This window comes from Lysinibacillus macroides (assembly GCF_001281525.1).
GTDB classification, from domain to species: domain Bacteria; phylum Bacillota; class Bacilli; order Bacillales_A; family Planococcaceae; genus Lysinibacillus; species Lysinibacillus macroides.
This window is the reverse complement of record NZ_LGCI01000010.1, coordinates 831999-947341: the sequence shown is the minus strand read 5'-3', so window position 1 is coordinate 947341 and position 115343 is coordinate 831999. Positions and strand designations below refer to the sequence as shown.

General features: G+C 38.2%; 134 protein-coding genes, 1 CRISPR repeat array and 1 riboswitch (2 of these 136 cut by a window edge). Of the genes, 112 read left to right on the top strand and 22 right to left on the bottom strand.

Going from position 1 to position 115343, the window contains the following annotated elements:
* The 25 genes from ADM90_RS19415 to ADM90_RS19290 form a co-directional block, all read left to right on the top strand.
* Nucleotides 1-19, top strand: the 3' portion of a protein-coding gene (locus tag ADM90_RS19415) for an ASCH domain-containing protein (protein ID WP_053996551.1). 431 nt of this gene lie to the left of the window's left edge; the window shows 19 of its 450 coding nt (coding positions 432-450); its start codon lies beyond the left edge, outside the window; the stop codon is at nt 17-19.
* Complete coding sequence (locus ADM90_RS19410; protein ID WP_053996550.1) at nt 16-822, top strand: DNA adenine methylase; 807 nt, start codon at nt 16-18, stop codon at nt 820-822. Before ADM90_RS19415 ends, ADM90_RS19410 begins: the two co-directional genes overlap by 4 nt.
* A 78-nt stretch (nt 823-900) precedes the next feature.
* The gene (locus ADM90_RS19405) at nt 901-1182 is read left to right on the top strand and encodes a hypothetical protein (protein ID WP_053996549.1); all 282 of its coding nucleotides are present in this window, start codon (nt 901-903) and stop codon (nt 1180-1182) included.
* Complete coding sequence (locus tag ADM90_RS19400; RefSeq protein ID WP_053996548.1) at nt 1169-1414, top strand: hypothetical protein; 246 nt, start codon at nt 1169-1171, stop codon at nt 1412-1414. The genes ADM90_RS19405 and ADM90_RS19400 overlap by 14 nt, the downstream gene beginning before the upstream one ends.
* Before the next feature lie 299 nt (nt 1415-1713).
* The gene (locus ADM90_RS24365; protein WP_152928050.1) at nt 1714-1884 is read left to right on the top strand and encodes a DUF3954 domain-containing protein; all 171 of its coding nucleotides are present in this window, start codon (nt 1714-1716) and stop codon (nt 1882-1884) included.
* 102 nt (nt 1885-1986) lie between these two features.
* Nucleotides 1987-2496: a sigma factor-like helix-turn-helix DNA-binding protein gene (locus ADM90_RS19390; protein ID WP_053996546.1), complete on the top strand. Its 510-nt coding sequence runs from the start codon at nt 1987-1989 to the stop codon at nt 2494-2496.
* 231 nt (nt 2497-2727) lie between these two features.
* Nucleotides 2728-3054 (top strand): hypothetical protein, encoded by a 327-nt coding sequence (locus ADM90_RS19385; RefSeq protein ID WP_053996545.1) that lies wholly within the window; start codon nt 2728-2730, stop codon nt 3052-3054.
* 109 nt (nt 3055-3163) lie between these two features.
* Entirely contained in the window at nt 3164-4516 is a 1353-nt protein-coding gene (locus ADM90_RS19380) for a transposase (RefSeq protein ID WP_053994487.1), read from the top strand.
* 300 nt (nt 4517-4816) lie between these two features.
* Nucleotides 4817-5791 carry a terminase small subunit gene (locus ADM90_RS19370; RefSeq protein WP_083448618.1) on the top strand — a complete coding sequence of 325 codons (975 nt, stop codon included), beginning with the start codon at nt 4817-4819 and terminating at the stop codon, nt 5789-5791.
* Complete coding sequence (gene terL, locus ADM90_RS19365) at nt 5788-7221, top strand: phage terminase large subunit (RefSeq protein ID WP_053996543.1); 1434 nt, start codon at nt 5788-5790, stop codon at nt 7219-7221. The genes ADM90_RS19370 and terL overlap by 4 nt, the downstream gene beginning before the upstream one ends.
* 18 nt (nt 7222-7239) lie before the next feature.
* Complete coding sequence (locus tag ADM90_RS19360; RefSeq protein ID WP_200908568.1) at nt 7240-8742, top strand: phage portal protein; 1503 nt, start codon at nt 7240-7242, stop codon at nt 8740-8742.
* The gene (locus ADM90_RS19355; RefSeq protein ID WP_083448617.1) at nt 8723-10258 is read left to right on the top strand and encodes a minor capsid protein; all 1536 of its coding nucleotides are present in this window, start codon (nt 8723-8725) and stop codon (nt 10256-10258) included. Before ADM90_RS19360 ends, ADM90_RS19355 begins: the two co-directional genes overlap by 20 nt.
* Before the next feature lie 13 nt (nt 10259-10271).
* Entirely contained in the window at nt 10272-10481 is a 210-nt protein-coding gene (locus ADM90_RS19350; protein WP_053996541.1) for a hypothetical protein, read from the top strand.
* Nucleotides 10482-10542: 61 nt separating this feature from the next.
* Nucleotides 10543-10893, top strand: coding sequence for a DUF955 domain-containing protein (locus ADM90_RS19345; RefSeq protein ID WP_053996540.1), 351 nt, complete (start codon nt 10543-10545; stop codon nt 10891-10893).
* A 182-nt stretch (nt 10894-11075) separates the two neighbouring features.
* On the top strand, nt 11076-11702 hold the full coding sequence (locus ADM90_RS19340) for a phage scaffolding protein (protein WP_053996539.1): 627 nt from the start codon (nt 11076-11078) through the stop codon (nt 11700-11702).
* Between the two features lie 15 nt (nt 11703-11717).
* Nucleotides 11718-12077 (top strand): hypothetical protein, encoded by a 360-nt coding sequence (locus tag ADM90_RS19335; RefSeq protein WP_053996538.1) that lies wholly within the window; start codon nt 11718-11720, stop codon nt 12075-12077.
* A 16-nt stretch (nt 12078-12093) separates the two neighbouring features.
* Nucleotides 12094-13137, top strand: a complete 1044-nt coding sequence (locus ADM90_RS19330) for a major capsid protein (RefSeq protein ID WP_053996537.1) — start codon at nt 12094-12096, stop codon at nt 13135-13137.
* Nucleotides 13138-13192: 55 nt separating this feature from the next.
* Complete coding sequence (locus ADM90_RS24600; RefSeq protein WP_161804095.1) at nt 13193-13342, top strand: hypothetical protein; 150 nt, start codon at nt 13193-13195, stop codon at nt 13340-13342.
* A gap of 5 nt (nt 13343-13347) precedes the next feature.
* Nucleotides 13348-13758 (top strand): hypothetical protein, encoded by a 411-nt coding sequence (locus ADM90_RS19320; protein WP_053996535.1) that lies wholly within the window; start codon nt 13348-13350, stop codon nt 13756-13758.
* On the top strand, nt 13752-14114 hold the full coding sequence (locus ADM90_RS19315; RefSeq protein WP_053996534.1) for a hypothetical protein: 363 nt from the start codon (nt 13752-13754) through the stop codon (nt 14112-14114). The genes ADM90_RS19320 and ADM90_RS19315 overlap by 7 nt, the downstream gene beginning before the upstream one ends.
* Nucleotides 14114-14518 carry an HK97 gp10 family phage protein gene (locus ADM90_RS19310; RefSeq protein ID WP_053996533.1) on the top strand — a complete coding sequence of 135 codons (405 nt, stop codon included), beginning with the start codon at nt 14114-14116 and terminating at the stop codon, nt 14516-14518. Before ADM90_RS19315 ends, ADM90_RS19310 begins: the two co-directional genes overlap by 1 nt.
* Nucleotides 14518-14961 (top strand): phage tail terminator family protein, encoded by a 444-nt coding sequence (locus ADM90_RS19305; protein WP_053996532.1) that lies wholly within the window; start codon nt 14518-14520, stop codon nt 14959-14961. The genes ADM90_RS19310 and ADM90_RS19305 overlap by 1 nt, the downstream gene beginning before the upstream one ends.
* On the top strand, nt 14951-15172 hold the full coding sequence (locus ADM90_RS24635; RefSeq protein ID WP_235473728.1) for a Josephin domain-containing protein: 222 nt from the start codon (nt 14951-14953) through the stop codon (nt 15170-15172). Before ADM90_RS19305 ends, ADM90_RS24635 begins: the two co-directional genes overlap by 11 nt.
* 1 nt (nt 15173) lies before the next feature.
* Nucleotides 15174-16496: a phage tail sheath family protein gene (locus ADM90_RS19295; protein WP_053996530.1), complete on the top strand. Its 1323-nt coding sequence runs from the start codon at nt 15174-15176 to the stop codon at nt 16494-16496.
* 15 nt (nt 16497-16511) lie between these two features.
* The gene (locus tag ADM90_RS19290) at nt 16512-16775 is read left to right on the top strand and encodes a hypothetical protein (protein WP_053996529.1); all 264 of its coding nucleotides are present in this window, start codon (nt 16512-16514) and stop codon (nt 16773-16775) included.
* Here ADM90_RS19290 and ADM90_RS19285 read toward each other — a convergent pair.
* Nucleotides 16765-16989: a hypothetical protein gene (locus ADM90_RS19285; RefSeq protein WP_053996528.1), complete on the bottom strand. Its 225-nt coding sequence runs from the start codon at nt 16987-16989 to the stop codon at nt 16765-16767. The two genes, ADM90_RS19290 and ADM90_RS19285, sit on opposite strands and share 11 nt — an antisense overlap.
* A gap of 97 nt (nt 16990-17086) precedes the next feature.
* On the opposite strand from ADM90_RS19285, the gene ADM90_RS19280 reads away from it, so the two are divergent.
* The 5 genes from ADM90_RS19280 to ADM90_RS19265 are packed head-to-tail and all read left to right on the top strand — an operon-like array spanning nt 17087 to nt 18851.
* Nucleotides 17087-17563, top strand: a complete 477-nt coding sequence (locus ADM90_RS19280; protein ID WP_053996527.1) for a phage tail tube protein — start codon at nt 17087-17089, stop codon at nt 17561-17563.
* A 58-nt stretch (nt 17564-17621) separates the two neighbouring features.
* Nucleotides 17622-17996, top strand: a complete 375-nt coding sequence (locus tag ADM90_RS19275; protein WP_152928049.1) for a hypothetical protein — start codon at nt 17622-17624, stop codon at nt 17994-17996.
* Nucleotides 17989-18423 (top strand): phage tail assembly chaperone, encoded by a 435-nt coding sequence (locus ADM90_RS19270; protein ID WP_053996525.1) that lies wholly within the window; start codon nt 17989-17991, stop codon nt 18421-18423. Before ADM90_RS19275 ends, ADM90_RS19270 begins: the two co-directional genes overlap by 8 nt.
* Nucleotides 18424-18473: 50 nt before the next feature.
* The gene (locus ADM90_RS24595; protein ID WP_161804094.1) at nt 18474-18617 is read left to right on the top strand and encodes a hypothetical protein; all 144 of its coding nucleotides are present in this window, start codon (nt 18474-18476) and stop codon (nt 18615-18617) included.
* A gap of 15 nt (nt 18618-18632) precedes the next feature.
* Nucleotides 18633-18851 (top strand): hypothetical protein, encoded by a 219-nt coding sequence (locus ADM90_RS19265; RefSeq protein ID WP_053996524.1) that lies wholly within the window; start codon nt 18633-18635, stop codon nt 18849-18851.
* On the opposite strand, the gene ADM90_RS19260 is transcribed toward ADM90_RS19265, so the two are convergent.
* Together ADM90_RS19260 and ADM90_RS19255 are read right to left on the bottom strand one after the other, a co-directional pair.
* Complete coding sequence (locus ADM90_RS19260) at nt 18848-19072, bottom strand: hypothetical protein (RefSeq protein WP_053996523.1); 225 nt, start codon at nt 19070-19072, stop codon at nt 18848-18850. The two genes, ADM90_RS19265 and ADM90_RS19260, sit on opposite strands and share 4 nt — an antisense overlap.
* Nucleotides 19073-20431: 1359 nt before the next feature.
* Entirely contained in the window at nt 20432-20791 is a 360-nt protein-coding gene (locus ADM90_RS19255) for a helix-turn-helix domain-containing protein (protein WP_053996522.1), read from the bottom strand.
* 161 nt (nt 20792-20952) lie between these two features.
* Here ADM90_RS19255 and ADM90_RS19250 point away from each other — a divergent pair, with 161 nt between their 5' ends.
* The 19 genes from ADM90_RS19250 (at nt 20953) to ADM90_RS19165 (ending at nt 34525) form a co-directional block, all read left to right on the top strand.
* Entirely contained in the window at nt 20953-21147 is a 195-nt protein-coding gene (locus ADM90_RS19250; protein ID WP_235473688.1) for a helix-turn-helix transcriptional regulator, read from the top strand.
* 19 nt (nt 21148-21166) lie between these two features.
* Nucleotides 21167-21895 (top strand): ORF6C domain-containing protein, encoded by a 729-nt coding sequence (locus ADM90_RS19245; RefSeq protein WP_053996521.1) that lies wholly within the window; start codon nt 21167-21169, stop codon nt 21893-21895.
* 166 nt (nt 21896-22061) lie between these two features.
* On the top strand, nt 22062-22322 hold the full coding sequence (locus tag ADM90_RS19240; protein WP_053996520.1) for a hypothetical protein: 261 nt from the start codon (nt 22062-22064) through the stop codon (nt 22320-22322).
* Between the two features lie 210 nt (nt 22323-22532).
* Nucleotides 22533-23019: direct repeats of the CRISPR family, unit length 29 nt; unit sequence GTTTTCAATTAACTATGTGGAATGTAAAT.
* A 127-nt stretch (nt 23020-23146) separates the two neighbouring features.
* Nucleotides 23147-23764 (top strand): hypothetical protein, encoded by a 618-nt coding sequence (locus tag ADM90_RS19235; RefSeq protein WP_053996519.1) that lies wholly within the window; start codon nt 23147-23149, stop codon nt 23762-23764.
* A gap of 13 nt (nt 23765-23777) precedes the next feature.
* Nucleotides 23778-24383: a hypothetical protein gene (locus ADM90_RS19230; RefSeq protein WP_053996518.1), complete on the top strand. Its 606-nt coding sequence runs from the start codon at nt 23778-23780 to the stop codon at nt 24381-24383.
* 63 nt (nt 24384-24446) lie between these two features.
* Nucleotides 24447-26660, top strand: a complete 2214-nt coding sequence (locus ADM90_RS19225) for a tape measure protein (RefSeq protein WP_053996517.1) — start codon at nt 24447-24449, stop codon at nt 26658-26660.
* Complete coding sequence (locus tag ADM90_RS19220; RefSeq protein ID WP_053996516.1) at nt 26653-27330, top strand: LysM peptidoglycan-binding domain-containing protein; 678 nt, start codon at nt 26653-26655, stop codon at nt 27328-27330. Before ADM90_RS19225 ends, ADM90_RS19220 begins: the two co-directional genes overlap by 8 nt.
* Nucleotides 27323-28285, top strand: coding sequence for an XkdQ/YqbQ family protein (locus ADM90_RS19215; RefSeq protein WP_235473686.1), 963 nt, complete (start codon nt 27323-27325; stop codon nt 28283-28285). The genes ADM90_RS19220 and ADM90_RS19215 overlap by 8 nt, the downstream gene beginning before the upstream one ends.
* Before the next feature lies 1 nt (nt 28286).
* Nucleotides 28287-28667 carry a DUF2577 domain-containing protein gene (locus ADM90_RS19210; protein ID WP_053996732.1) on the top strand — a complete coding sequence of 127 codons (381 nt, stop codon included), beginning with the start codon at nt 28287-28289 and terminating at the stop codon, nt 28665-28667.
* Nucleotides 28664-29068, top strand: a complete 405-nt coding sequence (locus ADM90_RS19205) for a DUF2634 domain-containing protein (protein ID WP_053996515.1) — start codon at nt 28664-28666, stop codon at nt 29066-29068. Before ADM90_RS19210 ends, ADM90_RS19205 begins: the two co-directional genes overlap by 4 nt.
* Nucleotides 29068-30141: a baseplate J/gp47 family protein gene (locus ADM90_RS19200; protein WP_053996514.1), complete on the top strand. Its 1074-nt coding sequence runs from the start codon at nt 29068-29070 to the stop codon at nt 30139-30141. The genes ADM90_RS19205 and ADM90_RS19200 overlap by 1 nt, the downstream gene beginning before the upstream one ends.
* Nucleotides 30134-30679, top strand: a complete 546-nt coding sequence (locus tag ADM90_RS19195; RefSeq protein ID WP_053996513.1) for a putative phage tail protein — start codon at nt 30134-30136, stop codon at nt 30677-30679. Before ADM90_RS19200 ends, ADM90_RS19195 begins: the two co-directional genes overlap by 8 nt.
* Nucleotides 30680-32020, top strand: coding sequence for a hypothetical protein (locus tag ADM90_RS19190; RefSeq protein ID WP_053996512.1), 1341 nt, complete (start codon nt 30680-30682; stop codon nt 32018-32020).
* Nucleotides 32021-32398: a hypothetical protein gene (locus ADM90_RS19185; protein WP_053996511.1), complete on the top strand. Its 378-nt coding sequence runs from the start codon at nt 32021-32023 to the stop codon at nt 32396-32398.
* Nucleotides 32398-32556: a hypothetical protein gene (locus ADM90_RS24745; protein ID WP_162838612.1), complete on the top strand. Its 159-nt coding sequence runs from the start codon at nt 32398-32400 to the stop codon at nt 32554-32556. Before ADM90_RS19185 ends, ADM90_RS24745 begins: the two co-directional genes overlap by 1 nt.
* A gap of 206 nt (nt 32557-32762) precedes the next feature.
* Nucleotides 32763-33242 carry a PsbP-related protein gene (locus ADM90_RS19180; protein ID WP_053996510.1) on the top strand — a complete coding sequence of 160 codons (480 nt, stop codon included), beginning with the start codon at nt 32763-32765 and terminating at the stop codon, nt 33240-33242.
* Between the two features lie 65 nt (nt 33243-33307).
* A complete protein-coding gene (locus ADM90_RS19175) occupies nt 33308-33559 on the top strand; it encodes a hemolysin XhlA family protein (RefSeq protein WP_053996509.1) in 252 nt (83 codons plus the stop codon).
* 13 nt (nt 33560-33572) lie between these two features.
* A complete protein-coding gene (locus ADM90_RS19170) occupies nt 33573-33830 on the top strand; it encodes a phage holin (protein ID WP_053996508.1) in 258 nt (85 codons plus the stop codon).
* Nucleotides 33830-34525 carry a peptidoglycan recognition protein family protein gene (locus ADM90_RS19165; protein WP_053996507.1) on the top strand — a complete coding sequence of 232 codons (696 nt, stop codon included), beginning with the start codon at nt 33830-33832 and terminating at the stop codon, nt 34523-34525. The genes ADM90_RS19170 and ADM90_RS19165 overlap by 1 nt, the downstream gene beginning before the upstream one ends.
* 62 nt (nt 34526-34587) lie before the next feature.
* On the opposite strand, the gene ADM90_RS19160 is transcribed toward ADM90_RS19165, so the two are convergent.
* The 3 genes from ADM90_RS19160 to ADM90_RS19150 all read right to left on the bottom strand — a co-directional run bounded on the left by ADM90_RS19160 (nt 34588) and on the right by ADM90_RS19150 (nt 36519).
* The gene (locus ADM90_RS19160) at nt 34588-34920 is read right to left on the bottom strand and encodes a hypothetical protein (RefSeq protein ID WP_053996506.1); all 333 of its coding nucleotides are present in this window, start codon (nt 34918-34920) and stop codon (nt 34588-34590) included.
* A gap of 122 nt (nt 34921-35042) precedes the next feature.
* The gene (locus ADM90_RS19155) at nt 35043-35429 is read right to left on the bottom strand and encodes a hypothetical protein (protein WP_053996505.1); all 387 of its coding nucleotides are present in this window, start codon (nt 35427-35429) and stop codon (nt 35043-35045) included.
* A gap of 286 nt (nt 35430-35715) precedes the next feature.
* Nucleotides 35716-36519, bottom strand: a complete 804-nt coding sequence (locus ADM90_RS19150; protein ID WP_053996504.1) for a hypothetical protein — start codon at nt 36517-36519, stop codon at nt 35716-35718.
* Between the two features lie 198 nt (nt 36520-36717).
* Here ADM90_RS19150 and ADM90_RS19145 point away from each other — a divergent pair, with 198 nt between their 5' ends.
* Entirely contained in the window at nt 36718-36990 is a 273-nt protein-coding gene (locus ADM90_RS19145; protein WP_053996503.1) for a YolD-like family protein, read from the top strand.
* Between the two features lie 315 nt (nt 36991-37305).
* On the opposite strand, the gene ADM90_RS19140 is transcribed toward ADM90_RS19145, so the two are convergent.
* Nucleotides 37306-38526, bottom strand: coding sequence for a site-specific integrase (locus tag ADM90_RS19140; protein ID WP_053996502.1), 1221 nt, complete (start codon nt 38524-38526; stop codon nt 37306-37308).
* Nucleotides 38527-38586: 60 nt separating this feature from the next.
* Nucleotides 38587-39069, bottom strand: a complete 483-nt coding sequence (locus ADM90_RS19135; RefSeq protein ID WP_053996501.1) for a helix-turn-helix domain-containing protein — start codon at nt 39067-39069, stop codon at nt 38587-38589.
* Nucleotides 39070-39253: 184 nt separating this feature from the next.
* On the opposite strand from ADM90_RS19135, the gene ADM90_RS19130 reads away from it, so the two are divergent.
* From ADM90_RS19130 to ADM90_RS19060, 15 genes are all read left to right on the top strand, one after another.
* On the top strand, nt 39254-39457 hold the full coding sequence (locus tag ADM90_RS19130; protein ID WP_053996500.1) for a helix-turn-helix domain-containing protein: 204 nt from the start codon (nt 39254-39256) through the stop codon (nt 39455-39457).
* 2 nt (nt 39458-39459) lie between these two features.
* On the top strand, nt 39460-39729 hold the full coding sequence (locus ADM90_RS19125) for a hypothetical protein (RefSeq protein WP_053996499.1): 270 nt from the start codon (nt 39460-39462) through the stop codon (nt 39727-39729).
* Nucleotides 39730-39820: 91 nt separating this feature from the next.
* On the top strand, nt 39821-42412 hold the full coding sequence (locus ADM90_RS19120) for a virulence-associated E family protein (RefSeq protein ID WP_053996498.1): 2592 nt from the start codon (nt 39821-39823) through the stop codon (nt 42410-42412).
* 348 nt (nt 42413-42760) lie between these two features.
* Entirely contained in the window at nt 42761-43024 is a 264-nt protein-coding gene (locus ADM90_RS19115; RefSeq protein WP_053996497.1) for a hypothetical protein, read from the top strand.
* A gap of 218 nt (nt 43025-43242) precedes the next feature.
* Nucleotides 43243-45780: a tape measure protein gene (locus tag ADM90_RS19110; RefSeq protein WP_161804093.1), complete on the top strand. Its 2538-nt coding sequence runs from the start codon at nt 43243-43245 to the stop codon at nt 45778-45780.
* Nucleotides 45777-46745 (top strand): XkdQ/YqbQ family protein, encoded by a 969-nt coding sequence (locus ADM90_RS19105; protein ID WP_053996495.1) that lies wholly within the window; start codon nt 45777-45779, stop codon nt 46743-46745. Before ADM90_RS19110 ends, ADM90_RS19105 begins: the two co-directional genes overlap by 4 nt.
* Nucleotides 46746-46979, top strand: coding sequence for a hypothetical protein (locus tag ADM90_RS19100; RefSeq protein WP_053996494.1), 234 nt, complete (start codon nt 46746-46748; stop codon nt 46977-46979).
* A 2-nt stretch (nt 46980-46981) separates the two neighbouring features.
* Complete coding sequence (locus ADM90_RS19095) at nt 46982-47311, top strand: hypothetical protein (RefSeq protein WP_053996493.1); 330 nt, start codon at nt 46982-46984, stop codon at nt 47309-47311.
* A 172-nt stretch (nt 47312-47483) separates the two neighbouring features.
* Complete coding sequence (locus ADM90_RS19090; protein WP_053996492.1) at nt 47484-47798, top strand: hypothetical protein; 315 nt, start codon at nt 47484-47486, stop codon at nt 47796-47798.
* A gap of 13 nt (nt 47799-47811) precedes the next feature.
* Nucleotides 47812-48528 (top strand): hypothetical protein, encoded by a 717-nt coding sequence (locus tag ADM90_RS19085; RefSeq protein ID WP_053996491.1) that lies wholly within the window; start codon nt 47812-47814, stop codon nt 48526-48528.
* A 63-nt stretch (nt 48529-48591) separates the two neighbouring features.
* Nucleotides 48592-48975: a hypothetical protein gene (locus ADM90_RS19080; RefSeq protein ID WP_053996490.1), complete on the top strand. Its 384-nt coding sequence runs from the start codon at nt 48592-48594 to the stop codon at nt 48973-48975.
* An 18-nt stretch (nt 48976-48993) separates the two neighbouring features.
* The gene (locus ADM90_RS19075; protein WP_053996489.1) at nt 48994-49410 is read left to right on the top strand and encodes a hypothetical protein; all 417 of its coding nucleotides are present in this window, start codon (nt 48994-48996) and stop codon (nt 49408-49410) included.
* Nucleotides 49411-49564: 154 nt separating this feature from the next.
* Nucleotides 49565-50317, top strand: coding sequence for a Rha family transcriptional regulator (locus tag ADM90_RS19070; protein WP_268766651.1), 753 nt, complete (start codon nt 49565-49567; stop codon nt 50315-50317).
* A 13-nt stretch (nt 50318-50330) separates the two neighbouring features.
* Entirely contained in the window at nt 50331-50525 is a 195-nt protein-coding gene (locus ADM90_RS19065) for a hypothetical protein (RefSeq protein ID WP_053996487.1), read from the top strand.
* A gap of 20 nt (nt 50526-50545) precedes the next feature.
* A complete protein-coding gene (locus tag ADM90_RS19060) occupies nt 50546-50740 on the top strand; it encodes a hypothetical protein (protein WP_053996486.1) in 195 nt (64 codons plus the stop codon).
* A 179-nt stretch (nt 50741-50919) separates the two neighbouring features.
* On the opposite strand, the gene ADM90_RS19055 is transcribed toward ADM90_RS19060, so the two are convergent.
* Both ADM90_RS19055 and ADM90_RS19050 read right to left on the bottom strand, forming a co-directional pair.
* Nucleotides 50920-51441 carry a type II toxin-antitoxin system PemK/MazF family toxin gene (locus ADM90_RS19055; protein WP_053996485.1) on the bottom strand — a complete coding sequence of 174 codons (522 nt, stop codon included), beginning with the start codon at nt 51439-51441 and terminating at the stop codon, nt 50920-50922.
* Between the two features lie 18 nt (nt 51442-51459).
* Nucleotides 51460-51675: a helix-turn-helix domain-containing protein gene (locus ADM90_RS19050; protein WP_053996484.1), complete on the bottom strand. Its 216-nt coding sequence runs from the start codon at nt 51673-51675 to the stop codon at nt 51460-51462.
* A 220-nt stretch (nt 51676-51895) separates the two neighbouring features.
* Between ADM90_RS19050 and ADM90_RS19045 the strand changes: the two genes are divergently transcribed.
* Nucleotides 51896-52312, top strand: a complete 417-nt coding sequence (locus ADM90_RS19045; RefSeq protein WP_053996483.1) for a hypothetical protein — start codon at nt 51896-51898, stop codon at nt 52310-52312.
* Between the two features lie 41 nt (nt 52313-52353).
* Nucleotides 52354-52644: a hypothetical protein gene (locus tag ADM90_RS19040; protein WP_053996482.1), complete on the top strand. Its 291-nt coding sequence runs from the start codon at nt 52354-52356 to the stop codon at nt 52642-52644.
* 246 nt (nt 52645-52890) lie between these two features.
* Here the strand turns inward: ADM90_RS19040 and rpsD are convergent, their stop codons facing one another.
* Nucleotides 52891-53493: a 30S ribosomal protein S4 gene (rpsD, locus tag ADM90_RS19035; RefSeq protein WP_053996481.1), complete on the bottom strand. Its 603-nt coding sequence runs from the start codon at nt 53491-53493 to the stop codon at nt 52891-52893.
* Between the two features lie 507 nt (nt 53494-54000).
* Here rpsD and ADM90_RS19030 point away from each other — a divergent pair.
* Nucleotides 54001-55827, top strand: coding sequence for a sensor domain-containing diguanylate cyclase (locus ADM90_RS19030; protein WP_235473683.1), 1827 nt, complete (start codon nt 54001-54003; stop codon nt 55825-55827).
* 95 nt (nt 55828-55922) lie between these two features.
* Here ADM90_RS19030 and ADM90_RS19025 read toward each other — a convergent pair whose 3' ends face one another.
* The gene (locus ADM90_RS19025) at nt 55923-56402 is read right to left on the bottom strand and encodes a GAF domain-containing protein (RefSeq protein ID WP_053996479.1); all 480 of its coding nucleotides are present in this window, start codon (nt 56400-56402) and stop codon (nt 55923-55925) included.
* 20 nt (nt 56403-56422) lie between these two features.
* Nucleotides 56423-57220, bottom strand: a complete 798-nt coding sequence (hisJ, locus tag ADM90_RS19020; protein WP_053996478.1) for a histidinol-phosphatase HisJ — start codon at nt 57218-57220, stop codon at nt 56423-56425.
* 163 nt (nt 57221-57383) lie between these two features.
* Between hisJ and ezrA the strand changes: the two genes are divergently transcribed.
* The 4 genes from ezrA (at nt 57384) to ADM90_RS19000 (ending at nt 61969) form a co-directional block, all read left to right on the top strand.
* Nucleotides 57384-59084: a septation ring formation regulator EzrA gene (gene ezrA, locus ADM90_RS19015; RefSeq protein WP_053996477.1), complete on the top strand. Its 1701-nt coding sequence runs from the start codon at nt 57384-57386 to the stop codon at nt 59082-59084.
* Between the two features lie 158 nt (nt 59085-59242).
* On the top strand, nt 59243-60400 hold the full coding sequence (locus tag ADM90_RS19010) for a cysteine desulfurase family protein (RefSeq protein ID WP_053996476.1): 1158 nt from the start codon (nt 59243-59245) through the stop codon (nt 60398-60400).
* Complete coding sequence (gene thiI / locus ADM90_RS19005) at nt 60397-61605, top strand: tRNA uracil 4-sulfurtransferase ThiI (RefSeq protein ID WP_053996475.1); 1209 nt, start codon at nt 60397-60399, stop codon at nt 61603-61605. The genes ADM90_RS19010 and thiI overlap by 4 nt, the downstream gene beginning before the upstream one ends.
* 145 nt (nt 61606-61750) lie before the next feature.
* Nucleotides 61751-61969, top strand: a complete 219-nt coding sequence (locus tag ADM90_RS19000) for an alpha/beta-type small acid-soluble spore protein (protein ID WP_053996474.1) — start codon at nt 61751-61753, stop codon at nt 61967-61969.
* 65 nt (nt 61970-62034) lie between these two features.
* Here the strand turns inward: ADM90_RS19000 and thiE are convergent, their stop codons facing one another.
* The 3 genes from thiE to thiM are packed head-to-tail and all read right to left on the bottom strand — an operon-like array spanning nt 62035 to nt 64257.
* On the bottom strand, nt 62035-62688 hold the full coding sequence (gene thiE / locus ADM90_RS18995; protein WP_053996473.1) for a thiamine phosphate synthase: 654 nt from the start codon (nt 62686-62688) through the stop codon (nt 62035-62037).
* The gene (gene thiD / locus ADM90_RS18990) at nt 62678-63502 is read right to left on the bottom strand and encodes a bifunctional hydroxymethylpyrimidine kinase/phosphomethylpyrimidine kinase (protein WP_053996472.1); all 825 of its coding nucleotides are present in this window, start codon (nt 63500-63502) and stop codon (nt 62678-62680) included. Before thiD ends, thiE begins: the two co-directional genes overlap by 11 nt.
* The gene (thiM, locus tag ADM90_RS18985; RefSeq protein WP_053996471.1) at nt 63502-64257 is read right to left on the bottom strand and encodes a hydroxyethylthiazole kinase; all 756 of its coding nucleotides are present in this window, start codon (nt 64255-64257) and stop codon (nt 63502-63504) included. Before thiM ends, thiD begins: the two co-directional genes overlap by 1 nt.
* A gap of 88 nt (nt 64258-64345) precedes the next feature.
* A riboswitch (TPP riboswitch) is annotated at nt 64346-64445 on the bottom strand.
* Nucleotides 64446-64628: 183 nt separating this feature from the next.
* Between thiM and mbcS the strand changes: the two genes are divergently transcribed.
* The 5 genes from mbcS to ADM90_RS18960 all read left to right on the top strand — a co-directional run bounded on the left by mbcS (nt 64629) and on the right by ADM90_RS18960 (nt 69863).
* A complete protein-coding gene (mbcS, locus tag ADM90_RS18980) occupies nt 64629-66230 on the top strand; it encodes an acyl-CoA synthetase MbcS (RefSeq protein WP_053996470.1) in 1602 nt (533 codons plus the stop codon).
* A 249-nt stretch (nt 66231-66479) separates the two neighbouring features.
* On the top strand, nt 66480-67493 hold the full coding sequence (sppA, locus tag ADM90_RS18975; protein WP_053996469.1) for a signal peptide peptidase SppA: 1014 nt from the start codon (nt 66480-66482) through the stop codon (nt 67491-67493).
* A 13-nt stretch (nt 67494-67506) separates the two neighbouring features.
* Nucleotides 67507-68133, top strand: a complete 627-nt coding sequence (locus ADM90_RS18970; protein ID WP_053996468.1) for an RDD family protein — start codon at nt 67507-67509, stop codon at nt 68131-68133.
* A 207-nt stretch (nt 68134-68340) separates the two neighbouring features.
* Nucleotides 68341-68844 (top strand): thiol peroxidase, encoded by a 504-nt coding sequence (tpx, locus tag ADM90_RS18965; protein ID WP_053996467.1) that lies wholly within the window; start codon nt 68341-68343, stop codon nt 68842-68844.
* An 89-nt stretch (nt 68845-68933) separates the two neighbouring features.
* Nucleotides 68934-69863: a class I SAM-dependent methyltransferase gene (locus tag ADM90_RS18960; RefSeq protein ID WP_053996466.1), complete on the top strand. Its 930-nt coding sequence runs from the start codon at nt 68934-68936 to the stop codon at nt 69861-69863.
* Between the two features lie 68 nt (nt 69864-69931).
* Here the strand turns inward: ADM90_RS18960 and ADM90_RS18955 are convergent, their stop codons facing one another.
* Nucleotides 69932-70381 carry a universal stress protein gene (locus ADM90_RS18955; protein ID WP_053996465.1) on the bottom strand — a complete coding sequence of 150 codons (450 nt, stop codon included), beginning with the start codon at nt 70379-70381 and terminating at the stop codon, nt 69932-69934.
* A gap of 409 nt (nt 70382-70790) precedes the next feature.
* Here ADM90_RS18955 and ald point away from each other — a divergent pair, with 409 nt between their 5' ends.
* The 4 genes from ald to ADM90_RS25230 all read left to right on the top strand — a co-directional run bounded on the left by ald (nt 70791) and on the right by ADM90_RS25230 (nt 72441).
* The gene (ald, locus tag ADM90_RS18950; protein WP_053996464.1) at nt 70791-71906 is read left to right on the top strand and encodes an alanine dehydrogenase; all 1116 of its coding nucleotides are present in this window, start codon (nt 70791-70793) and stop codon (nt 71904-71906) included.
* Nucleotides 71907-72031: 125 nt separating this feature from the next.
* The gene (locus ADM90_RS25405) at nt 72032-72157 is read left to right on the top strand and encodes a hypothetical protein (RefSeq protein ID WP_268766649.1); all 126 of its coding nucleotides are present in this window, start codon (nt 72032-72034) and stop codon (nt 72155-72157) included.
* 9 nt (nt 72158-72166) lie between these two features.
* Nucleotides 72167-72283, top strand: coding sequence for a GNAT family N-acetyltransferase (locus ADM90_RS25465; protein WP_327037038.1), 117 nt, complete (start codon nt 72167-72169; stop codon nt 72281-72283).
* Complete coding sequence (locus tag ADM90_RS25230; protein WP_235473679.1) at nt 72280-72441, top strand: hypothetical protein; 162 nt, start codon at nt 72280-72282, stop codon at nt 72439-72441. Before ADM90_RS25465 ends, ADM90_RS25230 begins: the two co-directional genes overlap by 4 nt.
* Before the next feature lie 135 nt (nt 72442-72576).
* On the opposite strand, the gene ADM90_RS24060 is transcribed toward ADM90_RS25230, so the two are convergent.
* A protein-coding gene (locus tag ADM90_RS24060) for an IS630 family transposase (RefSeq protein ID WP_152927960.1) occupies nt 72577-73615 on the bottom strand; the annotation gives its coding sequence in 2 pieces (ribosomal slippage) (nt 72577-73116 and nt 73118-73615; 1038 coding nt in all).
* Nucleotides 73616-73677: 62 nt separating this feature from the next.
* The gene (locus tag ADM90_RS18930) at nt 73678-74778 is read right to left on the bottom strand and encodes a M24 family metallopeptidase (protein ID WP_053996463.1); all 1101 of its coding nucleotides are present in this window, start codon (nt 74776-74778) and stop codon (nt 73678-73680) included.
* Between the two features lie 231 nt (nt 74779-75009).
* On the opposite strand from ADM90_RS18930, the gene ADM90_RS18925 reads away from it, so the two are divergent.
* Together ADM90_RS18925 and ADM90_RS18920 are read left to right on the top strand one after the other, a co-directional pair.
* Nucleotides 75010-75693 (top strand): metal-dependent hydrolase, encoded by a 684-nt coding sequence (locus ADM90_RS18925; RefSeq protein ID WP_053996462.1) that lies wholly within the window; start codon nt 75010-75012, stop codon nt 75691-75693.
* A gap of 151 nt (nt 75694-75844) precedes the next feature.
* Nucleotides 75845-77152 carry a DRTGG domain-containing protein gene (locus ADM90_RS18920; RefSeq protein WP_053996461.1) on the top strand — a complete coding sequence of 436 codons (1308 nt, stop codon included), beginning with the start codon at nt 75845-75847 and terminating at the stop codon, nt 77150-77152.
* 76 nt (nt 77153-77228) lie between these two features.
* On the opposite strand, the gene ADM90_RS18915 is transcribed toward ADM90_RS18920, so the two are convergent.
* On the bottom strand, nt 77229-77534 hold the full coding sequence (locus ADM90_RS18915; RefSeq protein ID WP_053996460.1) for a YtpI family protein: 306 nt from the start codon (nt 77532-77534) through the stop codon (nt 77229-77231).
* A 90-nt stretch (nt 77535-77624) separates the two neighbouring features.
* On the opposite strand from ADM90_RS18915, the gene ADM90_RS18910 reads away from it, so the two are divergent.
* From ADM90_RS18910 to ADM90_RS18875, 8 genes are all read left to right on the top strand, one after another.
* Nucleotides 77625-78572 carry a DHH family phosphoesterase gene (locus tag ADM90_RS18910; protein WP_083448615.1) on the top strand — a complete coding sequence of 316 codons (948 nt, stop codon included), beginning with the start codon at nt 77625-77627 and terminating at the stop codon, nt 78570-78572.
* A 19-nt stretch (nt 78573-78591) separates the two neighbouring features.
* On the top strand, nt 78592-81675 hold the full coding sequence (dnaE, locus tag ADM90_RS18905) for a DNA polymerase III subunit alpha (protein WP_053996458.1): 3084 nt from the start codon (nt 78592-78594) through the stop codon (nt 81673-81675).
* A 130-nt stretch (nt 81676-81805) separates the two neighbouring features.
* Nucleotides 81806-82447, top strand: coding sequence for a FadR/GntR family transcriptional regulator (locus ADM90_RS18900; RefSeq protein WP_053996457.1), 642 nt, complete (start codon nt 81806-81808; stop codon nt 82445-82447).
* Nucleotides 82448-82469: 22 nt separating this feature from the next.
* Nucleotides 82470-83327 carry an acetyl-CoA carboxylase, carboxyltransferase subunit beta gene (gene accD, locus ADM90_RS18895; protein WP_053996456.1) on the top strand — a complete coding sequence of 286 codons (858 nt, stop codon included), beginning with the start codon at nt 82470-82472 and terminating at the stop codon, nt 83325-83327.
* The gene (locus tag ADM90_RS18890; protein ID WP_053996455.1) at nt 83320-84288 is read left to right on the top strand and encodes an acetyl-CoA carboxylase carboxyltransferase subunit alpha; all 969 of its coding nucleotides are present in this window, start codon (nt 83320-83322) and stop codon (nt 84286-84288) included. The genes accD and ADM90_RS18890 overlap by 8 nt, the downstream gene beginning before the upstream one ends.
* A gap of 256 nt (nt 84289-84544) precedes the next feature.
* Nucleotides 84545-85504, top strand: a complete 960-nt coding sequence (gene pfkA, locus ADM90_RS18885) for a 6-phosphofructokinase (protein ID WP_053996454.1) — start codon at nt 84545-84547, stop codon at nt 85502-85504.
* A gap of 26 nt (nt 85505-85530) precedes the next feature.
* Nucleotides 85531-87291 carry a pyruvate kinase gene (gene pyk, locus ADM90_RS18880; RefSeq protein ID WP_053996453.1) on the top strand — a complete coding sequence of 587 codons (1761 nt, stop codon included), beginning with the start codon at nt 85531-85533 and terminating at the stop codon, nt 87289-87291.
* 135 nt (nt 87292-87426) lie between these two features.
* Nucleotides 87427-87816, top strand: coding sequence for an FxsA family protein (locus ADM90_RS18875; RefSeq protein WP_053996452.1), 390 nt, complete (start codon nt 87427-87429; stop codon nt 87814-87816).
* Here ADM90_RS18875 and ADM90_RS18870 read toward each other — a convergent pair.
* Entirely contained in the window at nt 87800-88765 is a 966-nt protein-coding gene (locus ADM90_RS18870) for an AI-2E family transporter (RefSeq protein ID WP_083448614.1), read from the bottom strand. The two genes, ADM90_RS18875 and ADM90_RS18870, sit on opposite strands and share 17 nt — an antisense overlap.
* Before the next feature lie 250 nt (nt 88766-89015).
* Here ADM90_RS18870 and citZ point away from each other — a divergent pair, with 250 nt between their 5' ends.
* The 14 genes from citZ to coaE all read left to right on the top strand — a co-directional run bounded on the left by citZ (nt 89016) and on the right by coaE (nt 106131).
* Nucleotides 89016-90131 carry a citrate synthase gene (gene citZ / locus ADM90_RS18865; RefSeq protein WP_053996451.1) on the top strand — a complete coding sequence of 372 codons (1116 nt, stop codon included), beginning with the start codon at nt 89016-89018 and terminating at the stop codon, nt 90129-90131.
* A gap of 79 nt (nt 90132-90210) precedes the next feature.
* Nucleotides 90211-91473, top strand: coding sequence for an NADP-dependent isocitrate dehydrogenase (gene icd / locus ADM90_RS18860; protein ID WP_053996450.1), 1263 nt, complete (start codon nt 90211-90213; stop codon nt 91471-91473).
* A gap of 193 nt (nt 91474-91666) precedes the next feature.
* Nucleotides 91667-92605: a malate dehydrogenase gene (gene mdh, locus ADM90_RS18855; protein WP_053996449.1), complete on the top strand. Its 939-nt coding sequence runs from the start codon at nt 91667-91669 to the stop codon at nt 92603-92605.
* Nucleotides 92606-92741: 136 nt separating this feature from the next.
* Nucleotides 92742-93182, top strand: a complete 441-nt coding sequence (locus ADM90_RS18850) for a MaoC/PaaZ C-terminal domain-containing protein (RefSeq protein ID WP_053996448.1) — start codon at nt 92742-92744, stop codon at nt 93180-93182.
* A 55-nt stretch (nt 93183-93237) separates the two neighbouring features.
* Nucleotides 93238-93954, top strand: coding sequence for a response regulator transcription factor (locus ADM90_RS18845; protein ID WP_053996447.1), 717 nt, complete (start codon nt 93238-93240; stop codon nt 93952-93954).
* Nucleotides 93951-95507: a two-component system histidine kinase PnpS gene (pnpS, locus tag ADM90_RS18840; RefSeq protein ID WP_053996446.1), complete on the top strand. Its 1557-nt coding sequence runs from the start codon at nt 93951-93953 to the stop codon at nt 95505-95507. Before ADM90_RS18845 ends, pnpS begins: the two co-directional genes overlap by 4 nt.
* Nucleotides 95508-95759: 252 nt before the next feature.
* Nucleotides 95760-96725 (top strand): FtsH protease activity modulator HflK, encoded by a 966-nt coding sequence (hflK, locus tag ADM90_RS18835; RefSeq protein ID WP_053996445.1) that lies wholly within the window; start codon nt 95760-95762, stop codon nt 96723-96725.
* Entirely contained in the window at nt 96722-97732 is a 1011-nt protein-coding gene (gene hflC / locus ADM90_RS18830) for a protease modulator HflC (protein WP_053996444.1), read from the top strand. Before hflK ends, hflC begins: the two co-directional genes overlap by 4 nt.
* Nucleotides 97733-97875: 143 nt before the next feature.
* Nucleotides 97876-98298 carry a DNA polymerase I gene (locus ADM90_RS18825; protein ID WP_200908567.1) on the top strand — a complete coding sequence of 141 codons (423 nt, stop codon included), beginning with the start codon at nt 97876-97878 and terminating at the stop codon, nt 98296-98298.
* Between the two features lie 302 nt (nt 98299-98600).
* Nucleotides 98601-99086 (top strand): hypothetical protein, encoded by a 486-nt coding sequence (locus tag ADM90_RS18820; RefSeq protein WP_053996443.1) that lies wholly within the window; start codon nt 98601-98603, stop codon nt 99084-99086.
* Between the two features lie 35 nt (nt 99087-99121).
* Entirely contained in the window at nt 99122-101809 is a 2688-nt protein-coding gene (locus ADM90_RS18815; protein WP_053996442.1) for an S-layer homology domain-containing protein, read from the top strand.
* 202 nt (nt 101810-102011) lie between these two features.
* Nucleotides 102012-104639 (top strand): DNA polymerase I, encoded by a 2628-nt coding sequence (polA, locus tag ADM90_RS18810; protein WP_053996441.1) that lies wholly within the window; start codon nt 102012-102014, stop codon nt 104637-104639.
* 12 nt (nt 104640-104651) lie between these two features.
* Nucleotides 104652-105524: a bifunctional DNA-formamidopyrimidine glycosylase/DNA-(apurinic or apyrimidinic site) lyase gene (gene mutM / locus ADM90_RS18805; RefSeq protein ID WP_053996440.1), complete on the top strand. Its 873-nt coding sequence runs from the start codon at nt 104652-104654 to the stop codon at nt 105522-105524.
* A gap of 13 nt (nt 105525-105537) precedes the next feature.
* Nucleotides 105538-106131, top strand: coding sequence for a dephospho-CoA kinase (gene coaE / locus ADM90_RS18800; protein ID WP_053996439.1), 594 nt, complete (start codon nt 105538-105540; stop codon nt 106129-106131).
* 127 nt (nt 106132-106258) lie between these two features.
* Here coaE and ADM90_RS18795 read toward each other — a convergent pair whose 3' ends face one another.
* Nucleotides 106259-106840 (bottom strand): TetR/AcrR family transcriptional regulator, encoded by a 582-nt coding sequence (locus ADM90_RS18795; protein WP_053996438.1) that lies wholly within the window; start codon nt 106838-106840, stop codon nt 106259-106261.
* 144 nt (nt 106841-106984) lie between these two features.
* On the opposite strand from ADM90_RS18795, the gene ADM90_RS18790 reads away from it, so the two are divergent.
* From ADM90_RS18790 to thrS, 7 genes are all read left to right on the top strand, one after another.
* Nucleotides 106985-107899 carry an ABC transporter ATP-binding protein gene (locus ADM90_RS18790; protein ID WP_053996437.1) on the top strand — a complete coding sequence of 305 codons (915 nt, stop codon included), beginning with the start codon at nt 106985-106987 and terminating at the stop codon, nt 107897-107899.
* A complete protein-coding gene (locus ADM90_RS18785) occupies nt 107899-109509 on the top strand; it encodes an ABC transporter permease (RefSeq protein ID WP_053996436.1) in 1611 nt (536 codons plus the stop codon). The genes ADM90_RS18790 and ADM90_RS18785 overlap by 1 nt, the downstream gene beginning before the upstream one ends.
* A 399-nt stretch (nt 109510-109908) precedes the next feature.
* Nucleotides 109909-110931: a glyceraldehyde-3-phosphate dehydrogenase gene (locus ADM90_RS18780; RefSeq protein WP_053996435.1), complete on the top strand. Its 1023-nt coding sequence runs from the start codon at nt 109909-109911 to the stop codon at nt 110929-110931.
* 180 nt (nt 110932-111111) lie between these two features.
* Nucleotides 111112-111582: a transcriptional regulator NrdR gene (gene nrdR / locus ADM90_RS18775; RefSeq protein WP_053996434.1), complete on the top strand. Its 471-nt coding sequence runs from the start codon at nt 111112-111114 to the stop codon at nt 111580-111582.
* Between the two features lie 25 nt (nt 111583-111607).
* Nucleotides 111608-112963, top strand: a complete 1356-nt coding sequence (locus tag ADM90_RS18770; protein ID WP_235473726.1) for a replication initiation and membrane attachment family protein — start codon at nt 111608-111610, stop codon at nt 112961-112963.
* Nucleotides 112964-112981: 18 nt separating this feature from the next.
* A complete protein-coding gene (gene dnaI / locus ADM90_RS18765; protein ID WP_053996432.1) occupies nt 112982-113920 on the top strand; it encodes a primosomal protein DnaI in 939 nt (312 codons plus the stop codon).
* 504 nt (nt 113921-114424) lie between these two features.
* Nucleotides 114425-115343: the 5' portion of a threonine--tRNA ligase gene (gene thrS / locus ADM90_RS18755; protein WP_053996430.1), read on the top strand. The gene runs 1013 nt beyond the window's last position; the window shows 919 of its 1932 coding nt (coding positions 1-919); it begins with the start codon at nt 114425-114427; its stop codon lies beyond the right edge, outside the window.

The window sequence follows — 115343 nt, the reverse complement described above, 5'->3', positions numbered from 1 at the left end:
GGAGGCGCTTGCACCATGAGCAGCATACCGCGCATTTTACATTATCCAGGCAGCAAATGGTCTTTAGCAGATTGGATAATCAGCCACTTCCCAGATCATGAAACATATTTAGAGCCTTTCTTTGGATCCGGAGCCGTGCTTTTTTCAAAAAATCGTAGCCAGCTGGAGACTGTCAATGACTTAGATGGGGAAATTGTTAATCTATTTCAGGTTAGTCGAGAGCGGCCAGACGAATTGGCCCATCAAATTAAATTTACACCACATGCAAGGGAGGAATATTACAACAGTTATACGGCTGCGGATGACGAGCTGGAACGAGCTAGACGCTTAATCGTCCGTCTGTGGCAAGGGCGTGGAGGTAAAACAAGCCACCGTACAGGATGGCGCTCAATGATTGAAATGAATGGCCCATTACCAGGCAAAGAATGGCTAGCTTTTCCGGAAAAAATTGCTGTCGTCGCTGAAAGATTAATCGGTGTACAAATTGAAAACCAGCCTGCAGTCGAATTAATCCAACGTTACTCGAGGCAGAACGTTTTAATCTATGCTGATCCGCCTTACATCTTATCAACAAGAACAACAACCAGCTATAAACATGAAATGACAAACGAGCAGCACGAGGAATTACTTACAGTGTTAAACAACCATCCTGGTCCGGTTATTTTATCGGGCTATGAAAATGAGCTATATAGCGACATGTTGCAAGATTGGCATAAGGAGTGTAAGTCGGCTAAAGCGGAAGGTGGGGCTGCAAGAATAGAAGTGCTCTATATTAATCCAGTTGCTGCAGAACATGGATGTAGGCAACAGACGTTGTTTTAGAAACAATGAAAATATGTCCATAGTTTTACCTCATTATGTATTTTACGGAAATTATACCATAGAGAGTGAGTGAATTGAATGAAAGACGCTTGGGTTTTGCGTTTGAAAGATGAATTTAATGATTTAGACGTACCTCAATACTATACAGGCAATGACGATGATGAGGGGCTTACAGATGATTTAAGTCAAGCGAATATCGTCTACAACAAAGAAAACGCTGAAAATTGGATGCGAAATTGGGAGAAAGCTATTTTTGAAAAGTTTGGTGAAGATGCGATTTGTAATGCAGGCTATACGCACATGATGAATCATTTTGACTGGGTGGAGGTAACGGAGGAGTCAACAAATGTTAAAAATTGAACAAGCACGACTTGTGACAACTCATGAGATCCGCGAATGCTTTGGCTGTGCAGGTGGGATTAATAAAGGTGAGACAGCAGTATTTATTACAGTAATGGATCAAAATATAGGAATATATTTACATCAGGTATGCAACGTTAAAATAGTCAACAATAAAAACGCATTAGACAGCATCTATTACGGTTGTCTTAATGATATAGAGCCGACACCACAATGTCAAAAGAAAGGGTGAACAATAATGAAATATAAGTGCGAGAAATGTGGAAATGACCACTTGTTTTATAACGAAGTATCCTTATTAGCTAAACAACTCATTTGTAATGAGGAAAGTGCCATGAACGGGGAGATTGTAGATAAAACTGACGAAGTATCCAACACATATGAAATAGTGTACTGCTACCAATGCAGTGAAGTTGTCGATAGTGGAGAACTATATTAAAAAATCACCGTAGCAAGTTGGCGCTTGTTACGGTGAAACATAAGTTCCCTTATGCAAATGCAAATTTATTATAACACATAGGGGGGCAGCTTATGGAGAAGGCAACAATTAATACAGCAGAGAACGGCGTATATATCGTACAGGACGGCATTGTTACACCATTAAAGCCCAAACAGTATGGGCAAGACACCATCATCTGGCACAAAGGGCAGGTGCTTGACGTCGAGCGTGCTGAGCGTATTCGCATTAAACAAACTAAATAACCGTCCTTACGGAAAAACCGATGGACACTAATAGATTTTGGCAAGCATGCCAGGTCTATTGGTGTCCTTTTTATTTTTACATAACAAGAAAGGAAGATGGTCATGTACTTTCCAGATTTAATTGCAGAGTATAAACAATCATTAAAGGAGTTACGCGCGGCTGGCGGATGCCCAAGTATGGAGCGTGACATGCTAGAAGCTATCAAGTGGATGGAAACGGGTTACGATCCAGCTGAGTACCGTGCGGCAACTCGTCAAGATACGTTTGTCATGGACCATCGCCTTATGCAAGACTTAATTTCATATACAGATGCTGAGAGCTATGTACCCGACTGGATGAAAGAGAAAGAAAGTGATGATGATTCATGGGAAAATGAAATTGTAAGGATGACAAATATGAAAAATAAAATTAATAATGCCTTGAATGGGCTTACCGAAAATGAACGTGCTGCTTTTATTATGATACGCGCCGAACGTATGCCTTATAGTAAAGCTGCAAAAATATTGGGTATTGGTAAAAGTACTATTCAAGGTTATTTGAAGCGTGCGGAAATTAAAATAAGTATAAATATTTCCGAAGAGAGCTCTCTTGACGTACGTTTGCCTATATAGTAAGAAATAAATTTTCCTCTCACTTTGAATAGCCGTTTTAAGTTACTCCATGCAGAGGCTACTAAATTGGTAGTCTCTTTTCATCCTAAATTTCAGCAATATCTTCAAAATCGCAACAGAATAAAATTAAGTATATAAGTGCCCTCCTTCGGGAGTACTTTTTACTTTATTTTGAATCCTTTTCAGATGAGTTATCGTATTAAGAGTAAAAAATAGTTAGGAGGATATAGCATGGAGGATAAAATAAAAATTGCAGAAGGAATATCACTTGCATTGGCTTTCTTCATTTGTTCAATATTATTGTATTTGAATCCAACATTTTTAGGTAATGAGTTTATTACCAGTCTTATTGGTGTTGTGCTAGGATTCATTGGAATTGTAGGTTTTTTATTAGAAATTTCAAAGGTTTTTAAGGAATCATTAAAGTCAGCAATATTAGATGTGGGAGTAGCGTTTTTTTTGGGAATCATTGTAGTATTATTACATTATTTTTTCTCAAATAGTTTTGTTAATTGGGTAATAATTTTTTTATTATTGCTACTTGAGTTAATTTCATAATTCTAATCCCTTTAATATCAAGGGCTAAAATTAAATAAAAATGAGGCACCTCCCCAAATTCGGTATAATGGTAGCGACTAAACAACCCACCGAAAAGGAATGATGCCTCATGACTATTGTAAAACAAATGAGCCTATTTGACATCCGTGAATTATTGAAAATGGAAAGTTCTCGTCGTTTTGATGCTATTTTAGCCACTTTCGATGTGCAGCCAATCTTTCAACTATTTCGAAAGAAGACGATGCGTGGTGCTCCACGAGAATTAAACTACGGTGCGATGATTCAATCATTGATGATCCGCATTGTCGAGCGTATCCCTACCGTTAAAGATTTGGTCAATCGATTAACGCATGATTTCGTCTTTCGCTTAGATTGTGGCTTTTTAGTTTCGGACACGGTGCCATCTGAAGCCTCGTATTCACGTATGGTCGACGTGATTAGTCAATCAGATGTCTTAGATCGCATGCACGATGAACTTATTCAAGCTGCCTTTACAGAAGGTTTTCTTGAAGAGGAACACCTTAGTTTTGATGCAACACATTTTGAAGCGAGAGATGCCGCAAAACCAGCAGAGAAAAAAGAAACACAACCGAAAAAACGTGGTCGTAAATCAAAAGAAGAACGTGCTGCCTGGCTCGCTGAACAAGCAGAACTTGAAGCGAATCAAACGACTTTTGAAAAGAAGTTGGAAGCACAATTAACCATTCCATTGACGACTCTATGGCAAGACATCCCCATTGAACCAAAGTGGGGCATCAAGAAAAACAGCGATGGTAAAAACACATTCTGGTACGGCTTTAAAGGGCATTTAGCTGTTTCGACAAAAAGCCAATATATCGTGGCGCGTCTAATGTCTTCCGGCAATCTGAGTGATAGTAAAGCGGCGATTCCGTTACTAAAAAAGATGAACCATATCATGCCTAACCATTTCACAACGGCTATTTTCGATGCAGGTTATGACTATGAAGCAATTTACCGCCAGATTTCAATACAAGAGATGAAAGCTGTGATTCCATATGTGAAAAGACGTGAGGGCGAAATGATCGGTTTTGATGAACATTTCCGTCCAACCTGTGTGCGTGAACATAGCTACTGTTACGACAGCTTTGATGAAAAGTATCAAACGCTTAAGTTCACACGTCCAAAAGATTGCGCAACCTGTCCATTACGTGATGACTCGCTCTGTCAAAAGGTGTTTAAAATCAAGTGTGAAACCGATATCCGCAAATACACGTTTCCAGCACGTGGCTCCGAGCTATGGAAGAAACTTTACAAGGAACGCACAGCTGTCGAACGAGTAAATGCTTATTTAAAGCAATTTTTTCAGTTAAACAACGTCCGTCACAAAACCGGTAGAAAAGCTAAACTGCACTTCAACCTTGTGACGTTTATTTATAATGCCTGCAAATTAGCAGTCGATCGGATGAATGTACGTTTACAGCTACAAAACAACGCAGCTTAAATTTTAAAAAACAAAAATCAGACACAGGAGCAGTCTAAGCTCTTGAAAAAATCGATTTATGAAATTGATTCACTTATATATGGTTTTTTTAGAGGGGTATTTAAAATTGTTCTTCTTTCTAACTTTAACGGGAAAAATATATTATTAAAGATTCCACTTTTACTTCTTAACTTATCAGTTTTTACAGTATCTATACTTCAAATTTTTAAAATGTTCAAGATACTTTAGTAATCCAGCACCTTTCTAAGATATGTAACTAACGAATACTAAAAAGGGATGGTGGAGGTGGGTGTATGCAGGATGGCTAGAGCAAGAGATCCAAGACGTGACCAAGCCTATGATATTTATAAAGCTCATAACGGTGATATAAAGCTAAAGGATATAGCGGAGCAACTAGCTGTATCCGAAGGCACCGTGCGCGGCTGGAAAAATAAAGATAAGTGGGATGATCGTCTTGAAGCGGAATCGAATGGAACGTTCCAATCAAAGCAGGTGAAAAATACGGAACGTTCCGCAAAAAAGAAAACCAAAAGAACGCAACGGAGCAAAGCAACGCCAGAAGCGGAATCGCAAGCAACTGTACAATTTGAGATCATCGAGAGTGACGGTCTTAACGATAAGCAGTTGCTTTTTTGTATGTACTATGTTAAATATTTCAATGCTACAAAGGCTTACCAAAAAGCCTATCAATGCGACTATATAACAGCCAATCGAAATGCTTATCGTTTGATGGTAAATGAAGGTATAAAAGAAGAAATCATGCGACTAAAACAGCAGCTTGCCGACAGTGTGATGTTAGATGCTCGTGATGTATTGCAAAAGTACATTGACATAGCATTCGCCGATATTACGGACTATTCAGATTTTGGTACAGTTGAGGAAATTGTAAAAGATGAAACAGGTAAGCCGCTTCTGAATTATCAGGGTGAGGAAATGACGTATCAACGTACTTACGTTCACCTTAAGAATTCTGATGAAGTAGATGGCACAATTATTAGCGAAGTCAAAAAAGGTAAGGATGGTGTTTCTGTTAAGCTTGTTGATAAGATGGCCGCGCTTGCGATGTTATCAAAGTACACCGATTTATTAAGTGACAAGCAGCTAAAGCGACTACGTGAAGAGCAGTTGAAGTATAAAAATGAAATTAGCCGAATAGAGATGGAGCAACAAAAACGCGAACAACCAGTAGGAAATGACACAAATAAATATGCCTATATGACGTCAGAGGAGCGTCGAGAAGCGATAGAAAAGTTGAAAGGAATGACGAAACAATGAATGCGGAACAAGCAGAGGTTGAACTATTAGATGCGCTCATTGAGGAACGAAAATACCTTTCTCGTCAATCCTTTTGGGAATATTGCAAAACAAGAGCTCCAGAATTTTATAAAGAAGGTCGGCATCACTTACAAGTAATATGTGAAACCCTGCAAGCTTTGTATGAAGGAAGATTATTAAATAGTAAAGGTGTACCCTACGAAAATTTAATAATGAATATCCCACCGCGTCACGGCAAGTCGCGTACACTTATTCATTTTTGTGAGTGGGGATTAGGCGACAGGCAGGACAATCGCATCATCACCGCTTCATACAATGAAGATTTAGCAACAGTGTTTAGTCGTTATACTCGTGATGGTATCAGTGAAGAAAAGGTTTACCCGCATGAAATTGTCTACAGTGATATATTCCCTAAAGTGAAAGTGAAAAAAGGTGATTCATCCTATCGCCAATGGGCACTCGAAGGACAGCATTTTAGTTATAAAGGAGCGGGACTTGGTGGGTCTATCACTGGTAAAGGTGGCAATATTTTAATTGTCGATGACCCAATAAAAAATGCTGCTGAAGCTCAAAACGAAAATGCTTTGGATAAACAGTGGCAATGGTTCACCGACACATTTCTTTCACGGCAGGAGCAAACAGACCGCTCTATTAAAATTGTCAATATGACAAGGTGGAGCAAGAAGGATATATGTGGTCGAATCTTAGACAGCAAAAGGGCAGATGAATGGTATGTACTGATGATGCCAGCTATGGACGAAGAGGGGAATATGCTGTGTCCTGAATTGCTGAATAGGAAAAACTTTGATGCCTTGGTCGACTTTATGGATGAGGCTATTTTAAATGCTAACTATTATCAACGGCCATTAGACCTTAAAGGGCGTTTGTACAAGGCATTTAAGACATATGATGGTGAATTACCTGCTTTTAAGGCAATTAAATGTTATATAGATACAGCAGATACAGGGGATGACTACCTTTGTGGCATCGTCTATGGTGAGACATTTGATAATGAGGCGTACGTGCTGGATGTTTTATTTACGAAAGCGCCTATGGAAGAAACAGAGCCAGCTACAGCTAAAATGCTATACACTAACAAAGTTAACCATGCTTACATCGAATCAAACGGTGGAGGGCGTGGTTTTGCGCGTTCTGTAGAGAAAATCTTAATGGAAGAGTATGGTAGCAATTACACATACATTGAGCCATTTCATCAATCGAATAACAAAATAGCGCGTATTTTATCTAATTCAACGTGGGTGATGAATCATATTTATTTCCCGATCAATTGGAAAGATAAATGGCCTGAGTATTACAAAGCAATGACTGAGTATCAACGTGAAGGTAAAAATGCTCATGACGATGCTCCTGATGCAACTACGGGGATTGCTGAAAAAGTAGGTGTAGGAGATACATTCAGTTTTGATTAGAAAGAGGTGAAATAAACAGTGGGGTATTTTCCATATCAAGGGGCGGTAACGGATACAGAGGTAATTAATGCGAATATAGCGGCAGGTTCACATAATGTTATAACGGACCTAAAATGGCTAGAAAACGAGATTAATAAGTTTAAAAAGTCGGAGATTCGTAGGTGGATGCTCACAGGTGCAGCTTACTATGAAGGTGAGCAAGAAATATTAAAGCGAGAGCGTTTAGTTATCGGTGAGGGTGGGCGTTTGGAAGTTAATAAAAACTTGCCAAATAACAAGATACTAGATAATCAGTATGCGAAGCTTGTAGATCAAAAGGTAAATTATCAGCTTGGTAAGCCTATAACAATTGAAACTGAAAATAAAGAGTATCTTAAGAGGCTACAAGTCATCTTCAATAAACGATTCCACCGGACAATAAGAGGTGTTGGACAGGACGCCTTAAATGGCGGCATTGGCTGGTTGTATCCGTATTACAATGAAAATGGTGAGTTTGCTGTCAAACGTTTTCCTCCCCATGAAATCATTCCGTTTTGGAAAGATTCAGAGCGAACAATGATTGATTTTGCCATTAGGATATACACTACGAAGGCTTATGAAGGGGATAGAGAGGTAATCACAGAAAAAGCAGAAGTCTATAGTGTAAATGGGATTGAACATTATGAGTGGTTTAATGGACGTTTAGTTTCAGATGTCTCTAAGAACACCGCTTCGTATATCACGGTAGGAGATGGAGAGTCTATTTACATGCTAAATTGGCAACGAACGCCGCTAATTCCGTTCAAATTCAATAATAAAGAAATCCCGCTCATCAAGCGCGTAAAATCCTTGCAAGATGGCATCAATGTTATGCTAAGTGACTTTGAAAATAACATGCAGGAAGATGCACGAAATACACTTTTGGTCCTGTACAACTATGGAGGACAAAATCTAGGAGAGTTTAGGCGTAATTTGGCACAATATGGTGTTGTTAAAGTAGTTCGTAATAAGGACAACCAAGGCGGTGTAGAGACACTAACTGTTGAAGTAAACCCTGACAATTATAAGGCGATCCTATCATTATTTAAAAAGGCGCTTATTGAAAATGGTCGAGGCTATGACGCAAAAGATGAGCGCATGGCAAATAATCCTAATCAAATGAACATCCAATCAATGTATAGTGATATTGAGCTAGATGCGAACGGCATTGAAACAGAATTTCAAGCATCATTTGAAGAATTATTATGGTTCATTAATGCTCACCTAGCTAATACAGGTCAAGGGGACTTTGAAGGGGAGCAGGTTAATATTATTTTTAACCGTGACATTCTGATCAATGAAAAAGAAGTCGTAGAAGTATTGGAGAAATCTCCATATTTATCAGAAGAAACAAAGATTGCACAGCATCCGTATGTAAAAGATGTGCAGCTTGAATTACAGCGTAGAGAAGCGGAACAACGTAAGCAGATGGATATGTTTGATAATTACGACACCACATTCCAGAAAAAACAAGGTGAACTAAATGACGATGAAACCTCGTAATTATTGGCGCAAACGTTTCGAACTGTTGGAACAGGCACAACACGAACGCTCCATTTTTTATTATGATGACCTTGTGAAAGCATACACGCATACCATGGACGACTTGGAAAAGGATATTCTTAAGTGGTATAGCCGCTTCGCTAAGAATAACGAAATCACATTGGATGAAGCGAAAAGGTTATTAAAAAGTGATGAGTTGAAAGAATTTAAGTGGAATGTGCAGGAATATATCAAATATGGCGAACAGAATGCGATCAACCAACAATGGATGAAACAACTCGAAAATGCATCTTCTCGTGTCCATATTAGTCGTTTGGAAAGTTTGCAAATGCAGATACAGCAGCATATCGAAAAACTGTATGGTGGCCAAATTGAGGGCTTTGAGCGTTTTATTAAAGATCAATACCAAGCGCAGTATTATCACACAGCTTTTGAGGTGCAGACAGCTTTTAATGTGGGCTTTACGATGCAAAAATTAGACGAACGTTTACTAGAAAAGGTGATTAGCAAACCATGGACTGCTGACGGCATGACCTTCTCGCGTCGTTTGTGGCGAGATAAAAACATTTTAATCGACACACTGCACAAAGAGCTGACGCGCACCGTTGCTACTGGTAAACATCCAGAAACAATTGTAAATGTGCTGCACCAAAAACTAGGCTCTACCAATACCAAATATCAAATTCGCCGTTTAGTGATGACTGAAGCGGCGTTTTTTAGTGCAGCAGCACAGCGAGAAGCGTATAACGATTTAGATGTAGAGCGCTATGAAATCATTGCTACACTTGATTTTAAAACAAGCACTATTTGTCGGGAAATGGATGGCAAAGTGTTTAAACAAAAAGATTTCATGCCTGGTGTAACTGCCAATCCATTTCATCCACACTGTAGGTCCACAACAGCCCCTTATTTTGTTGATGATTATAGCCAGCGTGTTGCCCGTGATTTGGACGGACAGACGTACTATGTACCAAGCAACATGAAGTATGAAGAATGGTATCAGACTCAGGTAGAGAAGTATGGAGCAGATAAAATTGCTATTACTAAAAAGATACAGGTGAATAAAAGTAAAGACAAACAACAGTACGATAATTATAAAAAGACGCTTGGTCAGAATGCACCTAAATCTTTTGAAGAATTCAAAGATATTAAGTATAGTAAAGGTAACGAGTGGAATAAACTTCAAGATAATTATTATGTAAAATCAAATTTACGAGATGGTACTTTTGGAACTAGGGTTAATCCAGAAAAACAAGCTCCACATATGGATTCAACTCGAACAGAAGGGAAAAGTTATTTCTTTGATACGGAGAATGTACAAAAGATTTTGGATCAATATGCAGGTACAGGAATTGTGGAAAGGGACCGTCACGGAAATAGAACAGTCAAAGAAGTAATTGTTTTAGATCGGATTATCGGGGTAGCTGTCTCTAATAATGGAGCTTACGAAACTAACAAAGTAAAGATTCATCACTCGAAAAAACGGACACATTTAGTGCCGATTAGACCAGATTGAAAGGAGTGGAAGCATGGATATCTTCTATAATCCAGGAGAAAAAATTAAAGTTACTTTTACTGATGACCAAACTCTAATAGGAATAGTTGACCATTGGACTTCTGCAAATGATAGTGATGGTGACATTCAGGAATTAACTATAAAGCCTATAGATGGCGAGCTTAAAGATCAGTTAGTTAATTTTAACGAAAATGAAGTAAGCACAATAGAAATTATTAAGTAAAAGCACCTAACCAAACAAGAATGGTTGGGTGCTTTTAACATTCTTCGAAAGGTGGATAAATATGTTACCAAACAACGTGAAAGTAGGTGGTGTTAACTACACCGTGGAAGAAGTGCCTCACTTAATTGCAGACCAAGAGCTGTGGGGGCAGATTTTAATGCGTGATGCCAAAATACAAATAGATAGTTCGTTGGGGGTGGATCGTAAAAGGCAAACGTTGATTCATGAATTAACACATGCGATCTTTTTAGAAGCGGGCTATAAAGACCAAGATGAGGATATGATTAATCGAGTGTCAATTGTGTTGCATCAAGTATTACAGGATAATCCTAGTTTATTTCATTCCGCTGTTCATATCGCTGAGAAATTTACAATGAAGAAATTAAAAAAACGGGAACGTATGAAGCTCTAAAGCTTAAAAAGCCGTAATGATACAGCTTTTAATTATGGCGTAAAGTAGCGCCAAACGGCTGATATAGCGGAAAGGCTTGGTGGTCTGTATATCTCGTCTTTTTAGCGCTTGCAGACGTTAAAGAACAAGTGTTTTACCTAGCGTGTCGAACACGTAAAAAACGTAATGGGAGGCAAATAATTATGAAAAAAGAAGATTTAATTGCAATGGGATTGAGCGAGGAGCAGGCAACTGCCATCGTTGAGAAATACGGTAATATGATTCCGAAAGAGCGTTTTGACGAGGTGAATAATGCAAAGAAAGTACTTGAAAATCAAGTGAAAACGCATGAAACGCAGTTAAAGAAATTGCAGGATACGGCTAAGGGAAGTGAGGAACTTCAAGCAACAATTACAGAGCTACAGCAGGCTAATGAAACGGCCAAAACAGAATATGAGCAGCAATTGAAAAACGAGCGTATGAGCGCAGCGTTAAAACTAGCGCTAAATAATAAGGTACATGATGTTGATTTAGTAGCGGGCTTAATTAATCGCGAAACAATCGAATTAGATAAGGACGGAAACGTAGCTAAAGGACTTGAGGAGCAGCTTAAAACACTGCAAGAATCAAAGTCCTTTTTGTTTGTGCCAGATAAACCAAATACACCACAGTTTAAAGGGTTTGTTCCTGCTAATGGGATGCAAGGACAAGCTAATGGGATGCAAGGACAAGAGGGCGGTACAGAAATCAGTTTTGGTAAACAAATTGCTGAAGAGCGTTCGAAGGGAACAGAACAATTAGATACTGCTCGCGACAATTATTTCAAATAAAGGAGATGAATTTTAATGAGTAAGTTTGTAGAAACGACTTATACAAATAAAAAAGAAATTTTAAAATTCCCGGATCATTATGTAAACATGGCCATTACAGTTTCGGATGAAGGGATTAGCCCGAATGCGGAAGGGAAAAAGATTGTGCCTGCTGGAACTATCCTTGGTGGTGGTTTCTTGTTAGATGAATCTATTAATGCTGTAGCAGCAAATGATGCAGGTGCCGAGGGAGTTCTTTTCAATGATACAGATGTCACCTATGGTCCAGCACCAGGAGCGGCATTGCTTCATGGTTTTGTTGCATTGGACAAATTACCGCAGCAGCCAACGCCGGAAGCAATACAGGCTTTGCGTCAAGTTACATTTTTAAAATAAGAGAGGATGAAAATTAATGCCAACAATTTTTGATTTAGTAAATGCAAAAGAGATTGCGGATTATTACGAGAACAATCCATCAAATAATATTCCATATTTAGGAGCAACATTGTTTCCTCCCAAAAAACAACTTGGCCTAGATTTAAGTTGGATTAAAGGATCAAAGGGGTTACCAGTAGCCTTAATGCCATCTGAATTTGATGCTAAAGCGACATTACGTGATCGTATCGGATTCAAAAAAATCGAAACGGAAATGCCGTTCTTCCGAGAAGCTATGCGAGTAGGGGAGAAAGACCGGCAAGAATTGAATCGTTTGTTATCGTCTAATTTAGATAGCATGACACGAACTTTAATCGCAAATATCTATGATGACATTACAAATCTAGTGAACGGTGCCAATGTGCAGCCTGAACGAATGATTATGCAGTTACTTTCTACAGGTAAAATTAAAATCACGGCAAATCGCCAAGATTTCGACTATGACTATAAAATGAAAAGTGATCATAAAGAGGCGTTGGCAGGAAACGCTGTATGGAGCACTGCCGATGCTACACCAATCGAGGACATTATTCGTTGGCAGGATACAGTAGAGGAAAATACAGGCGTTCGCCCTACGAAAGCGATTTTAACACGTAAAACGTTTGGCTATTTATTAAAGCATCCAAGCATTCGTTTGGATATGAATCCGTTAGGTGGACAAAATATCATTCTTACAGATGCTATGTTAAAACAGTATTTACAAGATAAATTAGGTATTTCTGTAGCTGTATACAACAAGAAATATCTTGCTGAGAATGGTACTTCAAACAGCTTCTATCCAGATGAATATTTCACACTTATTCCAGATGGCACGCTAGGAAACACATACTATGGTACGACACCGGAGGAATCAGATTTATTAACAGGACAGTCAAATGCCGAAGTTTCCATTGTAAATACTGGTGTTGCTATTACAACAGTTAAAGAGCCACATCCTGTTAATGTTGAAACAATCGTTTCCGAAATTGTAATGCCAAGCTTTGAAACAATTGACAATATCTTTATTGCACAAGTGAATTAGGCTGGTGATGACATTGGCAAATATAAAAGTAAAAATTAAAGAAGGCGCTTTTCCTGTGAGGTACAAGGGAGAGCGCTTTTTAGTCGGTCAGGAATTGACGATTGATGAAAAACATTTTAATGGTGCAATCATGGAGCAGTTGGCAGTAACGGAAGAACCGAAAAAGCCCGCTTCCCGTACCAAGAAAACGACTGAAAGTGAGTGATAACCATGTCAGTCAAAATAAAGTTTGAGGATGTAAAACAGCGAATCGAAGGACTAGGGGGTACTGTATCAAGTGTCCCTAACAGCTCTGATACGTATCTAATTGGCTTTGCAATCGACAAGGTAACAAACTATATCAACAATCAAACCAACCTTTCAAGCATCCCACAGGAGGCATATAACCAAGCTGTGGATATGGTGGTAGGTGAGCTCCTTGCGACTAAAAAAGCAATGGGCCTGTTGGATATTGAAACAATCGATTTTACTATGGTTGCCAAAAAGGTGCAGGATGGCGATACCAACGTGGAGTTTGCAGTCAGTGAAAAAAGTACGCCTGAAGGTCAATTTAATGCCTTTCTTGCATACTTAAAGCATGGTGATCTCAATTGGTCTAAGTATAGGGTGCTTGTATGGTAAGCGCACGTAGAAAAGCCATACAAAGCTTGTACCGTGGCATTTGCACCGTTAAAACATGGGGAAGTGTAACAGATCCCGTTACGAAAATTACTACTCAAAAAGAAACAACAAAGTTTGAAAATGAGCCTTGTAAACTGTCTTATGAAAAGCAAACCACCGCTTCAAACACGGGCGGGCCTGCAACCATCTCACAAACTATAAAGTTGTCATTGGCACCCGAATTAGATGTTCCACCAGGAAGCAAAATTATTGTTACTCAAGATGGCGTAACGAATGAATTTACCCGAAGCGGCTTGCCAGATGTGCATATGGACCATCAACACATCCTGTTAGAAGCTTTTCAGGGGTATACATGATGGCAGGACGAGTAAGAGTCAACTATAGGCAACTGGAGCGATTGCAAAGGCGTATTAATAAATTTGCACAAGTGGATATGGAAGCCTTTTGTGAGGCGATGGCGAAAGAGTTGGCAGCTCGTATGTTAGCGAAAGTAATCAAACGTACTCCTGTTGATACTGGTGTTTTACGTAGAGGTTGGACAATTGGACAAATAAGTAAAATTGGTGATGAATACAAGATTGAAGTTATAAATTCGGTAGAATATGCACCTTACTTGGAGTATGGCCATCGTACTTCAAATCACCAAGGCTGGGTAAACGGCCGCTTCATGATGACAATTAGTGCCGATGAATTAGAACAACAAGCACCAGCAATTATCGAGCGTAAGTTAAAGGCCAAATTAATGGAGGTGTTTAGATAGTGGAAATACAAGATATTATTATTGCTATTTCACGTAAATTAGAAGCAGCATTTGGCGCTGACTATAAAAAGTACATTGACCAAGTGCCGCAGAACTTTGAAACACCTTCATTTTTTATTCAGTTTTTGAATTTGGAACACATACAGCAAATCGGTAAACGTTGGAAGGTAACACCGCTATTTAACGTGCAGTATTTTCCGCAAGCGGGGGCATCAGAGAGCGCAAATATGAGCCTGAAGATACAACAAGCATTAAAAACTATTGAGCTATTAAACGGCTCTATTATGCTTGCTAGAGGAGTTAACAGCGAGGTTGTTGATGGTATCGGACATAATTTCATGCGCTTTGATTTCTTCTTACAAGAAGTGGAGCAAAAAGTATTTATGGAATCGCTTAAACACTACGAAAATGGTAAGGAGTGGATGGTAGTTGGTGAAGAATGAAGCAATTAAAGAGAAAGTAAATGTGACAGGTGAAATGGTTGGAGAGGTTATTGCATCCACCATACCGACATTTACAAAAGAACAACTCGTAAAAAGTAAAAAATATGAACATCGACAAGATGCACTGAACGCTTTGCTACAAGATGGCAAGGCGTATTCTTATGAGCAAGTAGATGAAATTCTTAATAAATTTGATAAAGGGGGTAAATAACGTGGCGTTAGGTGGAGGAACATTTTTAACACAAAATAAAGTATTACCAGGTACTTATCATAATTTCATTAGTGCAGCGCGTGCTTTCGTAAATTTATCTGACCGTGGCTATGTTGGCTTACCAATTGCGCTTGATTGGGGCGTAGACGGTGACGTATTCGCTGTAACACAAGAGGATTTACAAAAAAATTCACGTAAAATATTTGGCTATGACTACACGCATGAAAAGTTAAAGGGTATTCGTGATGTATTCAAAAATGCAATTACCGTTTATTTTTACAAGCTTGCTGTTGATGCTGTAGCCGCTTCAAATGATTTCGCTACAGCCAAATACAAAGGCGTGCGTGGTAACGGTATTACAATCGTTATCCAAGCCAATGTAGATGAGCCTACAACATTTGATGTTAAAACTTTGTTAGCTGGCGTAACAGTTGATGAGCAAATTGCTATAGCAAGTGCTGCTGATTTAGTAGCAAATGATTATGTGACGTTTAAAACTAACGCTACACTTGCTGCTACAGCAGGCACACCGCTTGCAGGCGGCTCGAATGGCTCTGTTATTACTGGTGGCGCACATCAGGAGGCACTAGATGCTTTAGAGGCATATGGCTTTAACACATTGGGTTGTTTATCATCTGACAGCACAATTAAATCACTGTATGTTGAATATACAAAACGCATTCGTGACCAAGTGGGCGGCAAATTCCAACTTGTAGGGCATAAGCTTGGCACTACAGAACATGAAGGTATTATTGATGTGTTGAACAATGCTGTCGGTACTGACGAGGAAGTGTTTGGAGCGGTCTATTGGGCTGTAGGTGCACAAGCTGGTGTGGCAGTTAATCGTTCAAATACGAATAAACGCTACGATGGTGAATACACGCTAGATATGGCTGAAACTAAGACACAATCACAGCTTACGGTACTATTAAAAGCTGGCAAATATGTATTCCATCGTGTGGGTGACGAGGTAAGAGTGCTTGAAGATATAAATACTTTTACTTCATTTACAGTTGATAAAAATGAAGATTTTAGTATGAACCAAGTGATTCGTGTACTGGACCAAATCGCAATTGATACGGCACAAATCTTTAATAATCGTTATTTAGGGAAAGTACCAAATGATCAGGATGGACGTATTTCACTGTGGAATGATCTAGGCTCACATCGTATGGAACTACAACGTATTCGTGCTATTCAAAATTACAATAAAGACGAGCTAACCGTAGAACAAGGAAATTCTAAAAAGTCCGTTGTTGTCAATGAGGTTGTGAATCCTACTGTAGCGATGTCACAACTTTATATCACAACAACGGTAGCGTAAGGGGAGGGAAAAAGAGTGTTCAAAAAAATTGCTCGTTTCTTTACGAATGGTATTGATTATCGCTTGAAAGAAATCTATTGGAAAGATGAAGAGGGCAAGCATTACGTGTTGTGGATTAAAGAGAGTATCTTAGGTGACATAAAAATTGTTGCTTTTGGTACAGGAAAGGGGAGTCAAGGTGGCTGGCCATTAAAAGCGGAATTAACAAGGAGAAGCCCTAACATTCCGACAAAAATAAAAACGTTCATCAGTATGTTAGGGCGACATTTTAAATACTAGATGCCAACTCGAAACCTTCGTCAGTCAGTGTCACATAACTAGCACTCAAAGCCGGGCGAGGTAATTCAATATAGCCATCTTCGTAAAGGTTGTCTAAAGCGGCTCTTACTTCAGTCTCCATTCTCGTAGGAAAAACAAAGTAGCTAGTTAACGTATTTCTTTCGCGGTAGGTTTCGAAAGCATTTTTTAAAATAGCTCTCTCCATTTTACGCATATGTATCACCTCCAATCTATAACCATAGTTTAACAGACGTGGAGTTGTGAAAATGTGTTGAATTGAATAATAACTTATTAAAAAAAGGAGGATTTATATGCCAGAAACAACAATGCATGCACGTGATGCTGTGCATGGTGCACAGGGTGTAGCATGGGTAACAATTGAAGGAAATCGTTATAAGTTTGCGCAACTTATAAATTTAGAAGCTCGTATGGAGAAAACTAAAACACAAGTACCGATTATGGGTAAAACAGGTAAAGGAAATAAAGCAACTGGTTGGGAAGGAACAGGCTCCGCCACATTCCACTATAATACATCGATATTCCGTAGATTACTAAAACGTTATAAAGATACGGGCGAAGATGTCTATTTTGATATTCAGGTTACGAATGAAGATAGTTCTGCAAAAAGTACGGGTCGTCAAACAACTATTTTGAAAGACTGCAACATAGACGGTGGACTAGTAGCGTCACTGGACGCTGATGCAGAATATCTGGAAGATGATTTTGACTTTACGTTTGAGGATTGGGATTTAGTTGAAGAGTTCTCTATGTTACCAGAAATGCAATAAGGGGCTTGTTGCTGCAGGCTCTTTTTTATACTTAAATATTAGAAAGGATATGATGAATATGCCAAAGGTTGAAGATGTAATGGGAACAATCCCTAGTAACGGGGAGTCTATACAGCGACATTTTGCAGAGATATATAGACAAATTGGGATACATTTTATCAATAATGCAGAGCGATTAGGGAATAGCGTATTTGAGGGAACGAGTGGTGTGGATATTTTTATCAGTATGGATCCTAACAATGTGATAACGATTGATATTTCCCAGAAAGAGATTTTGAAAAAACAAGGTTTGACAGCTAATGCGACTTTAGGGAAATTGCAAGTAACACCTGAATTAAAGAACCTCACGCTAAACCGCTTTAACGCAGAGCAAACAATCGAAAAAATAGCTGAAAAATTAACTGAAATTACGGAGGAAATCACACATGAATAACTTACAAGCGTTTTTCTCACATAACAAAAAGCAACAGGACAACATTAAAAAGCCTATTTCAAAAAGCTTCATTGACGAAAACGGAAATGCAATAGAATGGGAGTTTGCGCCAATCAGTCCAGAGCGTGATGCAGAGTTAAAGACTGAGTCAACCAAGCGTTCTTTAATCACACAAGGTAAGCGCAAAGGGCAGTACAACACTGATTTCGACCACTTTAAATATCAACGCTTGTTAGCAGTAGAATCAATTGTGTTTCCAAATTTAAATGATAAGGACTTGCAAGATTCTTATGGCGTATACGGTGCTACTGAGTTACTTGGTAAGATGTTAACGATCGGTGAAATTACAGAAGCTGCTAAAGCGGCACAGGAAGTAAATGGCTACGATTTAGAATTAGATGACCTCGTAGAAGAAGTAAAAAACTAATCGAGGACGGTGATGGTGACGCAAACATTATGTACTGGTGGGTACACCAAATGCGTCGCTTGCCGTCAGAATATATAGCATTATCTGACGCCGATAAAGCCTGTATCATCGCAGCCGTGCAGATCAAAATTGAAGCAGATAAGAAGCAAGAGCGTGAGGCGAAGCGGGCTGGTAAGAAAGGTAAAAGGCGATAGGGAGGGAAGAACTAGATGGAGACTAAAAAACAAACGAATGAAGAACTCCACCAACAAGTTCACCTGTTGGCAGAGCGTTCTCAGGGTAATCTAATGAAAATCAAATTATCACTCAATCTTTCAAATTTAAATGAATTAGAAAGTGTACTTGAAAAAATCAGTAATATTCACAAGACACTAATTCCGACATGCGGAAGTGACCGAGTGTTTGAGGTAGATATTACCCTAAATTAAACTTTACGAAATAAAACAGAGAGAATATCAGATGAGTCAATTGAAAAAATTTGATTTTCACTCAAGAAAGATAGTCGTTGATTTTGAATTAGGTGAAATTTTTCGAAATCGGTAAGTGAAGTAATTGAACTATCAGAACTACTTTGAGTATTTATGCTTTTTAAATCTTGTATTAAAACATCACGAGATTCTCTTAATTTGATTTCTACATTCCAAGCCATATGTATCACCTCCTTTCTACTGTCAATATTCGACAGAAAAAGGGGAATGCCTTTAGTAATGTTTTGAGGGTGTATGAGGCTTGGTGAGAAGCTAAGAAGGGCAGGAAGCGGTGAGGGATGGGGATATGAAATAGAAAATTGAATTTTCAAAAAATATTCTAATAAACAATTGCGTCAATCTACTTGATGGTGTATTCTTAGAGGTAATTACATTACTTCTTAAATGCGGAAGCACCACAAGATTACCGAGTGATCGGGGTTTTGTGGTGTTTTTTAGGCACTAAATATATGTATTTGTGAGAAGTTATGATATAAAGGTAGTAACTACTTTTTTTAAATAGTAAAGATCAATTATTTGTAACTAAAATTGTTGATTTTTCGTAGTCACACCCCTTTTGGGGTGTGTGGATTGAAATATATACCTCTAAATCCACGCCTACGCCTTTTAATCGTCACACCCTGTATGGGTGTGTGGATTGAAATATATACCTCTAAATCCACGCCTACGCCTTTTAATCGTCACACCCTGTATGGGTGTGTGGATTGAAATGAGAAGAGTTGCAGCAGATCGTGAAGGAGCAACAGGTCACACCCTGTATGGGTGTGTGGATTGAAATCGTCCGGAGCAAAGGAGTCAGGGGAAATATTACGTCACCTCCTTCATTGGAGGTGTGGATTGAAATCCAACATCGAAACGATCTGCCATATGACCTGTCAGTCACCTCCTTCATTGGAGGTGTGGATTGAAATATCTAATTGATAAACTAAACCTAGTAAAAGTTACGTCACCTCCTTTATAGGGTGTGTGGATTGAAATCCTGATTAAGGAGGGTTTTCTATTAACTATGTGGAATGTAAATTGTGGATTGTATGTCGGTAACTTTTTATAAAAGACGCGTTTTCTATTAACTACGTGGAATGTAAATTTTGCATAGTAGTGTGGGATAGAGAACAATTAGTAGTAAAAATAGTAGGAATGATTTCGAAGAATTTAGGACAGTTAGATTGCGGTTAGGGGAATTGCTCATGTATAATATCAGTAATATTGAACCCGTAAAACAAGGTTTTAAGTTTCCTGTTTTCTATAAACAAAGTGGAATGTAAATATGGTTCAAATCTTAATAAATATGTTTTTCTTTCTATTAACTAAGTGGAATATGTAAATGCAAAAACACTCTCATAACAAAAGTGAGAGTGTTTTTGCATTGGAAATAAAATTGGGTCTAAATATAGCTATAAAGAGCGGTGGAAAAACTTGATAAATTTCCCACAACTGTTTATTATAAAAATATCCTATATAAAATCAATCCTATGGTGCTAATCTTAATAATATTAGAAATTATTGAACGAGGGCAGGTATCATAGTTCACCAGTATTCTTTAAAATTTCCCACATCTTCCGCAGTTTCTCTAAATCTTCTTCTTTCGATTCAGGCAATTCTTTGTACCATTTTTGCAAGGTAGGATTGTTTGCAAATGCTTGAAAAGCTGCTTCATCTTGTTCTTCGATTGTAAGATTTTGTTTTTCTGTACGGCCAAGCAGGTAATCGGTACTGACTCCAAAGAAATCAGCAAATTTTTCTAATGTATCGAAGTCGGGTTCGCGTGATCCCTGCTCATAATTGGCTATTTGACCCCGTGATAAATTCATTAATTCAGCCAGTGTATACTGACTAAGATTTCTTTCTTTTCGTAGTTTAGCTAAATTTTGTGCAAACATTTGGTTTCACCTCTTACAAATAATTATATAAGTTGCAACCTATTGTTTCTATTAAAAACCCAGATGGAAACAAAAAGTTTCCAAAACCATTGACAGAAACATAATGTTTCTATTAATATTAATTTATAGAAACTTAATGTTTCTTGAAGGGAGGTAGTAACTTGAATGTAGTTTTGAAGGAAAGGAAGGTTTTGATAAATCTCAGAGGTGATAAAGCGAGATCAGAAGTAGCTACTGACTTAAATATTACACCTCAAATGCTAGGAGCAATTGAAAGAGGGGATAGAACGCCATCTTTAAAGTTAGCCAAGAGAATCGCTAGTTATTACGGAACAATAGTTGAAGAAATTTTCTAATATTAAGGAGGTAGTGTAAATGAATCAATTACAAGTAATTACGTATAGAAATAACCGAGTATTAAGAACGGCACAAATTGCTGAAAGTTATGGAACAGATTCAAAATCTATTTCAAAAAATTTTACTAATAATAAAGAGCGCTATGTAGCAGAAAAGCATTATTTTTGTTTGAAAGGTGAAGAACTTAGAACGTTTCGTAAAATTTACGAATTGCCATCAAACATCAGCGCTCTCTATCTTTGGACTGAAAAAGGGGCATGGTTACACGCTAAATCACTTAATACAGACAAAGCTTGGGATGCTTACGAAATGCTAGTGGACGAGTATTACAAGATTATTGAGCCACAACCAATCTTAACTGTTGAACAGCAAAGACGTGAACATTTGAAATTATCAATCGAAACTAGTGAACGTGTTGATAAGATTGAAAGTAAGTTAGATAAAGTGGTTAGTCAAATGCGAATTGATGGGGTAGAGCAGCAAAATATTCAGCAACAGGGTACTTATAGAGTAATACAAGCTTTAGGCGGAAAAGAATCACCTGCTTATGAAAAAATTAGTCGCAAAGTGTTTAGTGCTCTATGGAGCGAGTTTAAAAGATATTTTTGCATTCCACGTTATAGCGAGTTACCGAAAATTAATTACGAGGAAGCTCTGAAATTTATCTCTATGTGGCAACCATCGACATCAATGCAGTTAGAAATAGAGCAGTATAATCGCCAGGCACAATTAAAACTTGTTAAATGAGGGTGTCATAAATGTTTCGAGTAAATAAAAAAATCACAATCTAAGCGCCAACTTAGATCGTGATACAAATTTGAGTGACATCCACTCAAGTCAATTATCAAAATGTATTATAGCATAAATTTGTTACAATTTGAAGTGGATGTTACTCCCAATAGGGGGATTAACCATGTTAGTAGCTGATGCACGACGTATGCAAGCAATGATTACATTTTCGAAATCTTGCAATATAAGCTCTCCTGTGTCTAACGATATTGCAACTTGGTGGCAAAATGCTGTTGGTGAGATGAAAGAAAAAGATATACATTTCTTTTATTTAGCTTTGAAAGGAGCGCTAGTTAATAATTTGGGTAACAGTACATTGGTCTCTATAATGTTTTACGAGTTAGAAAAACGCAAATTGGAATTAGATACAGTCACTTGTAATTAATAAGTGCGAACCACCAGCGAACATAAAGATGCAGTGGATCATTTTATGGAGCAAATGTGCTAAAGACTTGTGCCATAAGGGATAAGCCTACTTTTTAGTACAACTCTATTTTTTTATATAGAAGGTTGACTGCAAAATCACGAAATAATAGAATCATACCCCTCCGTCAAACCTTGAGAGAACAGACTTTTTTAGTTATGATGGAGGTGGGTTTTCTATTAACTATGTGGAATGTAAATAATAAATTTAAAAATTTTAATGAAAAACGACTCCGGTTTTCTATTAACTATGTGGAATGTAAATTCTGGATTAAATAAGTTATTACCCCAATCATAGCCTGTGTTTTCTATTAACTATGTAGAATGTAAATACAGGCGATTATGGTGTCCTCTATACATTTGGCACACAGTTTTCTATTAACTATGTGGAATGTAAATAAAGTATATTACGAGGAGCATTTTAGTTTGCAAGAGGTTTTCTATTAACTATGTGGAATGTAAATTTATGATAGTGGGAGCATTTATTTATGATAATTGGTCGTTTTCAATTAACTATGTGGAATGTAAATTCGCGAGCACAATTTATGTCGTAAACTTTTCCTTCTGTTTTCAATTAACTATGTGGAATGTAAATGAGGAGAGCGATCAGCGCGCCCTAGTGGATGATCAGTTTTCAATTAACTATGTGGAATGTAAATTGAGGAAACACTCTCTTAGGAGGGTGTTTTTTCATTGAAAGGGGTGAGAAAAATGTAGAAATGTGAAAATAATAATAGAATTTCCTCTATTATCCATGTATATTTAAGGAGAGGAGGAGATTCAATAATGAAGAAAATATTTTTTATACCATCAATATTGCTACTAAGCATTTTCTTAATAGCATGTAATCAAGAAAATGATGGTGGCAAGGAAACAGATAATACTAAAGACACGACAGAGGAATCATCTCCAGATGTAAAAGTTGATAAAGGACTTTTAAATGTAGAAGTTACACTACCTGCTTCGTTTTTTGAAGGTCAGGACATTGATACAGTGATTACTGAAGCGAAAAAAGAAGGAATCAAGGAAGCCATCAAGAATGATGATGGATCTATAACATATAAAATGCCTAAATCTGTTCATAAAGAAATGCTGAAAGAAATGGAAAATGGTATTTTAGAAGCGGTAGAAAATATTAAAAAGAGTGAAGATTTTGCTTCTATAAAAGATGTAACTTACAATAAATCTTTTACGGAGTTCACACTAGCTGTAGATAAGGAAAAGTTCGAAAATAGTTTTGATACTATGGCATCTATGGGAATTGCAATTGTAGGTATGTATTATCAAATGTTTAATGGAGTAGACTCTGAACAACTTAAAATTACAGTATTTTTTAAAGATGAAACAAATGGAGAAGTAATAGATACAGTTGTTTATCCAGATGATCTAAATGAAGGCAATTAAAAGGAGGATTTCCATGAAAAAGCTAGGATTATTATTATTGGTGTCTATTTTTTTGGTTGCTTGTGGTCAAAGTGATAAGAGCAACAATTCAAATAGCTCTCCAAAAGAATCTGTTGGAGAAGGTGCAGAAGAAGAAGTTAAGTCAACTGAAAAAGAAACTGAGCCTGAGGTAAAGGAGGTTCTGACAATTGTTAAAGGCGAGGCATTAGTAATTGATGATTACGCAGAAATCACAATTAACAACAATGTTTTCGGTAAACAAATTACACCACCAAATCCGAGTTCTATGTATACATATTACAAAAATGAAGAGGCGGGGGAAGTTTACTTAGATACCATTATCGCCATCAAAAGTTTACTAACATCGGGCCAATCATCTGATGAATTTGTAGATGTAAAAATTATCTATGATGAAAAATACGAATATCAAACTTTCTCCACAATAGAAGATCAGGGTGGAGCAGATTTTACTTATACAAATATCACATCAATCGAGCCTCTGAAAATTGGCACACTACATTTTTTAGCTTCTGTACCAGAACAAGTCGAGCAAGATGGTAAACCATTGAAAGCTATAATTACTGTAAAAGGGAAAATGTATGAACAAATAATTAGATAAATATTCATTATATTAAGCATCCATATTTGGGTGCTTTTTATTAGGGAAAAAAGAGGTGAAGAAATGGCAACAATACGTACAGCTATTAATATGACAGACAATTTAAGCCCTATTTTCCGCTCGATTAACAGCGCATTGCAATTAACAATTAGTGGATTTGAAAATCTTCAAAACGCAAGTGGTGAAGTCGTGGATATTTCCAGGTTGCAACAAGCGCAACGAGAGTTGGCTAGAGTCGACGAAATGTTTAATCGAATCGAAAGCGAAATTAGGGATGCTGAAAATGAGCAAGAACGATTTAATAATAGGATACGTGATGGTACAAGTGCTATGGATGGATTAATTGGCAAAGTAATGACTTTAATTGGTGCATATCTGTCGTTGCAAGGTTTAGGCAAGGTTATACAGTTGTCAGATGAAATGACCGATTTGAAAGCACGTGTGCAATTGCTGGTAGATGATATGCCAGTTCTGCCAGACCAAGTCTCTGAAGTGGATTTTGGGCTAGGGGACATGAGTGAAATAGACCTTGCTCAACAGATGATTCATGATGCTGCTCAACGGTCTTTTTCATCGTATAAGGATACCGCAAATATGGTAGCCCGTATTGGTACAAATGCACGTGATGCATTTGGGAGTATGGGGGAGGTAGTAGCATTTACGGAACTCGTACAAAAGCAGTTCGGCATTGCAGGAGCAAATGCGACTGAGGCTAGTAATGCAACTCTCCAATTGTCACAAGCATTGGCAAGTGGGGTTTTGCGCGGTGATGAGCTTAATTCGATTTTTGAGCAAGCGCCAAATTTAATTGCGACAATCGCAGATTATATGGGGGAGCCGATTGGCGCAATTCGCGAGTTGGCTTCAGATGGAGCAATTACCGCAGAAATAGTTAAAAATGCAATGTTTGCGGCAACAGATGAAATTAATGCTAAATTTGACAGCATGCCTGTAACATGGGGGCAGATGTGGATTGTTTTCCAAAATGAAGCATTACATGCATTTGGACCTGTACTACAAAAAATCAATGATATTGCTAACAGTGACCGATTTAAACAGTTTGCAACGAGTGCAACGCAAGCGCTTTATGTAGTAGCAGGTGCAGTAGAACAAACTCTAGTAATGATAATTAATTTAGGTTCGCTAATTTACGATAATTGGTCAGCCATAGCGCCGATTGTTGGAGCAGCAACTACTGCTGTAATGGGATATGTTGGTGCTCTAGGAGCTGTTGTGGTTGCTAAAATGGCGGTATCGGCATGGGCTGCAATTACTACAACGGCTTTGTGGGGGTACGCTATGGTGACGGGTTTAGGTACAGGTACAACTTGGTCAATGGTTGCCGCCGCATGGGGACTAAATGCAGCATTAGCTGCCAATCCCGTTTTTTTAGTTGTAATGGGGATTGTGGCATTGATAACGATACTGTATGTAGCGGTTGGAGCAATTAACCTTTTTGCCAACAAATCCATTAGTGCAACAGGTGTAGTCGCGGGTGTGTTTTTAGCTTTAGGTGCTACCGTAGCTAATGCGTTTATTTATATCTGGAATATAGCAGTCGAAGTATTTACGAATATTTATAACGTATCCGCAACGGTAGCAGAAGGTTTGATTAATATATTTAGCGGTGATTTAAGCGCTATTGGTCGTATGTTTGCGCAACTAGGTGATAACGCTTTAAGTATTTTACAAAGCATCGCTAAAGCTATGGATTTTGTATTAGGTACTAACATGGCAGATTCGTGGGGGCAATGGCGTGAAAACTTACAAGCATGGACAGATGAAAAGTTAGGGATAAATAAGCATAAAGTTGAACGAATGGTAGCAGAAGATTGGCAACTTAAAACGTTTGATATTGTGGAGGCATACGGCAAAGGATACGATTGGGGAGAAAGAGTAACTGATTTTTCGGTGCCAAAAGCAAATACAGGTAACACAGACGCCCTAATGAAATCCATTAACGACGCACTCGCAATGGGTGATGGTATTAGTGACAAGCTTGACACGGGCAATGATGATGGCAAGAAAACTGCTGGAAACACCAAAAAGGCAGCAGACGGAATCAAGATGCTGAATGAGGATTTAAAATACCTACGCGACATCGCAGAGCGAGAAGCTATTAATCGTTATACAACGGCTGAAATTAACATCGATGCTCGTAGTGAAAACCATATCAATAATGAAATGGACATTGATGGCATTATCGATCGCTTTGCTGAAAAAGCGGAAGCAGCAGCCGAAATGTTAGCAGAAGGGGGGCCAACAGAACATGTATAACTTTTTTGTCGATGGTGTACAGCTTCCTGTTGCGCCTGCTGAGTTAAGTACACGCATCAATGGAAGAAATGACACCATCGTTTTGATGAACGAAGGCGAAGTCAACATTATTAAGAAACCAGGACTAACGGATATTGAGTTTGAGGTATTGCTCCCAAACGTCAACTATCCGTTTTCTGTTTACCCGAATGGATTTCAGCCAGCTACTTATTATCTTGAAAAACTAGAGAAGTTAAAGATTGATGACAAGCCATTTCAATTCATTGTGAATCGTATGATGCCGAACGGAAATCTTCTTTTTGACACCAATATGACGGTGACGATAGAAGATTATGAAATTTTGGAGTCTGCAGACAATGGTTTTGACGTTAATGTACGAATTACATTGAAACAATATCGGCCGTATGGTAATAAAAAAATTAATTTAAAAGCATCTACAACTAGTGCAGCCAATGCAACAAAGACTGCATCTAAAGCAGTGGTAGAACAGAAGCGACCAACAACAGGGAAAGAAACGCCTAAAACGCATACAGTGCAATCAGGCGAAACACTCTGGGCAATTGCTAAAAAGTATTTAGGTGATGGCTCTAAATATACAGAGCTTGCCAAGCTTAATAACATTAGCAATCCCAATATCATAAAAGCGGGGCAGGTGATTAAACTTGGTTAAATCAAAGCTATATATTATGAGCCGTGGACAAATGTATGAATGTGCAGTGGAGGAAGGTATAGAGTGGGAAGTTCACCGTAAAGGCACACCAGGTAAGCTAACATTTAGTGTGATAAAAGACGAAGTGTTGAACTTCCACGAAGGTGCTGCAGTTCGTTTTGAATATGATGGTCATAAGATTTTTTATGGGTTTGTCTTTACCAAGAAGCGTACAAATAACCGCATCATTACAGTTACTTGTTATGACCAGCTCCGCTACTTTAAAAATAAAGACACCTATGTTTATGCCAATAAAACGGCTACTCAGGTGCTTCAAATGATCGCAAAAGATTTCAGGTTAAAGACAGGGACCGTAGATAATACAAAACATGTCATGCCATCAAGGGTGGAGGATGATCAAGAACTGTTCACGATTATGGACAATGCTTTGGCAGAAACGACTTTGCATACGAAGAGTTTATTTGTGCTCTATGATGACTTTGGCGCTTTAAATTTGCGAGAAGCCAGAACGCTTAAAACAGATTTGTTAATTGATGCGGAGTCAGGTGAATCCTTTGAATACACAACGTCCATTGATGAAAATACGTATAACAAAATTAAACTGATACGTGAAGATAAAAAGAAAGGTAAACGTGAAATTTATATTGCTCAAGATGGTAGCAAAATCAATGAGTGGGGTGTCTTGCAGCTTACTGAAAAATTAGGTGAAAAAGACAATGGTAAAGCTAAAGCGGACGGTATGTTAAAGCTTTATAACCGTAAATCCAGAAAACTTCATATTAAAAATGTTTTTGGTAATCCCATTGTCCGTGGTGGGAGCCAAGTGGCCGTACAATTGTATGTTGGTGATCTTTCTGTAGCAAATTTCATGATGGTGGAAACGGTAAAACACATTTTTAAAGAGAGCGATCACAGGATGGATTTGAAGCTAATTGGTGGTGATTTCATTGCGTAGCATGGAGGATATATTAACAGAGTTCCAGCGAATAGTGTTAGGGGTCATTAATGCTCAAAAGCTTTCTACAGTCGTCTATGGCACTGTCATAAGCATTAGCCCATTAGAGATTCAACTTGACCAAAAGTTGACTTTAAAGGAGGAACAATTGAAGTTAACCCGTGCTGTGATGGATTATGAAGTGGAAATGACAGTCGAGCATGTAACAGAAAATCGTGCTGGCGGATCTGGGGACGATGCTTTTGCTTCCCATAATCATGATTACAAAGGGAGAAAGAAATTTCTAATCCATAACGCTCTAATTGTTGGGGATAAGGTTACAATGATTCGCACACATGGAGGGCAACAGTATATTATTATCGACAAAGAGGTGGTTGAATGATTCCGCAAATCGAAAACGATGAGCTGATGCTGGATTTTGAGGAAGTTATTGAGCCAACGAAGAATTACAAATTAATCTATGCAAAAGATCGCTGTGTTGGCTATATTGACGAACTAGAAGCCATGAAACAAGCGATTTTTTTAATGCTTTCCGTTGAGCGGTATGACCATATTATTTATTCATGGAATTTTGGCGCTGAGTTTAAGGACTTGTTCGGCAAGCCTGTTTCGTATGTAGCAAGCGAGGTGAAGCGGCGCATACGGGATGCCTTGTTACAAGATGATCGCATCAATGAAGTGGATTCATTTGTGGTCACTACACGCAAAAGTAAAGTACATGTTGAGTACACAGCGCACACGATATACGGTGATATTACAGCATCGAAGGAGGTGGACTACTGATGCTTAATTTAGATACAACCTATGAAGATTTAATGGCTCAAAAGCTTGCTGGCGTGGATAATTCTTTAGATAAACGCGAGGGGACTTCCATGATTTTTAATGCGACGGCTGCCAATAGTGTAGAAACTGTACAGATGCTCATGACTTTGAAGCATTTTATAGATCTTGTGTTCGCGGATACAGCTCCAAGAGAATACCTAATTCGCCGTGCTGCAGAACGAGGATTAAAGCCACGGCCAGCAACTTTTGCAAAACGTAAAGGGTTATTTAATATGGATATACCAATCGGCAGCCGCTTCAGTTTAGATGAGTTAAATTATGAAGTCATTGAACGTATTTCGTTTGGTCAATTTATATTGCAATGTGAAACGGCAGGTAATGTTGGCAATTTATTTTCTGGCCAGTTGATACCGATTGATTATATCAATGGCTTGCAAACGGCTTTTTTAACAGATGTTTTAATTCCAGGGGATGATGAAGAAAGTACAGAAGCTTTTCGTAAGCGCTACTTTGATTCATTTGATTCGCAGGCATTTGGAGGAAACCGTGCTGACTATAAGGAAAAGGTTGGTTCTCTGCCTGGTGTCGGTGGTGTCCGAGTATACAGGGCATGGAATGGTGGTGGTACAGTAAAACTTGTCATTATCAATTCTTTGTATGAGAAACCTACCCAAACGTTAGTAGATGATGTGCAAGAAGCGGTAGACCCGTTAGATCAGACAGGTGAGGGAATTGGTACAGCCCCCATTGACCATGAAGTTACCGTTTTTGGTGTAAATGAGTCAGTGGTCCATGTAGCTACGGACATCACTTATCAAACGGGTTGGGATTGGGCTGCTATTGAGAATACAGCTCGAACAGTTGTAACAGATTATTTTCGCGAATTGGCAGCAGAATGGGCACATAGTGATGATGATAATGCGGGGCTGGTTGTACGTATCTCACAAATTGAGACAAGGCTGCTAGGCGTGGCAGGTGTGCTTGATATTAAAGATACTCGGTTAAATGGCGCACAATCCAATTTGATAGTAGCAAGAGAAAATATCCCGAAATTAGGTGATATGAGTGGCTAAAGAGGTAGATATTGTTCAATATTGGCCACCAGTATTGTATGACATTAAAGAAATGCTTGCCATAGCAAAAGCCGAAAATCCTGTACTATCAGCTTTGTGGGATTTAATTGAAAGGACGCTGGATGATCAATTTGTTATCACAACATCAAAGGATGGAGCCACTAGATATGAACAAATGTTACATCTACATCCTGCCGATAACGACACAATTGAAACACGCCGCTTCCGGATCTTAACGCGTTACCAGGAGCAACCGCCTTTCACAGAAGAGGTTTTAATTCGTTTGTTAAACAGTCTGCTAGGTGATGATTCCTACGAGCTGACGATTAATAAAGCCGATAAAACATTAGATATAAAATTAGAATTAACTGTACGAAATCAATTCAATGCAGCCAGGGATTTACTCGAGCGTATTGTGCCGCAAAATATGGAACTGACCGTGAGGCTACGTTATATCCAACACAGTGTATTACATGATTATCGACATATAGATTTACGACCATTCACACATGATGAAATAAGAAACGGGGTGATGTAATTGGTAACAAGAACACCAAATTACAATATGATTAAACCTGATCAAACAGATTTTTATAATGTAGAAGATTTTAATAGTAACGTGGATATTATCGACGCTGAACTAAAGCGCATCAGTGATGCGATTGGCAGTGGCGAAGCAGGAGATAACATTCTCGTACGTTTGAATAATCTCGAAACAAAAGTCGGCAACTTGAATAATCTCGAAACCACACAAAAAACTAATTTAGTGGCTGCTATCAATGAGGTACGGCAGAGTGTAATAACGCATATCAACGACGCCAGTAAGCATATGCGTGCTGGGGATGTTGCTAAGATTGATGGTGCGTGGCAAAAAGGTGTTTATAATGATGCGGATATTACAAATTTATCATCAACAACAGTAGAAAAAGTGTGGCCTTTTTGGTACGAATGGCAAGATGTTGCGAGTGTAGAGACATTGGTGATACAAATACCTACTGAACATTTTTGGGGGTCAATTGAGTTAGTTTTAACATCGGTTTATTCTCAAAGTAATGCTGGTGGAGGAGCACATGTAATTTACCATTTAGGAGCGGCTGATGGCACACAGTATGTAAATGAAAAAACAATCGTTAGTATATCTAGTGCTTTTGCTTATCAATTCCACGTCGGGGATGCGGTAAGGGAAACATCACCAAATAGGTTTTATATCCCTATAACAAAGCGAGCAACTGGGAAAAACCCTCTTAACGTACGTCTAAAAATTAATTCGACGCAAGGAGGTGCATACAATATTGTCAATAATGTGGTACTTCAAAAAACTGGACAAATAATTGCAAATATACCAATCCAAAAATCAAGAGCCGATGAAGTATATGATCTGCTTTTTACATCTGTAAGTAATGGTAAAGCCCAAGTCGCAAACGCCATTACTGGTAAAGGTGTGCCAACAGCCACCAATGCAGAGTTTGCGACGATGGCGGCAAATATTAGCGCCATCCAAACATTCAAATACCGTGAACAAAATTTTACACGTAGCGTTGGCTCAGCTCTTCGTCACGAAGTAGAATTTTTATTCGATGCTGGGTTCCCGATAAAGAATGCTGTTATTTTTTGTCCAATTATTTTTTTTAATAATAGTACAGCAAACTCTGGTGTAACTTTGGGGTTTATGCCAAATTCATCAAGTTACACCAGAGCAGGTGGGTCGACCAGTAATGGTTTTGTTTTGTGTGATGTAAGTCCCTATTTTCATAGCAACCCGAATTTTGGCACAGTTATTGATGGCAATTATCTTCGTATAAGATTAACTTTTTATAGTAACACTGATATATCAGCACAAACACTAAGCATTTTGGTACAAGCATGGGGGGTGATGTAAGTGGAAGTTATCAATTGGTATAAAAATGGCAGACGTATATATTTCTTGAAGCAAAACGGTCAAGTTATTTACGATTCTGGCGAAGGGGAAGGAACTGTTGAAATTGAACAGTCCTTTGATTCAGACTATGAAAATATTTTTGTATTAAATGAACACAGCAAAAATGATATTGATTTCATTGACCTCGAATATGGTCAGTATCATGAAGAATTTACTAACTGTGTGTACTATCAAGTAAATCCAATCAACAAAAATGTACAATTTGCTTTTCGGAATGAGAGTGAATCTGCATTGAAACTACCGTTAGAAAAGCGAGTAGAGGAATTAGAAAATGCATTGTTGTTAGTAGTGGATAAACTAAATGGAGGGATTTTATAATGGTCAATCAAGTAGTAGTACGTATTGCAGCGGAGCGTATTTTAGCAGGTGGGCTTAATCCCAAAACTGGACAAACATATGTCTTAGACGACATCACAAATGAAGTTTATCGTCAAGCAGTCGAGGATTACATCTTAACAGCTACTGAAGGTGTATAATAAATAATCTTTCTACCAATCCTGTAAGTAAGGAGTGGGGAAGGTGGAAAATAGGTTTTTCATTGGAGTTTTTAACGGCTTACTATTAAGCATCTACTTTAAAACGCAAGCAGAAGCTTAGCGTTATTTTTATTGTCATATTTAGAAGGTTTACGCTGTTTTCTGTAGAATAAATAAATGAAAACAATAAAAAATGGAGAGTAAAAATGCTTAAGAAATTTTTGTCTTTTATTTTTATCATTACCTTTCTTGTTGCATGTAACGACGATGAAATCAAAATTAAAAGTGCTGAGTGGGAAACATACCTTAATTCAAAATATGGTTTTTCAGTGAACTATCCGCCTGACTGGCATATTGGAGAAGAGTCAGATAATGAAGATGGTATTAATTTGTATGTTGGAAATCCAGATGTACGTATTCTCACCTACGCAGCACACTATATGGAGGAGATATCTGACCCTTATGAAAGTGCTAAAAATTATGGATTCGATATTCAAAGAATAACTTTGGATAATGGTAAGAGTGCAGATCTTATACTAGGAAATTTAGATGAAAAGGTACATTATGAATTAGTCTTTATCGACAATGATGTTATTTATAATATAAATGCAGAAGTATCAAAATCATTTTTTGAAAAAAATGAAGATATACTACTTAAAGTTATAAAAAGTTTAGATACACTATAGCACTCTCAGTTGAGGGTGCTTTTTATAATCCCAAGCGCTTGGGAATTGGGAAAAGGATGTGTCGCATGGAAAATCAAAATGAAATCTTAGCAGAAATTAGAGAGCGTGTAGTACGGGTAGAAACTAAGGTTGACACGATTACACAAACTACCGAAAAAATCGATGCTGTCAAAGATACAGCAGTTAAAGCACGTGACATGGCAAGTAGTGCTCACAAGCGTATCGACAAAATTGATAAGTGGATGTATGCAATTGGCAGTACGCTTATTCTAGCAATTGTCACGGCTGTATTAAGCTTGATCTTTATTAATCAATAGGAGGAAAATACAGATGAAGATTAATTGGAAAGTACGTTTGAAACATAAGCCATTTTTAGTGGCTACCTTTGCATTACTACTATTATTAGTACAACAAGTATCAGCACTATTTGGATATGACACAACAATTTATAACAAGCGAGTAACAGAGTTATTTAACACTGTGCTCGCTTTTTTAGTGCTCATTGGGGTAGTGGTTGACCCTACAACCAATGGTACTAATGATAGCTCTCAGGCATTAAAATATGACAAACCAAAGGATGATGAGTAATGGTTTACACATTCAAACAAAATTTGTTGCCTTCAAGCAAATATTCAATTAAAGCACCGTACGCAATGACACCACAATATATCACAGTACACAATACGGCTAACGATGCTCCGGCAGTAAACGAGATTAAGTATATGCTCAGTAATAACAACCAGGTATCGTATCATGTTGCTGTAGACGATAAAGAGGTTATCCAAGCCATCCCATTCACACGCAATGCTTGGCATTGTGGAGATGGCGGAGGTAGTAGTGATCCGAATGCACTAAAGAAAGGTAATCGCATTTCTATCGGAGTAGAGATTTGCTACAGTAAAAGTGGTGGGTCACGATACCTAGCAGCAGAGGCGAATGCTGTACAATACATTGCTAAACTATTAAAGCAATTTGGTTGGGGGATTGAAAGAATTAGAAAACACCAAGATTGGAACGGCAAATACTGTCCACATCGTATTTTGAGTGAAGGGCGTTGGGAAAGCTTCTTGAAGCGCATAGAGGAAACTATGAAATCAAAGGAGGAAGTAAAAGTGGCATCAACTACAGAAGCGAAAGTTATGCTCAATGATAGTAAATCAGTTCCTGCTATTATTAAAGATGGTAGAACATATGTACAAGTCCGTGAGTTAGCTGACCTTTTAGGGTTAAAGATTGTATATAACAACGAGAGCAAAACCACAAAATTGTATACAGTAAAATGACACAACAAAGCCCAGGTACTCAATTAATTATGAGCCTGGGCTTTTTTAGATAATAAAGAATTCTATTTTAAAGGGAGTCCAAATCCTAAAAATGAAGCAATAGTCAGAATAGAACCCACAGAACCTAATAAAGTGTTTAATTTTTCTAGTGGTTTCTTAGCTTTCTCTTTATCTCCACTTTTTAAATGAGTTTGAAGAAGGTCAAAATGTGGTTCAGCTATTTCTCTTTTATCTTCCGAAAGTTTTTTAATTTCTTCATTGATTTGCTTCAGTGCAGTTGCTATATCCTCATCAGTTTTAGCAACCCCTTGGTTTAAAGTACCATTATTCTCAAGGTTAAAGTTACCATTGTTATTTCCAAAAGTAAAACCGCTGTATTTACTAGATTCGTTCATATAAGCATCTCCTGTATTTATTATAATGTTTACATTCCCAACCTTCGATACTTCTTCTAATAAACCTTCTCTCTTTAATATAGGTATTATTTCTTTTAAACTTAAAGGTTTATTATAAGCTTCTAAACTAACATTAGTTCTCTTTTTAAAGGCTTTTTTTTTGAAAAGCTCTCTCTATAACCGTCATCTAATTCAATTATTGGTATTGCATCCAAAGGATCAAAGTTATTTTCAGTACCGCAATACAAACAAGTAACTTCAGGATCGAAAAAATCATTCTTATTAACTGTTAAAATGCTTCTACAACATTCTTCACAAAGAAATTCATGTTTAATTTTTAGGGCTTCTTGTTCTTCTAATTCTTCCAGTTTATTTATAACTACACCGAGAGGTAATTCAGTCATTTTCGCAATATAACTTGGGTAAAATTTCTTCACTTGACTAACCGCAATTGTTTCAAGTGCTTCATTAAAAATTTTATTTACTTCCCATGGTTTAATATCACGCATAAATTTCACCCTCTCAGTTAGTTAATTAAAAGATTTTTTCTCTAATATAATCTAATACGTGTTCAGACGCAAATACGTTGAATTTAAATGTTTTTGATTTTACACCAATTCGAATCGAATAAACTTGCACAACGCCACTTTCAGCATGCTCAAACAATATAGAACCTTTTTGCTTTGCAAGATAAGGCTCTAAATAATCGTATAAAGGTAGTCCTCTAAGTTCTCGAATACTTCCTAAACCTATCGTTTCAAGACCACTTAAAAGTAGTAAAGTGAATGGAGTAGTTTAAATACCGGTAATATCTTCACTATTTAAATTTTCTTCTAGTAGGGTTAATTCGCCATTATTATAATATTCGTCAATGGCAGATAGTATGCTCACAATTGATTGGCCTTGAGTTTCTTCAAAACTTTCTACCAAACCTTCTGGTCTCCCTATAGCATCAATTAATTGGCCTTGTAATGCGTCAGCTAATAATTCTAAGTCACCATTGTAGCTTTCTAAAAAATCAAACTGTTTAAAGTCATATGTTTCGTTCAAAATTGCAGCTAATCCAGAAATAACTTTTTTTGCTGATGTAGAACTTGCTCTTACTTCGATTATTCCCTTAACTTCATCAATATAAACTGTAGTAATTTCGTGTTTAATGTATTCTCTTCTGTCAGCTAAATAATAGTCAACGCTTACACCTGTTCTATGAATGAATCGAAGAAGATATTTAGAAGGTCCATCAATTTCGGTAGCAGCAATTATAGATGGTTCATTAGGAATTTCTGTACTGTTTGGAGTAATTACCTCTTCAAATGGATTAAACGGCATGTTTTGGATAATATTTTGTTTAAGCCCAACTAAACCCTCCTCGTTTGTAGTACGATACCATGCTAAAGAAATTGCCCCTGCAAAGATATTTTTGTAAATTTTTTCAAGTGTACTTCCTTCGATTTGTCCAAATGATGACCATACTCTATTTGTTAATTCATTGACATTTCCTGTTGATTCTAACGTCAGATCATTACATATGTCCTTTAAAATACTTTTACTTAATCTATTCAGGTCTTGAGGAAAAATTAATGACTTCAAAGTATTCATAGTAAACCTCCGGTAATATTTAGTTTCTATGAAATTATATCCCAAAAACTATACAAATAGTATGATAATAAATTGTTCAGTTTAGTAAAAATTATCGAAAAAGGTAAAAAGGAGAATAAATAATATCTTGAAAGATAGAGAACGTTAGTTCTATAATATATACAAACAAACGTTCTTTTTAAAGAAAGGAAGATCAAGATGGCTAAAAAAGAAATTGCATCAAAGAAAAAGGAACCTAAACATCCATCTCGTGATGAGTTTGAGCTAGAAGAACTTGCCGCCACATTAACAGAAGCAATGGAGGAGGAAGTATATAAAACCTTTTCCGTTTATAAACATGATGAACCATTGAGCGGTATGGTTATAAAAATGGATGCGAACACTAAATTGATTCATATTAAAGATAAATTTATGAATGTTCACAAGATACATTTCCTTGATATTTTGAATGTATCCTTAGTAGAGGGTTAAGTATAAAGGTCACTCATCATATCGACAATGAGTGGCCTTTTAGTTGTATTGTAAAAGGGACATACATCTGCCCGAAATAAATTATATCATTTTAAGTGCCCCCACCAAGCCCCCAATTTAAATTAGAAATAATCATTAATTGTTATAGCTAGAGATTTACTTAAAACATGAAAAAACCCCGAAACTAAAGGGTTTTCCTTGTTTCGAGGTTTTATAAAATCGTTGATTAACAGACCAAAAAAATTAACGAGAGTAGTACTCTACAAGCCTTTGAAATGTAGTTGTATCAAGTGTTTGAGTAGTGCCCTTATAGCTTTATGCCCTAGAAGTTGCCCTATTGGCATCTAAACTGTTACTAAATACCGCTACTGATTCCTGCTCTAATTCCTTTAAAACATGACCATAAATTTCATAAATCATAGCAGGCGTGTTACCCAATCGCTCGGCAATAACCTTAACATTTTGACCATTATTTAAAAGGATAGTAGCGTGTGTGTGACGTAAACCGTGGAGCGTACATTTCGGAATAACTTTTTCCTTGCCGTTCTCTTCAACAATATTAACTAGCCCTGCTGCTTCAAGTACACGTCGTAGCATGTATAGCAAACCACTGTCAGTAATCGGCTCCGCAGTTTGGTAAGAAATAAACACGAAAGAATTTTCAGAATAACGTATACCAAAAGCGAGCATGATCTGTTTACACCATGTTTGATATTTTTTTAGTTGAGCCATAACAAGCTCGTCAACTAAAATAGTGCGGTAACTGTTTTTAGTCTTTGGTGGTCTTGCTCCCTTATTGTCACGAGTTCGCTCAACAGTAATCGTATTATTTTTGAAGTCAATGTTTTTCCATTGGAGTCCACAAGCCTCTCCTCTACGCATACCTGTATAAGCAATTGTAAGAAGGAAGCTATAATTCGTGATGTGCTCGGTCTGTTTCGCAGTTTCAAGCATAAGCTTAAGCTCGGCAGGCGTAAGGTAGTTTTCAATTTCTTCAACCTCATGCTCTTCATTCGTTGTGAAAGATACTTTCGTAAAACGATTCCGTTGTAAAATCTCTTCTTCAACTGCTGCATTAATCGCTATTTTAAATAAGTTATGAAGTAATTTTACTGTGCTCGACTTGTATGTTTTTTCTAATTCTCGAATATATACTTTCTGATAAGTTAACCGATCTAGCTTTTGGAGCTTATAATGACCTAGTAATGGCTTCATATTTAATCGAATAGCCATTTCCCGTTGTTTCCGTGTAGTTGCTTTCCATTTATGAGCATTTGTTTCGTACCAAGTATCTAGCCATTGTGATATAGTTAAGTTATCATTTTCAATAAGTTTTGTTTCACCACGCAGCATTGTAGCCTTTAATTCTAAAAGGGCTTTCAGTGCTGCTTTTTCTGTTTTAAAGCCAATTTTTTTCTTTTCTTTTTGCTTGCCCGTTATTTCATCCGTATAGCGATAACGGTACATAAAGCACTTTTCTTTAGCAGCATTAAAATAATAATAAATGTGCTGCTCTTTAGTTTTATGCAGTTCCATTATTGTATCGTCCCTTCATGCTTGGCGGCGTGTACAAGGTCAGATAAGGTTGGAACGCATTTACTTTTTATCTTGATACTCCGGGAAAAGTATCTCTAACATTTTGAGAATCCTTTTACGGTCTTGCTCGGTTAATTTGTGACCGTTATACCTTGGTGCTATTTTTTCATTCCATAAAGTTTCTTCACTGAGTAATTTTTTTAAATCCGAAGTTTTTTGTAAATCCTCTACCTTTTTCCGTAATTCAATTACGCTTAATTCATTATCTCCTCCGAAATCTTCATAAAGTTGTTTCATACTCTCATTTTTAGCTAATTCGTGATAGCCTGCTGCGTCAAGCAAACCTGCATAAGTAACGTTTCCCATTGCCTCGGATAACTTTTTCAGTAGCTCCGGGGAAGGTGGGTTTTTTCGTTTACCCGTTTCGATTTGAGATAAGTAAGGATTTGAATAGCCTATTAAATCTCCTAATTGAGACAAGGTGAGACCAATCTCTTCCCTAGCATTCTTTAGGAAAACGCCAAAATTTTTCGCATCGTTCATAAAGTTTCTCCCTTTTACTATTATTTTTGATAATTGTACTACTTTACTAACAATTAGTACAGTTTTAAATATTTTAGTTTACAATACATTGTTTTTAGTAAGAATTGTTTTATAATTCACTAACAGTTAGTAAGAAATTATATTTTATTGCTAACTATCAGTTATAAGTAAAGGAGGAATTAATTTGACAAGCGTAACCGTAACAACCCAAAAAGTCATTACTTTAACTGTTGCAGAGGTTTCAAGTTTGCTAGGAGTATCAACGGCAACGATTTATAAAATGGTTCGTGATGGCGAGGTGCCGCACTTTAAAGTACGTGGAAAAATCTTATTTAACCGTGATGTTATTGAGGCATGGACTCGTGGCGAACAGAACGGAGGTGTTTAGGAGTGATCGCGTCAAAAATTGAAATTCAAATTGATGAAAAAGCCATTCAAGAAAAGTTTGAGCAAAAAATTGAGGATACTTTAGCAGCTCAAATTTGGTTTTGCGACGTCGAGCGTTTGAGTTTATTAACGGGAATGTCGAAGCGTTTTTTGGAGGAGAACATACTAAATCATCCTTACATGAAAGCAATTGAACGTAAAAAAAGCCGTAAGCGATTCTACAAGGCTTCCGACGCTTTAAATGTAATAGACGAGATTACTAGAGAATGGTAGCCCAAAAAGGACAAAAAAAATACACGGCTTGGCGGCGTGTACAAGGATTGCAGATATATGTTTTGCAGTTTATTGAAAGGAGGATAAAACCTTGATTAATAACAATAGTATACCAAAGGAAAATAGTTCATTCAAGAACTTTAAATACGACGGTACGCTTCACGTAGCTACTGCCCAAAGCAGGAAGGCGACAACTTGGAAAAACACTGAAATGCTTTGGTCGGACTTCGCCAAAAAAGTTAGTCAAACAACTCGTACGCCGGAAACGGTTGCGGAATATAAAGCTTTAACGAAGGCAACTCAAGACGAGATCAAAGACGTTGGCGGATTCGTTTTTGGGAGCTTGAAAGGCGGAAAACGAAAGGCGGACTCGGTGGCTTGGAGGCAAGCTCTTACGCTTGACGCAGACTTCATTAAAGGCGACTTTTGGGACGGCGTTTCACTTGTATTCGACAACTCTTGTTTAGTTTATTCGACGCATAAGCATTCAAGCTCGACTCCTCGTTTACGATTAATCATTCCTTTAGCTCGACCGGTTTCGCCGGAGGAGTACGTTGCAGTAAGTAAAAAAGTTGCGGAGCAGTTCGGAATTGACTTCTTTGACGATACAACTTATCAACCGCACCGTTTAATGTATTGGCCTTCAACAAGTGCCGACGGTGAATACTTCTTCGAGTACCAGGACGCAGAATGGTTAAATCCGGACGACATTCTTTCTTTATATAATGATTGGCGTGATCCGCACGAATGGCCGGAGTCAAGCAGGCAGCAAGAAAGCCGTAAGAAAATGGCAGACAAGCAAGGAAACCCTTTAGAGAAGCCGGGAATGGTTGGAGCATTTTGCCGTACTTACACAATTGAAGAAGCAATCGAAACTTTCTTATCGGATAAGTACGAGACGGCAGGGGCAGGACGTTATACATACGTTCACGGCTCAACAACGGGCGGACTTATTCTTTACGAGGACGGGCTTTTCGCTTATTCACATCATGGGACGGACCCGGTAAGCGGTCAACTTGTGAATAGTTTCGACCTTGTACGCTTGCACTTATTCCATGAGCTAGACGAGGACTCGAAGGAAGGGACGCCGGTCAATCGAAAACCTTCTCAAGTGGCGTTCATTGAATGGTTGAATTCTTGTAAAGAAGAACGATGTCAAAAGGTAAGGTTAGAACTTAAGAAATCCAATCTAAATACGTCGGCTTTTGACGATTTTGAAGATTTACCAAATGATGATGACGCTTTGTCTAGTATGGATAAGCTGCTCAATGATTTAAGTTGTAACAAAAAAGGGCAAGTCGAACCTACAACTTCGAACATAGAACGAATTATTAAAACTTTGTACAGTCACGCTTTTAGATTTGATGAATTTAGTAATCGAGCTATAAGGGTGGCAAATGTCCCCTGGCGACAAAATCAACAGTTACAATCCAACCAATTTGTTCAGTGGACTGATGAGGATTCGAATTTTTTACTATTAGAGATTGAAAAGCTTTTTGATATTAGTCTGCCGTTCTCGAAGGGGCTTCTTGTAATAGATAAGTTAATTCAAGAACAAACATTTCATCCTATAAAAGACATTATTTTAAGTAAACCTTGGGACGGCATACAGAGGGCGGAGAGCTTGTTCATTCATTATATGGGTGCAGAAGACTGCCAATACGTGCGATTAGCAACAAAACATTTTTTAACTGGTTTATTGAAGAGGTTATGGGAGCCAGGTTGTAAATTCGACGAGGCTTTGATTCTCGTAGGGAAACAAGGTGCAGGAAAGTCTTTAATTGCTTCTAAGCTTGCAATAAAAGACAAATGGCATACAGATAGTCTGACATCATTTGATACTAAAAAAGCAGCCGAGATTCTTGAGTCCAAATGGATAATTGAGCTAGGGGAACTTGCAGCTTTACGAAAATCAGAAATTGAAGAAGTAAAACGCTTCATTACCTCGCAAGTTGATAGTTACAGAGGGGCTTATTCACGTAAAGCAAAAGACGTACCTCGTAGTTGTGGATTTATCGGAACTACTAATGAAAGTGAGTTTTTGTCAGATGGGACGGGAAATCGACGTTTCATACCCATAGTCTGTGATGAAAGTAAACGGATAAAGCACCCTGGTGATTTAACAATAGATGATGTTCAACAAGTTTGGGCGGAAGTCTATGAAAATTGGTTAAAGTCTAATCTATTGAAGCCTCACTTTATGAGTAAGGAATTGAAAGAGTTAGCAGAAGAGCAGCAACGCCAGCATACTATGACGGATTCACGCCTCACAGATGTACTCTTCTATCTCAATAAACCAAGACCAATAGATTTTGATTCTAACGCATTTTGGACTAAAGAAAAGCGTATTGCGTGGATAAATCACATAAATGGCAGTGCAGAGGGTAACTATAATGATCTTTCGAGTGAGGAGCGTTATGAATGGTACAAAAATAATCATGATTATGTGCCTTATTCCGAATTTGAAGATTTTAAAGAATTAGTTATTCCGACTCGTATAAGCTCTCAAGAAATTATGTTTGAAGCACTTGGATTAGACTCGAAATCTCGAATCAGTCCTTATGAAGCCCGTGAAATCACAAAATTAATTCGCCAAACGGGATGGATTCAGGAGAGCTCTCAAGCCAAAAAACGAACGAAAGCATATGGACAAGTGAAAATATTCTCACGCCCTACGCATTAAAAAACTGCACTGAATTAGGTGGGAACTTACTCGCACTAGAAATAAGTTCCCGCTCTTAGAAAATTGGGAACACGGGAACACGTAAAAATTATAAGTTCCCGTATAAGTTCCCACCTTTGAATACAGTAATATCAACGATTCACAGTGTATTGGGAACATGGGAACTTATAAACTTATAAATTTATATTTATTAAGATTAGGCAAGATATACGCTACCTATACCGCCTAAATCGTATAAATAAAGTTTTGAAAGGGTTATAAGTTCCCACCTTAAAAAGACTAGAAAAATTTGTACTTGGGAAATTGCAAACGCCGGTGACGCCTCGCCCTATAAAAGGAGCGAAAACTATGAAAAAAACATTCAAACATAAAACAATAAGCCATCTTTCAATAGAACAAGGAGAGTTCCACCTTAACTTTACATGTCCTTGCTGCCGAACTTTAAATAGTTTACGAGTAGGCAGTAAGGCGATCAACGGCGTTAAGGATTGCGCTCACTGTAAAGAGCCGGTATTCGTTATGCTTCAGCAAAATGACCTACTTTTCCCTTTACTTTTCAACCGTGCTAAAGCTGAAAAGTTCATAACGAAAATGCGAAAGAAATCGGCTTAAATTAAAGCTACTCATGAACGCAGCGATTGCAGCCATTAAATAGCTTCGAATTTTAATTTAAGGAAGGTGAGAATATGTCAGAAGTAGATACAAGGCTCTCCATGCACGACGGCGTTACCGGTCCTTTGATGAATGTTATCAATTCCATGAATAACACCATTCGAGTAATGGAGCAACTTCACAATGCAAGCAGTAATGTAGAAAGTACTATGCGAACTATGACTAGCACTCAAAGCCATATTCGAGTAAACGACACGGCCGTCAATAGTGCCGGTGCAAATGTCCAAGAGCTCATGAATGATTTGAGTCGACTCCGGACTAATACGGATATGCAGCTCGAAGTCGACGCAACATTGAATACGAGAGCTTTACAATCGGCTCAAAATGTTATCAATCAGAATTTAAGCAGACTTCGAGAGCTCTCTACCATGATTGACGTGGACGTTAACACGCAAGACCTCGAGCGTATGCAAGACCTAATGCAACAAGCCGAGTATCGCCTTTCTGCATTGGACGCAAGAGCTCAATTCGATATGGAGTTTGATACGGCTTCAATCGAACGAACGGAGCAGCTTATCCGAGATTTAACGGGAGAGGTCGACCGTTTAGAGCGATCCGCTAACAATGCAGAGGGCGACGTTGACGACTTGGGCGAAGAAATTGAGCAGGTAGGGAACGCAAGCCAACAAGCCGGAGGGAAAGTTTCAAGCTTCTTCAAGATGTTTGCAGCAGCAGCCGGAGCCTATCTTTCCATTCAAGCTTTAACGAATGGTATGAAAAGTTTTATTGCAGCAGCTGACAACGCAACCAATATTGAGGCTCGTCTTAACCTCATTAATGACGGTATGCAAACGACGGCAGAGCTTCAAGAAAGAATTTTCGCTTCCGCCCAGGCAACGGGAGGCTCTTATACGGCTACGGCAGACGCCGTCGGAAAATTAGCGGCTCAAGCCGGGGCAGCGTTTAGCTCCAATGACGAGATTATAGCCTTTACGGAACAGTTGAATAAAACCTTCTCCATTGCAGGGACAAGCGTTATCGGCGTTGAGTCGGCCATGCTTCAATTAACGCAAGCAATGGCAGCAGGTAAGCTCCAAGGTGAAGAGTTGAACGCCATTTTAGACAACGCCCAACCGATTGTACAGAACATTGCGGACTATATGGGTGTACCCGTTGGCTCCATTAAGAAGCTCGCTTCCGAGGGGCAAATTACGGCGGACATTATTAAAAATTCCATGTTTGCAGCAGCAGAAGAAACAAACCGTAAATTCGCTGAAATGCCTATGACGTTTGGGCAGCAAATGCAAATTATGAAGGATAAAGGGCTTCGAGCTTTAGAGCCTCTATTCGGTCGATTCAATGACTTTGTGAACTCGGACGCCTTCACCGTTATGTCCAATAACATTATGGCAGGCGTAAACGTAGGTATTGCAGGCTTAACCATGTTATTTGATGTAGTTGAGTGGGGCTACGGCATGGTTTCAAGCGGAGCTCAATTTATTGCCGATACATGGGGCATACTTGGACCGATTTTCTTAACGGCAGCAGCTGCATTAACGGCATACATGACCGTACTAGCAGTTTATCGAGGTATCGCCATGGCAACGGTTGCTATTGAGGGTATTCGTGCAGCAGCTTTAGCGATTACCGGGGCTTACATGATGTTTGCAACGGGAGCTACTTTTGCACAAACGGCGGCTCAATGGGGACTTAATGCAGCTATTTGGGCTTTCCCAGGTACTTGGATTTTAGCGGCTTTCATTATTGCGATTGTGGCGGTTATCACGGCTCTCATTATTTGGGGAGAGCAAACGGCAACGGTTATTAGCTTTATTGTGGGGCTCTTTGCGGCTCTATTCACTTACATTTATAACAATGTAGCGAACGTAGCGAATTTCTTCCTTTCGTTTGCCGAGTTTTTAATCAATCTTTTCATTGATCCGGTTTACGCCATTAAAAAGCTTTTCTACGATATGGCTCAAATGGTTATGAACAATATGGCTGCTATGGGTATGCAAATTGACTCGGTAGCTAATGCAATCGGAAATGCCTTTGTTTCCGGTGCCAATATGGCAATTGGAGCAATCAATTGGATTGTGGACGCCCTTAATCAAATTCCTGGAATCGATTTAGGAAAGGTCGGAAAGCTTTCCATGAGTGGCTCAAGCGTCGGCAATAAAATTGCGAATATGGCGTCTAGCCTCGAAGCCCCAACAAGCGATAGAGGCGTTGTAAGCCTACCTCGAATGGAGCTAGGCAATTACATGGATAACGTCAATAGTGCTATGGATTGGGCTTACTCGGGCACTATGGCCGTGAGCGACTCACTTAATGGCTTGGTTGATAAAGTGCAAGGGCTTATTCCGAAAAAGAACGGACAAGAGCAGCCAGGAGCTTCACCGGGGCTTGATATGGAGAGCCTTCTAGGAAATGTACCGGCATTTAATGCGGACGGCTTGGACGGTGCCTCTAAAGGTGCAGGAGGGAAAGGCTCGAGCAATCCAACGGGCGGTAAGCTTGATAAAATCGGAAAAATCGAGGACGAGATTAACATTGCAGACGAGGACCTTGAGCTATTTAAAGAAATGGCTACGAGAGAAGCTATTCGTCAAGTGCAGGTTACCTTGAATCCTACGGTTAGACTTGAAGGCACTACGATTAATAATGATGTGGACGTACATGATGTTATCGCTAAAATTGAAAATTCAATCAGTGAAGAGGTAGCACGTTCGGCTCAAGGAGTGTATTCACAATGAGTTTAGAGATTTTACTAGATAACCGGGACGGAAATGTTTTAGAAATGCCTGTTAGCAGCGTGAATTTTAAAACTTCAAGGATAGCAAAAGCTAGTGTTCTTGAAGCCGTCTTTATCATAGAGGAGCCGTTGAAGTACCCAATTAAAAAAGGGGCAGTTATTCGAGTAAAGCACGGCTCAACGGGTATTTTTTACGGCTACGTGTTTGAATCAGTTATTAACGAGAGCTCCGAGTTGAAAGTGAAGGCTTACGACGAACTTCGTTACTTGATGTATAAAGACACTTTTGTTTTGAAAGCCATGACGGCGACGGCAGCGATAAAGTATATAGCCGGACTTGCAGGAGCTAAAATAGGAGCTTTTGAAGATACCGGCTATGTTGTACCGGCTAAAGTGGAGGACGATAAAAACGCTTTTGACGTGGTGTGCCAATATTTAGACGCAACTTTAATTGCGAATAATAGACTCTTCGTTCTCCGTGATGAATTTGGCAGCTTAATTTTGAAACGGATTGACCAACTTTTGATTGATCCGTCCGCTTGGTATTTAGGCGAAGAGAGCCTCATGTATGGCTTTGAGTTTACGGAGTCCATTGATAAGGACACCTATAACCGAATTAAGCTCGTTAAAGACGACGAGGAAACTTCGAAACGTAAGGTCTATATAGCTCAAGATTCTAGCAATATCGCAAAGTGGGGGCAGCTCCAATACTTCAAAAAAGTTGACGAGAACATGACGGACGCTCAAATTAAAGCGTCACTTGAAGCCCTGCTTGCGGTAAAAAATCAAGCTACGAAGGACCTTTCAATTAAATGTTTAGGGCATTGGGGCGTTAAAGCCGGCAATATGATTTACGTTGTTATTGAGAAAATCGGCGTTCGTGAAGCTTTTTTAGTAGAGGAGTGTACGCATGATTGGGACGGCGGCGTTCACACAATGGACCTTAAATTGAAAGTGGTGAGCTAATTGAGTAAAAAATGTGAAGCGTGTGGTCTTTATCTAACGGATCATAACACCCGTAAAATGATAGGTGAAACAAAGCAATTACTGTTATGTGTTAGTTGCTATGACGGCGTTAAGGACCTTGTAGGAAAGCCTCGAGAAGTTGTAAAGCAGGAGCTTGAGCGATTAAAAGGTGTGCCTCCTAAAAAGAGTCGACTTCAATCAATCAAAAAATGGTTTAAAGAAAAGGGGCGTTGATTATGTTTGTGGACACGCATTATAAAGATGCTGAAAATTTTATTAACCATGTTTTAAATATGCTTCCGAAGCACCCAAAGGAAAAAGATTTACGCCGTGCAATTGACCAATTGGACTACTCTAAAAACCTTTGGCAGAAGCAAATTTTTGATGATTTACACAAGCTAGGGAAGCCTTTAAAAGCTGAATTTGCAAGCACATATTCGAAAAAGCAGTTAACCGAATTAACAGAGAAGCTTTATTTGGAAAAATGTTTGTATCAACTTAAATATCTCGTTCACTTAAATATCGGTTTGCTTGATGTACAAATTAGGGGACGTCGGGACGCTTAAGCGTTGCATTAAATGGGCGTTGCGTTGCATAGTAGAAAACTTCATTTTGTCCCATGCTTTAAAGCGTGAGAGCCCTTGAGGTATAAGCTATTGTGCAACGCAAGCACCCTTGCATACCCTAACATTCGACGCAACGCTACAAAACCAACTCGGAAAGAGGTGCTCGGGCATTATGAAGGCACAACGGGACGGGCGAGGTCGTTTTTTACCAGGTAATACAGAGTCAATCGGAAATAAAGGAAACACTCACCCAAAATACGGCAACCAAAACGCTAGAAAGCACGGCTTCTTTTCAAAAGTTGTGCACGGGCAACGTATCGAAGGCGACGATTTAATATTGACCGCTTACCACAAAGGTGTAGCGATCCGTTTCCTTAAAGGCGAGTGGGAGCTTTTGGAGGACGGTTTCATTATTATCGGACCAAAAGCCGAAGCAGCTTCACATTTACTCGGCCTACCATTAAAAAAAGTAAAAATTCATTCATAAAGGAGAGAGCGAAATGCGTTCATATCGAGAAGGCAATGCTTATTTAGACAGTGTTAAAGGAGCTATCGTCAAATATAAAGAGGTGTACAAGCCAGGAGAAGCTTATAAGAAAATGCAAGAGGCTTCGGAGCACGTAAACGCTCAATTAAAGTATTGGCAGGAGGAGCAACAAGCAGAAATTAAGGCTCTTCAAGAAAAGCTTGCAGCAGCTAAACCAAAGAAAAACCGTACTATTTCGGCGGAAGAGGTTGCAGTATTAACGTACAAGGCGAACATTTTAAAGAGCCGTATTTCACAAGCAAAGGGCAATAGTGCAGCTTTGGAAAATCTAAAAGGTGAGATTTTAGCTTCGGGCGATACTCAAATGCTTCAAGCTTTCATGGATAACCTTCACGAATTTACAGAGCTTGCAATGGAAGGGAAGCCGTCTGCTAATGATAGCGATAACGCTCAAAGCCAACATGCTATGAATATGCGAAATTACCGTAGCTTCTTAAGTGGTTTACAACAAGCGGCGGAAAAAGAGCTTTTAACGGACGCAGACAAGGCCTATCGTGAGCTAGAGCAAGAAACGACTAAAGCTCTTGGGGCAATTTCTGCTCAATTCATGGCTTTAGAGCGAAATACAAAAGACCTTCAAGCAGCAATTACTAAAGAATCGTGGGGCAGCGATCACGGGCAACCGAGTGCAGGCTCTACGCCTCAAGAATCTCAATCACTTTGGAGCTAGTTGTTTATGGGGGAGAGGCTTCGAGTCTTTCCCCTCTCATTTTGCTTATTGGGAGGCAGGGCTATGGAATTTCACTATCCAACTAATGAAGAGTTGACCGAGCTTTTTACCGTTCAATTAAAAGAGGCTCGTAACATTTTAAAAGGCTCGACGAAAGCTCCTCAATTAGGTGAGCAGCAACGCTTTTTACAAGTTGTAGAGGCTCAAAAGGTATGCCGTAAAGCCGTAAATGTATTCAAGCTAATACAAGGGCGTATGGAGCTTTGGGACGAAGTAGAGCTATACAATTACCTCATTCGTGACGGTCAATCAACCAACGCCCTATTTATCAGAGTAGCCGAATGTTTGGGAAAGCTGCCGTACTATTTAATTTTTGAACTAGAGCGAGAGCCAAAGCCTAAACCTGCAATAGATATTTCCGCTAGGTTGCAGCAAAGAGGGAAATAGGAAAGCGAGGACCTTACTATGTACGATTATGAAGAAATGACACGTTATTTATTCACGGATCAGAGGCTAAAAGCGATTGAGGAGCATTATGCGAGCCGTCGCATGGAGTTGGACTCGAAAATTAAATACGCTCATTCCATTTTTGACTCAAAGCTAGGTAAGATTTATAAAGCGACTCCGGACCTGGAAAAACACGTTATTGCCTTGGAAGAGCTTGAGGCTAAATATAAGCATGACAAGCGAATTGTTGAAAAAGATAAGGAAATTTTTAAAGAGGCCCTTTCCCTGCTCTATCCAAAAGAGCGTAAGGCTTACCACAAATGGAAGCAAAGCGGCTTTGTAATGGATAGGGAGGTAGCTCCGGTTTTAGCAGCTTGCTTGAATCATGTCATTACGGAAAAGAATTGGCGAAGAAAAACACTATGTGCTATATGAGTTAAAGGGACGTACCTGCTAAATGAAGGGCGTCCTTTAGCAGTTTGTGCAGGATATTTTGTAATAGGGTAGAAGTAAGTAAGTAGAGAGGAGGCTACCACAAAATTGTGGGCACGTATTATATGAATCGAATATCTCATAGCTCCAATCTTTATTGACTATTATAGGAGAGCTGAAAATTCAGCCGTCCTCTTACTTTAGCAGTTTAGAAGTTGCAGAGATGGTTGGACGTGAACATAAAGAAGTTTTGCGTGACATCCGCAATGTTATTAGCCATTTAGGAGGACAGACCAAAATTGAGCAGTCCTATTTCATTGAAACATCTTACACAAACAGTCAAAACAAACAACAACCTTGCTACCAATTAACGAAAAAAGGTTGTGAGCTTTACGCTACTCGCATGACCGGCGAAAAGGGTACGCAGTTCGCCGTAGCTTACATTGAACGCTTCAACGCAATGGAGCGGCAACTCAAGCAGTTCCCAACAACGCCAAACATTGAACAGTTTGAAATGCACTTGATCGGCATGAAATACTCGGCTGACATTTTACGAGTGGACGAGCCTTCTAAAATACGAATGCTTACGGACGTACACAAGGCTCATGGCGTACCGACCAATCATTTACCGCAGTATGTTGAGGAAGAGTTGAAAAAGTCGCTCACGGAGCTGTTGAAAGCTCACGACGTACCTTTAACGGCAGCCAAAGCAAATACCAAACTCATTGAATTAGGCTTACTTGAAATTAAAGAGCGACCGAGTACAAAAGGCGGTCTACGAGAGTTCAAATCTTTAACGGAAGCAGGACGATATTACGGCGATAACGCTATTAGTCCTCGCAACCCAAAAGAAACGCAACCTCTCTACTATCCTTCTAAATTTAGCGAACTGCTAAAGCTATTAATCTAGGAGCGTGAAGGCAATGTCAAAACTATTCTATACGACGCATGAAGTCAAAGAAATTTTAGGTTTAGGCTCTTTACGAACAGCTCAAGCGAGAGTGCAGGCGTTAAACGAGGAGCTTAAAAAGCAAGGCTATTGGACGGAGCGAGGCAAGATTCCGATTGCCTTCTTCCATGAAAAATACCCATACATTGAAAAGCTTAATCAAGAATAAACAGTATGAGGAGTGGTGTTATGTACGATAAGAAAGTATTTCCCATTGATCCGGAGCTAGTGAAAATGCATTCAAGATTACCCGTTTTATTGGCCGAGCTTTCTCATAAGAATGAGGAGGCAGCTCTTGAGCTTTTACGAGCTTGGGGAGAGCATACAAAGCCAATAAGGCAATTATATAAAGAGATTAACAAGTATTTAAACGAAGAAAAATGAATTGAACAAGACAAAAGCACCTACTCAATTATGAACGGGTGCTTTTGTTTTTGGTCGTGTGACCGTATAAAATTAAAGACCGCAATCAAGGAAACCTTGAAGGGTAGTATTAGTATGCTTACTTCTATTACATCTTAAACAAAATTAAAGTAAATGTCAATAGGCGTAACTGTTCGGAGTTATTCCATTAATTTTTTCTTCATGCTTGACCCTAAAAATCGTGCTACCATTTTATTGTCAATTTCGTCTAGCTGCTCATTTGTCAGTCGGTGAATAGTGCTCGGTTGAATCCGCATTTTACTAATCGTTGTAATCTGTCCTAGTAATGCCTCTACTTTGTTATCGTTCAAGCTTTCAATGACGCCTAAATCCGCATCTAGCTTATGTACTGTTTGCCCTTCTTTTACAGATGAAAGAGGCACAACAACGACGGATTTTGCTCGAGCACTGTCTTTATGTAGAATGACGGCTTTATGATGTCCGCCATATTCCGCCCCGATATTAAATCCGAAATCAACTTCTACAACCATACCTCGCTTATATACGAGATGTTTCGAATAATCGTAAGTTTCTTCATTGCGTAAATAATCGTTATGGCGATCTAACCAATGAATGAAAATTCGTTGCTTCTTGACTTGGAATGATTGGACGATAGTTTTCAAATCTTCTAATTTTTCTTTTAGTGTATCAAGTATTGTCATAAGCCCACCCCGTAACTATTAAATTTTTTCTCCTTCTTCTAATACAAAATATGATTCAAAGCCTACATTTAAAGCAGCGGCAATTTCTTGTAACTCTTTCTCGGAGAAATTATCTCGCTTCATTTTATTGTGTAAGTTTTGGCGAGTTTGGCCTAATGCATCGGCTAGATCACTCATTGACATATTCTTTCTGCCGAGAATTATTTTGATTTTTTCACTAGTAGTTAGTTCCATAATAACACCTTCCTTTTTATTGATTATAACACTAAACGCTTTACTAAATATACTAAAAAGTGAATATGTAAAATAAATAGTTTACAAAGTACATTTTGAAGTGTACAATAAAACCAATTAATAATAGCAACTGTGCCAAAAACGACTTGCGATATGTCGGACTGCTTCATAAAACGAGAAAAGTGTAGCACGTTGTTAATTAAAGATAGGGGGTAGAGTTATGGAAGTCAAAGAGTTACTTACTCAAATTCAGCAGCAGTACAATGCTTGGAAACTTGAGCGGGATCAAGAGGAAATAGTTACAGATATTTCAGATGTGCAACAATTCTTAGCTGCGTATATGTACGATTATGTTATTGAATTTGTGAAGGACGTAAAAAACCTTCAATCATTTACGGTCGGCATTTACGAGTTAGAAAAACAATTTTCGTTAGGAGTATCGTTAAGCAGGTATAAATCAATATTTGAGTATTTAGACCTATTAGAAGAGCCGTTTAGAACGGGCCGACTATCTGCTCTTATGAGTGAAATGGAGCGAGAATTTAATATTCCTATGCTAAATAATGAGCAGTTTAATCGTGAAAATATTGGAGTAATGGAGCTGTATTGGAGTATTTCATCGGATAGAGATTTATAAATATAGTTTAAACAAATAACAATTAAAGGAGAATTATATTAATGAATGCAGTAGAACATAAAGACGTAAATGAAGTAATTACAGAACTTGAGAACAGTATTGATAATTTGAAGGTTTATAGTGCTGATTTAGGTGCAGTACAGATTGCAGTAGAACGTATCGCTGCTAAAATGGATCAGTCGCTAGAAGAAGGTTTCTTTGACCGTTGCATTATGGCGAAATCGGCATTTGAAGAGTTACAAAATGATATGCGTGTAGTGGAACGTGCCCTAAAGGGTGTAAATGTGGATATTCAAAGAACGACGAAAGAGATGTTACAAGAAATCCGATAAGACGATTATGCCCCGTAGTTCATTCTTTGGGGCTTTTTATTTGGCTTGAGTATCTGACCTTGTGCACCGCCGCCAAGCGTATTTTGTCTTGCCCTAAATATGCCCTAGTATTGCCCTAATTGTGCCCTAATGAAAAGGTTTTTAATGCATTTTAATGCAAAGTTAATAAAACGAAAAAAGCCTAGTAAACATTGATTTAACAACGTTTCTAGGCTTTTTCTAATCACTCTTTACAGAGCAATTTTATTAACGAGAGTAGTACTCTACGATGAATGCTTCGTTGATTTCAGCTGATAATTCAGAACGCTCTGGAAGGCGAGTGAATGTGCCTTCTTTTTTGTCAGCGTCAAATGCTAAGTAGTCAGGTACGAAGTTGTTTACTTCGATTGCTTCTGCTACAGCAGTAAGGTTTTGAGATTTTTCACGAAGAGAAATCGTTTGACCTGGTTTTACGCTGTATGATGGAATATCAACGCGTTTGCCATCTACTAAAACATGACCATGGTTTACTAATTGACGAGCGCCACGACGAGTACGAGCTAAACCTAAACGGTAAACCAAGTTGTCAAGGCGTGTTTCAAGAAGGATCATAAAGTTTTCACCATGAACACCTTTCATTTTACCAGCACGGTTGAATAGTGTACGGAATTGACGTTCATTCATACCATACATATGGCGAAGTTTTTGCTTTTCTTGAAGTTGTAAACCGTATTCTGATAATTTTTTACGTTGGTTTGGACCGTGTTGACCTGGTGCATAAGGGCGTTTTTCGATTTCTTTACCTGTACCGCTTAGTGAGATACCAAGACGACGTGATAATTTCCAAGATGGACCTGTATAACGAGACATATTGTTGTCTCCTCCTTTAAATTTGGTTTTTTTGTTGTAAAACAAAAACCAGTAGTACCCATTCTTATACGCATTTTATTTTCATGTATTTTCGCCTATGCAGCCGTTAGGTTACGCAATACACCATCTATTTTTATCTTGCTGTCTTTCAAATAGAGGAATAAAATACAATTATAAGCTTATACCACTGCTGCGTTTATTTTACACAACCTCCATTGTAACTGTTTAGGATACGTCCGTCAATTATTAGAATTAATATTTTTAAAACATACATAGTAAAAAAATCCTCATTATTCATATTTATACATTTTCAATAGGGTTAATGCTATGTTTTTTAAGTTAAAATATAAAAGTGGAACAGAATTACATAGTCAAAATGACACAAATTATGTATAATATATTATAAGTTAATAGTAATTGATTTGTACGTTATATAGAAAAGGTGATTTCATGACAGACCATTTACAAACGCTAAAATGTATAAAATCTGATGTTTTGAGCTTGTGGGTGAGTTCTAATGAAGAACAAGCTAGTTTTAATGGGTATTTTTATTCATTTAAACAGTGTCTAAAGAAGCACTTGAAAATTGAAAATGCTGCTTTTCTTAGTTTTGAAAGTAATTCTTTAATTCCTATTGAAGAGGTAGCTTCTTTAACAATTGAGACAAAGTTGAATGCTGTGTCATGGCTAATGGTTGAAGCTAGCTTCTATCAACAAAAAGTAGTGAAAATTCCGTATATATTAAAAGAAAAACAAGCTTATTCCACGATGACAGATATGGTGCTTTTCCAGGCAGAAGGTAAAAATCCTATTGGTGTATTACTTGTAGAGGCAACAGAGTCCTGGACAGACTTTATGACCTCTAGTTACGGTGAAGAATGTATAGAAATACTGACGAAAGTTCTTCAAACAATGAAAGATAATTTAGAACTAAAAATAAATGAAGATCAATACAGAAAGCTATATAACGTGACGGATTTATTTCATTCAACAATGGATATTGATGTAATTTTAGAAAACGTGTTAAAAAATATTAAGGATAATTTTCCAGGGTTTAATGTAGAGCTCATCTTATCGAATGATCAAGACCGGCATACAACCATTGATATTAAACTTTTTGATTACTTAGCGGAAAGACCTGCTACAGTTGAAGCATTTGTATCAGGAGAGTTAACAACAGAGCTTGCGAGTGATTTGGATTGCCGTTTGTTAAATGCGCCTATAAAAGGTCGACAAGCAATTTATGGTATCTTGCAGGTAAGTGCACCAACAACATACCTTTTTTCTACAACGGAAAAAGATTTTGTGCGGATGCTTGCACAAGCGTCAGGAAATGCACTGGAAAATGCAAAATTATATCATCAATCACATCGCCTCGTTAGTGACTTACAGCTTATCAATGAAACATCACATCGTTTAAATATGCGCATTGATGTTTATGAAATGTTACTTTTCTTACAAAAGCAGTTGTTAAAATCTTTTCAGCCAATGGAAGTTTGTTTTGCATTTAAAAAGAATGATACCTTTGAAGTATCAGAGGCCAGTACAACCTTGTTTAGCTCAGAGGCGGGTCAAATCTATATCAAGCATGTTGAACAGCATTTTGCACATACAGATGACCCACTATTTATTGCGGACTTTAGCCGATTAACCCCTAAGCCAATTGATTACCGTTCCATTATGGCCATTCCTATCTTAATGGAAGAAGAAATAAATGGTTTTAGTATTGTATTACACAAAGAACCCTATTTCTTTTCGTTTGATAGCTTTAAATTAATGCAGTCACTTATTCATCACTCATCCTTAGCCCTTGCCAACTCGATTTTACGAACACAGCTTCAGGAAATGGTGGATTTAGATCATTTAACAAAACTGTACGCTCGTAGTTATTTAGATCAATTTGTAGAAAAATCACTCGAATATGATCAATCGGGTATGTTTTTATTAATTGATATTGATAATTTTAAGCGTGTTAATGATACTTATGGCCATCAAGTTGGTGATAATATTCTTGTGCAAATTGCGGTACAGCTAAAGAAAACAATTGGCGACCGTGGTATCTGTGCAAGATGGGGCGGAGAAGAAATGTCTGTCTATGTACCAAATATTGTGGAGAAAGAAGCATTAAAATTAGCAGCAGCGATTGTAGAAGTCATTCCAAAAGCTACAGATCCTCAAGTAACAATTTCAGCAGGTCTGATTATGTGGGATGAACGAGAGCGGCCAGCATTCCAATCTGTATTTTTACATGCAGATACGGCTTTATATGAGGCAAAAAATAGTGGAAAAAATCGTTTTTGTATTCATAACGGTTCCTTTCAAACCAACTCCTGACACTGCTAAACCAAATCATGATAATTCTATAAATGAAGCGCCCTGAAATGACAATAAACAACATTTCAGGGCAATTTTTTTATGACAAAATAAATTTATATATGAGTAAGCAATGTTTTTACAAATTGCTCTAAGCCCTCTCGATCTTGCAGAGAAAAGCGATTTACCAGTGGGCTATCAATATCTAAAACACCAATAACCTCTCCGTGCTTTATTAATGGTATAACAATTTCTGATTGGGAAGCTGCATCACATGCAATATGCCCAGGAAAATCATGGACATCTTTGACAATAATTGTTTCTTGCGCTGCAACAGCTGTTCCACACACCCCACGTCCAACTGGAATTCTCACACAGGCAGGTAGACCCTGAAATGGTCCTAAAACGAGCTCATCTTGCTGTAAAAGATAAAATCCTACCCAATTAATATCGGTTAAAAACTGATTTAATAGGGCAGCAGCATTGCCCAAATTAGCAATCTGATCTGTCTCACCTGCTAGAAGTGCATCTAATTGTTTAGATAATGTAAGATATTGCTCAGCAATAGACCCTTTATAATTGATTTGTGTAAACATGATGATACCTCGTTTCGTTATTATTTATGGTGGTAGAGTATATGATAATGTTGATGCAAATCATCGACAGTATGAGCATCTGAACCAAATACATATGGCAATTCAATGGCTTGACAATAGGCGATGAAAGATAGTGGTGGGTAAGGCTCCTGACAATATTGTTTGCTAAGTCCAGCACTATTTAAGTCCAGCTCATAGCCTGTTTGCTTCATAACAGTTAAAATTTCTTGAATACGCACAGCGTCATTTATTTTTTCACCATGGGCTAGCTGAAATTTATGAATAAGGGATGGATGCCCAATGCGTTTTGGTTTATATGGACCAAGATCTGCCGTAATAGATTGTAGAACAGTATCATAATATAAGTTATAGGTTTGTTCAACAGAGCCCACTTTTTTTGAAAAATCGATAAAGTTTTCAGGTGAAAAGTCGATGCATGTATAAGTATCTTGCCATTGTAAGAAATGGACGGATAAAATGGCATCATCTAAAAAGTGCCCATAAGTATCCAAGAATTGACGAGTTTCCTGTTCAAAGCCTATGATATAGTCAACCTCTAACCCAATTCGTATGCGAATATCCTGTGCATATTGTTTTTTTAGGTGCTGTAACTCTTCAAAATAAGGCATCAAGTGATTTGGATGCATCCCGCTATCTTGCTGGGGGGTAGGGTCCACGAAATTTTTGGGTAATGGGGCATGCTCTGTAAATGTGATATCTGTGAAATGATAAGAAATTGCTTTTTCAACATATTGAATAAATGAATCTGAACTACCATGTGGACAATAAGGACTATGTATATGCCCATCGCGTTTCATAATTTACCACTCCTTTAGCGCTATAGATGCGCTCTTAAAAATTTTCAAAATAGCAAAAATGCAGATTTCCGTAAAACACTTAAATTTTAGTACAAAAGGCGAAAACATAGTATATAATAAATACAACTAGCCAATTCGTTTATTGTAGAATAGGGGGCTTACGATGGAGTATATCATCATTCCGATTATCCTACTATTAATTTTAGCCATAGTAGGATTTATGATGCGAAGAAAACATGTTGCAATTATTGCAAAACTCGAACATGAAAAATTACAAATTCAACATAAACCTATCAATGAGGAAATCTCAAAAGTCAAATCTTTAAACATGAATGGTGAAACCGAAGAAATGTTTGAACGCTGGCGCAATACTTGGGATGAAGTCATTGATGTACATATGACGAAAATTGACTCATTACTATTTGATGCTGAAGAACAAATTAATCGACTTCGTTTTAAAAAGGCGAAGTTAATAGAGCGTGAAATAGAGGATTATATTCAAAAGTGTGACCAAGATAAAGATAAAATTTTAGAAGAATTGAATGAATTAATTGGCAGCGAAGAAAAAAATCGCATTGAAATTGAACAATTAAAAGAGTATTATCGCTCTGCAAGAAAGACATTGCTTGCTCATCAGCATTCATTTGGGATAGCATTACCTGCACTTGAGAAAAAGCTAGAGACATTTGTTCAAAAATTTGATGAATTTGATGTTCTGACAAATGAAGGGAATTACCTGCAGGCACGTGAAATTGTTATTAGTTTAAACCAAGAATCACAAGAGATATTTGACTATATTAACGATGTGCCTACGATCTTAACAGAATTACAGGTAAAGCTTCCAGGGGCAGTGCAAGAATTGCGTAATGGGCAGCGTGAAATGGAAGAACAATCGTATTATTTACAGCATTTAGAGCTAACAGAAGCATTAAATAAGTATGAAAAAGAATTTGCTTCATTAAAAAATGGCTTAGCAGCGCTGAAGATAGCCATTGTGAAGCCTCGCGTAGTAGAAATAAATGAAGAAATTGACCACTTTTATGATTTACTTGAAAAAGAGGTTATTGCGAAAAATTATGTCGATCAAAATTGTGATCGCTTATTAAGCTCTATTACAAATATTATTGCTTCGACTAAATTAGTGGGCGAAGAGGCAGCTTATGTCCAGCAAAGCTATCATCTAAATGAAAAGGATGCTGAAGTGCCGAAGATAGCACTCAAGCAGTTAGAGGCATTGCAGCGCCGCTATGATTTACTAGCAATGCGTGTGAGGGAGGAACAATCTGCTTACTCAAGCTTACAGGAAGAGCTAATTGAGATTAGTGAAGAGCTTGAACGTATTCATGAGGAACAAGAACATTTATCCAATACAATGAAGAAGCTTCGGATTGATGAAAATAAGGCACGTACACAAGTTGAAAAATTAAAGAAAATATTGCAAGAAACAGACCGAATATTAAATAAGGCAAATATCCCAGGAATCCCTGAGGAGATGGATGCACGCCTCGATGAAGCGGCAGAACATATTTATTTAGTGATGCAAAGCTTGCAAGAAGTGCCACTGAATATGGGAACGGTTCATAATAACTTAAACGCAGCAACTCTTTGTGTAGAGGATGTGAATGCAAAGGCACATGAATTAATCGAAAATGTGATGTTAATTGAACGTATTATTCAGTATGGTAATCGTCATCGTGCCACAAATCCAAAATTGAATATGCGTTTAGCAGAAGCGGAGGAGGCATTCCATCAATTCCGCTATGTAAAGGCATTAGAGGAAGCAGGAACAGCCGTTGAAGAAATGGAGCCAGGTGCTTTAAAACGTATTCAAGAAATCGTTGCAGAAGAGTCTATGTCAAAATAATTGAAAAAACATACAAAACTGTCTAAAAGTATAGCGATTACTTTTAGACAGTTTTTTTAGTTTGAATATGAATAATCGTGAAAGTTAGTGGTCATTCCTCCGAGATTGCGTTATGATAAATACCGTTAAATCAACGTGGTGAAAGTGTGTGAATAGTAATGAATAAGGCAATTTATTTAGATAATAGTGCGACAACAAAGCCTTTGCAAGAGGTGATGCAGACTTTTATGGCTGTCAATGAACAATATTATGCGAATCCTGCGTCCATTCATGCCATGGGTGTTGAAGCAAACGACTTATTAATGCGTGCGCGTGAGCAAGTAGCAGATATTTTGCAGGCAGAATCAAAAAATGTGCTATTTACTTCAGGTGGTACAGAATCGAATAATGCAGCTATTTTTGGAGTAGCACGTAGTAATACACATATCGGTAAGCATATTTTAACATCCGAAATTGAACATCCTTCTGTTTTAGAGGCAATGAAACAGCTTGAAAAAGAAGGGTTTGAGATTGAATACCTTCATATTGATAAACGTGGTGTGATTTCATTAGAAGAACTACGGGCAAAAATACGTAAGGATACCATTTTGGTAAGCATTATGCATGTCAATAATGAAATGGGTGCTATCCAGCCTATTTTTGACGCAGGGAGCATAATTCATGAAATGAGTCGAGCTGTTTTTCATGTAGACGTTGTACAAAGCTTTGGCAAATTAGCTGTGTTCTTTAAAGGAGAAAATGGTCCAGATTGTCTATCCATTTCTGGTCATAAAATTCATGGCTTGAAAGGCTCAGGTGTATTAGCATTTCGTAAACCAATGAGATGGCAGCCCTATGTAGTTGGCGGAGGTCAGGAATTTGGGCTGCGAAGTGGAACTGTAGCTGTCCCACAAGCTGTTGCTTTAGCAAAAGCAGCACGGCTAGCAGTTGAAATAATGGAAGAACGTACGAAAAAATATCGACAATGGCAGGCAGATATTTGTGCGCAGCTACAGAGCTATGGAGAGGCTGTGCATATTTTATCGAACCTGCAAGGAGCAGCCCATATTTTATCGTTTAGTGTACGCGATCTAACAGGAGAGATTATTATTAATGCTATGCAAAAGCAAGGCATTATTGTTTCTACATCAAGTGCTTGTTCATCCAAACAAACAAAGACAAGCCATGTTGTGGAAGCTTTACATCTTGAGGAGCATTATAAAAAAGGTGTTATTCGTATCAGCTTTGGTGCACATAACACAAACGAAGATATTAAAAAGTTTAAACAAGTATTAGCAAAAGTAATGATGGAGCTTAAAGGAGAAATAGACAAATGATTTGGAAAGAGATTTTAATTCGATATGGCGAACTTTCAACAAAGGGTCGTAATAAAATGGATTTTATCCGCCGCTTGCGTGAAAATATTCGTCATGCCTTTGCAGATTTAGGACATCTGCATATTCGTACAGAGCGAGATCGCATGTTTATTGCAATTGAAAATGAAACACAAATGCAGACGCTTATAACAGGATTGCCTAAAATTTTTGGTATTCAATCCTTTAGCCCTGTAGCTGCATGTGAAAAAGATATAGAAAGCATGAAGCAGCTTGCTGTAACAATTATGGATACATTTAAAGAGGCACAACATTCATTTAAAGTAGAAGTTAAACGTACAGATAAAACATTTCCCTTAGAGTCACATGCCATTCAGCGTGAGATCGGTGGCTATGTTTTACCACAATTTCAAAATTTATCTGTCAAAGTGAAGCAGCCTGATATTGAACTACGTGTAGAAGTGCGTCATGATGCCACATATATGATGGCACAAGTCATTGATGGCGCAGGTGGAATGCCTGTAGGGTCTAATGGAAAATCATTATTAATGTTGTCAGGTGGTATCGATAGCCCTGTTGCAGGTTATTTAATGATGAAGCGAGGTGTGCGTTTAGAAGCGATACACTTCTTTAGTCCACCATACACAAGCCAAAATTCATTAGAAAAAGTAAAGGTGCTTGCTAATGAATTAACGAAATTTGGTGCAAGTATTCGTTTACATGTTATTCCGTTTACAGAAATACAAGTTTTAATAAAAGAAAAAGTGCCTTCAAATGTCTCAATGACAACAACGCGTCGTATGATGCTAAAAGTAGCTGATCAAGTACGTAAGGAAATTGACGCTCTTGCCATTGTCACAGGTGAAAGTCTTGGACAAGTAGCAAGTCAAACGCTTGAAAGCTTAACAGCTATTAATGCTGTAACCAATACACCGATTTTACGTCCATTAATTTCAACAGACAAATTAGAAATCATTGATATTGCAGAAAAAATCGGCACATATGAAACATCTATTCAGCCATTTGAAGATTGCTGTACTATCTTTACACCTGCTAGTCCAAAAACAAAGCCAAAGCTTGAAAAGGTAGAGCATTATGAAAGCTTCTCCGATTTTGATGAACTGATTGCACGTGCCGTTAAAAATCGCGAGGTCTATATTTTCCCTAAGAAAGAAGAACAACAAGATAAATTTGCAGATCTGTTATAAGGTTTTAAAAGCCGTCTCAAAGCCCATTTTGAGACGGCTTTTTTGCATGGCTGTTGATATTCCATTAGAGGTACAATTTACCTCTAAAATTTTCGTATTAAAAATCTAATATCGCACATTCTATATTCACAAGGAGGTGAGAGACATGACTTCAAACAACAACCGTAATTCAAACCAGCTTGCAGTACCTGGTGTACAACAAGCACTTGATCAAATGAAATACGAAATTGCACAAGAATTTGGTGTTCAATTAGGAGCTGAAGCTTCAGCTCGTGCTAACGGTTCCGTTGGCGGTGAAATCACTAAACGTCTTGTACAAATGGCAGAATCTCAATTAAAAGGTATGCCAAACAACAACCAATAATTGCGAAAATAAGCAATTATTAAACGTAAAACCAGTGACCGTAACAGGCACTGGTTTTAGTTTGTTTAGATAGAGCTTTTTTTATTCTCTCCAAACAATGACTTAAACATAGCTACTGTATGGGGAATATCCTTACTACCACAAAGAGCAGAAATAACAGCAATACCATCCGCCCCAGCTTGGAGAACGGATGGTGCATTGAAGCAATTGATGCCCCCAATAGCAACTATAGGAAGTTCAGGGCTTTCACTACGTACACTTTGTAAAAATGTTGTACCACTTGGTGGATTGGCATCGCTTTTTGATGTCGTAGCAAAAATTGGGCCAATTCCTACATAATCTACCCCATATTGTTTGGCAGTTTGTAATTCGGCTTCAGAATGAACGGACACACCAAGAATCATCTGCCCAATTTTTTCTCGAATTTTACATACAGGAAAATCCTCTTGACCAATATGGATTCCGTCCGCCCCAATCTTTATCGCAAGCTCTACATCATCGTTGATAATAAAGGGTACATGATATTGTTGACATAGCTTTTGACAAAGGCGTGCAAAGTCTTCATAGGCTTGCCCTGTTAATGCATTAGGACCTTTCTCACGTAGTTGAAACATGGTAATGCCGTGCTGTAAAGCCTTTTCCAGAACAGAGATTGGCTCCTCATGAACACAATTACCTGTTCCCATTATAAAATAGAGCTGTAAATCCTTACGATTCATAAATGGTCACCTCACAGGATTTTTTGTCGTTCTGATAAGCAAAATGATTTGTTGGTCCATGTCCGTGACCTAGTGCTAAATCATGTGTGATTGCCAATTGAATAAATTTTTTAGCTTCAATTATCGCTTCTTTGATCGTAAGACCACGCCCTACAAAAGCTGTTAATGCTGCGGAAAATGTACAGCCAGTGCCATGTGTATTTTTGGTCGCGATACGAGGTGTTTGCATTGAAAAAGCTTGACCATTTTTGAAAAATACATAGTCAGTGGCATTTGTTGCATCTGCTAAATGACCACCTTTGATAATCGCACAGTGTACACCTGTTGCTAATAGATGGTCAGCAGCTTTTTTTATATCAGCGATTGTGTTGATTTTTTTGCCTGTCAATGTTTCAGCTTCTGGAATATTTGGTGTGACAATGGTTGCGATTGGCAGTAAATAATGGATAATAGCATCAATGGCCTCTTGCTGTAATAAACTTTCGCCACCTTTGGCAATCATCACAGGATCAACAATAAGTGGTATGTTTGTATCAGCTATTATTTGTGCAATTGTATGAATAATAGCTGAGGAAAATAACATGCCTGTTTTGACAGCACTTATTGAAAAATCATCAAGCAATGCCTGTAGTTGTTGTTTTACAAAAGCCGCCTCAATTGGCAGAACCCCTGAAACACCTCGTGTATTTTGAGCAGTTAAAGCTGTAATAACGGTCGTTCCAAATACTTTTAATTCCTGGAAGGTTTTTAAATCAGCCTGTATACCAGCACCGCCACCACTATCAGAACCAGCGATTGTTGTTACAACTTGCATTATTGCTCACCGCCCTTGGATAGATGACCTAGTTCATTTAACACAGCAATTTGAAAATCACCAATATATTGTGTAGAAGTGGCAGCTTGCTCAGCAATTTGTTTATAAAGCTTTAGTACCTCAGCTAATTGACGATAGGGCTGCTGATCAGCTACATAAGCAGCACAACAAACAGCACTTAAGAGGCAGCCTGTTCCAGTGACCTCTGTCATTTGGGCATTACCACCTGTAATCCATTGCTGCTGAGTACCATCTGTGATAAAGTCCTTTTCACCTGTAACAATGACGATACATTGATAAAGCTGTGCCACTTTTTTTGCTTCATCTTCTACAGAAATAGAGCCTGTTCCACTATCTACCCCTTTTTGCTGCCATTCTACATGAGCAATTGCGGCAAGTTCTCCAATATTGCAACGAATAGCAGCAAATTGAATTTCTTCCAGTAGATGTTGTACAGCTTTTTTGCGGTAGTTTGTTGCCCCAGCTCCTACAGGGTCTAATATAACAGGGATGCCAAGCACATTAGCCCTTTTACCAGCCAGTAACATAGATTTTTTCATGGTATCATTCAGTGTGCCGATATTAATCAATAGACCTGAGGCAATTGTCACCATTTCCTCCACCTCATCGTTGCCATCAGCCATAACAGGCGAAGCACCGATTGCCAAGAGTCCATTTGCTTGGAAATTTGCGACGACATAATTTGTAATGCAATGAATTAATGGATTTTTTTGGCGAATTTTTTGAATAATCATTATTGGTCCTCCTTTGTTGGATGGACGTAAGCATGCAAAAAGGCTCTTTTTGTGCAAAAATACACGCAAAAGAGCCCTTCATCAGTAAAAATAGATGGATATTGCTCCCTACGCCAGTATTAACTAACAGGTTCAAAGGGTCAGGTTTTAACCTTCTCAACTCGTAATGAGTCCCCCTGCAATCTTGTTTTTAGTTGTCCAAAATGTACCATATTTTTTTAGCTTGTTCAATAGAGAATTTATATGAATATGACCGATACCATATAACCAAATATGATAATTGTCATGACTTTTTGTAAATTGAACGCAAAGCATTGAAAAACACAAAAAAGGAGATTTATAATGTGTCATAACAAAAGGGGGCATCCGCCGTGAAAAGACAAGATTTGATTGCACCAGAATGGTATAATATTACAGAGGAAATTGAAAAATATGCACAGGATACAACCAAAAATGCGTTAATTATTTGTGATGAACATCAAGATGTGCAATGGATTACATACACGCATTTACTTGAAAGGGCGAATCAGGCAGCACATGTTTTTACAAAGCAGGGCTTAACGAAAGGTGATGTGATACTCGTGATGGTACCACGCTCTGTTGAAGCCTATATTGTTTATATTGCTGCTTTAAAAGCGGGTTTAACAATTATTCCAAGCTCAGAAATGTTAAGAACAAAAGATATTGACTATCGCATTCAACATGCAAATGTACAAGCTATTATTGCCTATGAGCCTTATATTGAACAGTTTGATAAGGTGGAAAATTTACAGGGTATACAGCAATTTGTAATTGGACATGCACATGAACCATGGCAACCAATATTAGAAAATATGCAATATCAATCAACAACTTACATAAATCCTACTCCAACCAAAAGCACAGATATTGCTTTTTTAGCCTATACAAGTGGTACAACAGGTAATCCTAAAGCCGCAGTCCATAGTCATAGCTGGGGCTATGCCCATTTACGTACAACAGCACCTTATTGGTTAGGTGTCCAAGAAAATGATATTGTTTGGGCTACAGCAGCTCCCGGCTGGCAAAAATGGATATGGAGTCCGTTTCTTGCTACTTTAGGGAGCGGTGCAACAGCATTTGTTTATAAAGGGAAATTTGATGCAGCTACTTACCTCACATTGCTTGAAAAATTCAATATTAATGTTCTATGCTGCACACCAACGGAATATCGTTTTATGGCAGCACTTGATCATTTACAGCAATATAATTTAAGTGCTATTCGTCAGGCTGTGTCAGCAGGTGAGCCTTTAAATAGTGAGGTGATTAAAGTGTTTTCAGATGTTTGTCATGTACAAATACGAGATGGCTATGGTCAAACTGAAAATACATTGCTTGTTGGTACAATGGTGGGCATGGAAGCAAGAGCTGGTTCGATGGGAAAACCAACACCTGGCAATACAGTAGACATTATTAATGACGAGGGTCAGCCCGTTGCCATCGGAGAAGTGGGAGATATCGCCGTTCACCGAGAAACACCTGCACTCTTTAAAAACTATTTAAAAGACCCTGAACGTACGCATTTACAATTCCGTGGTGATTGGTATATTACAGGAGATCGTGCCTATAAAGACAAGGATGGCTATTTTTGGTTTGAGGGGCGAGGTGACGATGTCATTATTTCTTCAGGCTATACAATTGGGCCATTTGAAGTGGAGGATGCCTTAATGAAGCATCCAACTGTCAAAGAAGCAGCTGTTATAGCAAGCCCTGACAAGGTTCGAGGAAATATTGTCAAGGCATTTATTGTTCTTCATCGGGGTGAAATCGGTGATCAGCAGCTTATGCAAACACTACAGCAGCATGTAAAAGCATTAACAGCACCCTATAAATATCCTCGTGCCATTGAATTTGTAGAAGAGCTACCAAAAACCTCTTCAGGGAAAATTCGCCGTGTCGAATTACGACAACAAGAAGCGAAACAACTTGAATATACATCATTTCCTAGGAAATAATATCGAAAATCAAAGTTTATGTAAGTGCATGGACTTTGATTTTTTTTATGATTTTGGTAAGGTATTATAAGGAAATAAATAGTATCAAGCTTTTTAGCTCTTTATTAAAAGTATTGTGTATAGGAATTGGAACATGACAGTAAAGTCAATCTTTTGCGATGCTGAGTAGCTAAATTTTTGCGGATTATTTCAAGAGAATGAAACAAATAAGGTAATCATTCGTATTACATGTTGAGGAGGCGGAAAAACATGAATGTAAAAAGATGGGTTGCTTTAGTAGTGGCAGGTGTTCTTTTGCTGTTTTCATTAGGCATTAACACTATTTTTGCGCTATTTAAGTCAGACTTCTTAGGAAATTTTGATAGCCTAATGGCAGGAAATAATTTAGATGTTTATGAAAATGTCATTGAAGGCAATAATTTTGATAAACGCATTGCTTATTTAAAGGTAGATGGTACGATTCAAGATATTGGCTCAGGTACACTTTGGCAGCCAGTAGCATATGACCATCAGTTTTTCTTAGAGCAATTGGATAATATTTTATATGATGACTCTATACAGGGTGTTGTATTAAGTGTTAACTCACCAGGTGGTGGTGTAAAAGAATCAGCAGATATTTATAAAAAACTTGTAAAGATTAAAGAGGAACGACAAATTCCAATTTATGTATCAATGGATTCAATGGCAGCGTCTGGTGGTTATTATATTGCAGCACCAGCAGATAAAATATTTGCCCACCGCGATACAATTACAGGCTCGATTGGTGTCATTATGCAATCAATTAACTATCAAGCATTGGCTGAAAAAGTAGGGGTTAAATTCGAAACGTTTAAATCAGGTGCACATAAGGATATGCTAAGTCCAATGCGCGAAGTGACAGCAGAGGAACGTGCAATGATGCAAGATATGATTAATGAAACATATGAGGAATTTGTAGATATTGTAGAACAGGGACGTAATATGTCTGAAGCAGATGTTAAGAAAGTTGCTGATGGTCGTATCTTTGGTGGTACAAAAGCGCTTGAGGCAGGGTTGATTGATGAAATCGGTGATGAAGAGGCAGTAATTGCTGCGCTACGAGCGGACTATGGATTGGAAGATGCTGCTTTATTTGAATATGCTTATGATACGGGCGGCTGGCAATCCTATGTTGGGATGAAAATTGGCTCTATATTTGGCCCATCAGCCGAGGAAAAAATGCTGATGAAGATTATGACAGACTATAGCGCACCTAAAATGATGTATTTATATGGTGAATACTAAAGGGGGGAGTACGATGACAAACAATGAAATTGTTATGCAAGGTTCACCCTCTATGGAAAATAATGCTGTGATCGAGCCATCAGACATCTCCATAAAGTCTAAAAGCTATACTCTAAAAACAGCAGGTTTTTGGATTCGATTTTGGGCATTTTTATTAGATGGATTCATTGTCTCTGCTGTCATTGGAATACTGATAAATCCTATTTTTTATCTCATGGATTGGTCCTTATCGGAATCTGTGTGGTATGCACCGATCTCTATAATTACAGCGATTCTTTATTATAGCTATTTTGTACTGATGACAAAATTTTTCGGGCAAACATTGGGGAAAATGGTTTTTGGCTTACGAGTTATCTCCTTAAAGCATGATCAGCTTACTTGGTCAGATGTGCTATTCCGTGATTGGATTGGCCGTGTTATCAATAATATTTTTATGCCACTCTATATATTGGTCGTTATTATGCCAGAAAATCAAGGTTTACATGATTATTTTGCCGATACAACAGTAGTACATGAAAAACTCTATATTGAAAAAGCCGAAGCGCCGACAACAGTACCGCAACAAGAGGAAATCACGGTAGCTCATAAACAAGAGGAAAAAGTGGAACTTGTGAAGTTAGAAGAAAAAAATGAACAATAAGTAGCAGGGGGCTATGCAAAAAGTTAAAATCTTTTTGCATAGCCCTCTTTAAATTATCATCATCTTCAAAGCAAGAGTTTGTCCTAAAAGAGACTTTTTGGCTAAACTTTTTTACGCAGTATCTTTTTATACAGTGAGTTGTCTGAGTTGCAATGAATTCCCTTCATTTAGTAATATGAATACATATGATGAGAAGGAGGCGTTTAGATGGCACAAGTAACATTTAAAAATGGTCCAGTAACACTAGTAGGAAATGAAGTAAAGGTGGGCGAGCAAGCACCAGATTTTACAGTATTGGCGAATGACCTATCACCTGTAACATTAAAAGATTCAGAGGGTAAAATTCGTTTATTCAGTGTTGTACCATCATTAGATACGGGTGTATGTGATGCACAAACACGTCGTTTTAATGAAGAAGCAGCTAATCTAGGTGACAATGTAGTAATCTATACGGTATCTGTGGATCTTCCATTTGCTCAAAAACGTTGGTGTGGTGCAGCAGGTATTGAGGCTGTTCAAACGGTTTCAGATCACCGCGACCTTTCATTTGGTGAAGCATATGGTGTATACATTCAAGAATTACGTCTTCTGACACGTGCAGTATTTGTTGTGGATGCGGATAATAAAGTGACATATGCTGAATATGTGGCTGAGGCAACGGATCATCCAAATTATGAAGCAGCCATTGCAGCTGTCAAAGCACTGGCATAATGGAGCGCTTTTAAGCTAAGATAATAGTAGACAAAGGGGCTGTGACGAGTTTTTGTCACGGCTCTTTTCTGCTTGAAAGGAAGTTATTGATGGAAAATATCGAGAAACTATTTGGACTGTTAAATGAACATGCTGAAAAAATCGAAAAAGAACAAAATACTACACTGTTAGAGGGAGTACTGGATGGCTTAGAGGCGTGGCTAGATGGTGAGCTTGATTTTTCACAGCCAGATGCAACGAAGGAGGATATTCGTAAAGCTATTCAAATTGCTATTTTAAAAGGAATGCGCAAGGGCTCACAGCCAAACCATCAAATGACCCCTGATACATTAGGTTTATTGGTCGGTTATTTTGTAGAACAAATATTTGCAGAGCGTCTTGAACATGAAAAAATTGTAATGATGGACCCAGCAGTGGGTACAGGGAATTTATTACTAACAGTCATGAACTTATTAGATGGGAAAGTAGAGGCGACAGGTGTAGAAGTGGACGAGCTGCTGATTCGCCTAGCTGCTGCAACTGCGGATGTAACAGAGCAGCCTGTATCTTTATATCGCCAGGATGCTTTACAAGATTTACTGGTGAATCCTGTTGATGCGGTTGTGTGTGATTTACCGGTTGGCTATTATCCAAATGAAGATGTTTCGCTTAATTATGAGTTATGTGCGACAGAGGGAATGAGTTATGCACATCATTTATTTATTGAGCAATCACTCAATTATACAAAAGAGGGCGGCTATCTATTCTTCCTTGCACCGTCACATCTTTTTGATTCAGAGCAATCTAAGCAGTTGCATAAGTATTTGCAAAAGCACGCATGGATTCAGGCTATTATTCAATTACCCGACTCTATATTTGCTAATAAGACATTAGAAAAGTCCATTGTGATTTTACAAAAGCAAGCGAAGGAATTGAAGGCCCCTAAAGAAGTGCTATTAGCAAAAGTGCCGAATATGCAAAATAAACAGGCACTAGCCTTATTTTTTGAAAAAGTAAGGCTATGGAAAGAAGGTAAGTGAGGGCTTATAAAAACAACATAAATAAAAAAGGTATCCTATAAATGGGATACCTTTTTATGTACTGCTTATTAGTTTTCTGGTGTACGGATAACAAGTACATCACATTTAGCTGAACGTACAATTGCTTCAGACACTGAACCGATTAGGAAGCGTTCAACTGCATTTAAACCAGTTGCACCACAAATAATTAAATCTGCGTCTACAACATTAGAAAGCTCTTTTGTAATGATATTTTTTGGAGAACCGTATTCGATCACAAGATTAACATTCGTTAAGCCTGCATCCTCAGCTTGTTTTTTGTAGCCATTTAATAGTTCCTCAGAAAATGCTTGTGCACGCTCTGCGATGGAGCGGTCATATGCCTCAATTGCTGCAAACGAACGAGTATCGATAACATTCACTAAATTTAATACAGAACCCTCATTACGTTTTGCAACATCAATTGATTTACGAAATGCATATTCAGCCTCTTTTGAACCATCTACTGCCACAACAATGCTTTTATAATGATTAGCCATTTGAATAACCTCCCTAATTTGTATATGTTGATTATACCAAATGATTTTCTAAAGGAAATACTTTCCGACAGAAAAAATGTAAAAAAGTGAACTAATTTCACGTAAAACTATAATTATCTAATTTCCACTATTTATAGTGTGTAAACTTTTTTATAGTTGTACTCTACCATTCATGATCTCCCTTCTTTCCTGCTCTAGGCTTGCTATTTAGTTTTTTAATATAATAATTTAATCAAGATTTAATCATTTGAATATTTAGTATTTTGAAAATATTAGGAATTTTATATGTTTTGATTTTAGTTAAAGCTTTTTTAGTATTTGTTTGGTAATATGGAATTGTAAGCGGTTCATCAGTCCATCGTTAGACAAGTAATGCTGATTTCTTAGGTATGGAAGGGGATAGGAAACAATGAAGATTGGTATTCCAAAAGAAATTAAAAACAATGAAAATCGTGTAGCAATGACACCAGCAGGAGTTGTCACATTAACACATGCTGGTCATGAGGTGTTTATTGAAACAGGAGCAGGTTTAGGTTCAAGCTTTACAGATGCAGACTATATCGCAGCTGGTGCTCATATTGTGCCAACTGCAAAAGAAGCATGGTCTCAAGAAATGATTATGAAGGTAAAAGAGCCTGTAGCTTCTGAGTACGATTATTTTCACGAAGGTCAAATCCTATTCACATATTTACACTTAGCGCCAGAGATTGAGTTAACTCAGGCACTTTTAAATAAAAAGGTTGTAGGTATTGCCTACGAAACGGTTCAATTGGCAAATGGTTCACTACCATTGCTCACACCAATGAGTGAAGTAGCAGGTAAAATGGCTACACAAATTGGTGCACAGTTCTTAGAGAAAAATCATGATGGTAAAGGTATTTTACTAGGTGGTGTGTCAGGTGTACCACGCGGTAAAGTAACGGTTATCGGTGGTGGTATTGCAGGAACAAATGCTGCGAAAATCGCCGTTGGTATGGGAGCAGATGTAACAGTTATTGATTTAAGCGCTGAACGTTTACGTCAATTAGAAGATATGTTTGGTCGCGATGTTCAAACATTAATGTCTAATCCGTATAATATTGCAGAATCAGTGAAAAACTCAGATTTAGTTATTGGCGCTGTTTTAATCCCAGGCGCAAAGGCACCAAAGCTAGTATCTGAAGAAATGATTCAGTCCATGCAACCAGGCTCTGTCGTAGTCGATATTGCGATTGACCAAGGCGGTATTTTTGCTACATCTGATCGTGTGACAACGCATGATGATCCAACATATGTAAAACATGGTGTTGTACACTATGCTGTAGCCAATATGCCTGGAGCAGTTCCACGTACATCAACAATTGCCTTAACGAACAATACAATTCCATATGCCCTGCAAATTGCCAACAAAGGCTATAAACAGGCTTGCCTAGACAATGCTGCACTGAAAAAAGGTGTAAATACATTGGATGGACAACTTGTTTATAAGGCAGTAGCAGATTCTCAAGGTTTACCATATGTGAGTGTGGATGAGCTAATTCAATAAATAGAAAAAGGAAGCATGTTCAAAGTGCTTCCTTTTTTACGTTGTGAATGTTTAGGTGGTAGATATATAGTAAAAGCATAATATTTCATGTATCTTTTTAAGCTAAATGAAGCAGGAGGATTTTGATGAAAAAAATTAACGTAAATCCTACTCAAGCTGATATAAGAAAACTTTTATCCCTTGCAACTTTGGACAAGAATATCGAACATGAATATGGATTATATATGCAATCACCCGTTAGAGAATTATAGGGATGTTATTTGAAAGAGGATGTTATCGGCTGTATAGGCATAGAATTTTCAGGTTCAAAGCGTTGTGAAATAAAGCATATCGCAGTATCTCCAAGCTATAGAGGAGAGGAAATAGGAGTGAAATGATTGATTTCATTAACGATAAGTATGCACTACTTGTAATTGCTGCTGAAACTGATAAGGATGCTGTAGATTTTTACAAAAAATATGGTTTCAAAGTTTCGAGTCTGGGGGAAAAGTACCTTGGCGTAGAACGTTTTACATGTGTTTTAGAAAGCAGATAAATTAGCAAACAAGCATTTGAAAAAAACGAACGAACCAATGTGAAACACTCATAAAGTATTTAGGATCGTTCGTTTTTTCTATTTATAAATAAGGCAGCTAGTTAGGCTTCAATCCTTTTATATATAGATTGAACTTTAGAACCTAACACAAAGTCGGTCGATTATACCTTGTGTATCTTCACTTTGACAACGGATAAATTCACGAACAGCGAGTTTGATTTGCGATGTACTTGAAAAAAAGACATTATGAATGACGCTGTCTTTCAACCATTTCCATAGCCCCTCAATTAAATTCAATTGCGGGCTGTAAGGTGGTAAAAACACCAGTTGTAATCGATTTTGATGCAGCTTTAAAAAAGGCTGAATGAGCTTCGCATGATGAATGCGAGCGTTATCGAGGATCATGACAATTTTTCCATTTGGGTAATGAGCAATGACTTTTTCTAAGAAACGCAGGAAGACTTCTGCATCGTATTTCTCTTCTTCGACGCAGAAGATTTCACCTGTTTCATAATTTAACGTACCGATTAATTTCACGCCTTGATGCTTACCGTATGTGGGGATTTGACGCTGTTTCCCTTTTGGAAACCATGACTTTTGAATGGCTTGGTAGTCACGAATCATGGACTCATCTTGAAAGAGAAGGTGATCGATTTCCTCATACAATAGCTTTTTTTAAAGCAGGAAATGTTTCTTCTTTAAATGTTTTTTGCTTTTCTGGGTCCGCATTCGCCAACGTATAGGTAGGGCGCGTATGACTAAATTGCATGCGTTCTAATAATTTAGACATGCCACGTAAAGAATAGGACACAGCCCATTCACGTTTCACGAGTGAAACGAGTAACGCGAGCGTCCAATTCGTATACGGTGCAAATCCCACATCAGCAGGCGTTTTCGTTGTGACAATCTCAGCCAACTCAGCACGTTGTTCGATGGTCAAACGATGTGGTTTACCTGTAGAAATCCCCATGCGTAAACCTGTTATGCCTTCTTTTTTATAGGCTTTAATATATTCACCAACAGTTGCTCGATTGCGTTGAATGATCATCGCAATTTCAACGTTATTTTTTCCTTCAAGGTGTAGAAATACAGTCTGATACCGCTCAAATAGTCGCTTATCCTTTGTTTGTCGCATCGCCGTTTGAAGTTCTTCTCGTTGTTCATTGCGTAACATGTGGGATCATCCTTTCGACAATAAGTTTGTATACTTTACCCATTTTGAAGGAGATAGAAGCTTTAGTTCAATTTATATAGAACAATTAATTCTTTTGGGAATTTTGTTAGAACCTCCACGCCATCTTTTGTCACCACAACATCATCCTCGATACGAACTCCTGTTATATCAGCTTTATAAACCCCTGGCTCAATCGTAAAGACCATGCCTTCCTCCATCGTCATCTCATTTGCGCCCGTAACGGACGGGAATTCATGCACAGAAATACCAAGACCATGTCCAAGACGGTGCGTGAAATATTCACCATAGCCTGCTTCTGTGATTGTATTTCGTGCAATTCTATCTAAGTCCATCGCACGAATACCTGGTTTCACGGCTGCGACAGCATTTGTATTGGCAGCTAAAACAGCATGATAGATTTCTTTCTGCGCTTCACTTGGCTCGCCAAAGGCAACAGTACGTGTAATATCTGAGCAATAGCCCTTGTAAATAACGCCAAGGTCAAATAACACCATATCGCCTTTTTCGATTTTACGAGCACCTGGTTTGCCATGAGGTGATGCTGTTTTTGGGCCACTCAATACCATTGTTTCAAAGGACATTTTACAGCCTTTATCTTGAATAGCCCTTTCAATTGCTGTAAGAATTTCCATTTCTGTTTTCCCCTCAGCAATTTCCTTGCAACCGATTTCAATAGCGTAGTCAGCAAGCTCGGCAGCCTTTCGCAATTTATCTAATTCATTTTCATCTTTGATGACGCGCATTGCATTTATTTTTTCATCGAGACGAACAAAGCTGGCTTGTGGGAAAGATTGCTGTAACGCCTCGAAACGTTCTACGATAAGTTGTGCTTTTTCAATAGCAAATGTAGCTGGCTGTACTTGGCGTGCGATCACAGCCTGAGCAAGAATTTCCATGGCATTATCGGTGTCTTGATGGCCAATCACCTCATAAGACCAACCTGCATTCTTCGCATCTGGAATCTCCATTTGTGGACAAATTAAAAAAGGTTCAGCTTCTTTAAAAATCATCACACCTAGTAATCTTTCATGTGGATTACTGTTAAAGCCTGAAACATAAAAAACATTGTCAGGTGTTGTGATAAATGCTGCGTCGATGCTGTTTTGCTGTAAATAATTTTGAATTTCTTCAACCTTTGACATAAATATGTCCTCCTTTAAGTGCATGGGGAATTTTTACGACAAAGCATCGACTACTATTATTGACGATGCTTTATCTTGTAAATTGAATAATTGTGTTCTAACAGGGTATAGAGTTGTTAGAGAATCCTATACGATTATTCTCTGTACAAGCATATCAAAAAAAGGGAAAACGCGCATGAATAGCGAATAAAAATGATAAGCCGTAGATTGACATATAAGGGGGACTTTAAAATGGAAATAAGTTATCATGGACATTCTGTTGTTAAAATTCAGACAAATGGGCACACAATTTTAATTGATCCGTTTATTAATGGCAATGGGCAAACGGATTTAACAGTAGCAGAGGAAGCACCAGATATTATTATATTGACACATGGGCATAATGATCATGTTGGTGATACCGTGGAGCTTGCCAAGAAAAAAGATGCACTTGTTATTGCGCCAAATGAATTAGCGAATTGGCTTTCTTGGCAGGGTGTAAAGGCACATCCTATGCATATCGGTGGAGCAAGGGAATTTGATTTTGGTAAGGTGAAATTTACACAGGCTTTCCACGGCTCTTCTTATGTAACAGATAATAATGAAATTATTTATATGGGGATGCCAGCAGGTGTTTTAATCTTTGTAGAGGGCTTAACGATCTATCATGCAGGTGACACAGCTTTATTTAGTGATATGAAATTAATTGCTGAACGTCATCCAATTGATGTTGCATTCTTGCCAATTGGTGATAACTTCACAATGGGACCAGAGGATGCAGCTTATGCAGTATCCTTATTAAAGCCGAAATTTGTCATACCGATTCATTACAATACATTTCCACCAATCGAGCAAGACCCACAAGTTTTTGCAGAGTTAGTACAAAATGCAGATGTTCAAATTTTAAAAGCTGGTGAAAAAGTAAACTGTTTCTAATCACTGATAATGCTGTACTAATGAATTGACACCACGCTGGTAGTTGAAATGGTGGGGACTGATAAACAATTTCATCACTTTATATTAAATATTTTTCTAATAAATATGGTACACTAAGAGCAGAATTGAAGCTTAGGAAATAGGTGATATTTTGTCGACAAAACATGAGAAAATTTTACAATACATCGAATCCCTACCCGTGGGCGATAAAATTTCAGTACGTCAAATTGCAAAGGAAATGCAAGTGAGTGAAGGAACAGCTTACCGTGCGATAAAAGAAGCGGAAAATCGTCGCTTAGTGAGCTCTATCGAACGTGTTGGAACCATTCGTATCGAGAAAAAAAAGAAAGAAAATATTGAACGCTTAACATTTGCAGAAATTGTTAATATTGTAGATGGTCAAGTTTTAGGTGGGAAATCAGGTCTACATAAAACATTGACAAAATTTGTGATTGGTGCGATGCAACTAGAAGATATGATGCGCTACACAGATGCAGGAAGCCTATTGATTGTGGGGAATCGTATTAAAGCCCATGAAAATGCACTTCGCGCGGGTGCGGCTGTTTTAATAACTGGTGGTTTTGATACAACGGAAAATAATAAGCAGCTTGCGGATTCACTGGATTTACCGATGATTTCAACAAGCTATGATACATTTACAGTAGCCACGATGATTAATCGTGCCATCTATGACCAGTTAATTAAAAAAGATATTTTATTTATCGAAGATATCTATATCCCAATGACAGACACAGCTGTGCTAAAAAATGATGAAACAATCCATCATTTTCAGAAACTGAATGAACAAACAACTCATGGTGCATTTCCTGTTGTAACCCATCAAAATAAACTTGTTGGGATGGTTACGGTTAAAGATGTTATTGGACGAGAAGAAAATGAGCTTATTGAAAAAGTGATGACGAAAAATCCGATTGCTGGCTCGATGAAAATGAGTGTGGCCTCTGCAGGGCATCGCATGATCTGGGAAGGAATCGATCTCTTACCAATTGTTGATGATGATAATATTCTGCAAGGTGTGATTAGTCGTCAGGATGTACTAAAAGCACTTCAATTAGCACAAAGGCAACCTCAGCATGGTGAAACGATTGATGATTTAGTAAAAAATGAAATCAAGGTGCTTGGCGATGATGAATTAATCGTAGAGTTTAAAGTCACACCTCAAATGACCAATCAATATGGGGCGATTTCCTATGGAGCCTTTACTACTTTATTAGCAGAGGTTGGTTCATTTGCGTTAAAACGCCGTAAACGTGGAGACGCTGTGGCAGAGAATATGACAATTTACTTTATTAAGCCAGTTCAAATGGAAAGCACACTAACGGTGAAGCCTCGAATTTTAGATATGAGTCGTAAGTTTGTGAAAATGGATTTTGAAGTATACAATCAACAAGTACTTGTTGGAAAGGCCATGATGATGTTCCAGCTATTAGAACGCTAAATAGTAAAAAGGGGTATCTCGACGTCATTTGAGATATCCCTTTTTGTGAAAAAGTATATTGGAATGGTGTGCTTTTTTATTGATTGATACGAAATTCTTCTTCAACAAATTGACCATAGTGTCGTGCTTTTTTTATATTTTCTACAATTACATAGATGCCTAAAATGACAAGAATTGTTACAATAATAAATGTATAGAGTCCAGGGAATAAGTAGGCTTGGTTTAACGCAAAAAACAGAATAAAGGATCCAAAACCAATATTCGCCTTACTTTTGTACCACTTTTTAGCAATGGGTAATGGAGAACGGAACTGTTTTGTTTTAAAATAAAAATAGAAGACGAAAGAGACGATAGTCACAAATACAAATATTAAATTGAGCATAGTAAACCTCCTAGCATAACTAGACATTATTGTAACGATTATTATCGAAAAATGCTAACGGTTCTTACTATCATTTTGGAGGAATTTATTTTGAAAAGACAAATCATCGACACAATTGCTGCATATGACACGATTATTATTCACCGGCATGTACGTCCAGACCCTGATGCTTATGGCTCCCAGCAAGGGTTAAAAGAATTAATTTTAGCGAATTATCCTGACAAAAAGGTTTTTGCTGTAGGTGAGCATGATGCCTCCCTATCGTTTATGGCACAGCCTGATCAAATAACAGATGATGTTTATAACAATGCATTAGTAATTGTTACAGATACTGCCAATACAGAGCGTGTTGACGATCAACGCTATACAGAGGGTAAGATGGTTATTAAGATTGATCACCATCCAAATGATGATGCATATGGCGACCTTTTATGGGTAGACACTACAGCAAGTTCTTGTAGTGAAATGATTTATGAGCTTTATGAAGAAGGACAAAAAACTGTTGACTGGCGACTTTCAGCTGCTGCTGCACGTTTTTTATTTGCTGGTATTGTAGGAGATACAGGAAGATTTCAATTTTCAAGTACAACAGCTAGAACATTTAAAATTGTTGCAGAATTAATTACATATGATTTTGATCGGAACCAGATTTTTGATGGTATGTATGAAATGGAGCAAAAGCTATTAAATTTACAAGGCTATATTTATCAAAACTTTCAAATGGATGAGCATGGAGCAGCACATATCAAGCTAACCAAGGAATTGCTGACAGCACATGATGCTGTACCATCAGAAGCCTCCCTTTTAGTAGGTTGTCTTGGGAATGTCAAGGGAATATGTGCATGGGTTGTTTTCATTGAAGAAGAGGATCAAATCCGTGTGCGTTTACGATCAAAGGGTCCAGTCATTAATACATTAGCAAAAGAATTTAATGGTGGTGGGCATCCACTTGCAGCGGGTGCTACAGCTTATTCATGGGAGGAAGCAGATCGCGTTATCGCTAGATTACAGGAGATTTGTAACACGTATCATTCATAAAGAAAAGGAAGGGATTCATTTGGCACATGTATATACGAAAATGCATACAAGCGCGGATTTATTGAAAAGTACAATTCGGCTGGAGCAATTGATTCCTTTTTTACAAGAGCAAAAGACACAGGCCTGTGCAATCGTCAATACGAAATTGTACGGGCTTTTGCCTTTTTGTAAAGCCATGCAACAAGCTCATATTCATGCCATTATAGGGCTTTCGCTAAAAGTACAGTGGCAGGAGGAAATAATACCTCTTGTACTGTATGCACAATCTCAGGAGGGTTATCAAAATTTATTAAAAATAAGTAGTGCTCTGTCGATTAGAGACGATGAGGTGCTGCCATGGAAATGGCTTGAAGGTTATGCGGCAGGCTGTATCGCCTTGTTGACGACGGACGATGCTCTAGTTGTAGATACCTGGTATTCGATGGCCACTGCTATTGCGCAATTGTTTCAACATTATTTTTATATAGGCATTGCAAGACCAGGAGGAGTAAAATCAGCGAACGAGGATGAGCTTGTAGCATGGTGTCAAGAAAAAAACATCCAGCTAGTAGCTACTCAAAGCTGTTATTTTTTACGTCCAGAAGATCATTTTGCTTATGAAGTTGCGAGAGCAATTGATACAGGTGAAAAGCTTGGCACAACGAGGCAAACTGCTAGCTTGCAAGGCTATTTTGCACCTACAGCAGATGAATGGCAAAGCTGGTTTGCTGATCGACCAGAATGGTTAGCAGCTAGTACAGCTATGCTGGCAAGCTGTAAGGCAGTGATCCCTGAAATGCCTGTACAAATGCCAAAGTTTCCAGTGCCAGTAGGTGAAACTGCTGAAAGCTTACTTATAAAAGAGGCATTTAAAGGATTAGAGGAGCGGTTTAAGCAGCGAGTACTACCATTAAGTTATCGAGAGCGATTACAATATGAGTTGGATATTATTTGCTCTATGGGCTTTGCTGATTATTTTTTGGTTGTCGCTGATTTTATGCGCTTTGCCAAAGACAATCGTATTTTAACAGGACCCGGTCGTGGCTCATCGGCAGGCTCACTTGTAGCGTACAGCTTATTTATTACACAGGTAGATCCACTGGCTTACGGCTTATTATTTGAGCGCTTTTTAAATCCAGAACGTATTACTTTACCTGATATTGATATTGATTTTGTTGATAGTAAAAGACAGCAAGTCATCCAGTATGTTGCAAAAAAATATGGTAAGGCGAATGTGGCGCAAATTATTACATTCGGTACATTATCTGCTAAGGCAGTGGCGAGAGATGTGGCAAGAGTTTTTGGCTTTGATGCGGAAACCTTAGAAAAAATCTCTAAAATGATTCCAAATAAGCCGGGTATGACCCTACAAAGGGCAGTGGCAGAATCTCCTGACCTACAAGGCTGGCTAACAGCAGATGACAATCATCAGCATTGGTTTGAGGTCGCGTTAAAGCTAGAAGGCTTGCCAAGGAATTCATCCACACATGCGGCTGGCATTGTACTTGCTCCATCTCCATTAGTGGATACAGTACCGATTGAGGAGGGGCATGACGACATTTATTGCACACAATGGCCAATGGGCGATATTGAGGCATGTGGACTCGTGAAAATGGATTTTTTAGGTTTGCGTAATCTCACCATTTTGGAGCAGATGCGTTGGTCTATTTATAAAGCAGGAGGACCATGGATTGAATTTGAGCACATTCCTCTGCATGATGATAAAACGTTTCAACTTCTACAAAGAGGCGATACACTTGGTATTTTCCAGTTAGAATCAGCGGGAATGAAGCAAGCCTTACGTGATATTCGTCCAACGCATTTTTTAGATATTGTAGCTGTTAATGCACTATATCGTCCAGGTCCGATGGATTTCATTCCTATCTATGCAAGGAGAAAAGCAGGTAAGGAGCAGGTTGTTATGCCTCATCCGGTGTTAGTGCCTATTTTACAAGAAACATTTGGCGTGATTGTCTATCAGGAGCAAATTATCCAAATTGCTTCTGTGCTAGCAGGCTTTACAAGGGGACAGGCTGATTTACTGCGCCGAGCAGTTAGTAAAAAAAATCGCCAAATTTTAGAGGAGCAGCGTGCTGTCTTTGTAAATGGGGCATTAAAACAGGGCTATGAGCAGTCTGTAGCAGAAGAAGTATATGAATTAATTGTCCATTTTGCTGATTATGGTTTTGCCAAAAGTCATGCCGTAGCTTATAGTATGATCTCCTATCAAATGGCTTATTTAAAGGCACATTTTCCATATAGTTTTTATGCGGCATTATTATCAAATGCAACAGGAAACATAGATAAAATTGTCCAGCTTGTGCAAGAGGCAAAAGACAAGGGGATTCCGTTTTATCCCCCTTCGTTAAAAAAAAGTACAAAATATTTTACAGTAGAAAATCAGGGTATTCGCTATAGTCTAACAGGCATTAAAGGTGTTCCACATACGTTTATAGATAAAGTAAATACATTACGACAAACAAATCCAGAGGCATTCAACAATTTATTTGATTTGGCTGTTGCTTTAAGTGCACAGCATTTTAAGCCAAAAATGATGGAGTCTTTAATTTTTGCTGGTGCGCTTGATTATTTAGAAAAGGATCGAGCTGTTCTTATAATGACAGTAGATGCTGCTGGGAAGCATGCTGAGCTACTACGACCCACTGAGGATATTGATATAGCTACCGCTACAGCCTATAGCTTTGGGAAGCCAAAATATATGGAGGCAGTAGCCATGTCACAAAAGGAAAAATTAATGCATGAGAAAGAGAGCTTAGGCTTTTATATTTCTGCTCATCCAGTAACGGAAGAAAGACAGTACTGGCAGGGTATCAATTGTACATGCTACGAGCTTAAACAGACACGAGATGGTACGTATGTGAAAATGATCGGTATGATTGACGAGGTCAAAAAAATTCGAACGAAAAAAGGGGAGCAAATGGCTTTTGTGCAGCTTCAGGACGAATACGGAACTGTTTCGATCACGTTATTTCCACAAGTATTTCAGCTTGTTCAAGACCTACTGATAGAAGATGAAATGCTCTTTATTGAGGGCGTTTTAGAGAGACGCTTTGGCAAGCCGCAGATCAAAGTAAAACATGCACAAACGATGAAAAAACAATAAAATTAAAGGAAAATTTACAAACTGCATGAAATTTTGTGCAGTTTTTTCTTTACTTTTGTGTAGTTATTTTGTAAGCTAGAATCAATATAAAAAGTGGTCTGACCACTTTTTGATAAGGGGAGTTAGTCGTATGGATAAAAAAACTGCACAAAAAAAAGTGTTTTTAGAAATCGTCCAACAATTACGTCAACTCATTAAAATGGAAAAAATTCAAGCAGGTGAAAAGCTACCCTCCGAGCGCGTTTTATCAGAGCGTCTAGGCGTTGGGCGGTCTTCTGTTAGAGAGGCATTGCGCAGCTTAGAATTACTAGGACTTATTGAAACAAGACATGGCGGTGGTACTTTTCTTGCCTCCACACATAAACATCAGCTCGTAGAAATACTGTCGATGTTTATCTTAGAAGATGAAAAATCAAAAAAAGATGTCGAATTAACGCGGCAAATTCATGAAAAGGAAGCCATTCGCGTAATAAGTTGTACAGAGATTCTTCGCACACTACCTGTGTGGGATAGTTTTTTTGTGAAACTAGAAATAGAAGGAGCGGTTCATTGCCGAGATATTTTGCGAGAGTTGTTAATTACAACAGGCAATCGCCTTTCATTAAAAATCTGGTTTCAATTAGCAGCTTATGATGGTGACCGTTTAAATCGCAGCTCAACAGAAGATGAAAAATTAATCATCCAAACCATGTTGAAGTCGATGCAGCTTGGTTACGAAAAAGAAGCCTTAAAAGCTTATGAGCAGTGGATGAATACTGTCGCAAGCATTTAGACAACGAAGGGGGAGTCAAACAATGGCAATACGCAGCTTATTTAGTGGCAATCGAAAAAAGAAAGAGAATGGACAGGAAAAGGGATTTCCAGAAGGTTTAATGACAAAATGTCCTGAATGTCGTCATATTCAATTAACAAAGGAACTTGAAAAGAACCATAAGGTATGTACAAAATGTGATCATCATTTCAAAATGACCGCACAAGAACGTGTAGACTATTTCTTAGATGAAGGCTCCTTTGTATCAATGGATGATCATTTACAAACGAGTAATCCACTTAATTTCCCAGCATATGTGGAGAAAATTGCGGCAGACCAAGAAAAAACAGGCTTAAACGAGGCTGTCTTAACAGGTGTGGGTACATTAGATGGAGAGGAAATTGTGGTAGCCATTATGGACTCGCATTTCCGTATGGGTTCAATGGGCTCAGTAGTGGGCGAAAAAATTACGCGAGCAGTTGAAAAAGCAACAGCATTAGGTGTACCATTTATTATCTTTACGGCTAGTGGTGGCGCACGTATGCAAGAGGGTGTCCTCTCTTTAATGCAAATGGCAAAAACGAGCGTGGCCTTAAAGCGTCATAGTGATCAAGGTTTATTATTTATTTCGATTTTAACGCACCCAACAACAGGTGGCGTTTCAGCAAGCTTTGCGTCTGTCGGCGATATTAATATTGCAGAGCCACAGGCATTAATCGGCTTTGCAGGGCGTCGTGTCATTGAAGAAACAGTCAGAGAAAAATTGCCGAGTGATTTCCAGACCGCAGAATTTTTATTAGAGCACGGTCAGCTTGATGCAATCTTCCATCGTCAGGATTTACGTCAAAGGGTTTCATTACTTGTCAAAATGCATATGAAAGGCGGCGTACAACATGCCTAAAAATTTAGCGTTTGAAGAACCAGTCGTACAATTACGAGAAAAAATTGATGAATTAAAAACAATTGCTGCGGAAGCAGATGTAGATATGACAGGTGAAATTGAAAAGCTTGAAACACGCTTATCGCAGCTAGAGCAATCTATCTATACAAATATGAAGCCATGGGATCGTGTGCAGGTTGCAAGACATCCAGAAAGACCGACAACATTGCAATATATTGAAGCAATGTGTGAAGACTTTATTGAACTCCATGGTGACCGTACATTTGGCGATGACGCCGCAATTTTAGGTGGAATTGCTATGTTTGAAGGGCAGCCAGTAACCGTTATTGGCCATCAACGTGGAAAATCAACAAAGGAAAATATACGTCGTAATTTTGGGATGCCACACCCAGAAGGCTATCGTAAAGCATTACGTTTAATGAAGCAGGCTGAAAAATTTAACCGTCCGATAATTTGCTTTATTGATACAAAAGGCGCTTACCCAGGAAAAGCTGCGGAAGAGCGAGGGCAGAGCGAAGCCATTGCTAGAAATCTTGTTGAAATGGCGGGTTTAACAGTACCAGTTATTAGTATTGTGATTGGAGAAGGTGGAAGTGGTGGTGCGCTAGCATTAGGTGTAGCGAATCGTGTCTTTATGCTAGAGAACTCAACATATTCGGTTATTTCACCGGAAGGAGCTGCTTCAATTCTATGGCGAGATGGGAGTCTTGCCAAGCAAGCAGCTGAAGCAATGCGGATCACAGCACCAGATCTAAAGGAGCTTGGTATTATTGATGGCATTATTCCTGAAATTACTGGCGGGGCACATCGCAATGTGGCAAAGCAGGCACTTTCTATTAAAGAGTGCATAAGTGATACACTTCAGGTATTAAATTCACTAAGTGGTGAACAATTAATAGAAGATCGTTATGACAAATTTAAAAAAATTGGGCAATATACAGAGACGGAAGAGAGAGCTTAATTTGCTCGAAAAGGGTTAAAACTTGTATCTTAACCTCTAAAAAACTTTCAAAATTAAAGAAGATAATTGCGCAACAGTAACGCAGACTTCTTGAAAAAATGTTAAATTTAGGACGTTTTTTAATGGAAAGAGTGTGTGAAAGCGCATTCTTTTCATTTTTTATGTAAAAGTTATGTTTTTGTGCCCTCAGAACCCTTACATAGTTTGTTTTTTCATGTTAATGTGAATAATAACAGTAAATGCAGGAGGTCCGATGATGAAAAAAATTGCTGTATTAACAAGTGGTGGAGATGCACCAGGAATGAACGCAGCTATTCGAGCGGTTGTTCGAAAGGCGGCATTTCATGGAGTGAGTGTTGTCGGTATTAAGCATGGCTATGAAGGCTTAGTGAAAGGCTCTATGGAAGAACTCAATTTAGGTTCAGTGGGTGGCATTATTCAACGTGGTGGTACCTATTTAAACTCTGCAAGATGTCCTGAATTTAAAGAGGAAGCAGTCCAACAAAAAGCCATTGAAAACTTGCAGGCAGCTGGTATTGAAGGGCTCGTTGTTATTGGTGGTGATGGGTCTTATCGAGGTGCAATGGATTTAGTGAAAAAAGGATTTCCTGCTGTAGGTGTACCAGGAACAATCGATAATGATGTGCCAGGAACTGAATACACAATAGGCTTTGATACGGCGCTTAACACAGTTGTAGAATCCATTGATAAAATCCGAGATACAGCTACCTCTCATGAAAATTCTTTTATCGTTGAGGTTATGGGGCGTGATGCAGGTGATATAGCGCTATGGGCAGGTCTTGCGGCTGGTGCTGAAACAGTGCTTATTCCTGAGGAAGATTATAATTTAGATGATATTGTGGCACGCTTAGATCGTGGTGCAGCACGAGGTAAAAAGCACAGCATTATTATTGTGGCAGAAGGCGTGATGTCTGGAAATGAGCTGGCAAAACTGTTGAAAGAGAAAACAGGAAAAGAAACACGTGTATCTGTACTAGGTCATATTCAGCGCGGTGGTTCACCAACAGCGCGTGATCGTGTGTTGGCAAGTCAACTTGGTGCACATGCCGTTGAATTGTTAATGGAAGGCAAAGCTGGTAGAGCAGTAGGCATTCGCAATCATCAAGTTATTGATTATGATATGCCGGAAGCTTTTGAAAAAAATCATGAGGCAGATATCAGTCTTTATACATTAATGAAGGAACTATCAATATAATTTGTTATAAAACGGAGTGGGCAAAAATGAGAAAAACAAAAATCGTATGTACAATTGGACCTGCAAGTGAATCACCAGAAATATTAGAGCAACTAATTGAAGCAGGTATGAATGTTGCCCGTTTGAATTTTTCACACGGCTCTCATGAAGAACATGCGGGACGTATTCAGTTAATACGTGAAGTCGCACAAAAGTTAAATAAACCAGTTGGGATTTTACTCGATACAAAAGGTCCTGAGATTCGTACCCATAATATGAAAAATGGCGAGCTTCACCTAACAGCAGGACAAGTAATTGATATTTCAATGACAGAAGTAGAAGGCACAGAGACATGCTTCTCTATTACGTATGATCGTTTAATTGAAGATGTTGAGCAAAACTCGATTATTTTATTGGATGATGGTCTTATTGAATTACGTGTTTTAGCAACGGATATGGAAAAAGGTTTAATTCATACAATTGTTGAAAATGCTGGTGTCTTAAAAAATAAAAAAGGTGTAAATGTGCCAGGCGTGTCTGTCCAGCTACCAGGGATTACAGAAAAAGATGCGCAAGATATTTTATTTGGTATTGAACAGGATATTGATTTTATCGCTGCTTCCTTTGTTCGACGAGCAAAAGATGTACTAGAAATTCGTGAATTGCTTGAGCAAAATGGCGGTAGTCATATTCAAATTATCCCAAAAATCGAGAACCAAGAAGGTGTCGATAATATCGATGAAATTATTCTTGTGTCTGATGGCTTAATGGTTGCACGTGGAGACCTTGGTGTGGAGATTCCAGCAGAAGAAGTGCCGCTTGTACAAAAGAAATTAATCTTAAAATGTAATCAAGTCGGAAAGCCTGTTATTACTGCTACACAAATGTTAGATTCTATGCAGCGTAATCCACGTCCAACACGAGCAGAAGCAAGTGATGTAGCGAATGCTATTATTGATGGAACAGACGCGATTATGTTATCAGGAGAAACAGCGGCAGGTTTGTATCCTGTGGAATCCGTCCAAACAATGAATAAAATTGCACAACGCACCGAAGACTCATTAGAATATAAATCCATTGTTTCTGCACGTAGTCGTGAAAAAGAAGCCAATATGACAGAGGCGATTTCGCAAGCAGTAGCGTACACATCCATTAATTTAGGTGTAAAAGCCGTATTAGCACCAACAGAAAGTGGCAATACGGCAAGAATGATTGCTAAATATCGCCCAGGTGTACCAGTCATTGCTGTTACGGGATCCGTTCATACAGCGAATACATTAACATTAGTATGGGGTGTTTACCCAATTGTTTGTCAACGTGTAACAACAACAGATGAAATTTTAGAGCTAGCTGTAGATGAAAGCTTAAAATATGGCTATGTGACACATGGAGATGCCGTTGTGATTACAGCAGGTGTGCCAGTAGGAGAAGCGGGTACTACAAACTTAATGAAAGTACACATTATTGGTGATTTATTAGCGCGTGGTCAAGGGATTGGTAAAGCATCAGTTGTTGGCACAACAGTGATCGCCAAAAATGCTGCGGAGGCTCTTGCTTATGATACAGATGGCTGCATCCTTGTCACGGTTGGCTCAGATCGTGAGATGATGCCAGCATTAGAAAATTGTGTTGGTTTGATTACAGAAGAAGGCGGACTAACAAGCCATGCAGCCGTTGTTGGCTTAAGCCTTGGCATTCCAGTAATTGTTGGTGTTAAAGAAGCCACTACATTAATACGTCATGGTCAAGAAATTACAATGGATGCTGAGACAGGCGTTATTTATAAAGGACATGCTAGCGTTCTTTAATGTATAACGAAGGAGCTGTCGGAAAAGTTATGTGGAGACAGCTCCTTTTGTACCACTATTTTTATTTTAAATGAAACTAAATGGGCCATAATAACGTATATAAGGTGTAGCTTTTCAAGTAGAGAGGGGAAAATTATGCGTAAAATTTTTCTTGGCTTCGTTGTTTATGCATTAGCCGAATTAGCGTTATTAATAGTTGTGGGACAAAATATAGGTGTTTTCAGTACATTGTTACTTATTATTGCAACGAGTAGTATTGGTGTTTATGTAATGAAAAATAAAGGTATGAATTCTATTCAAAATGTTAAACAGACAATGGCAAGTGGAGAGGCTCCAGGAGCTGCCCTCGTAAACACGCTTTTAACATTTAGCGGCGGATTACTTTTAGCGTTACCAGGTTTTTTAACAGATCTTATTGGTTTACTGCTACTTATGCCTTTTTCACGAAAAATGTTTCAACCACTTGTCTATTATTGGATGCGTAAGCAAATGAAAAAAGGTCCATTTATTATCGTTCAAAGATAGCATTTTCCTTAAGCTTGACCGCTAAAAATAAAAAGATAGGGCTTAGTAAAATTCCATAAAAACCGAATAATAAAATAGAGGCAGCGCTGATAAAAAATGTATGGAATGTACGTAATTGAAGTGTATTTGACCACAGCATGGAATCAGCAAGCTGCCTTGTTAATTGGACAAATAAATAGAGAAGTAGCATAGCTATACATAAAAAGGTATTGCCATTGAAATAAAAATAAATGCTCATCGGTACAAGAAACACACCGATACCGAAAAACGGGAGCACATCTGCGAATGCCACGATAAACGCTTTGATAATGGCTTGTTCAAACTGAAGGATCATAAACCCTGCACATAAAATAAGTAGGGTAATTGTAAATAATTGAAACTCTACAAACAAAAAGTAATGAAAAAGCTGCATGATTTTCGCAAAATGGGATTGCCACTCATGTCGAAATTTTTTAGGCACATATTGAAAAAACCAGTACCGTGATTTACGTGTTTCTAATAAAGCAAAATAATAGGCCACTAAAAAAATAAATACTTCAATCACATGCTTCATTAATAATTGAAAAAGATCGGCTGTGTAGACAAGGATAGAATCAAAAATAGAGAGTGATTTTTCCTTTAAAACTTGCATAAACATGGATTCATATTCACTAAAAAGTGGAAAGTCTTGCAAGGTATCACGGATTTCTGGAAAGATGAGAATAATACTGTTAATCGATATAAGTACAAGTAGAAAAATACAACTTAAAATCAATATTTCCACAATAATTGCTGCTATCCAGTAAGCAATTCGACAGTATTTATGTAAAAAATTTATAATAGGATACGTCGAAAATGATAAAAAAATAGCAAGTGAGACAGGTAATACAAACCAAAGTATGATTAAATAAAAAATAAATAGCAAAATACTTGTAGTTCTTTCATATGAAAAATATTTTAAATTCCTCATTTTTACAATTTCACCTCACATTTATCGAAACATTAATGTCAAAATATACAAAACAAACTCTTTAGGGTAGATATATGGTCGCTCATACGTCTTTTTCTTTATTTGTTGAATTTCCATTCACAAAGCTGTCAAAAATGATTATAATAGCAATGTAAGCGATTTACTTAATGATTCATATGAGCAAAAATCGTAAATGTCAGATAAAAAATGCATTTACAACAAAAATTAAGAATGAGGGAGCGATAATTTTATGTCAGCAACTAAAGGTTTAGAAGGTATCGTAGCAGCGGAATCTAAAATTAGTTCAATTATCGATGATACACTTACATATGTTGGTTACAACATTGATGATTTAGCAGAAAATGCGTCATTTGAAGAGGTAATTTATTTACTATGGCATACTCGTTTACCAAAAGAGGACGAGCTTGCTGAACTAAAACAACAATTAGCAGACAATATGTCTATTCCACAGCCGATCATTGATCAATTCAAAACATACCCACTATCAACTGTACATCCAATGGCTGCGTTACGTACTGCAGTATCTTTACTTGGTGTATTCGATGAGGAAGCGGATGTTATGGATCCAGAAGCAAACTATCGTAAAGCAATTCGTCTACAAGCGAAAATTGCTACAGTAGTAACTGCATTTGCACGTGTTCGTAAAGGTTTAGAGCCAGTTGAACCAAAACCTGAACTAGGATATGCTGCAAACTTCTTATACATGCTAAATGGTGAAGAGCCAGCAGCTATTGAAGTGGAAGCATTCGATAAAGCATTAGTTTTACATGCTGACCATGAATTAAACGCATCTACATTTACAGCACGTGTATGTGTAGCTACATTATCAGATGTTTATTCAGGTGTTACTGCTGCCATCGGCGCACTAAAAGGACCACTTCATGGTGGTGCAAATGAGCAAGTAATGAAAATGTTATCTGAAATTGGCTCACTTGATAATGTTGAATCTTATATTCAAAATAAATTAGATAACAAAGAGAAAATTATGGGCTTCGGTCACCGTGTATATCGTAAAGGCGACCCACGTGCACCACATTTACGTGTAATGTCTAAAAAATTAACTGAACTAACTGGTAAACCAGAGCTTTATGAAATGTCAGTTAAAATCCATGACATGATTGTAGAACAAAAGAAATTACCTGCAAACGTAGATTTCTTCTCTGCGTCAGTGTATGATTCTTTAGGTATTGATCATGACCTGTTTACACCAATTTTCGCTGTATCACGTACTTCAGGTTGGGTAGCGCATATTCTTGAGCAATATGCAAATAACCGCCTAATCCGTCCGCGTGCAGAGTATGTGGGACCAGGCATGCAAAAATATGTTCCAATCAGCGAGCGCTAATTTGGAAAATATGCTAGAATGTTTAGGACTGTGTTATCACTAACACAGTCCTATGATTATGAATTTAGGAGGCAACAGAATGTCAAACAAAATTGTAGTTGAAAATGGTGTACTTAATGTACCAAGCAATCCAGTAATTCCTTTCATCGAAGGTGATGGAATTGGACCAGATATTTGGGCTGCAGCATCACGTGTAATCGACGCAGCAGTAGAAAAAGCTTATAACGGTGAAAAGAAAATTGAATGGTTAGAAGTTTTAGCGGGTGAAAAAGCATTTAACCAAACTGGTGAATGGTTACCACAAGAAACTTTAGATAAAATCAACGAATACCTAATTGCAATCAAAGGTCCTCTTACTACTCCAATCGGTGGCGGTATCCGCTCTCTAAACGTAGCATTACGTCAAGAACTTGACTTATATGTATGCTTACGTCCAGTACGTCACTTTGATGGAGTACCTTCTCCAGTTAAACGCCCAGAAGACGTTGATATGGTTATCTTCCGCGAAAACACAGAAGACATCTACGCAGGTATCGAATACAAAGCTGGTTCAGACGAGCAAAAAAAATTATTAAACTTCTTACAAACTGAACTTGGCGTTAACAAAATCCGCTTCCCAGAAACTTCTGGTTTAGGTATTAAACCAGTATCTCAAGAAGGTACAGAGCGTTTAGTGCGTGCTGCTATCGAGTATGCAATTAAACACCAACGTCCATCTGTTACTTTAGTTCATAAAGGTAATATCATGAAATTCACTGAAGGTGGTTTCAAAAACTGGGGTTACGAATTAGCAGAAAAAGAATTTGCTGATCAAACATTCACTTGGAATCAATATGATGCAATCAAAGCTGAACAAGGTGAAGAGGCAGCAAATAAAGCACAAGCTGATGCTTTAGCAGCTGGTAAAATCTTAGTGAAAGATTCTATCGCTGATATCTTCTTACAACAAATCTTAACTCGTCCAACTGAGTTCGATGTAGTAGCTACAATGAACTTAAATGGTGACTATATTTCTGATGCATTAGCTGCACAAGTTGGTGGTATCGGTATTGCTCCAGGTGCGAACATTAACTATGTAACTGGACATGCAATCTTCGAAGCTACTCACGGTACAGCTCCAAAATATGCGGGTCAAGATAAAGTAAACCCATCTTCTGTATTACTTTCTGGTGTATTAATGCTTGAACACTTAGGCTGGCAAGAAGCTGCTGACATGATCACTCAATCTGTTGAGAAAACAATTTCTTCTAAAGTTGTAACTTATGACTTCGCACGTTTAATGGACGGTGCTACAGAAGTGAAATGTTCAGAGTTCGCTAATGAGTTAATCAAAAACCTATAATTTTCTATGTTAATATAGAGTTCATCACAAAAAGCAAATGCTTGATGATGCCGATATAATTAGGATAAAAGTAAATTTCTATTAACTTACGTTGAATAAAATATTTACGAGAAACTTGTTTAATAGAGGGAGTGAGATATAGTTCTCCTCCCTCTTTTAAAATATATAACCTAATTTAAAGGAGCGTATTGAAATGTCTCTGAAACGAAAAAAAATCTCAGTAATTGGTAGTGGCTTTACAGGTGCTACAGCAGCATTTTTAGCAGCTCAAAAAGAACTTGGTGACATCGTACTTGTTGATACGCCACAGGGAGAAAATCCAACAAAAGGAAAAGCGTTGGATATGTGGGAAGCAGCGCCCATACAAGGCTATGATTCTTACGTAAAAGGTACTTCGAATTATGCTGATACGGCTGATTCTGATGTAGTTATCATTACGGCTGGGGTTGCACGCAAGCCAGGAATGAGTCGTGATGATCTTGTTCAAATCAATCAAGGTGTAATGAAAGCTGTTTCAAAGGAAATTGCCGAATATTCACCAAATGCTACAATTCTTGTACTGACAAATCCAGTGGATGCCATGACTTACACAGTGTACAAAGAAACAGGTTTCCCAAAAAACCGTGTAATCGGTCAATCAGGAGTTCTTGATACAGCTCGATTCTGTGCATTTGTTGCGGAGGAATTGAATGTATCTGTAAAAGACATCACTGCTTTTGTGCTAGGTGGCCATGGTGATACAATGGTTCCGTTAACACGCTATTCATTCGCTGGCGGCATTCCATTAGAAACGTTAATTGCCGCTGATCGTTTAGAAGAAATTGTAGATCGTACACGCAATGGCGGTGCTGAAATCGTCAACCTACTTGGGAATGGTTCAGCCTATTATGCACCATCAGCAGCATTGATTGAAATGGCAGAGGCGATTATCAAAGATCAGAAACGTATTCTTCCTTCAATTGCTTATTTAGAAGGTGAATATGGCTATCACGATTTATACTTAGGTGTACCAACATTACTTGGCGCAAATGGTATTGAAAAAATCTTTGAGCTGGAATTAACAGACAAAGAAAAGACAGCTTTAGATCAATCAGCAGATGCAGTACGCAATGTGATGAAAATTTTAGTGTAAATAAAAGACGAGTGGGAGTAATTCCTACTCGTTTTTTTATAGTGAAAAAGTAAATACCGCTACTGCTTTTCATTGTGCTTTTAGCATAAAGTTGATACTATGAATGTAGTATGATGGAAAAGGGGTTGGCGTATCTTTGCTTCAAAAAAACAGTAAGCTTGGTCTCACTATTGACGAAATTACAGTTGGCGAAAAAATTCATATCACGGAGAAAATTGAAGATAGAGATTTATTGCTATATTTAGGGCTTACAAACGATAGTAACCCGCTTTATATTCAACATGAATATGCGGCTATGACATCTTTTCAAAAGCCTATTGTGCCAACAATTATGTTAAATGGTATTATTACATCAGCTGTGTCAAAGTATATTCCTGGACCAGGCGCACGAATTATTGAGCAACATTTAAAATATTTAGGACCTCTTTATCATTATGAATTGTTTGATACGTTTTTAGAGGTAACAGCAGTTCATAAATTAGACAATACCATTACTGTATCTGTACACTCCTATAATGAGCAAAAACAGCTTGTAATTGAAGGGGTGTTATTGGTGACACCACCACTTGCATTATAGACGTCTTGGGATTTGAAATGGGGGTTTCAAATCACTCACGGAGGCATTATTCGTTATGACAAAAACAATTTTAGTGATAGAAGATGAACTTTCCATTGCGACATTATTGAAATATAATTTAGAGCAAGCAGGTTATATAGTGGAAACGGCTGCTGATGGTCAAGAAGGACTAACTAAAGCAATCGCTATACAACCTAATTTAATACTCCTCGATTTAATGTTGCCGAAGCTGGATGGCATGGAGGTTTGTAAACAAATTCGTCAGCAGCGTATGAATACACCAATTATTATGCTAACAGCTAAGGATGATGAATTTGATAAGGTATTAGGACTAGAATTAGGGGCTGATGATTATATGACAAAGCCTTTTAGTCCACGCGAAGTACTAGCACGGGTGAAAGCCGTTTTAAGACGTTTCACACAAAATATTGTGACAGAGGACAAGGATGAGTCACAAGAAAAAATGTATGAGTTTGGTCAGTTGCGTGTGTTTCCTGAACGCTTTGAAGTCTTTTTACAAGATGAAGCACTGGAATTTACACCAAAAGAATTTGAACTGCTAATTTACTTACTTGAAAATAAAAATCGTGTATTAACGCGTGATCAGCTATTAAGTGCTGTCTGGAAATATGATTTTGCAGGTGATACTCGCATTGTGGATGTGCATATTAGTCACCTTCGCGATAAAATTGAAGAAAATAGCCGTAAACCTATTTTTATTAAAACAATTAGGGGACTTGGCTATAAATTTGAGGAGCCAAAAACAACATGAAATCAATGAGCAACCGCTTATTTTTGACATTCATGCTTTTAATTGGAACAATACTAGCTGTCCTAATGATTGTGATAGGTCAGCTTTTTCCTATTTATATGAAGCAGTATAATGAACAGGAACGCTTGCAACGGGAAGCATCCATGCGACAAGTTATGGATGAACGTAAGATTGAGTTATCCAAGGCAGATCAAGAGGCATTGTATGCAGCACAGAATGTGGAGCATAAGGAATCTTTGCTAACCTCTGCACGTACACGCCTCTATATGATACTAGCGCTTCTTTTTGCGATAACGCTTACCCTGATTGCTATTATAAGTCGCTATATGATTCGTGATTTTACAGCACCTATTGATAATGCAACTGAAACGGCACTTGAACTGGCAAAGGGTAATTATCGAGCACGTGCACATGAAAATGAGCATGAACGTATGAGCCCTCTTAGCCATTCTATTAATATTTTAGCACGTAATTTACAAGATATTACAGCTATACGTGAAGTAGAGGAAGAACGACTGAAAACCTTAATTGAAAATATGGGTAGCTCTCTGCTGATGATTGGTCGCGAAGGCAATATATCCATCGTGAATCGGGTCTTTTTAGAGCGCTTTGGGATGCAACTTGATGATGTGCAGGGCAAAGTATTTCGCACAATTGGCTTACCGCAATCACTTGAGCAATTTATTGATCATGTATTTTTAACAGAGATGCCTTATCGCCAACAAATTAAAATGGAAGTACAACAGGAGCTTTATCATAAAGAGGTATACGGAGCGCCTGTTATTGGAGATCATGGACGTTGGCTAGGCGTTGTCATTGTTATGCATGATATTACGGAGCTAGTACGCCTAGAGCAAATTCGCAAAGACTTTGTAGCCAATGTCTCCCATGAATTACGCACGCCGATTACCTCAATTAAAGGCTTTTCAGAAACTTTGCTGGACGGAGCCTATAAAGATGAAAAAATGCTGATCTCCTTCTTAGAAATTATCTATAAAGAAAGTAATCGCCTACAAATGCTTATTCAAGACTTGTTAGAGCTGTCGAAAATTGAGCAACATGGATTTACGGTTAATATTATGCCAATGGGCTTACAGGATGTATTGATTCGTGGTGCAGAGCTAACAGCGCCGCGTTTGGATGAGAAAAACATGAGCTTTCACGTGGATATAGAGCGCGATGTAGAGGTAATGGGAGACGCCAACCGTATTATCCAAATTGTCACAAATTTAATTACAAATGCAATTACCTATTCTCTTGAAAATACAACGGTTTCGATTCGCTTAAAGGAAAATGAAACCTATGGCATTATTGAAATAGAGGATCAAGGGATTGGTATTGAAAAGCATGAAATTGCACGAGTATTTGAGCGATTTTACCGTGTAGATCGAGCACGGAGTCGAAATTCTGGCGGCACAGGCTTAGGGCTAGCGATTGTCAAGCACCTTATAGAGGCTCACCATGGTCGGATACAGGTGGAAAGTGAAGTAGGCGTAGGCACAAAAATGATTGTTATGATTCCGAAAAAATTAACAAATCCTTTACATGCCTAAAATATTAACTTCATATTTGGGCGCTATACTTAATTAGTAGAAACCCCCTATATGAATCACCATAAAAATTTTTAATCAGTATTGTATTACCCACAACTATATTCCCAGTAATTGAACATTTAGTTGTTAAAATCCTGTTGCCATGAATGGTAATAGGATTTTTTTATACTAGATAAATTATATGAAAATATTTTGAAACTTTTATAAAGATTTTCCGTAAGCAATAGTAATAAGCAAAAGGGAGGAACAAATATGAGTGTGAAAAGGGCACTAATGATCGTTGGGCTTGGCGTTTTTGGAATTATTGCACTTATTACTGTATTTACATCGTGGTACACTGTGGATGAATCAGAGCAAGCTGTTGTGATTACCTTTGGTCGTGCTGACGATACTGTGACAAATCCCGGTTTACATTTTAAATTGCCTTGGCCAGTGCAATCAGTGGAAATTTTGTCAAAGGAAACATTTAGCTTACAATTTGGCTACAAACAGGATAAATCAGGCGAATTGGAAACTTATGATGCTGAAACGAAAATGATTACAGGGGATGAAAATATTGTTTTAACAGATCTTGTTGTACAATGGAAAATTACTGAGCCTCATAAATTTTTATTCAATTCACAAGACCCCGAAAGAATATTACATAGCGCGACATCAAGTGCCATTCGCTCTATTATTGGTAGCTCATCTATTGATGCAGCGTTAACAGAAGGTAAAGCTGATATCGAAGCTAATACACGTCAACTATTAATTTCCCTTATAGAAAAATATGATATTGGGATTAGCGTTTTAGCTGTAAAATTGCAGGATGTAGAATTGCCAAACAAAGATGTACGTGCAGCATTTACAGCCGTGACAGATGCACGTGAAATGAAAAATACGAAAATTAATGAAGCTGAAAAATATGAAAATCAGCGCATGAGTGAAGCTGAAGGTGAACGAGATGCTATTATGTCAAAAGCAAAGGGTGCTAAAACAGCCCGTATCGAGCAAGCACAAGGTGATGTAGCGGTCTTTAATAAAATGTATGAGCAATATAAAGGCAATCAGCAAATTACACGAGAACGTTTAATTTTAGAAACGCTTGAAAATGTTTTACCAAAGGCACAAATTTATATTATGAATGATGATGGTAGTACGATGAAATACTTGCCACTACAATCATTACAGCCACAGCAGGTGCAAACAGAGAAAAAAGAAGGGAGCGGTAAGGAATGAGTAAAAAAAATAATGATTTTGAGAAATTCCTTCGTTTTTTATCAGGCAAAACGAAACATACTGCCCCAACTACTAATGGCACAGAAGATAATGTAGTGAAGATGTCTAAAAAAGGACCTAAAAGTCTTAAAAAATATTTTTCTTTAGCCATAACAATAACAGCCGTGTTTGCGCTTGCTATTATCCTATTGTCAAATATTTATATTGTGAAAGAGTCAGAGTATGCTGTTGTCAGGCAGTTTGGTGAAGTTGTTAAATTTGAACGTGAACCAGGATTAAATATGAAAATACCATTTATTCAAAGTGTCACAAAGCTCCCAAAAAACCAAATGACCTATGAAATCTCAGAGGAAGAAATTAATACGAAGGATAAGAAGCGCATCATTATAGATAATTATGCAGTATGGCGCATTACAGACCCTAAGTTATTAATTTCCAATGCAGGCACGATAGAAAAAGTTGAATCACGTATGGAGGAGTTTATTTATTCCGTAATTCGTTCAGAGCTTGGACGAATTAACTATACAGAGATTATTAATGATGAGGATTCATCGAGAGGGAGCATCAACGATCAAGTAACGAAACGTGTCAATGAACTACTTTCAAATGATCATTATGGAATTGAAGTAGTAGATGTACGTATTCGACGTATTGATTTACCAACTGAAAATGAGCAGTCTGTCTTTATGAATATGATTTCAGATCGTGAATCAATTGCACAAAAGTATCTGTCTGAAGGAGATGCAGCGAAACGTCGTATTGAAGCTCAAACGGATCAGCAGGTGCAGGAGATGTTAGCAACAGCCAGTAAAGAGGCTGCATTAATTCAAGCAGAAGGGGAAGCGGAGGCAGCAAAAATTTACAATCAATCGTTCTCGCAAGACCCTGAGTTTTATTCTTTATACCGCACATTAGAATCGTATAAGAAAACAGTTGGAGAAGACACAGTCATTATTTTGCCAGCTACTTCGCCTTATGCAAATATACTATCAGGCTATATTAAATAACGGCAAATGCAAATCGCCTCTCTTATTTAGGAGGTGATTTGTATTTGTTGTATTTTGGAAATAATAGAAATTTATAATTTTATATTCCCCAAATTACGATAATTTGATAGAATGAGAATGTTTAATATAAACATTTGGGGGTAATGGCTGTGAAATTGCAAATTCACGTATGGTTTCAAAATTTAGGGATTGCTTGCAGTATAGCTTCGTTATTCACACTTTTCTTTCGCCTATCAGATTTTGCATGGGTGACCAAAAGTGTTTATTATATACCTGTGTTTTTTATCATCATCTTTTTTATGAGTATGATGATTGCAGACGATATACGAAATATCTTTAAAAAATTATTTTGGTATGAAAAGCGTAAGATCAAGCGTCCTATTTGGCAAGTTGGCATTGGCTTTATTTTCTTTCTAGCTCAAATTAGTACTGTAATGGTATTTAGCCAAGAGCTAACACAACCGCAATTAGGTGGAATGCCTTTATTTTTAGTGTTTGCTTTTATGAATTCCTTTATATTAACAGTTATATATGAAGAAATTTTTTATCGCACAACAATCAAATAAATAATAGGAATCAATCAACTTTCATTCAAAGAGCTTTGTCTGCTGGATGAAAGTTTTTTATTGGTTTAGCATATGTCCTATGTATCGGAAGTGGCAGCAAATATAGAATAAATGACGAGATACATAGCTGTTGTAATTATGTAAGTATTGAATACAAGAGCAATGCGCGCTAAGGCTTATTCATATAGAAGGCTCTATGCTCTGCTTTCTGAAAATTTTTTATTTTTTTACCTGAATTTAACCTTGTTATTTTATAGTATATGTGAAAACGATTTTAAAATTATAGGAGGAGGTAACTAGAAATGAAAAAAATGATGATTGGCAGTGTATTAACAGTGGGTTTATTGTTGAGTAGTGCTGGGAATTCCTCTGCAAATAGTGGGAGCGATGAAGGGATTCAGCCATTTGATGTGCAAGGAATGGATCTTGAAACAGCTTTAGAGGTCATCCAAGCACAACGAGTACAGTTGTTTGAGAAGCAATTAAATAATCAATTGGAAACTGTTCAACAAAGAAATCAACAACTAATGGAATTTAATAGACAGCTAGGAGAGCTAAATAACGAAAAGGTAACTACCCCTGCCGAAGCTACAGATAAACAGACCACACTTGATCAACAAATTCAAGATTTAAAAAGTCAAATTGATCATTTAAATGATTCACAGAAAATGGAAATGCTACGCTTGCAAAGCTTAAATAATAAGCGCAACGAAGCCTTTGATATTATGACGAATTTTATTAAAAAAATGCAAGATAGTCGTTCATCGATTATTGATAATATGCGTTAATGGTGCAAGCAAATAGACTAGTGGGAGGAAAAGCGATGAAGAAGAATAAATTATTTATCGCAGCGACAGTAACGGCAACAAGTGCGATTGTTGCTGGAGCAGGGATAACAGCTCAAGCCGCACCATCTTTATTTTCAGATGTCAGTGAAAAAAGCAGCCATTACCCAGCCATTATGGACTTGACACAACGAGGTATTATTCATGGCTATGGTGATGGAACATTTAAGCCAAATGAGGTAGTAACACACGGCCAAGCAGCTAAAATCATTGCAGGTGTAATCGGTTTAGATGGTAGTGATGAAGAGATACTAGCCGTTTTACAGCAAAGTGGGGTTTTGGCAGATACATCTTACAGCAATGAGCCTGTGACGCGCTATCAAATGGCAACCATCATTACACACGTATTGCAGCTTCCTACAGTTGATGCCATAACAATGCCATTTACAGATGTGTCTATGGAGCATCAATCAGCAGTAGCTGCATTATTTACCTATGGCATTACAACAGGAACATCTGCCACTACATTTAGTGGAGACAAAGTTGTGACAAGAGGCCAGCTTGCTACATTTATTGTGAGAGCTGAGCAAATTATGCAGCAATTTTCAACAGGTACAGAAATTATAGGAGCAACCATTACAGTAGAGGATATTCAAAATAATACGCTAAGCGCAGATGGGCAGGAATGGTCAATTGGGGCAAATGCTCAAACAGTTTTAAATGACAACAATGCCGCTGCGTTAGCAGGTGCGCTGCTGGATGTTATCGTGGTGGATGGTGAAATTGCAGAAGTCATGGCAATAGATCTAAAGGCTTCCGGACAGCGAGATGCGAATGTTGTGCTAGATGGTGGTAACACAACTATAGGAAATATCGTAGTGGACGCTGATTTTGTAGAGTTGCAAAATCTAGTGGTTACAGCAGATATTCGTGTCACAGGGCGCGCAACGCAGATTGTGTTAGATCAGCTAGAGATAAAGGGTGAGCTACTAGTACAAGAAGCCGAAGCACCGAAAACGGCATCTCTCACAAATATAGCCGTTACAGATCAAGTACCTATTGGTGTAAATATTACAAGAGCTGAATTTGCTATGCAGCTTCTAAGAAGTGGGGTTATTAACTCAGACACACATATACCTAACCTCTCTAATTTTAGTGCTGATTTAGAAATTAACGCACCCAGTGTAGGTACATTTTTTTGGCAGCCACAGCTAGCGGGAGCAATAATTAGTGGGTCAACAACTATTGGCACAACGGTTATTGACACTGACTATACGACTACTTTACAAGAAATGGTGAAGAGGCTTGGGATTCAACAACAACAGCAAGCTGCACGTCAGGAGACACTAGAGGAGTTGAGAAGACAACAGCAACAAAATCTTCTTCAACAAATCCAAGAAGAAATAGAAAAGCGTCGACAGCAGCAAGAAGAGGCGGCAGAAAAACAGCGTCAAAAAGCGCAAGAGAACTTTTTAAAAGAATTAGAGGAGTTAGGAAAGCAACAGCAACGTTCTACTTTACCTGTAAATATTGGAGGTAATTTAAAATTTGATGATATGGTTATACCACCATTTGCTACCATTGAAATAGCTCTTGGAGAAGGTGTGCATATAGATAATGTACTGACACAAACTCCTGCAGAAAGAGTCAGCGAAATGTTTAAAAATCTACGTCAAAATCAAATTAATACCCTTACATCAGCAAATGGTCAACAAGCACCTTATCACCCAACGCCAGCATCTCCAGATAATAATTCAAGTAGCAGTGGTAGTAACACTGGAGGAGGCGGCTCAGGGGGAGGAAGTACAGAAATACCGCTGGTCACAACAAATCTCGAAACAATGATTACTCATGCGCAGGAGAAGCTAAATGAAGTACAAGAGGGCGCAACGCCTCTATCTGAAAATGGCTATACTATTTCTTATATGCAACAATGGATACCTCAATTAGCGGTAGATACATTAGAAGCCGCTATTAGTGAGGCTCAGGCGCTCGTAGCCCATGCTAAAAATCCAGCGATTGCCTACCAGCGAGTAGCCTCCTTAACAACAAATCACTTACGAGTGGCTACGACGCAAACGGATATTAATCGTATGGTAGAAAAATTAGAAAAACTGATGAATATCCAGCCGATTGCCTATGGTTTACAGGAGAAGGCAATCCTTCATAGCCTATTAGATGGCAAAAACATTACTAGTATTCCAGAGGGTGAAGACTTAGATGCTGGGAGAGTGTATGAGGCGATTTGGTCAATGCTTCAGGAAGCACTGACAGATGAACAGCAATTCTTCCTGGAGCTAGTACAGGAGATAAGACATACTATTCAAATTGAGGGCAATCAGGTAATACTTCCATTAAATGAAGCTATTTTATATACAGATCCTATGACGAATCAAGCAACGGAGCTTGTACCAGCTATAACTGCACAGTTGGCGGTCGTACAGCCTGTTATGATTAATGAGGTCACTTTTATTGATGCTGAAAATATAAGGCTCACATTCGCTTCAAATATTGAAGTGCAAAATGGTGAACAATTTATCCTAATGTTAGAGGATTCTCTAAATCCAATTTACGGAACAGTAAGTAGTAGTGCAACAAATAGTGTAGATATTCAAATTAATGGTAGTGTCCCATCAACTGCAACGTTTATCCAGATTGAACGTGAAAGTAATCCTGGTTATAACCTTTTACAGGAACCATTCACAATGGTGAACACAAACGTATAAGCTCAAGAAAGGACGCGTCTGAAAAATCATATTGAGACGCGTCTTTTTCTATGGATAGAAACGCTAAAGTAGCGGATAGAATGATGGCACTGAGGGATGCATTATGCAAACTGATGAATAGTCTTACGGTTATCATTATTTTTACTTGAAATGCCTTGTTATGATAAAGTAGGAGTAGACGACAACGCAGGAGGATAAAATCATGATCAAGGAAAAATTGCTATTATTGGACGGTAATAGTTTAGCGTATCGCGCGTTTTTTGCGTTGCCATTATTAACAAATGATAGTGGGATTCATACGAATGCTATATACGGCTTTACAACGATGCTACAAAAAATAGTAGAGGAAGAACAGCCAACGAAAATATTGGTTGCTTTTGATGCTGGAAAAACAACATTCCGTCATGAAACCTTTACAGAATACAAAGGTGGACGTCAAAAGACACCGCCTGAACTATCAGAGCAATTCCCTTATTTACGCAAGCTGATTGATGCCTATGGGATTAAGCAATATGAACAAGATCTATATGAAGCTGACGATATTATTGGAACGCTTGCAAAAGAGGCTGCATTACAGGATATGGATGTTATCATTGTTTCAGGTGATCGTGATTTAACACAGCTTGCAACGGAGCAGGTGACGGTTTATATTACGAAAAAAGGCATTACAGAAATTGAAAGAAATACACCAGCCTTTATTGAAGAAAAATATGGGCTAACACCCTTGCAAATTATTGATATGAAGGGCTTAATGGGTGATTCCTCAGATAATATACCCGGTGTGCCAGGCGTTGGGGAGAAAACGGCTGTAAAATTGCTGAAGGAGCATGGTTCGGTCGAGGCACTTTATGCGGCAATGGACACATTAAAGGCTTCTAAAATGAAGGAGAAGCTTGTGGCAAATGAGGAGCAGGCATTGATGAGTAAAAAGCTTGCAACGATTTATACGGATGCGCCAATTGAGATTTCCCTTGCTGATCTTGCGTATGATGGACCGAAGGAAGAGGAATTAATCAGTGTGTGGCAGGAGCTTGGCTTTAAATCCTTATTAGAAAAAAGTGATTTTACAATGCAAGAGGAAGAACAAGCGCCATTTGATTATCACATTATTAAAGAGGTGCAACCAGAGCATTTACAGGATGTAATGGCTGTACATGTGGAGCTTGAAAATGAACATTATCATACTTGTCAGCAGCTAGGAATTGCTTTATCAGATGGTGCACAGAGATACTATATAGCTTTTGAAGATGCTGCCAAATCAGATACATTACGCCTGTGGTTAGAGAATGCGACCAAAACAAAGTATCTATCAGATTCAAAGGCTGCTCAAGCTGCTTTACAGCGAGCAGGAATTCGCTTAGCAGGTGTTGCGTTTGATTTATTGCTTGCTTCTTACATTAATAATCCAGCGTTAAGTGGAGATGATGTCGCTACATTGGCGAAGGAGCTTGGTTATCGCGATGTGCAGGCAAATGAGGCTGTCTATGGCAAAGGTGCAAAGCGTGCCATTCCTAATGAGGATACATTGGCACAGCATGCGTGTCGTAAGGCATTTGCTGTATGGTCATTACAGTCGAAGCTAGAACAGTTACTGCAGGAAAAGGAACAGTTTGAGCTTTATAAAAATTTAGAGCTGCCGCTTGCTGCTATTTTAGGTGAGATGGAGAGCGAAGGCATTACGGTAAACCGTGCAACATTGGAAAGAATGGGGCAGGAGTTAAGCGATAAGCTGTCAGTGATTGAGCAGGATATTTATGCAGAGGCTGGAGAAACCTTCAATATTAATTCACCAAAGCAATTAGGGGTTATTTTATTTGATAAACTAGGATTACCTGTGATTAAAAAGACCAAAACAGGCTATTCTACAGCTGCGGATGTTCTGGAAAAATTAAAGCCAGCACATGCAATTATTGAACATATCCTGTTATACCGTCAGCTTGGCAAATTGCAATCCACCTATATTGAAGGCTTATTAAAGGAAATTCATTCAGAGGACAGCAAGGTGCATACACGCTTCCAGCAAGCATTAACGGCGACGGGACGTTTAAGCTCAACAGACCCGAATTTGCAAAATATCCCGATTCGTTTAGAGGAGGGGCGTAAAATCCGTCAAGCCTTTGTGCCATCGAAGGAAGGCTGGCTATTATTTGCGGCGGATTATTCACAAATTGAGCTACGTGTACTTGCCCATATGTCAGAGGATCAAACTTTAGTGGAGGCTTTCCGTGAAGGCATGGATATTCATACACGTACAGCGATGGATGTCTTCCATGTATCTGAGGATGAGGTCGATAGTAATATGCGTCGGGCAGCGAAGGCCGTTAACTTTGGAATTGTCTACGGTATTAGTGATTATGGTCTATCACAAAACTTAGATATCACACGTAAGGAAGCAGCCACATTTATTGAAAAATATTTCGCAAGTTTCCCAGGCGTGAAACAGTATATGGATGATATTGTGCAAGATGCGAAATTGAATGGCTATGTCACAACGATTTTAAATAGACGCCGCTATTTACCAGACATTACAAGCTCCAATTTCAATTTAAGAAGCTTTGCAGAGCGTACAGCCATGAATACACCAATTCAGGGAAGTGCCGCTGATATTATTAAAAAGGCAATGATTGATATGGATGCCCGCTTGAAGAAAGAACAGATGCAGGCAAAGCTGCTACTTCAAGTGCATGATGAATTGATCTTTGAAGCACCGAAGGAAGAGATTGCATTACTAGAAAAAATTGTACCAGAGGTCATGGAAAATGCCATTGAGCTTGCTGTACCGCTTAAAGTAGATTTCAATTCTGGTTCAACATGGTATGAAGCAAAATAAGGAGGGATTCATATGCCTGAATTACCAGAGGTAGAAGGTGTCGTCCAGGCATTGAAGCCAAAGATTGAAGGACGTACTATTCAACAGGTACAGCTTTCTGAACGAGTACATTTCTCGTTTAGTGAGGGGAAGCAATGTATCGTAAAACAAGCGGAGCCTGATGCTTTTGAAATGACAATGTCCCAAATGACCATTACTAAAATTGAACGACGAGCGAAATATATTTTCTTTCATATGCTGAAGGATGATGTTCCCTACGTTCTTGTTAGCCATTTAGGGATGACAGGTGCATGGTTTGTTGTGAATTCACCCGAAGAAATTAATGAGGCAAAATTCCAAAAGCATATACATGCAACATTTAAAATGGCAGATGGGGGATACTTAATCTATTCAGATATTCGCCGCTTTGGAGAACTTCGTTTTCTGTCAAAAATTGAAGATCATATACCATTGACAAAAATGGCACCAGAGCCATTTGATGAGCATGCATGTGATTATTTTATAGCAAAATCTACATTACCAAAGTATGAAAATAAGGCAGTAAAAGAAGTGATTATGGATGGGCAAGTTATTTCGGGCTGTGGCAATATTTATGCTACAGAGGCATTGTTTGCTCAAAAAATTCACCCTGCACGCAAAATGAGCCGCATGAGTGAAAAGCGGAAGCGAGCATTATTTGAGGAGATTGTGGCTGTCCTACGTCAAAGCATTGAAGCAGGTGGTTCAACTATTTCTGATTATCGGAATATTAATGGGGAAGCCGGGAGCATGCAGAATCGATTAAAAATGTATGGGAAAAAGATATGCCCAGCATGTGAAACGGCAACAAGTCAAATGACAATTGGTGGACGTACATCTGTCTTTTGCCCTAATTGTCAACATTAAAGGGGATTTAGCAATGATTATCGGACTAACAGGAAGTATTGCGAGCGGAAAAAGTACAGTAGCCAAAATGATGACAGCATTAGGTTTACCAATTGTTGATGCAGATAAGGTAGCGCGGGATGTAGTAGAGCCAGGAACAGCAACATTAGCATTGATTGCTGAAAGCTTTGGACAGGCTATTTTACAAGAGGATGGCACTTTAAATCGAACAAAGCTGGGCGATATTATTTTTCATGAGCCTGCACAGCGTAAAGTTTTAAATGATATTATGCATCCAGCGATCAGAAAGGAAATGCTGCGCCAGCGTGATGCCTATTTAGAGGCAGGCTCTAAGCACGTAGTGATGGATATTCCGCTACTATTTGAAAGCCAGCTCCAGCACTTTGTAGATCGTATTATCGTCGTTTCAGTAAGTGAGGAGGTTCAGCTTCAACGCTTAATGGAGCGCAATCAATTATCACAAGAGGATGCGCTGGCACGTATGCATGCTCAGCTACCAATGTCTGTGAAAGAAAAAGGTGCACATGCCGTTATTTATAATAATGATAGTATCGAGCATACTGAGGGACAACTAAAAAAAATCCTTACGCATTGGGACGTTATTTAGTAGTAAAAAAGCGGATTTTCATAGCGCATATCACACTACAGTTAACTCCTGGATATTATTGGGGTTAAGCCTGCTTGAAAGACAATTCCAAGCAGGCTTTTTGCTTTTTCGGTGGCTCACTGCTATCTTACCTTTTCCCAGCTATACCGTAAAAGAATAACTTGGTAAGCTCCTCTGCTATTGGAAGTGCCATTTTTGTACTATCCTCACGCTGCAAGTATTCTTGAAACATCTTTAAATAAAATAAAATGGCCTCATCTGATACCTCAGCATCAATATACCCTTGTTCTCTTCCTTCATTAAAAAGTTTAATTAAAAGTGGCAGTGCTTCCTTTTCATAAATTTCTTCAGCATAACTTTGCCCACTAGCATAATCCTTCATAAAATCTTGAAAAAACTTCTCACTTATTTGACTAGCGGCTGTTCCTTTTTCAAATATAATCTTTTTTATTTTCTCATTAAACGGAAGGTTCCTTTCGAGGAGTTCTTTTTGTTCCTTCCATACTTGATCGACATAAAATTTAAAAACGAAACGAACTAGATTATCTTTACTGTCAAAGTAATTATAGATGGTGACTTGAGAGACACTTGCCTTTTTAGCTATCTCTGCAATGGCAACCTTGTGTATTCCATATTCCATGAATAAGGTTAAAGCTGCCTTTAATATATTTTTTTTCTTTTGATCTCTGCGTTTTTCAAAACCATCCATTTCATTCACCTCATTCATTAGTTTAATGAAAGTTATGTAATAAAACAATGGAAATAGTTCATAAACTGTTGCGAAGAGAATAGCTTTTATATATTATGAACTATAAAGATTAAAATATTTCATAATTAAAGGGGTGGGTGAAATATGCCTATTTTAGAAACAATCAATTTAACGAAAAGGTTTGGAAAGTATACGGCATTAGAGGGTGTGAATTTAGCAGTGAATGAAGGGGAGGTTTATGGTTTTATTGGTCCAAATGGGGCGGGGAAATCAACAACCATTCGCATATTACTGGGGATGTTAAAGGCAACACAAGGAGAGGCTAGGATCTTTAATAAAGATGTCTGGGCAGATGCAGTGGACATTCATAAACGTATTGCCTATGTGCCTGGTGATGTTAATCTGTGGCCAAATTTAACGGGTGGGGAAGTGATAGATCTTTTTATGAACATGAATGGCAGCACAAATCAAGCTAAAAGAGAGGAACTAATAGAGAAATTCAATTTTGATCCAACGAAGAAAAGCAGGACGTATTCGAAAGGGAATAGACAAAAGGTTGCTTTAATAGCTGCCTTTGCATCAGATGCAGATCTTTATATTTTAGATGAACCGACATCGGGACTAGATCCGTTGATGGAAAATATCTTTCAGGAATGTGTACTGGATGCAAAAAGATCGGGTAAGAGTGTCCTGCTATCCAGCCATATTTTATCAGAGGTAGAAAAATTATGTGATCGTGTGGGGATTATTCGACAAGGTCAGATCATTGAAACCGGCACATTGGATGAATTACGTCACTTAACTCGTACTCATTTAACCATTAAAACGAGAGAACCTTTCACTTCTTTAAACAAACTAAAAGGGATTCATCATTTAGAGGAAAAAGGTTCTGAACTCACCTTCCAAGTGGATACAGAGGAAATGGATACAGTGATTCGGTATATAGCGAAGTTTGGTATTTTGAAATTAGAAAGTGCCCCACCAACGTTAGAAGATTTATTTATGCGTCACTATAGAGAAGAAGAGCATTCTCACTCTAAGGCAGAGGGGTCGTTATAATGGTGGCAAGGTATTTTAAAGGAACGAATAAATTAACAGTGTTCATTGCTAGACAACAACGATTTAAGATGCTAATTTGGCTAATTAGTTTAATCGGTATCACCTTGTCTGTTGCCACGGCCTATTCAAGTATTTATAAAGATGAAAAGTCGAGGCAAGCTGTTTCACTCACAATGGAAAATCCAGCTATGGTGGCGATGCTTGGGCCAGGTTATAAAATGGAGGATTATTTACATTCTAACGGTGCCATATTTGCTAATGAAATGTTGCTCTTTACAGCAATAGCAGTAGCAATCATGAATATTTTACTTGTAGGGCGGGCTACACGTGGGGATGAAGAAAATGGTCGTATTGAAATGATTCGTGCCCTTTCTGTTGGCCGCTTGTCCTATGTGAGTGCAGTAATGATTGTTAGTGTCCTAATAAATATAGTACTAGCTATTTTAATAGGGCTTGGCCTAGCCTCTCTTCAAATAGATGGTGTGGATGTAGCAGGCTCTTTATTATATGGCTCCATTTTAGGTGCAATAGGACTTCTCTTTGCTGCCATCACAGCCATTTTTGCTCAACTGACAGAAACCTTAAGAGGAACGACTATGTTTTCTTTTATGGTTTTGATTATAGCCTATTTGATTCGAGCAATTGGTGATGTAAGTAGTGAGGTACTATCATGGGTATCGCCCCTTGGCTGGCTCGTTAGGTCTGGCGTTTTCGCAGCTAATATTTGGTGGCCAGTTGTTATCACATTCGGAGCTGCTATTGTGTTTGGAGCCATGGCTTTTTATTTACATGCTATTCGAGATTTAGGCTCTGGATTTATAGCGGCAAGAAAAGGTAAAGCATACGCTTCTCCATTTTTGCAAACACCATTGGGCCTTGCTCTAAGGTTACAGCGTACGAATCTAATTGCATGGATGATTGGGCTGTTTATTTTAAGTAGCTCTTTTGGGGCGATTTTAGGAGATTTAGAGTTATACTTTGCGGATATGGAGCTTATGCAAGCATTTATAGACGTAGAATCAGATTATACGATGACGGAGCAATTTATGACATTGCTAATGGCAATTATGTCATTAATAAGCGTAGTTCCAGCAGTGATGGTGGTATTAACAGTAAAAGGGGAAGAAACAAAGAATCTCACAGAAAACTATTATACTCGTGCGCGATCACGAACTTGTGTACTAGGCAGTCATTTTCTCCTAGCAGTTGTTGTCAGCTTTATTATGCAATCACTTGTTGCTTTAGGGTTATGGTCGGTAGGTGAAGCAGTGATGGAGGAGACACTATCATTTGGTACAACTTTTGCTTCGGCTTATGTTTATTTACCAGCGATATGGGCAGTAATTGGTCTTGTTATAGGTTTGATAGGAATCGTGCCAAAATATACAGGGGCTATTTGGCTGTATGTGGTCTATTGTTTTCTTGTTGTCTATCTTGGCGATTTACTTGGCTTCCCCACATGGATGAATAGCTTATCTGTTTTTGACTATATCCCGCATATCCCGGTAGATGCCACGAATTTTATGGTGCTGATCGTTTTAACACTATTTACTATTGTCTTATCTGTAATTGGCTTTATTGGCTATACTAGGCGAGATATTGCTGGGTGATTTTTGTAAAAAGCTAATTATCGATAAGGGGGTGAATACAGGAGTAAAAACAGCAGTGCATGTAGAAAGATCAAATCCACTTTTAAAACGAATAGCTAAGAATCCATGCTGCTCTATTTTTTTCAAAATGGATTCTTAGTTTTTTATTTTTAACATGAATCGATCTTTAAAAATCTTATAGAAATTGTTCCAATGTTTTTCCTTTCATCTTCAATCAAGCCAAACATTTTTTGACTCCTATCCATTCATAAAAAGGCACGAAAGTGAAAAGTAATTTTTCAGAAAATAAGAACTTTAAATATTAAGCATATTAATGTTCATCTTTTTTAAAATTGTGTTATACTAATCACTATAAAGTATATAATTATTATGAATATGCATCCACAGGAGGATTTATAAATGACAGTATCAATTGCTATTAACGGTTTCGGACGTATCGGGCGTATGGTTTTCCGACAAGCGATCGTACAACAAGACTTAAATATCGTTGCGATTAACGCAAGCTACTCAGCTGAAACGTTAGCACATTTGATTAAGTATGACACAAATCATGGAACTTTTGCGGGTACGATTGAACCAGCAGGCGATGCTATAATTGTAAATGGTAAACGTGTACAAATTATTAGTGAGCGTGACCCATTAAAATTACCGTGGGCTGCGATGGGCGTGGATATCGTTATTGAGGCTACTGGTAAATTTAATGAACGTGACAAAGCAGCTATGCACTTAGAAGCAGGAGCAAAAAAAGTAATCTTAACAGCACCTGGTAAAAATGAGGACGTAACGGTTGTGTTAGGGGTTAATGATGAGCAACTTGATATTGCGAAACATGATGTGATTTCTAACGCTTCTTGTACAACAAACTGCTTAGCGCCAGTAGCAAAAGTATTAAATGACACATTTGGCATTGATAATGGATTAATGACAACGGTTCATGCCTATACAAATGATCAAAAGAACTTAGACAACCCACATAAAGATTTACGACGTGCACGTGGTTGCGCTCAATCCATTATTCCAACATCAACAGGTGCTGCGAAAGCATTAAAATTGGTACTACCTGAGTTAGAGGGGAAAATTCATGGTATGGCACTTCGTGTTCCAACCGCAAATGTCTCTTTAGTGGACCTTGTAGTGGATTTAAATACAGATGTCACAGTTGATGCTGTTAATGCAGCGTTTGTAAAAGCAGCAACAGAAGGGCCAATGAAGGGGATTTTAAATTTCTCTGTTGAACCATTAGTATCTGCTGATTATAATACAACGACTTATTCTTCAACAGTTGATGGACTTTCTACAATGGTATTAGGTAATCGCAAGGTAAAAGTACTTGCTTGGTATGATAACGAGTGGGGTTACTCTGCACGCGTTGTGGACCTTGTGAAAAAAGTAGCGAATGCATTAGAAACAGTAAACGCATAATTGTGTATAACACATTGAAATCTAAATGGTTTCAATGTGTTTTTTGATTGGACAATATTTCTTGTGCTTTAAATACTTAAGGCTTATCATGAGTTCACGAATGCTAATGCACTTTTCTTATATGTGGGAAATTTGTTATAATAGAAATATTAAATTGTTGTCAATCAGGAGAGTAATGATATGAGATGTCCATCTTGCCGATTTAACGGAACGCGTGTTGTGGATTCGAGGCCAGTAGATGATAATAAAGAAATTCGTAGACGTCGTGAATGTGAGTCATGTGGCTTTCGTTTTACAACGTTTGAAAAAATTGAAGAAACACCATTAGTCGTTGTGAAAAAGGAAGGTTCACGAGAAGAATTTAGCCGTGAGAAGGTACTTCGTGGGCTTATTCGTGCTTGTGAAAAGCGTCCAGTGGCACTTGATGTATTAGAGGAGCTTGTGCTATCCATTGAAAAAGATCTTCGCCGCATTGGAAATTCGGAAGTACGCTCGGAGGATGTCGGTGAGATGGTCATGGACCGCTTAGCTAAAATAGATGAAGTAGCCTATGTACGCTTTGCATCTGTTTACCGTCAGTTTAAAGATATCAATGTCTTTATTGAGGAAATAAAGGACATTATTCAACGTCAAACGGATCAGCAATCATAGCAAACAGAGAGGATGAAGGACGTTGATGCATTTATATAAGGAATTGCAGCCTGGCGATCCTTTCGATATTCGTCTACCTCATGCATTTTCTACACAAGAACGTCAATTAGTGACACTATTTTATCAACCATTAACAGGCTCAGAGCCAATCAGCCTTTATTTAACATTGTGGGCAGAGGCAGAGCAAAAGCCAAAGCAGCAAATGACGCATTATTATTTAATGAATGTATTAGGGCTGCCAATTGGTAAAGTGTTTGAGGCTCGTATTGCATTGGAGGCAATTGGTTTACTGCGTACATGGAAAAAAGAAAATACAGGGGAGCGAAGTTTTCTATATGAGCTACAGCGCCCGTTAGATGCAGATAGCTTTATGAAAGACCCATTATTATCGATGTTTTTATTCAGTAAAATTGGAGAGCAGGCTTATCGCAACTTACGTCAACGTTTTATAGCGTCAGCAAAAGATAAGACATTTAAGGATGTATCACGTGCCTTTATGGATGTTTATAAGCCTGTTCATGCCAATATGCCCTCAGATTTACAAACGGATATAAATCAAGAGGATAAACAGCAAAAGGTATATCCTTTTTATTTGGAGCAATTTGACTTTGAGTTGCTACAGGCGGGTTTATCAAAGCAAATGGTGCGTGCTAGATCACTTACATTTGAAATTCGAGAAGCCATTGCAAAGCTAGCATTTTTGTATCATTTAACCGCGCTTGATATGCAAAAGATTGTCATCCAAGCGGTAGATGGTGATGGAGGTATTTCACAGGAACGCCTGCGCAAGGCTGCATCAGATTTTTATAAATTGAACGTTTCCAAGGAGCCGCCAAAATTAGCAAAAGTAACAGAGTCCGTACCGTTAGAGGAAACAAGACAAATGTCGAAGGAGCAGGAGCTACAGCATTATTTAGAAACAACTGCTCCTGTACAAGTGTTGCGTGATATTAATAATGGCAAAGAGCCTCTACAAACCTCCGTTCAGCTAGCTGAGAGCTTAATTGTGCAGCATGGAATGCCAATTGGGGTAGTGAATGCGTTGTTGGAGTATGTGATGCTGACAACCGATATGAAGCTTCCGAAAAAATATGTGGAAACAATTGCCGATCATTGGGTACGAAAAAATATTCAAACAGCTAAAGAAGCAATGGAGCTTGCACGTCAAGAACATGATAAATATATGGCTTGGAAAAACAAGCCACAAACAACGAGTAAAACGAGTCAGCAGACCAAGGGACGTTCAGGGCATCAACGTGAAGAAAAAGTGCCTGAATGGTTCTATAAACGGAATGACAAACAAGAGGAAGCTACTGCTAGCACGATAGATTTTGAAAAAGAGCGACAAAAAATATTAGAAATGCTAGGAAAAAGCGAATAATAAAGTAGGTGAGTAACAATCGAACCCATTAATGGACCATTAAAAAGAGCGATTAATGTACCGTCATTTCAAGAACGATACCAAGCACGACGACGTGAAATTTTAGAGCATCCACGTGTGCAGGCATTTTTAGCGCAGCATGCACAGGAACTAAATTATGACAATATTGAACGAAACCTGCCCAAGTTAGATGAATATATTAGTCAATCCACTGAGTGCTGTGGCTGTGACAATACGGAACATTGTACAAATTATTTAAAAGGCTTCCTTCCTACATTAAGGGTAGTACGACATACCATTGAAATGGACTATGTGCGTTGTGAACAAAAGATAAGAGAAGAAGAGCGCCGAGATGTTGCGAATATGATTGCCAGTATGCACATGCCAAAAGATGTATTGCAAGCAACCATTCAAGATTTAAGTATTGATGATGAATCACGTGTGATGATCGCACAAAAAGCAGCCCAATTTGTTAAAACAACAAAAGAGATGGGCCAGTTACCATCAAAGGGTTTTTACTTATATGGTAAATTTGGGGTAGGGAAATCTTTTGTGCTAGGTGCACTTGCCAATGAATTAGCATCTCTTAATATTCGTTCTGTTGTTGTGTTTGTGCCAGAATTTTTACGAGAAATAAAAAATGCTATTGGCGATAATACATTGAATGAGAAAATAGATTATGTGAAAAAAGCACCTGTTTTAATGTTGGATGATCTTGGGGCGGAAACGATGACGGCTTGGACGCGAGATGAGGTTTTAGGAACAATTTTCCATTATCGTATGGCAGAGCAATTGCCAACATTTATTACCTCTAATTTTAATTATGAGGAGTTAGAGCATCATTTAGCACAGTCACAAAAAGGCGGAGTTGAGATCGTTAAGGCAGGCCGAATTATGGAGCGTATTAAAGCCCTGACGGTGCCAATTGAAATGCGAGGGAAAAATCGTCGACTATAAGTTGCATTTTTCGCCAATCGAGCGTATACTGGCTCATATACTTAATATCAATATGCGTTGATGAGGACATGAATTCTGTGTATCAGCTTATAAGAGAGGGAAGTCATCGGCTGAAAGCTTCCTAGTGTGAGCACTAAATTTACTACCTACTGAGCAGCGAAAGGGATAATCTTTCGCCGGTCCCTAGCCCGTTAGCTAGCCTTGAGCTTCGTCTGACTGTATGGTCGGAAGGAAGAAGGGTGGAACCACGAGCATACGCTTCGTCCCTTTCGTGAGGGACGGAGCTTTTTTATTTGAGTGGAGGGGGAGTTCGCTCAAAAAAGTGATGAATCCGCTCAATTTGGTGGAGAGTTCGCTCAATACGGGGGGAGAATCGCTCAAAAAAGTGGAGCCTCCGCTCAATACGAGGGGAGAATCGCTCAAAAAGGTAGAGTCTTCGCTCAATCGGTTTCATTTTCCATCAAGCATACTGTCTTTTACCAAAAACGAAGGAGTGTCAAAAATATGTCAGAGAATATTAAATTAACTTTCCCAGATGGCGCTGTAAAGGAATTTGCAAAAGGCACATCAACGGATGACGTCGCCTTATCCATCAGCCCTGGATTACGTAAAAAGGCCTATGCAGGTAAAATTAATGGTGTGTTAGTGGATTTAAAAACACCAATTGAAGAGGATGCAACAATTGCGATTATTACGCAGGATGATGAGGAAGCACTTGAGATTTTACGTCACTCAACAGCACATTTAACAGCACAAGCAGTTAAACGTCTATTCCCAGACGCAAAACTTGGCATTGGTCCAGTGATTGAAGGTGGTTTCTACTATGATATTGACTCACCAACACCAATCACTGCTGAAGACCTGCCAGCTATTGAAAAAGAAATGAAAAAAATCATTGCGGAAAACCTTGAAATTGAACGCAAAAATGTAAGCCGTGCAGAAGCGCAGGCAATCTATCAAGAAATTGATGATGAATATAAATTAGAATTACTGGAAGCCATCCCAGCAGATGAGCAAGTATCCATTTATTATCAAGGGGAGTTTTTCGATCTTTGCCGTGGTATCCACGTACCATCTACTGGTAAACTTCGTGAATTCAAGCTTTTATCATTAGCGGGTGCTTACTGGAGAGGGAACTCTGATAACAAAATGCTACAACGTATTTATGGTACAGCGTTCTTCAAAAAAGAGGAATTAAAGCATCACCTGCAAATGCTAGAAGAAGCTAAAGAGCGTGATCACCGTAAAATTGGGAAAGAATTAGACCTGTTCACAACATCTCAAAAGGTCGGTCAAGGTTTACCACTTTGGTTACCAAATGGTGCAACAATTCGTCGTGTCATTGAGCGCTATATTGTTGATAAAGAACTATCACTTGGCTATAAGCATGTGTATACACCAGTATTAGGTTCAAAGGAGCTTT

What these genes read in the sequence shown, in the direction of transcription:
- ADM90_RS19410 (WP_053996550.1), top strand. Translation starts at nt 16, where the DNA reads ATGAGCAGCATACCGCGCATTTTACATTATCCAGGCAGCAAATGGTCT.
- ADM90_RS19405 (WP_053996549.1), top strand. Translation starts at nt 901, where the DNA reads ATGAAAGACGCTTGGGTTTTGCGTTTGAAAGATGAATTTAATGATTTA.
- ADM90_RS19400 (WP_053996548.1), top strand. Translation starts at nt 1,169, where the DNA reads ATGTTAAAAATTGAACAAGCACGACTTGTGACAACTCATGAGATCCGC.
- ADM90_RS24365 (WP_152928050.1), top strand. Translation starts at nt 1,714, where the DNA reads ATGGAGAAGGCAACAATTAATACAGCAGAGAACGGCGTATATATCGTA.
- ADM90_RS19390 (WP_053996546.1), top strand. Translation starts at nt 1,987, where the DNA reads ATGTACTTTCCAGATTTAATTGCAGAGTATAAACAATCATTAAAGGAG.
- ADM90_RS19385 (WP_053996545.1), top strand. Translation starts at nt 2,728, where the DNA reads ATGGAGGATAAAATAAAAATTGCAGAAGGAATATCACTTGCATTGGCT.
- ADM90_RS19380 (WP_053994487.1), top strand. Translation starts at nt 3,164, where the DNA reads ATGACTATTGTAAAACAAATGAGCCTATTTGACATCCGTGAATTATTG.
- ADM90_RS19370 (WP_083448618.1), top strand. Translation starts at nt 4,817, where the DNA reads ATGGCTAGAGCAAGAGATCCAAGACGTGACCAAGCCTATGATATTTAT.
- terL (WP_053996543.1), top strand. Translation starts at nt 5,788, where the DNA reads ATGAATGCGGAACAAGCAGAGGTTGAACTATTAGATGCGCTCATTGAG.
- ADM90_RS19355 (WP_083448617.1), top strand. Translation starts at nt 8,723, where the DNA reads ATGACGATGAAACCTCGTAATTATTGGCGCAAACGTTTCGAACTGTTG.
- ADM90_RS19350 (WP_053996541.1), top strand. Translation starts at nt 10,272, where the DNA reads ATGGATATCTTCTATAATCCAGGAGAAAAAATTAAAGTTACTTTTACT.
- ADM90_RS19345 (WP_053996540.1), top strand. Translation starts at nt 10,543, where the DNA reads ATGTTACCAAACAACGTGAAAGTAGGTGGTGTTAACTACACCGTGGAA.
- ADM90_RS19340 (WP_053996539.1), top strand. Translation starts at nt 11,076, where the DNA reads ATGAAAAAAGAAGATTTAATTGCAATGGGATTGAGCGAGGAGCAGGCA.
- ADM90_RS19335 (WP_053996538.1), top strand. Translation starts at nt 11,718, where the DNA reads ATGAGTAAGTTTGTAGAAACGACTTATACAAATAAAAAAGAAATTTTA.
- ADM90_RS19330 (WP_053996537.1), top strand. Translation starts at nt 12,094, where the DNA reads ATGCCAACAATTTTTGATTTAGTAAATGCAAAAGAGATTGCGGATTAT.
- ADM90_RS19320 (WP_053996535.1), top strand. Translation starts at nt 13,348, where the DNA reads ATGTCAGTCAAAATAAAGTTTGAGGATGTAAAACAGCGAATCGAAGGA.
- ADM90_RS19315 (WP_053996534.1), top strand. Translation starts at nt 13,752, where the DNA reads ATGGTAAGCGCACGTAGAAAAGCCATACAAAGCTTGTACCGTGGCATT.
- ADM90_RS19310 (WP_053996533.1), top strand. Translation starts at nt 14,114, where the DNA reads ATGGCAGGACGAGTAAGAGTCAACTATAGGCAACTGGAGCGATTGCAA.
- ADM90_RS19285 (WP_053996528.1), bottom strand. Translation starts at nt 16,989, where the DNA reads ATGCGTAAAATGGAGAGAGCTATTTTAAAAAATGCTTTCGAAACCTAC.
- ADM90_RS19280 (WP_053996527.1), top strand. Translation starts at nt 17,087, where the DNA reads ATGCCAGAAACAACAATGCATGCACGTGATGCTGTGCATGGTGCACAG.
- ADM90_RS19275 (WP_152928049.1), top strand. Translation starts at nt 17,622, where the DNA reads ATGCCAAAGGTTGAAGATGTAATGGGAACAATCCCTAGTAACGGGGAG.
- ADM90_RS19270 (WP_053996525.1), top strand. Translation starts at nt 17,989, where the DNA reads ATGAATAACTTACAAGCGTTTTTCTCACATAACAAAAAGCAACAGGAC.
- ADM90_RS24595 (WP_161804094.1), top strand. Translation starts at nt 18,474, where the DNA reads ATGCGTCGCTTGCCGTCAGAATATATAGCATTATCTGACGCCGATAAA.
- ADM90_RS19265 (WP_053996524.1), top strand. Translation starts at nt 18,633, where the DNA reads ATGGAGACTAAAAAACAAACGAATGAAGAACTCCACCAACAAGTTCAC.
- ADM90_RS19260 (WP_053996523.1), bottom strand. Translation starts at nt 19,072, where the DNA reads ATGGCTTGGAATGTAGAAATCAAATTAAGAGAATCTCGTGATGTTTTA.
- ADM90_RS19255 (WP_053996522.1), bottom strand. Translation starts at nt 20,791, where the DNA reads ATGTTTGCACAAAATTTAGCTAAACTACGAAAAGAAAGAAATCTTAGT.
- ADM90_RS19245 (WP_053996521.1), top strand. Translation starts at nt 21,167, where the DNA reads ATGAATCAATTACAAGTAATTACGTATAGAAATAACCGAGTATTAAGA.
- ADM90_RS19240 (WP_053996520.1), top strand. Translation starts at nt 22,062, where the DNA reads ATGTTAGTAGCTGATGCACGACGTATGCAAGCAATGATTACATTTTCG.
- ADM90_RS19235 (WP_053996519.1), top strand. Translation starts at nt 23,147, where the DNA reads ATGAAGAAAATATTTTTTATACCATCAATATTGCTACTAAGCATTTTC.
- ADM90_RS19230 (WP_053996518.1), top strand. Translation starts at nt 23,778, where the DNA reads ATGAAAAAGCTAGGATTATTATTATTGGTGTCTATTTTTTTGGTTGCT.
- ADM90_RS19225 (WP_053996517.1), top strand. Translation starts at nt 24,447, where the DNA reads ATGGCAACAATACGTACAGCTATTAATATGACAGACAATTTAAGCCCT.
- ADM90_RS19220 (WP_053996516.1), top strand. Translation starts at nt 26,653, where the DNA reads ATGTATAACTTTTTTGTCGATGGTGTACAGCTTCCTGTTGCGCCTGCT.
- ADM90_RS19210 (WP_053996732.1), top strand. Translation starts at nt 28,287, where the DNA reads ATGGAGGATATATTAACAGAGTTCCAGCGAATAGTGTTAGGGGTCATT.
- ADM90_RS19205 (WP_053996515.1), top strand. Translation starts at nt 28,664, where the DNA reads ATGATTCCGCAAATCGAAAACGATGAGCTGATGCTGGATTTTGAGGAA.
- ADM90_RS19200 (WP_053996514.1), top strand. Translation starts at nt 29,068, where the DNA reads ATGCTTAATTTAGATACAACCTATGAAGATTTAATGGCTCAAAAGCTT.
- ADM90_RS24745 (WP_162838612.1), top strand. Translation starts at nt 32,398, where the DNA reads ATGGTCAATCAAGTAGTAGTACGTATTGCAGCGGAGCGTATTTTAGCA.
- ADM90_RS19180 (WP_053996510.1), top strand. Translation starts at nt 32,763, where the DNA reads ATGCTTAAGAAATTTTTGTCTTTTATTTTTATCATTACCTTTCTTGTT.
- ADM90_RS19175 (WP_053996509.1), top strand. Translation starts at nt 33,308, where the DNA reads ATGGAAAATCAAAATGAAATCTTAGCAGAAATTAGAGAGCGTGTAGTA.
- ADM90_RS19170 (WP_053996508.1), top strand. Translation starts at nt 33,573, where the DNA reads ATGAAGATTAATTGGAAAGTACGTTTGAAACATAAGCCATTTTTAGTG.
- ADM90_RS19165 (WP_053996507.1), top strand. Translation starts at nt 33,830, where the DNA reads ATGGTTTACACATTCAAACAAAATTTGTTGCCTTCAAGCAAATATTCA.
- ADM90_RS19160 (WP_053996506.1), bottom strand. Translation starts at nt 34,920, where the DNA reads ATGAACGAATCTAGTAAATACAGCGGTTTTACTTTTGGAAATAACAAT.
- ADM90_RS19155 (WP_053996505.1), bottom strand. Translation starts at nt 35,429, where the DNA reads ATGCGTGATATTAAACCATGGGAAGTAAATAAAATTTTTAATGAAGCA.
- ADM90_RS19150 (WP_053996504.1), bottom strand. Translation starts at nt 36,519, where the DNA reads ATGAATACTTTGAAGTCATTAATTTTTCCTCAAGACCTGAATAGATTA.
- ADM90_RS19145 (WP_053996503.1), top strand. Translation starts at nt 36,718, where the DNA reads ATGGCTAAAAAAGAAATTGCATCAAAGAAAAAGGAACCTAAACATCCA.
- ADM90_RS19140 (WP_053996502.1), bottom strand. Translation starts at nt 38,526, where the DNA reads ATGGAACTGCATAAAACTAAAGAGCAGCACATTTATTATTATTTTAAT.
- ADM90_RS19135 (WP_053996501.1), bottom strand. Translation starts at nt 39,069, where the DNA reads ATGAACGATGCGAAAAATTTTGGCGTTTTCCTAAAGAATGCTAGGGAA.
- ADM90_RS19115 (WP_053996497.1), top strand. Translation starts at nt 42,761, where the DNA reads ATGAAAAAAACATTCAAACATAAAACAATAAGCCATCTTTCAATAGAA.
- ADM90_RS19110 (WP_161804093.1), top strand. Translation starts at nt 43,243, where the DNA reads ATGACTAGCACTCAAAGCCATATTCGAGTAAACGACACGGCCGTCAAT.
- ADM90_RS19105 (WP_053996495.1), top strand. Translation starts at nt 45,777, where the DNA reads ATGAGTTTAGAGATTTTACTAGATAACCGGGACGGAAATGTTTTAGAA.
- ADM90_RS19095 (WP_053996493.1), top strand. Translation starts at nt 46,982, where the DNA reads ATGTTTGTGGACACGCATTATAAAGATGCTGAAAATTTTATTAACCAT.
- ADM90_RS19090 (WP_053996492.1), top strand. Translation starts at nt 47,484, where the DNA reads ATGAAGGCACAACGGGACGGGCGAGGTCGTTTTTTACCAGGTAATACA.
- ADM90_RS19085 (WP_053996491.1), top strand. Translation starts at nt 47,812, where the DNA reads ATGCGTTCATATCGAGAAGGCAATGCTTATTTAGACAGTGTTAAAGGA.
- ADM90_RS19080 (WP_053996490.1), top strand. Translation starts at nt 48,592, where the DNA reads ATGGAATTTCACTATCCAACTAATGAAGAGTTGACCGAGCTTTTTACC.
- ADM90_RS19075 (WP_053996489.1), top strand. Translation starts at nt 48,994, where the DNA reads ATGTACGATTATGAAGAAATGACACGTTATTTATTCACGGATCAGAGG.
- ADM90_RS19065 (WP_053996487.1), top strand. Translation starts at nt 50,331, where the DNA reads ATGTCAAAACTATTCTATACGACGCATGAAGTCAAAGAAATTTTAGGT.
- ADM90_RS19060 (WP_053996486.1), top strand. Translation starts at nt 50,546, where the DNA reads ATGTACGATAAGAAAGTATTTCCCATTGATCCGGAGCTAGTGAAAATG.
- ADM90_RS19055 (WP_053996485.1), bottom strand. Translation starts at nt 51,441, where the DNA reads ATGACAATACTTGATACACTAAAAGAAAAATTAGAAGATTTGAAAACT.
- ADM90_RS19050 (WP_053996484.1), bottom strand. Translation starts at nt 51,675, where the DNA reads ATGGAACTAACTACTAGTGAAAAAATCAAAATAATTCTCGGCAGAAAG.
- ADM90_RS19045 (WP_053996483.1), top strand. Translation starts at nt 51,896, where the DNA reads ATGGAAGTCAAAGAGTTACTTACTCAAATTCAGCAGCAGTACAATGCT.
- ADM90_RS19040 (WP_053996482.1), top strand. Translation starts at nt 52,354, where the DNA reads ATGAATGCAGTAGAACATAAAGACGTAAATGAAGTAATTACAGAACTT.
- rpsD (WP_053996481.1), bottom strand. Translation starts at nt 53,493, where the DNA reads ATGTCTCGTTATACAGGTCCATCTTGGAAATTATCACGTCGTCTTGGT.
- ADM90_RS19025 (WP_053996479.1), bottom strand. Translation starts at nt 56,402, where the DNA reads ATGTTTACACAAATCAATTATAAAGGGTCTATTGCTGAGCAATATCTT.
- hisJ (WP_053996478.1), bottom strand. Translation starts at nt 57,220, where the DNA reads ATGAAACGCGATGGGCATATACATAGTCCTTATTGTCCACATGGTAGT.
- ezrA (WP_053996477.1), top strand. Translation starts at nt 57,384, where the DNA reads ATGGAGTATATCATCATTCCGATTATCCTACTATTAATTTTAGCCATA.
- ADM90_RS19010 (WP_053996476.1), top strand. Translation starts at nt 59,243, where the DNA reads ATGAATAAGGCAATTTATTTAGATAATAGTGCGACAACAAAGCCTTTG.
- thiI (WP_053996475.1), top strand. Translation starts at nt 60,397, where the DNA reads ATGATTTGGAAAGAGATTTTAATTCGATATGGCGAACTTTCAACAAAG.
- ADM90_RS19000 (WP_053996474.1), top strand. Translation starts at nt 61,751, where the DNA reads ATGACTTCAAACAACAACCGTAATTCAAACCAGCTTGCAGTACCTGGT.
- thiE (WP_053996473.1), bottom strand. Translation starts at nt 62,688, where the DNA reads ATGAATCGTAAGGATTTACAGCTCTATTTTATAATGGGAACAGGTAAT.
- thiD (WP_053996472.1), bottom strand. Translation starts at nt 63,502, where the DNA reads ATGCAAGTTGTAACAACAATCGCTGGTTCTGATAGTGGTGGCGGTGCT.
- thiM (WP_053996471.1), bottom strand. Translation starts at nt 64,257, where the DNA reads ATGATTATTCAAAAAATTCGCCAAAAAAATCCATTAATTCATTGCATT.
- sppA (WP_053996469.1), top strand. Translation starts at nt 66,480, where the DNA reads ATGAATGTAAAAAGATGGGTTGCTTTAGTAGTGGCAGGTGTTCTTTTG.
- ADM90_RS18970 (WP_053996468.1), top strand. Translation starts at nt 67,507, where the DNA reads ATGACAAACAATGAAATTGTTATGCAAGGTTCACCCTCTATGGAAAAT.
- tpx (WP_053996467.1), top strand. Translation starts at nt 68,341, where the DNA reads ATGGCACAAGTAACATTTAAAAATGGTCCAGTAACACTAGTAGGAAAT.
- ADM90_RS18960 (WP_053996466.1), top strand. Translation starts at nt 68,934, where the DNA reads ATGGAAAATATCGAGAAACTATTTGGACTGTTAAATGAACATGCTGAA.
- ADM90_RS18955 (WP_053996465.1), bottom strand. Translation starts at nt 70,381, where the DNA reads ATGGCTAATCATTATAAAAGCATTGTTGTGGCAGTAGATGGTTCAAAA.
- ald (WP_053996464.1), top strand. Translation starts at nt 70,791, where the DNA reads ATGAAGATTGGTATTCCAAAAGAAATTAAAAACAATGAAAATCGTGTA.
- ADM90_RS25405 (WP_268766649.1), top strand. Translation starts at nt 72,032, where the DNA reads ATGAAAAAAATTAACGTAAATCCTACTCAAGCTGATATAAGAAAACTT.
- ADM90_RS25230 (WP_235473679.1), top strand. Translation starts at nt 72,280, where the DNA reads ATGATTGATTTCATTAACGATAAGTATGCACTACTTGTAATTGCTGCT.
- ADM90_RS18930 (WP_053996463.1), bottom strand. Translation starts at nt 74,778, where the DNA reads ATGTCAAAGGTTGAAGAAATTCAAAATTATTTACAGCAAAACAGCATC.
- ADM90_RS18925 (WP_053996462.1), top strand. Translation starts at nt 75,010, where the DNA reads ATGGAAATAAGTTATCATGGACATTCTGTTGTTAAAATTCAGACAAAT.
- ADM90_RS18915 (WP_053996460.1), bottom strand. Translation starts at nt 77,534, where the DNA reads ATGCTCAATTTAATATTTGTATTTGTGACTATCGTCTCTTTCGTCTTC.
- ADM90_RS18900 (WP_053996457.1), top strand. Translation starts at nt 81,806, where the DNA reads ATGGATAAAAAAACTGCACAAAAAAAAGTGTTTTTAGAAATCGTCCAA.
- accD (WP_053996456.1), top strand. Translation starts at nt 82,470, where the DNA reads ATGGCAATACGCAGCTTATTTAGTGGCAATCGAAAAAAGAAAGAGAAT.
- ADM90_RS18890 (WP_053996455.1), top strand. Translation starts at nt 83,320, where the DNA reads ATGCCTAAAAATTTAGCGTTTGAAGAACCAGTCGTACAATTACGAGAA.
- pfkA (WP_053996454.1), top strand. Translation starts at nt 84,545, where the DNA reads ATGAAAAAAATTGCTGTATTAACAAGTGGTGGAGATGCACCAGGAATG.
- pyk (WP_053996453.1), top strand. Translation starts at nt 85,531, where the DNA reads ATGAGAAAAACAAAAATCGTATGTACAATTGGACCTGCAAGTGAATCA.
- ADM90_RS18875 (WP_053996452.1), top strand. Translation starts at nt 87,427, where the DNA reads ATGCGTAAAATTTTTCTTGGCTTCGTTGTTTATGCATTAGCCGAATTA.
- ADM90_RS18870 (WP_083448614.1), bottom strand. Translation starts at nt 88,765, where the DNA reads ATGAGGAATTTAAAATATTTTTCATATGAAAGAACTACAAGTATTTTG.
- citZ (WP_053996451.1), top strand. Translation starts at nt 89,016, where the DNA reads ATGTCAGCAACTAAAGGTTTAGAAGGTATCGTAGCAGCGGAATCTAAA.
- icd (WP_053996450.1), top strand. Translation starts at nt 90,211, where the DNA reads ATGTCAAACAAAATTGTAGTTGAAAATGGTGTACTTAATGTACCAAGC.
- mdh (WP_053996449.1), top strand. Translation starts at nt 91,667, where the DNA reads ATGTCTCTGAAACGAAAAAAAATCTCAGTAATTGGTAGTGGCTTTACA.
- ADM90_RS18845 (WP_053996447.1), top strand. Translation starts at nt 93,238, where the DNA reads ATGACAAAAACAATTTTAGTGATAGAAGATGAACTTTCCATTGCGACA.
- pnpS (WP_053996446.1), top strand. Translation starts at nt 93,951, where the DNA reads ATGAAATCAATGAGCAACCGCTTATTTTTGACATTCATGCTTTTAATT.
- hflK (WP_053996445.1), top strand. Translation starts at nt 95,760, where the DNA reads ATGAGTGTGAAAAGGGCACTAATGATCGTTGGGCTTGGCGTTTTTGGA.
- hflC (WP_053996444.1), top strand. Translation starts at nt 96,722, where the DNA reads ATGAGTAAAAAAAATAATGATTTTGAGAAATTCCTTCGTTTTTTATCA.
- ADM90_RS18825 (WP_200908567.1), top strand. Translation starts at nt 97,876, where the DNA reads ATGGCTGTGAAATTGCAAATTCACGTATGGTTTCAAAATTTAGGGATT.
- ADM90_RS18820 (WP_053996443.1), top strand. Translation starts at nt 98,601, where the DNA reads ATGAAAAAAATGATGATTGGCAGTGTATTAACAGTGGGTTTATTGTTG.
- ADM90_RS18815 (WP_053996442.1), top strand. Translation starts at nt 99,122, where the DNA reads ATGAAGAAGAATAAATTATTTATCGCAGCGACAGTAACGGCAACAAGT.
- polA (WP_053996441.1), top strand. Translation starts at nt 102,012, where the DNA reads ATGATCAAGGAAAAATTGCTATTATTGGACGGTAATAGTTTAGCGTAT.
- mutM (WP_053996440.1), top strand. Translation starts at nt 104,652, where the DNA reads ATGCCTGAATTACCAGAGGTAGAAGGTGTCGTCCAGGCATTGAAGCCA.
- coaE (WP_053996439.1), top strand. Translation starts at nt 105,538, where the DNA reads ATGATTATCGGACTAACAGGAAGTATTGCGAGCGGAAAAAGTACAGTA.
- ADM90_RS18795 (WP_053996438.1), bottom strand. Translation starts at nt 106,840, where the DNA reads ATGGATGGTTTTGAAAAACGCAGAGATCAAAAGAAAAAAAATATATTA.
- ADM90_RS18790 (WP_053996437.1), top strand. Translation starts at nt 106,985, where the DNA reads ATGCCTATTTTAGAAACAATCAATTTAACGAAAAGGTTTGGAAAGTAT.
- ADM90_RS18785 (WP_053996436.1), top strand. Translation starts at nt 107,899, where the DNA reads ATGGTGGCAAGGTATTTTAAAGGAACGAATAAATTAACAGTGTTCATT.
- ADM90_RS18780 (WP_053996435.1), top strand. Translation starts at nt 109,909, where the DNA reads ATGACAGTATCAATTGCTATTAACGGTTTCGGACGTATCGGGCGTATG.
- nrdR (WP_053996434.1), top strand. Translation starts at nt 111,112, where the DNA reads ATGAGATGTCCATCTTGCCGATTTAACGGAACGCGTGTTGTGGATTCG.
- ADM90_RS18770 (WP_235473726.1), top strand. Translation starts at nt 111,608, where the DNA reads ATGCATTTATATAAGGAATTGCAGCCTGGCGATCCTTTCGATATTCGT.